Origin of the sequence: Streptomyces sp. RG80 (assembly GCF_040446465.1) — a bacterium.
Taxonomy (GTDB): domain Bacteria; phylum Actinomycetota; class Actinomycetes; order Streptomycetales; family Streptomycetaceae; genus Streptomyces.
This window is the reverse complement of sequence record NZ_JBEAAJ010000001.1, coordinates 563995-678170: the sequence shown is the minus strand read 5'-3', so window position 1 is coordinate 678170 and position 114176 is coordinate 563995. Positions and strand designations below refer to the sequence as shown.

104 protein-coding genes and 2 tRNA genes (2 of these 106 only partly in view) are annotated in these 114176 nt (G+C 71.0%); 45 read left to right on the top strand and 61 right to left on the bottom strand.

Features of this window, described 5'->3' with window-relative positions:
- From sbnA to ABKA17_RS03190, 4 genes are all read right to left on the bottom strand, one after another.
- A protein-coding gene (sbnA, locus tag ABKA17_RS03205; protein WP_353690257.1) for a 2,3-diaminopropionate biosynthesis protein SbnA crosses the window boundary here: on the bottom strand, positions 1-262 show its 5' end (the start). Its footprint begins 791 nt before the window's first position; 262 of the gene's 1053 nt are visible here — the first part of the coding sequence; the start codon lies at positions 260-262; the stop codon falls past the left edge of the window.
- Positions 263-264: 2 nt separating this feature from the next.
- Positions 265-1302 (bottom strand): 2,3-diaminopropionate biosynthesis protein SbnB, encoded by a 1038-nt coding sequence (gene sbnB, locus ABKA17_RS03200; protein ID WP_353690256.1) that lies wholly within the window; start codon positions 1300-1302, stop codon positions 265-267.
- Between the two features lie 15 nt (positions 1303-1317).
- The gene (locus ABKA17_RS03195) at positions 1318-2313 is read right to left on the bottom strand and encodes a TauD/TfdA family dioxygenase (protein ID WP_353690255.1); all 996 of its coding nucleotides are present in this window, start codon (positions 2311-2313) and stop codon (positions 1318-1320) included.
- Positions 2314-2377: 64 nt separating this feature from the next.
- Complete coding sequence (locus tag ABKA17_RS03190; protein WP_353690254.1) at positions 2378-4762, bottom strand: non-ribosomal peptide synthetase; 2385 nt, start codon at positions 4760-4762, stop codon at positions 2378-2380.
- A 198-nt stretch (positions 4763-4960) separates the two neighbouring features.
- Between ABKA17_RS03190 and ABKA17_RS03185 the strand changes: the two genes are divergently transcribed.
- Complete coding sequence (locus ABKA17_RS03185; RefSeq protein WP_353690253.1) at positions 4961-5710, top strand: thioesterase II family protein; 750 nt, start codon at positions 4961-4963, stop codon at positions 5708-5710.
- Here ABKA17_RS03185 and ABKA17_RS03180 read toward each other — a convergent pair.
- Positions 5697-6710 (bottom strand): TauD/TfdA family dioxygenase, encoded by a 1014-nt coding sequence (locus ABKA17_RS03180; protein WP_353690252.1) that lies wholly within the window; start codon positions 6708-6710, stop codon positions 5697-5699. The genes ABKA17_RS03185 and ABKA17_RS03180 overlap by 14 nt on opposite strands.
- A gap of 258 nt (positions 6711-6968) precedes the next feature.
- Here ABKA17_RS03180 and ABKA17_RS03175 point away from each other — a divergent pair, with 258 nt between their 5' ends.
- The 5 genes from ABKA17_RS03175 to ABKA17_RS03155 are packed head-to-tail and all read left to right on the top strand — an operon-like array spanning position 6969 to position 11421.
- Entirely contained in the window at positions 6969-7919 is a 951-nt protein-coding gene (locus tag ABKA17_RS03175; RefSeq protein ID WP_353690251.1) for an ABC transporter ATP-binding protein, read from the top strand.
- On the top strand, positions 7916-8719 hold the full coding sequence (locus ABKA17_RS03170; protein ID WP_353690250.1) for an ABC transporter permease: 804 nt from the start codon (positions 7916-7918) through the stop codon (positions 8717-8719). The genes ABKA17_RS03175 and ABKA17_RS03170 overlap by 4 nt, the downstream gene beginning before the upstream one ends.
- A gap of 45 nt (positions 8720-8764) precedes the next feature.
- Entirely contained in the window at positions 8765-9424 is a 660-nt protein-coding gene (locus ABKA17_RS03165; protein WP_353690249.1) for a sensor domain-containing protein, read from the top strand.
- A 2-nt stretch (positions 9425-9426) separates the two neighbouring features.
- Positions 9427-10740 carry a sensor histidine kinase gene (locus tag ABKA17_RS03160; RefSeq protein ID WP_353690248.1) on the top strand — a complete coding sequence of 438 codons (1314 nt, stop codon included), beginning with the start codon at positions 9427-9429 and terminating at the stop codon, positions 10738-10740.
- Between the two features lie 36 nt (positions 10741-10776).
- The gene (locus ABKA17_RS03155) at positions 10777-11421 is read left to right on the top strand and encodes a response regulator transcription factor (RefSeq protein WP_353690247.1); all 645 of its coding nucleotides are present in this window, start codon (positions 10777-10779) and stop codon (positions 11419-11421) included.
- Positions 11422-11452: 31 nt separating this feature from the next.
- Here the strand turns inward: ABKA17_RS03155 and ABKA17_RS03150 are convergent, their stop codons facing one another.
- Entirely contained in the window at positions 11453-12271 is an 819-nt protein-coding gene (locus ABKA17_RS03150; protein ID WP_353690246.1) for an ABC transporter permease, read from the bottom strand.
- Positions 12268-13326, bottom strand: coding sequence for an ATP-binding cassette domain-containing protein (locus tag ABKA17_RS03145; protein WP_502994144.1), 1059 nt, complete (start codon positions 13324-13326; stop codon positions 12268-12270). The genes ABKA17_RS03150 and ABKA17_RS03145 overlap by 4 nt, the downstream gene beginning before the upstream one ends.
- 730 nt (positions 13327-14056) lie before the next feature.
- Between ABKA17_RS03145 and ABKA17_RS03140 the strand changes: the two genes are divergently transcribed.
- The 6 genes from ABKA17_RS03140 (at position 14057) to ABKA17_RS03115 (ending at position 20515) form a co-directional block, all read left to right on the top strand.
- Entirely contained in the window at positions 14057-15964 is a 1908-nt protein-coding gene (locus tag ABKA17_RS03140; RefSeq protein WP_353690245.1) for an AfsR/SARP family transcriptional regulator, read from the top strand.
- 142 nt (positions 15965-16106) lie between these two features.
- Entirely contained in the window at positions 16107-16790 is a 684-nt protein-coding gene (locus ABKA17_RS03135; RefSeq protein WP_353690244.1) for an aspartate/glutamate racemase family protein, read from the top strand.
- Positions 16791-16929: 139 nt separating this feature from the next.
- Positions 16930-17643: a M50 family metallopeptidase gene (locus tag ABKA17_RS03130; RefSeq protein WP_353690243.1), complete on the top strand. Its 714-nt coding sequence runs from the start codon at positions 16930-16932 to the stop codon at positions 17641-17643.
- 123 nt (positions 17644-17766) lie between these two features.
- Positions 17767-19092 (top strand): 3-phosphoshikimate 1-carboxyvinyltransferase, encoded by a 1326-nt coding sequence (aroA, locus tag ABKA17_RS03125; protein ID WP_353690242.1) that lies wholly within the window; start codon positions 17767-17769, stop codon positions 19090-19092.
- 12 nt (positions 19093-19104) lie between these two features.
- Positions 19105-20115 carry a ribosome small subunit-dependent GTPase A gene (gene rsgA / locus ABKA17_RS03120; RefSeq protein ID WP_353690241.1) on the top strand — a complete coding sequence of 337 codons (1011 nt, stop codon included), beginning with the start codon at positions 19105-19107 and terminating at the stop codon, positions 20113-20115.
- A gap of 76 nt (positions 20116-20191) precedes the next feature.
- A complete protein-coding gene (locus tag ABKA17_RS03115) occupies positions 20192-20515 on the top strand; it encodes a DMT family transporter (protein WP_353690240.1) in 324 nt (107 codons plus the stop codon).
- A gap of 49 nt (positions 20516-20564) precedes the next feature.
- Here ABKA17_RS03115 and ABKA17_RS03110 read toward each other — a convergent pair whose 3' ends face one another.
- Positions 20565-21170 carry a TetR/AcrR family transcriptional regulator gene (locus ABKA17_RS03110; RefSeq protein WP_353690239.1) on the bottom strand — a complete coding sequence of 202 codons (606 nt, stop codon included), beginning with the start codon at positions 21168-21170 and terminating at the stop codon, positions 20565-20567.
- 180 nt (positions 21171-21350) lie between these two features.
- On the opposite strand from ABKA17_RS03110, the gene hisN reads away from it, so the two are divergent.
- The 6 genes from hisN (at position 21351) to ABKA17_RS03080 (ending at position 26261) form a co-directional block, all read left to right on the top strand.
- Positions 21351-22151, top strand: a complete 801-nt coding sequence (gene hisN, locus ABKA17_RS03105; protein ID WP_353690238.1) for a histidinol-phosphatase — start codon at positions 21351-21353, stop codon at positions 22149-22151.
- Between the two features lie 150 nt (positions 22152-22301).
- Positions 22302-22694, top strand: a complete 393-nt coding sequence (locus ABKA17_RS03100; protein ID WP_046260466.1) for a CBS domain-containing protein — start codon at positions 22302-22304, stop codon at positions 22692-22694.
- A gap of 246 nt (positions 22695-22940) precedes the next feature.
- Positions 22941-23357 carry a Fur family transcriptional regulator gene (locus ABKA17_RS03095; protein ID WP_353690237.1) on the top strand — a complete coding sequence of 139 codons (417 nt, stop codon included), beginning with the start codon at positions 22941-22943 and terminating at the stop codon, positions 23355-23357.
- A 146-nt stretch (positions 23358-23503) separates the two neighbouring features.
- Complete coding sequence (locus ABKA17_RS03090; RefSeq protein ID WP_353690236.1) at positions 23504-24271, top strand: ABC transporter ATP-binding protein; 768 nt, start codon at positions 23504-23506, stop codon at positions 24269-24271.
- The gene (locus tag ABKA17_RS03085) at positions 24268-25128 is read left to right on the top strand and encodes an ABC transporter permease (protein WP_353690235.1); all 861 of its coding nucleotides are present in this window, start codon (positions 24268-24270) and stop codon (positions 25126-25128) included. The genes ABKA17_RS03090 and ABKA17_RS03085 overlap by 4 nt, the downstream gene beginning before the upstream one ends.
- On the top strand, positions 25125-26261 hold the full coding sequence (locus tag ABKA17_RS03080) for an ABC transporter substrate-binding protein (RefSeq protein WP_353690234.1): 1137 nt from the start codon (positions 25125-25127) through the stop codon (positions 26259-26261). The genes ABKA17_RS03085 and ABKA17_RS03080 overlap by 4 nt, the downstream gene beginning before the upstream one ends.
- A gap of 50 nt (positions 26262-26311) precedes the next feature.
- Here the strand turns inward: ABKA17_RS03080 and ABKA17_RS03075 are convergent.
- The 4 genes from ABKA17_RS03075 to ABKA17_RS03060 form a co-directional block, all read right to left on the bottom strand.
- Positions 26312-26385: transfer RNA gene (locus ABKA17_RS03075), tRNA-Met, on the bottom strand.
- A 73-nt stretch (positions 26386-26458) separates the two neighbouring features.
- Positions 26459-28273 carry a tetratricopeptide repeat protein gene (locus ABKA17_RS03070; protein WP_353690233.1) on the bottom strand — a complete coding sequence of 605 codons (1815 nt, stop codon included), beginning with the start codon at positions 28271-28273 and terminating at the stop codon, positions 26459-26461.
- Positions 28274-28479: 206 nt separating this feature from the next.
- Positions 28480-28553: transfer RNA gene (locus ABKA17_RS03065), tRNA-Met, on the bottom strand.
- Positions 28554-28623: 70 nt separating this feature from the next.
- Positions 28624-31554, bottom strand: a complete 2931-nt coding sequence (locus tag ABKA17_RS03060) for a UPF0182 family membrane protein (RefSeq protein WP_353690761.1) — start codon at positions 31552-31554, stop codon at positions 28624-28626.
- A gap of 163 nt (positions 31555-31717) precedes the next feature.
- On the opposite strand from ABKA17_RS03060, the gene ABKA17_RS03055 reads away from it, so the two are divergent.
- Complete coding sequence (locus ABKA17_RS03055; protein WP_353690232.1) at positions 31718-32260, top strand: PPA1309 family protein; 543 nt, start codon at positions 31718-31720, stop codon at positions 32258-32260.
- 77 nt (positions 32261-32337) lie between these two features.
- On the opposite strand, the gene ABKA17_RS03050 is transcribed toward ABKA17_RS03055, so the two are convergent.
- The 4 genes from ABKA17_RS03050 to ABKA17_RS03035 form a co-directional block, all read right to left on the bottom strand.
- Positions 32338-33435, bottom strand: coding sequence for a YlbL family protein (locus ABKA17_RS03050; RefSeq protein WP_353690231.1), 1098 nt, complete (start codon positions 33433-33435; stop codon positions 32338-32340).
- Between the two features lie 47 nt (positions 33436-33482).
- The gene (locus ABKA17_RS03045) at positions 33483-33638 is read right to left on the bottom strand and encodes a hypothetical protein (protein ID WP_353690230.1); all 156 of its coding nucleotides are present in this window, start codon (positions 33636-33638) and stop codon (positions 33483-33485) included.
- Between the two features lie 151 nt (positions 33639-33789).
- Positions 33790-34251, bottom strand: a complete 462-nt coding sequence (locus ABKA17_RS03040; protein WP_353690229.1) for a molybdenum cofactor biosynthesis protein MoaE — start codon at positions 34249-34251, stop codon at positions 33790-33792.
- Between the two features lie 156 nt (positions 34252-34407).
- Positions 34408-35520: an SDR family oxidoreductase gene (locus ABKA17_RS03035; protein ID WP_353690228.1), complete on the bottom strand. Its 1113-nt coding sequence runs from the start codon at positions 35518-35520 to the stop codon at positions 34408-34410.
- A 193-nt stretch (positions 35521-35713) separates the two neighbouring features.
- Here ABKA17_RS03035 and ABKA17_RS03030 point away from each other — a divergent pair, with 193 nt between their 5' ends.
- Both ABKA17_RS03030 and ABKA17_RS03025 read left to right on the top strand, forming a co-directional pair.
- On the top strand, positions 35714-37174 hold the full coding sequence (locus ABKA17_RS03030) for a zinc-dependent metalloprotease (RefSeq protein WP_353690227.1): 1461 nt from the start codon (positions 35714-35716) through the stop codon (positions 37172-37174).
- Complete coding sequence (locus tag ABKA17_RS03025; RefSeq protein WP_353690226.1) at positions 37171-37692, top strand: NUDIX hydrolase; 522 nt, start codon at positions 37171-37173, stop codon at positions 37690-37692. The genes ABKA17_RS03030 and ABKA17_RS03025 overlap by 4 nt, the downstream gene beginning before the upstream one ends.
- 183 nt (positions 37693-37875) lie before the next feature.
- Here ABKA17_RS03025 and ABKA17_RS03020 read toward each other — a convergent pair whose 3' ends face one another.
- The 4 genes from ABKA17_RS03020 to ABKA17_RS03005 form a co-directional block, all read right to left on the bottom strand.
- Entirely contained in the window at positions 37876-38631 is a 756-nt protein-coding gene (locus ABKA17_RS03020; RefSeq protein ID WP_353690225.1) for an AIM24 family protein, read from the bottom strand.
- A gap of 17 nt (positions 38632-38648) precedes the next feature.
- On the bottom strand, positions 38649-39329 hold the full coding sequence (locus ABKA17_RS03015) for an AIM24 family protein (RefSeq protein WP_353690224.1): 681 nt from the start codon (positions 39327-39329) through the stop codon (positions 38649-38651).
- Positions 39330-39340: 11 nt separating this feature from the next.
- On the bottom strand, positions 39341-41077 hold the full coding sequence (locus ABKA17_RS03010) for a TerD family protein (RefSeq protein WP_353690223.1): 1737 nt from the start codon (positions 41075-41077) through the stop codon (positions 39341-39343).
- Between the two features lie 129 nt (positions 41078-41206).
- The gene (locus ABKA17_RS03005) at positions 41207-41803 is read right to left on the bottom strand and encodes a M48 metallopeptidase family protein (RefSeq protein ID WP_353690222.1); all 597 of its coding nucleotides are present in this window, start codon (positions 41801-41803) and stop codon (positions 41207-41209) included.
- A 232-nt stretch (positions 41804-42035) separates the two neighbouring features.
- Here ABKA17_RS03005 and ABKA17_RS03000 point away from each other — a divergent pair, with 232 nt between their 5' ends.
- Both ABKA17_RS03000 and ABKA17_RS02995 read left to right on the top strand, forming a co-directional pair.
- Complete coding sequence (locus ABKA17_RS03000) at positions 42036-43280, top strand: TOMM precursor leader peptide-binding protein (RefSeq protein WP_502994109.1); 1245 nt, start codon at positions 42036-42038, stop codon at positions 43278-43280.
- A complete protein-coding gene (locus ABKA17_RS02995) occupies positions 43273-44649 on the top strand; it encodes an ABC1 kinase family protein (RefSeq protein ID WP_353690221.1) in 1377 nt (458 codons plus the stop codon). Before ABKA17_RS03000 ends, ABKA17_RS02995 begins: the two co-directional genes overlap by 8 nt.
- An 18-nt stretch (positions 44650-44667) precedes the next feature.
- Here the strand turns inward: ABKA17_RS02995 and ABKA17_RS02990 are convergent, their stop codons facing one another.
- From ABKA17_RS02990 to ABKA17_RS02970, 5 genes are all read right to left on the bottom strand, one after another.
- Positions 44668-44877, bottom strand: coding sequence for a hypothetical protein (locus ABKA17_RS02990; protein WP_353690220.1), 210 nt, complete (start codon positions 44875-44877; stop codon positions 44668-44670).
- Positions 44878-45024: 147 nt separating this feature from the next.
- Entirely contained in the window at positions 45025-45351 is a 327-nt protein-coding gene (locus ABKA17_RS02985; protein ID WP_353690219.1) for a putative WhiB-interacting protein, read from the bottom strand.
- On the bottom strand, positions 45348-45716 hold the full coding sequence (locus ABKA17_RS02980) for a WhiB family transcriptional regulator (protein ID WP_171145190.1): 369 nt from the start codon (positions 45714-45716) through the stop codon (positions 45348-45350). Before ABKA17_RS02980 ends, ABKA17_RS02985 begins: the two co-directional genes overlap by 4 nt.
- A 174-nt stretch (positions 45717-45890) precedes the next feature.
- On the bottom strand, positions 45891-46175 hold the full coding sequence (locus ABKA17_RS02975) for a hypothetical protein (RefSeq protein WP_353690759.1): 285 nt from the start codon (positions 46173-46175) through the stop codon (positions 45891-45893).
- A gap of 198 nt (positions 46176-46373) precedes the next feature.
- Positions 46374-48701, bottom strand: a complete 2328-nt coding sequence (locus tag ABKA17_RS02970; protein ID WP_353690218.1) for an ATP-dependent DNA helicase UvrD2 — start codon at positions 48699-48701, stop codon at positions 46374-46376.
- Positions 48702-48754: 53 nt separating this feature from the next.
- Here ABKA17_RS02970 and ABKA17_RS02965 point away from each other — a divergent pair, with 53 nt between their 5' ends.
- Entirely contained in the window at positions 48755-48997 is a 243-nt protein-coding gene (locus tag ABKA17_RS02965) for a mycoredoxin (RefSeq protein WP_353690217.1), read from the top strand.
- A gap of 57 nt (positions 48998-49054) precedes the next feature.
- On the opposite strand, the gene nudC is transcribed toward ABKA17_RS02965, so the two are convergent.
- The 5 genes from nudC to ABKA17_RS02940 form a co-directional block, all read right to left on the bottom strand.
- Positions 49055-49996, bottom strand: coding sequence for an NAD(+) diphosphatase (nudC, locus tag ABKA17_RS02960; RefSeq protein WP_353690216.1), 942 nt, complete (start codon positions 49994-49996; stop codon positions 49055-49057).
- A 153-nt stretch (positions 49997-50149) separates the two neighbouring features.
- The gene (locus ABKA17_RS02955) at positions 50150-51562 is read right to left on the bottom strand and encodes a dipeptidase (RefSeq protein ID WP_353690215.1); all 1413 of its coding nucleotides are present in this window, start codon (positions 51560-51562) and stop codon (positions 50150-50152) included.
- Positions 51563-51572: 10 nt separating this feature from the next.
- Complete coding sequence (locus ABKA17_RS02950; RefSeq protein WP_353690214.1) at positions 51573-55172, bottom strand: UvrD-helicase domain-containing protein; 3600 nt, start codon at positions 55170-55172, stop codon at positions 51573-51575.
- 116 nt (positions 55173-55288) lie between these two features.
- Positions 55289-58690: an ATP-dependent helicase gene (locus tag ABKA17_RS02945; protein ID WP_353690213.1), complete on the bottom strand. Its 3402-nt coding sequence runs from the start codon at positions 58688-58690 to the stop codon at positions 55289-55291.
- A 266-nt stretch (positions 58691-58956) separates the two neighbouring features.
- Positions 58957-59322: an MGMT family protein gene (locus tag ABKA17_RS02940; RefSeq protein ID WP_353690212.1), complete on the bottom strand. Its 366-nt coding sequence runs from the start codon at positions 59320-59322 to the stop codon at positions 58957-58959.
- Between the two features lie 186 nt (positions 59323-59508).
- Between ABKA17_RS02940 and ABKA17_RS02935 the strand changes: the two genes are divergently transcribed.
- From ABKA17_RS02935 to ABKA17_RS02925, 3 genes are all read left to right on the top strand, one after another.
- Positions 59509-62256, top strand: a complete 2748-nt coding sequence (locus ABKA17_RS02935) for a lysylphosphatidylglycerol synthase domain-containing protein (protein ID WP_353690211.1) — start codon at positions 59509-59511, stop codon at positions 62254-62256.
- A 96-nt stretch (positions 62257-62352) separates the two neighbouring features.
- Complete coding sequence (locus ABKA17_RS02930) at positions 62353-63897, top strand: alpha/beta hydrolase (RefSeq protein WP_353690210.1); 1545 nt, start codon at positions 62353-62355, stop codon at positions 63895-63897.
- Between the two features lie 149 nt (positions 63898-64046).
- Entirely contained in the window at positions 64047-65606 is a 1560-nt protein-coding gene (locus ABKA17_RS02925; RefSeq protein ID WP_353690209.1) for an alpha/beta hydrolase, read from the top strand.
- A 62-nt stretch (positions 65607-65668) separates the two neighbouring features.
- Here the strand turns inward: ABKA17_RS02925 and moeZ are convergent, their stop codons facing one another.
- The 12 genes from moeZ to ABKA17_RS02865 all read right to left on the bottom strand — a co-directional run bounded on the left by moeZ (position 65669) and on the right by ABKA17_RS02865 (position 80556).
- Positions 65669-66847, bottom strand: a complete 1179-nt coding sequence (gene moeZ / locus ABKA17_RS02920) for an adenylyltransferase/sulfurtransferase MoeZ (protein ID WP_353690208.1) — start codon at positions 66845-66847, stop codon at positions 65669-65671.
- Positions 66848-66910: 63 nt separating this feature from the next.
- On the bottom strand, positions 66911-67660 hold the full coding sequence (locus tag ABKA17_RS02915) for a spherulation-specific family 4 protein (RefSeq protein WP_353690207.1): 750 nt from the start codon (positions 67658-67660) through the stop codon (positions 66911-66913).
- Entirely contained in the window at positions 67648-68607 is a 960-nt protein-coding gene (locus ABKA17_RS02910; protein WP_353690206.1) for an NAD-dependent epimerase/dehydratase family protein, read from the bottom strand. The genes ABKA17_RS02915 and ABKA17_RS02910 overlap by 13 nt, the downstream gene beginning before the upstream one ends.
- A gap of 246 nt (positions 68608-68853) precedes the next feature.
- Entirely contained in the window at positions 68854-70275 is a 1422-nt protein-coding gene (locus ABKA17_RS02905; protein ID WP_353690205.1) for a hypothetical protein, read from the bottom strand.
- Positions 70272-71966, bottom strand: coding sequence for a DUF3492 domain-containing protein (locus tag ABKA17_RS02900; protein ID WP_353690204.1), 1695 nt, complete (start codon positions 71964-71966; stop codon positions 70272-70274). The genes ABKA17_RS02905 and ABKA17_RS02900 overlap by 4 nt, the downstream gene beginning before the upstream one ends.
- Before the next feature lie 190 nt (positions 71967-72156).
- On the bottom strand, positions 72157-73851 hold the full coding sequence (locus ABKA17_RS02895; protein ID WP_353690203.1) for a dipeptide ABC transporter ATP-binding protein: 1695 nt from the start codon (positions 73849-73851) through the stop codon (positions 72157-72159).
- On the bottom strand, positions 73848-74846 hold the full coding sequence (locus ABKA17_RS02890; RefSeq protein ID WP_353690202.1) for an ABC transporter permease: 999 nt from the start codon (positions 74844-74846) through the stop codon (positions 73848-73850). The genes ABKA17_RS02895 and ABKA17_RS02890 overlap by 4 nt, the downstream gene beginning before the upstream one ends.
- Positions 74843-75832 (bottom strand): ABC transporter permease, encoded by a 990-nt coding sequence (locus tag ABKA17_RS02885; RefSeq protein ID WP_353690201.1) that lies wholly within the window; start codon positions 75830-75832, stop codon positions 74843-74845. The genes ABKA17_RS02890 and ABKA17_RS02885 overlap by 4 nt, the downstream gene beginning before the upstream one ends.
- Before the next feature lie 4 nt (positions 75833-75836).
- Complete coding sequence (locus tag ABKA17_RS02880) at positions 75837-77555, bottom strand: ABC transporter substrate-binding protein (protein WP_353690200.1); 1719 nt, start codon at positions 77553-77555, stop codon at positions 75837-75839.
- 151 nt (positions 77556-77706) lie between these two features.
- On the bottom strand, positions 77707-77799 hold the full coding sequence (locus ABKA17_RS02875) for an Ms4533A family Cys-rich leader peptide (protein WP_353690199.1): 93 nt from the start codon (positions 77797-77799) through the stop codon (positions 77707-77709).
- Between the two features lie 56 nt (positions 77800-77855).
- Entirely contained in the window at positions 77856-79511 is a 1656-nt protein-coding gene (locus ABKA17_RS02870; protein ID WP_353690198.1) for a DUF3152 domain-containing protein, read from the bottom strand.
- A gap of 7 nt (positions 79512-79518) precedes the next feature.
- On the bottom strand, positions 79519-80556 hold the full coding sequence (locus tag ABKA17_RS02865; protein WP_353690197.1) for an alpha/beta fold hydrolase: 1038 nt from the start codon (positions 80554-80556) through the stop codon (positions 79519-79521).
- A 164-nt stretch (positions 80557-80720) separates the two neighbouring features.
- On the opposite strand from ABKA17_RS02865, the gene ABKA17_RS02860 reads away from it, so the two are divergent.
- The 4 genes from ABKA17_RS02860 to ABKA17_RS02845 all read left to right on the top strand — a co-directional run bounded on the left by ABKA17_RS02860 (position 80721) and on the right by ABKA17_RS02845 (position 82646).
- Positions 80721-80939, top strand: coding sequence for an Rv3202a family protein (locus tag ABKA17_RS02860; protein ID WP_353690196.1), 219 nt, complete (start codon positions 80721-80723; stop codon positions 80937-80939).
- Positions 80940-81130: 191 nt separating this feature from the next.
- A complete protein-coding gene (locus ABKA17_RS02855; protein ID WP_353690195.1) occupies positions 81131-81772 on the top strand; it encodes a TetR/AcrR family transcriptional regulator in 642 nt (213 codons plus the stop codon).
- Positions 81773-81933: 161 nt separating this feature from the next.
- Positions 81934-82161, top strand: coding sequence for a DUF3107 family protein (locus ABKA17_RS02850; RefSeq protein ID WP_171146544.1), 228 nt, complete (start codon positions 81934-81936; stop codon positions 82159-82161).
- Between the two features lie 215 nt (positions 82162-82376).
- Entirely contained in the window at positions 82377-82646 is a 270-nt protein-coding gene (locus ABKA17_RS02845; RefSeq protein ID WP_353690758.1) for a hypothetical protein, read from the top strand.
- A 68-nt stretch (positions 82647-82714) separates the two neighbouring features.
- Here ABKA17_RS02845 and ABKA17_RS02840 read toward each other — a convergent pair whose 3' ends face one another.
- Positions 82715-83452, bottom strand: coding sequence for a ferritin-like fold-containing protein (locus tag ABKA17_RS02840; RefSeq protein ID WP_353690194.1), 738 nt, complete (start codon positions 83450-83452; stop codon positions 82715-82717).
- Positions 83453-83944: 492 nt separating this feature from the next.
- On the opposite strand from ABKA17_RS02840, the gene ABKA17_RS02835 reads away from it, so the two are divergent.
- Positions 83945-86371: a DEAD/DEAH box helicase gene (locus tag ABKA17_RS02835; protein ID WP_353690193.1), complete on the top strand. Its 2427-nt coding sequence runs from the start codon at positions 83945-83947 to the stop codon at positions 86369-86371.
- Between the two features lie 163 nt (positions 86372-86534).
- On the top strand, positions 86535-87428 hold the full coding sequence (locus ABKA17_RS02830; RefSeq protein WP_353690192.1) for an alpha/beta fold hydrolase: 894 nt from the start codon (positions 86535-86537) through the stop codon (positions 87426-87428).
- A 4-nt stretch (positions 87429-87432) separates the two neighbouring features.
- Here the strand turns inward: ABKA17_RS02830 and ABKA17_RS02825 are convergent, their stop codons facing one another.
- On the bottom strand, positions 87433-88326 hold the full coding sequence (locus ABKA17_RS02825; protein WP_353690191.1) for an NYN domain-containing protein: 894 nt from the start codon (positions 88324-88326) through the stop codon (positions 87433-87435).
- A 195-nt stretch (positions 88327-88521) separates the two neighbouring features.
- Between ABKA17_RS02825 and ABKA17_RS02820 the strand changes: the two genes are divergently transcribed.
- The gene (locus ABKA17_RS02820) at positions 88522-88674 is read left to right on the top strand and encodes a DUF8834 family protein (RefSeq protein ID WP_353690190.1); all 153 of its coding nucleotides are present in this window, start codon (positions 88522-88524) and stop codon (positions 88672-88674) included.
- 73 nt (positions 88675-88747) lie between these two features.
- Here the strand turns inward: ABKA17_RS02820 and ABKA17_RS02815 are convergent, their stop codons facing one another.
- The 3 genes from ABKA17_RS02815 to ABKA17_RS02805 form a co-directional block, all read right to left on the bottom strand.
- Positions 88748-89353 (bottom strand): MarC family protein, encoded by a 606-nt coding sequence (locus ABKA17_RS02815; RefSeq protein ID WP_353690189.1) that lies wholly within the window; start codon positions 89351-89353, stop codon positions 88748-88750.
- Positions 89354-89405: 52 nt separating this feature from the next.
- On the bottom strand, positions 89406-90263 hold the full coding sequence (locus tag ABKA17_RS02810) for a PHP domain-containing protein (protein ID WP_353690188.1): 858 nt from the start codon (positions 90261-90263) through the stop codon (positions 89406-89408).
- 216 nt (positions 90264-90479) lie between these two features.
- Positions 90480-91121, bottom strand: coding sequence for a DUF6758 family protein (locus ABKA17_RS02805; RefSeq protein ID WP_353690187.1), 642 nt, complete (start codon positions 91119-91121; stop codon positions 90480-90482).
- Positions 91122-91281: 160 nt separating this feature from the next.
- Between ABKA17_RS02805 and ABKA17_RS02800 the strand changes: the two genes are divergently transcribed.
- On the top strand, positions 91282-92505 hold the full coding sequence (locus tag ABKA17_RS02800) for an MFS transporter (protein ID WP_353690186.1): 1224 nt from the start codon (positions 91282-91284) through the stop codon (positions 92503-92505).
- A 30-nt stretch (positions 92506-92535) separates the two neighbouring features.
- On the opposite strand, the gene ABKA17_RS02795 is transcribed toward ABKA17_RS02800, so the two are convergent.
- The gene (locus ABKA17_RS02795) at positions 92536-93120 is read right to left on the bottom strand and encodes a suppressor of fused domain protein (RefSeq protein ID WP_353690185.1); all 585 of its coding nucleotides are present in this window, start codon (positions 93118-93120) and stop codon (positions 92536-92538) included.
- 478 nt (positions 93121-93598) lie between these two features.
- On the opposite strand from ABKA17_RS02795, the gene ABKA17_RS02790 reads away from it, so the two are divergent.
- Together ABKA17_RS02790 and ABKA17_RS02785 are read left to right on the top strand one after the other, a co-directional pair.
- The gene (locus ABKA17_RS02790; RefSeq protein ID WP_353690184.1) at positions 93599-94717 is read left to right on the top strand and encodes a magnesium and cobalt transport protein CorA; all 1119 of its coding nucleotides are present in this window, start codon (positions 93599-93601) and stop codon (positions 94715-94717) included.
- A gap of 33 nt (positions 94718-94750) precedes the next feature.
- Complete coding sequence (locus ABKA17_RS02785; protein ID WP_353690183.1) at positions 94751-95263, top strand: hypothetical protein; 513 nt, start codon at positions 94751-94753, stop codon at positions 95261-95263.
- Positions 95264-95296: 33 nt separating this feature from the next.
- Here the strand turns inward: ABKA17_RS02785 and ABKA17_RS02780 are convergent, their stop codons facing one another.
- A complete protein-coding gene (locus tag ABKA17_RS02780; protein ID WP_353690182.1) occupies positions 95297-96058 on the bottom strand; it encodes a hypothetical protein in 762 nt (253 codons plus the stop codon).
- Positions 96059-96232: 174 nt separating this feature from the next.
- On the opposite strand from ABKA17_RS02780, the gene ABKA17_RS02775 reads away from it, so the two are divergent.
- From ABKA17_RS02775 to ABKA17_RS02765, 3 genes are read left to right on the top strand one after another with little or no spacing between them, the layout of a single operon-like run.
- Complete coding sequence (locus tag ABKA17_RS02775) at positions 96233-97528, top strand: magnesium transporter MgtE N-terminal domain-containing protein (protein WP_353690181.1); 1296 nt, start codon at positions 96233-96235, stop codon at positions 97526-97528.
- Positions 97518-98111, top strand: a complete 594-nt coding sequence (locus ABKA17_RS02770) for a DUF1003 domain-containing protein (protein WP_353690180.1) — start codon at positions 97518-97520, stop codon at positions 98109-98111. Before ABKA17_RS02775 ends, ABKA17_RS02770 begins: the two co-directional genes overlap by 11 nt.
- A 43-nt stretch (positions 98112-98154) precedes the next feature.
- A complete protein-coding gene (locus ABKA17_RS02765) occupies positions 98155-99288 on the top strand; it encodes an Mrp/NBP35 family ATP-binding protein (protein ID WP_353690179.1) in 1134 nt (377 codons plus the stop codon).
- Positions 99289-99354: 66 nt separating this feature from the next.
- On the opposite strand, the gene ABKA17_RS02760 is transcribed toward ABKA17_RS02765, so the two are convergent.
- The 5 genes from ABKA17_RS02760 to sigE all read right to left on the bottom strand — a co-directional run bounded on the left by ABKA17_RS02760 (position 99355) and on the right by sigE (position 104555).
- Positions 99355-100011 carry a hypothetical protein gene (locus tag ABKA17_RS02760; RefSeq protein ID WP_353690178.1) on the bottom strand — a complete coding sequence of 219 codons (657 nt, stop codon included), beginning with the start codon at positions 100009-100011 and terminating at the stop codon, positions 99355-99357.
- A 270-nt stretch (positions 100012-100281) separates the two neighbouring features.
- Positions 100282-100725, bottom strand: coding sequence for a sec-independent translocase (locus ABKA17_RS02755; protein ID WP_353690177.1), 444 nt, complete (start codon positions 100723-100725; stop codon positions 100282-100284).
- 169 nt (positions 100726-100894) lie between these two features.
- A complete protein-coding gene (locus ABKA17_RS02750; RefSeq protein WP_353690176.1) occupies positions 100895-102769 on the bottom strand; it encodes a S1C family serine protease in 1875 nt (624 codons plus the stop codon).
- Between the two features lie 155 nt (positions 102770-102924).
- A complete protein-coding gene (locus ABKA17_RS02745) occupies positions 102925-103863 on the bottom strand; it encodes an anti-sigma factor family protein (protein ID WP_353690175.1) in 939 nt (312 codons plus the stop codon).
- Positions 103860-104555, bottom strand: a complete 696-nt coding sequence (gene sigE / locus ABKA17_RS02740; RefSeq protein WP_353690757.1) for an RNA polymerase sigma factor SigE — start codon at positions 104553-104555, stop codon at positions 103860-103862. Before sigE ends, ABKA17_RS02745 begins: the two co-directional genes overlap by 4 nt.
- Before the next feature lie 235 nt (positions 104556-104790).
- On the opposite strand from sigE, the gene ABKA17_RS02735 reads away from it, so the two are divergent.
- Positions 104791-105489 carry an O-methyltransferase gene (locus tag ABKA17_RS02735; RefSeq protein ID WP_353690756.1) on the top strand — a complete coding sequence of 233 codons (699 nt, stop codon included), beginning with the start codon at positions 104791-104793 and terminating at the stop codon, positions 105487-105489.
- 99 nt (positions 105490-105588) lie between these two features.
- On the opposite strand, the gene ABKA17_RS02730 is transcribed toward ABKA17_RS02735, so the two are convergent.
- Positions 105589-105756: a DUF3117 domain-containing protein gene (locus ABKA17_RS02730; protein WP_003966491.1), complete on the bottom strand. Its 168-nt coding sequence runs from the start codon at positions 105754-105756 to the stop codon at positions 105589-105591.
- Positions 105757-106109: 353 nt separating this feature from the next.
- Between ABKA17_RS02730 and chcB the strand changes: the two genes are divergently transcribed.
- Complete coding sequence (gene chcB / locus ABKA17_RS02725; RefSeq protein WP_353690174.1) at positions 106110-106901, top strand: 2-cyclohexenylcarbonyl CoA isomerase; 792 nt, start codon at positions 106110-106112, stop codon at positions 106899-106901.
- Positions 106902-106904: 3 nt separating this feature from the next.
- Here the strand turns inward: chcB and ABKA17_RS02720 are convergent, their stop codons facing one another.
- Complete coding sequence (locus ABKA17_RS02720; RefSeq protein ID WP_353690173.1) at positions 106905-107486, bottom strand: DNA-3-methyladenine glycosylase I; 582 nt, start codon at positions 107484-107486, stop codon at positions 106905-106907.
- A complete protein-coding gene (locus ABKA17_RS02715) occupies positions 107483-107851 on the bottom strand; it encodes a DivIVA domain-containing protein (RefSeq protein ID WP_353690755.1) in 369 nt (122 codons plus the stop codon). Before ABKA17_RS02715 ends, ABKA17_RS02720 begins: the two co-directional genes overlap by 4 nt.
- Before the next feature lie 148 nt (positions 107852-107999).
- Here ABKA17_RS02715 and folP point away from each other — a divergent pair, with 148 nt between their 5' ends.
- The gene (folP, locus tag ABKA17_RS02710) at positions 108000-108860 is read left to right on the top strand and encodes a dihydropteroate synthase (protein ID WP_353690172.1); all 861 of its coding nucleotides are present in this window, start codon (positions 108000-108002) and stop codon (positions 108858-108860) included.
- Positions 108861-108912: 52 nt separating this feature from the next.
- Here folP and ABKA17_RS02705 read toward each other — a convergent pair whose 3' ends face one another.
- Positions 108913-109671, bottom strand: coding sequence for an LOG family protein (locus ABKA17_RS02705; RefSeq protein ID WP_353690171.1), 759 nt, complete (start codon positions 109669-109671; stop codon positions 108913-108915).
- A 110-nt stretch (positions 109672-109781) separates the two neighbouring features.
- Positions 109782-110861 carry a succinyl-diaminopimelate desuccinylase gene (dapE, locus tag ABKA17_RS02700; RefSeq protein WP_353690170.1) on the bottom strand — a complete coding sequence of 360 codons (1080 nt, stop codon included), beginning with the start codon at positions 110859-110861 and terminating at the stop codon, positions 109782-109784.
- A gap of 84 nt (positions 110862-110945) precedes the next feature.
- Here dapE and ABKA17_RS02695 point away from each other — a divergent pair, with 84 nt between their 5' ends.
- The gene (locus tag ABKA17_RS02695) at positions 110946-111908 is read left to right on the top strand and encodes a VldE C-terminal domain-containing protein (RefSeq protein WP_353690169.1); all 963 of its coding nucleotides are present in this window, start codon (positions 110946-110948) and stop codon (positions 111906-111908) included.
- A 310-nt stretch (positions 111909-112218) separates the two neighbouring features.
- Complete coding sequence (locus tag ABKA17_RS02690) at positions 112219-112665, top strand: hypothetical protein (RefSeq protein WP_046260596.1); 447 nt, start codon at positions 112219-112221, stop codon at positions 112663-112665.
- 88 nt (positions 112666-112753) lie between these two features.
- Here the strand turns inward: ABKA17_RS02690 and ABKA17_RS02685 are convergent, their stop codons facing one another.
- Both ABKA17_RS02685 and fdxA read right to left on the bottom strand, forming a co-directional pair.
- Positions 112754-113848 (bottom strand): bifunctional succinyldiaminopimelate transaminase/glutamate-prephenate aminotransferase, encoded by a 1095-nt coding sequence (locus ABKA17_RS02685; RefSeq protein WP_353690168.1) that lies wholly within the window; start codon positions 113846-113848, stop codon positions 112754-112756.
- A gap of 103 nt (positions 113849-113951) precedes the next feature.
- Positions 113952-114176: the 3' portion of a ferredoxin gene (gene fdxA, locus ABKA17_RS02680; protein ID WP_019058397.1), read on the bottom strand. The gene runs 96 nt beyond the window's last position; the window shows 225 of its 321 coding nt (coding positions 97-321); its start codon lies beyond the right edge, outside the window; the stop codon is at positions 113952-113954.

Below are 114176 nucleotides of genomic sequence, written 5' to 3'. Positions count from 1 at the left end.
CGAACGCGTAACCACGGTTGGCGGCCACCATGCTCAGTGCGACACCGAGATTTCCCGAGGAGGATTCCACGATGACGGAACCGGGGAGCAGGTCGCCGTCGCGCTCGGCGGTCACCACCATCTCCATGGCGGCTTTCAATTTGATGGAGCCGGCGAAGTTGAATCCCTCGCACTTCAGATGGAGCCGCCGGCCGACAATCGGCTGGAGGTCCACATAGACGTCCTCCGGGTCGTATTCCTGCGGGTCATGGATCAGCCGCATCGTCAGCCGTGCCGGCTCAGGTCGTGGAAGAAGCCGTCCACGGAGGCCAGCCGGCCTGTCTCCCGAAGCCGCTCGTGGACGAATTCGCCGACGATCAGGTCCAGCACCCCGAGCCCGAACGGCGAGAAGACGACCGGCTTGTCCTCGGGCGGCTCGACCCGGCCCGCCAGAACGTCGGCGAGCGTGCCGTCGACGAAGTGCCGCCCGCCGGTGCGCTGTTCGGCGAGGTGGACCGAGGTGTTCGCCCGCAGGCAGTGGTCCAGGTCATCGACGAAGTTGGCCGCGGCCAGGACGACCTCGGGGGCGAGGTCACGCAGCGATATGTTCAGTACCAGCGGGCGGTGGGCGAACCACTCCGGCTCGTGGATGTGCGGCTCGCCCGCGACGGTGGCGAACACCACCAGGTCCGAGCCGCGGATCAGGTCCTCGGCGCGGTCGTGGACGACGATCCGCCGCCCGTCGACCCCTGCCTGCTCCAGGTAGCCGCAGAAGCCCCGCGCGTGCTCGGCGCTCAGGTCATGGACGCCGGTCTCCTCGAAGTCCCAGCCGGCGCGGACCAGGTAGGTGTGGATGTAACGGGCGATCAGGCCGGTGCCGACGAAACCGATCCGCCGCGGCCGGGCGCCGGGCCGGCTGAGCGTGGCCGCCGCGAGCGCCGCGGAGCCGGCCGTGCGGGCGGCGCTGATGATGGAGGTCTCCAGACAGGCGTACGGGTACCCGGTCACTGGGTCGTTGAGGATCAGCACGCCCGAAGCCCGTGGCAGGCCCGAGGCGATGTTGGCCGGGACACTGGAGATCCACTTGAGCCCGTCCACGGGTGCGTCCCCGCCGAGCGAGGCGGGCAGCGCGATGATGCGCGAGCCGGGCCGGTCGGGGAAGGTCAGGAAGTACGAGGGCGGATTGACGGTCCGGCCCTCCGCGTGCAGCCGGTATCCGGCCTCGACGAGTTCGACCACCTGTTTCTCGGCGCCGGTCAGGACGGTGTGGACCTGCTGCCCGGGAATCACGGAGAACGACGGGACGGCATGGTGCGACGGCATGTAACGGGCTCCTTCTCAGGGGTTGTCAGCGACTTCGGCCAGTGCGGTCGGCGCGCCCATGGCCACCAGCACCCGGCGCGCCCCGCTCAGCGGATCCCTGCTGTGGGCGACCCGGATGTTGTCGACCAGGAGGAGGTCACCGGCCCGCCAGGGCTCACGGACGGTGGCCTTCTCGTAGGCCAGTTGGATGGCCTCGACCACGTCCTCGCCGATCGGCTCGCCGTCTCCCCAGCGGGTGTCGAAGGGCAGGCCGTCGGGGCCGTAGACGGCCAGCAGATAGTCGCGCACGTCCGGGTCGAGCGTGCGGTGGTTGAGGAAGGCGATCTGGTTGAACCAGCACCGTCGCCCGTCGGCCGGATGCCGTACCGTCGCCGGGCGGCGCTGGCGGGTGCGCAACTCGCCGTCGCCCGCCCACGAGAAGGCGATGTCGTGGGCCCGGCAGTACGCCTCCGCCTCCTCCCGTCCTCCACCGCCGAACGCGTCGGCCAGGCTCACGCCCACCTCGTCGCGGTAGGCACGGCGCAGCTCCCAGCCGACCGCGGCGGACCGTTCGACCAGTTCGGGCGGTAGCTCGGCGAGCACGCGCGCGGTGTCGGCGAGCGCGGTCGCGCCGCCCGTCTCGGGAGCGGCCCCGCAGCCGAAGAGCAGGAACCGGGGGAACCGCAGCGCGTAGCTCAGCTCGTTGTGCATGCACATGGGCTGGTCGGCGGGCCACTTGGAGCCGGAGTACACCCCGCCGGGGAAGCGGTCGCGCGGGGCGAAGCCCTCCCGTTCGACCATCGTCTCGCCGAGCAGCACCCGCGCCATCCCGGCGAAGACGCCGGGCTCCAGCGAGCCGCAGCCCCGGAGCAGCAGAGCGCCGTGCTCGGCGACCGCCCGGTGGACGGCCTCCCGGTGCTCGACCAACCACGCCGTCGCGTCGGGGCCGGGCCGTACATGCGCCAGCGCCGGTCTGCCCTCGGTGCGTTCCACGACGAGGGCGTCGCTCCCGTCTTTCGTGGGTGACGACATCTGCGGTCTCTCCTTCTGCCGGGCCCGGGCGTGACGGCGTCGGGCTGTCGGGACTCGGCCGGGCTCAGTCCGCGACCGGCTCGGCCCGCTCGACGCCGGTGCCGCGCGCGTCGATCGCCGCGGCGAGGTCGGCCAGCACCGGCCGCGCGGTCACCTCACGCAGTGTCACGGTCTGGTCCAGTTGCAGCACCAGCCTCAGCGCGGCCAGCGAAGTGCCGCCCCGCTCGAAGAAGTTGTCCCGGCGGCCGACCTGCTCCGCGGTGACCCCCAGCACGCGCGCCCACACCTCGGCCACCCGCCGCTCCGTGACGGTCAGCAGCGGCTCGGCGGTCACGGTGCCCGGTCCCCCGACCGGCTGCGGGGCCGAGAGCGCGCCGAGAGCCTTCTTGTCGGTCTTTCCGTTCTCGGTGAGAGGCAGGGCCTCCAGGGGGTGGAGCGCGTCGGGGATCATGTACTCGGGCAGCGTCGCCGCGAGGGAGTCGTGGACCTCCGCGACCGTCGGGGTGCCCACGTAGAACGCGGCGAGGCCCCGCCCGCCGGGGGCGTCGACCACCACCACCGCGGCCTCGGAGATCCCGGGCACGCGCAGCAGGTGGTTCTCCACCTCACCGGTCTCGACACGGAAACCGCGGATCTTCACCTGGGCGTCCCGGCGGCCCAGGAACTCCAGCCGTCCGTCCGGCAGCCAGCGCCCGAAGTCACCCGAGCGGTAGAGCCGTTCCCCCGGCCGCTCCGGGTCGACGAGGAAGGCCTGGCGGGTGCGGTCGGGGTCGTTGATGTAGCCGCGCCCGACGCACACCCCGGAGAAGACGATCTCGCCGGGCGCGCCGGTCGGCACGGGCCGCAGCCGCTCGTCGACGACGGCCACCGTGACGTTGCGGACGGGGCGGCCCAGGGGTACCCGCCCGGTCCCGGGCGGCCGGCGCATGACCTCGTGATTGGTGTCGTCCGAGGTCTCGGTCAGGCCGTAGGCATTCATCAGGGCGATGCCCGGGTAGACGGCGAACCACCGCACGACCAGGTTCCTGCTCAGCGCCTCGCCGGTGACCGAGACACGGCTGAGCCGGCCGAGGTCACGGGCCTGGTGTTCCAGATGGGTCAGGAGCACTTCCAGATAGGAAGGGACGAGTTGGGCGACCGTCACGTCCAGCTCGATCAGCGTGGTGACGAAGCGGCGCACGTCCAGGACGGCCTCCTGCTCGACGACGACCGTGGTCCCGCCGACGAGCAAGGCGGCGAACAGCTGCCACAGTGAGATGTCGAAGCACTGCGGCGCGGTCTGGGCGACCACGTCGTCCGGCCCGAGGCCGAGGTCCTCGACCTTGGCGAGCATGTGGTTGAGCATCCCGGCGTGTTCGCACATGGCCCCCTTGGGCTCGCCGGTGGAGCCGGAGGTGAAGTAGATGTACGCGAGCTGCCCGGCGGCCACCGGCACACCCAGGTCCGCGTCCTCGTCGGCGGTGACGGCGTCGAGGTGGAGCAGTTCGACGTGGAGGCCGGCGGTGACCGCGTGGCGTACCCCCTCGTCACTGGCGCGCTCGGTCAGCACGGTGGCGCAGCCGCTGCGGCCGAGCATGGCGGCGATGCGGTCGGGCGGGAAGTGCGGCTCGATCGGCAGGTAGGCACAGCCCGCCTTGAAGACCGCGAGGGCCGCGGTGACCCACTCCAGGTTCCGCTCCGTCACCACGGCGACCACGTCCTCGCGATCCCCTCCGCCCAGGCCGCGGGCCCGCAGTGCGTGGCCGATGCGGTTGGCGCGCCGGTTCAGCTCGGCGTAGGTGAGGGACGTCTCGCCCTGGCGGACGGCCACGGCGTCGGGATGGCGGCGCACCCGCTCCTCGAACAGCTCGTGGAGACGCTTGTCCGGCAACTCCCGCAGCGGTCCCGTGCCATGGGCCCGCTGCTCGTCCAGCTCCTCGACCGAGAGCAGACCTTGCTCGTGGTAAGGGGCCCCGACATCGTCGGCGAGCGCCCCGAGGGCGGCCAGGTAGTAGCCGGCCAGTCGGTCGGCGGAGGTGACACGGTGCCCCTCCGCACCCTGGTGACACAGCCTCAGTCGCCGCGTCGGGCCGTCCCATTCCACGCCGGTCCACAGCGTCACTCCGGCGGGCAGGGCGTCGGGCACCCGACCGGTCAGGTCGAGCACGGTGGTCACGGTGGTCCGTGCGTCGGCCACGGGCCGCGCGGCGGCAACCGTGTGCAGCAGCCGCTCCCAGGACCCGCCGGGCAGCGACAGCAGGTACGGCAGCGGACGGGCGACGCCCTCGTCGTCCCGCCCGCCGTCCAGACCGACGCAGCCGGTGAGTACGTCCTCGTCACCGGTGAGCGCGGCGACCACCCTGGCGTGGACACCGAGCAGCACGGCGCCGACGGCCATGTCGAGACGGCGCGCGATGTCCACGACGGCCGCGGCGGCCTTGCCGGGAATGGGAATGAAAGAGTTCTCCATGTCAATCCTTTCCATTCCGGATTCCGCATTTCGGATTGACGACCCGGTTCGTGGACTCTGCGAGAAAAGCTAACACCCTCACCTTTCCTTGGCTTTTCCCTTCGTTATCGGAGCCCTTTCCTCCGCCGTCTCCGTTATCCCACACCGGGATTGGTTCGAGTTCGGCTATCCTGCACCGAGACCTCAACTGGAGGATTCATGAAACCCGCCGATCAACAGTGGACAGTTCAGCGCAGCGGTGACCGACCGGCCGCCGTCCGGCTTTTCTTACTGCCCTATGCGGGCGGCAGCTCCAGCGCGTTCTCGTCCTGGCCCGAGCTGCTCGACCCCGGGATCGAGGCGTGCCCCGTCGTGCTTCCGGGGCGTGAGCGGCGGATCGCCGAGCCGCCCGTTCCCCGGATGTCCCAGCTCGTTCCCCCGCTGATCGAGGGCCTGGTGCCGCATCTGCGGCCGCCTTTCGCCTTCTTCGGCCACAGCATGGGGGCCCTGATCGCGTTCGAGACGACCCGTCGGCTCCTGCTGCACGGCCTGCCCGCCCCGGAGCACCTCTTTCTCTCCGCGGCCTGTCCGACGCGGAGCCGGCACCGGAACGACCGGCACCGGCTCGGCGACGAGGAGTTGGTGACGGAGCTGCGCGAACTCAGCGGCACCCCGCCGGAGTTCTTCGACGCCCCGGAGCTCGTCGCGCTGCTGCTGCCCACGATCCGGGCCGACTTCGAGCTCGCCGAGACGTACGAGGTCCCGGAGGGAACCCGGCTGCCGGTGCCGATCACCGTGTTCGCCGGCGAGCGGGATCCCTCGTTCCCGCCGTCGGAAGCGAAGGCCTGGCAGCGGCACACGACCGGCTCCTTCGCCCATCACGTGCTCCCCGGCGACCACTTCTTCCTCAACGACCAGGTCCGGCCCATGGCGGGGACGATCGGTCAGACCCTGCTCACTCGGCCATGACGTAGCCGTCGCCGGGGCGCAGCTCCCGGGACCGGCGCAGGTCGGTGCAGGCGAAGGTGCGCTGCAGCCACCGGTCGCGGCCGTCGTAGCGAGGACGGAACGACGTGCGCCCGTGCACCGTCACCCGGTTGTCGACGATCGCCAGGTCTCCGGGCCGCAGCCGCACCGTCTGCGCGGTGCGCTCGAACAGCTCCCCCAGCTCGGCCAGGGCCCGTTCGGCCTCGTCGTCGAGCGCCTCGGTCGCCGACAGGTCCACCCGCAGGTCCGGGTCGTCCACAGCTCCGGTCAGCACCGCGTGGGCGCGGGTGAGGCTCCCGCCCACGCCGAAGGAGGGCGGCGGTGCGGTGATGAACCGGGGCTCGAAGAGCACCGCCGCCGTCTTCTCCGCCATCAGCGGCAGCACGGTGCGCACACACGCGGTCTGCAGCCCTGACACACCGAGGTGATCGCGGCGCAGGCACAGCAGCTGGACGAAGTCGGGACGGTGAGCGTGGAAGGCGTTCTCGCTGTGGAACGACAGCCGCGCCGAACCGACGTTGCCCTGGACCTCCTCCTGGCCCGGTACCGGCACCACGTCCTGGACCAGGGCGCCGGACTTCTCCGCACGGAACGCCGCCGGATCGCCCAGGCCGCAGGCCACCGCCACCAGCAGCGCCGCCGCGGGGGTGGCGACCCGCTGGACCGAGGAGGCGACCCTCGGCGTGGGCGGCAACTCGGCCTCGCCGACGGGCAGACCGCGCAGCAGGAGCACGCCCTGCGGGCCCGAGGCACGGCGGAAGTCACGCACGGTCGTCCGCACCCCGGTGGGGAATCGCTCCCAGCCGTGCCGCACCTCCTTCACCCAGGCCGGATCGTCGACGCTTCCCGAGGCGGCGCCGGCCAACTGAAGGGTGAGCTCCGCCAGGCACCGCGCCTGGTCCGGATCAAGAGTCCGGACCACGGCCGGATCGGCCTCGTCCTCGACCTGTCCGCGGGAATCCCTTTCCACACCTGGCGACATGTGTGCTCTCCACTCATTCCTGGTCGTTCCCTTCAGCCCGGCCGTCGACGAGCCTGTCTTCTCCCGGCGAAACGTACGGCGGCCGAATATCGGGGCCGTATCGACCGCGTGGGCCGCGGGGAGCGAGGCGAGGGCGGGAGTCCGGGGGTGTGGAAAACCGAACCCCCCGATCGACGTGCTACCACGATTGGCTCCACGGACGAGCGCTGGAAGCATTTACGACTCGGGAAACCCCCGGGAAGTCAGGAGCCTTCACTCGTGATCGAGGCAGAGAACCTCAGCAAACGCTACGGCGACAAAGTCGCCGTGCAGGACGTGTCGTTCACCGTCGAGCCGGGCAGGGTCACCGGATTCCTCGGCCCCAACGGCGCGGGCAAGTCCACCACCATGCGCATGCTCCTCGGTCTCGACACCCCGGACACGGGTCGCGCGGCCATCGCCGGCAAGCCTTACCACGAGCACGAGCGGCCCATGGCGGTCGTCGGCGCGCTGCTGGGCACCCGGGCCTGGCACCCGGGCCGTAGCGCCTTCAACCATCTGCTGTGGCTGGCGCAGACCCAGGGCGTGGCACGCAGGCGGGTCACCGAAGTGATCGACCTGGTGGGCCTCGGATCCAGTGCGCACCGCCGGGTCGGCGGCTTCTCGCTGGGCATGTGCCAGCGGCTGGCCATCGCCTCCGCCCTGCTCGCCGAGCCGGGCGTACTCGTCCTCGACGAGCCCGTCAACGGCCTGGACCCGGTGGGCGTGCGCTGGATTCGCGACCTGATGAAGAGCCAGGCCGCCGAGGGCCGCACGGTGCTGGTCGCCAGTCACCTGCTCAACGAGATGGCGGTGACGGCCGACCACCTCATCGTCATCGGCAGGGGCCGGATCATCGCCGACTGCTCCACACAGGACTTCCTCGCCCGCAACGCGACCTCGTCGGTACTGGTCCGCTCGGCGCACTCCGCACGGCTGCGGGAGCTGATCACCGAGGCGGGCGGTGCCTGTACGTCCGGGGAGGACGACTCGCTGATCGTCAGCGGGCTCGACCCGTCCCGTATCGCGGAGGTGGCCCTGGCCGGCCGCTTGACGGTGCACGAGCTGACACCGCAGTTCACCACGCTGGAGGAGGCGTTCATGGAGGCGACGAACGACAGCGTGGAGTACCACGGGGAGGTGGCCGCCGCACGGCCGTCGCCCACGACTGTCGAGGGCAGGACCGCATGAGCGCCGCACTGGTGACCGCCGAGTGGACCAAGTTCCGCACGGTCAGGTCGACGACCTGGTCGCTGGTGGCCATGGTGATCGTCTCGATCGGCCTGGCCACGCTCGCGACCTCGGTGTACATCGGGCAGTGGCAGGAGCTGGACGCGGCGGACCGACAGCAGATGACGACCGATCCGATCGGTCTCGTCCTGCAACCGGCGGCCACCTTCAGCCAGACCGCCATCTGTGTCCTGGGGGCCATGGTGATGGCCAGCGAGTACGCCAGCGGCACGATCACCGCCAGCTTCCTGGCCGTGCCCCGTCGCACCCCCGTGCTGGCCGCCAAGGCCCTGGTGCTCGCCGCGGCGGTCTTCGTCGCCGCGGAGGTCGCCGCCGTGGCCTCCTTCTTCATCGGCCGGCAGGTGCTCAGCGAGCGGGTCGACCTCTCCTGGGGTGACGCGGGGGTGGCCCGGGCCGTGCTGGGCTTCGGCATCTACCTCGCGTTGATAGCGCTCTTCTCGCTGGCGATCGGCGCGCTGCTCCGGCACGTGGGCGCCGCCATCGCCGGCACCCTTGTCGTCGTCTTCGTACTGCCGGGGGTGGCCGGGCTGCTGCCGGGCGATGTCGGCGAGTACGTCAGCGGATACCTGCCGGGCGGCGAGGCGGCCCAGGCCATCATGTCCACCGGCGACACCTCGGACGCGTTGCTCTCCCCCTGGCAGGGCATCGGCGTTATGGCAGCATGGACCGTCGCGGCGCTGGCTCTGGCCGCCCTGTGGATGCGGCGCCGGGACGTCCCCGAGGGCCGAGCGGCGCTGTGAGCCGCTGAGGCGACCCCACCCTTCACAGCCGACCTGGAGGCACCCATGCCCGCGACCTCGCCGGGCCGCTCGGGATTCCTTTCCGCGGACACCTGGCGTCGCGTCCTGTACGCCCTGCTGTCCCTCCCCCTCGCCCTCGTCGGGTTCGTCACGACGGTGGTGGGCCTCGCGGTGAGCCTGGTGCTCTCCCTCACCGTCGTCGGCCTGATCGTCGTGGTACCGGTCTTCGCCCTGGTGGCGGGGCTCGCCCGGCTCGAACAGCGCAGGGCCCTGTGGTTGTTGGGCCCTGCGGCCGGAGCCAGGCCGACCCCGCCCGGCGGCCGCCGACCCGGACCGGCCCGGCGGCTCAAGGACGGCCGGAACTGGCGATGCGCGGGCTTCCTGCTGCTCAACCTGCCGCTCAGCGCCCTCACCTTCGGCGTGGTGACCGCGATGGGCCTGCTCCTCGTGCGCGCCGCGACCTACCCGTTCCTGGCCTGGGGCGACGAGTCGTACTACGAGCAGGCGTGGGGCGGCCCGACCTACCTCGGCGCGGTCGCGGTCCACTCGGGCCCCGGCGTACTCGTCCTCCTGCTCGGACCGGCCGTGATCAGGGCGCTGACCGGACTGCACGCCCGGCTCGCCCGGAACCTGGTCAGCGGCGACCGGCCGCCTAGCGGCTCCGTGGACGCGCCGGAGCCCTCGCCCACCCGCGCCGCGCGGTAGAGATGCACCGCATCGGCACCCTTCTACGGCGTTGGGGGCACCGCCGGACCTGGACCTCGACGCTCTACGCGGTACTCGGCATACCGCTCGGCGTGCTGGGCTTCGCCCTCGTCGCGGTGACGCTCGTGGTCGGCACCGCGCTGACCGTCACCCCGCTGGGGCTGTGGCTGGTCGCGGTCGCGGTCTCCTGGGCGCGCGCGTTCGCCGGACTGCAACGCCGCCTCGCCGCCACGCTGCTGGGCGAGGCGGTGCCGGCGCCGCGTTTCTCACCCGAGCAGGGCGTTCTGGGGTGGCGGCGCGCCATGCTGACCGACTCCAACGGATGGCGTGCTGTGGGCTATCTGGTCTTCCGGTTCCCGGTGGCCCTCGTCGTCGGCGCGGTCACCGTCCTGGTCTGGGTGTACGCCCTGCTGTTGCTGACCTATCCCCTCACCAGGACGACCAACTCGCCCACCACTCGGGACGCTGACGGCAGGCTGCGCCACGGCTTCTCCATCGGCAGTCTCTACCTGGACACCTGGCCCACCGTCCTGCTGGTGTCCGTGGTGGGCCTCGCGGTGCTGGCGGCCGCGCCGTGGTGCGTCGACCGCGTGCTGGTGGCGGACCGGTTGCTGCTGCGCGGGCTGCTCGGTCCCAGCCCGCTGTCGGCGCGGATCAAGGACCTGAAGGAGACACGGAGCCAGGCGGTGGACGACGCCACCGCGACGCTGCGTCGTATCGAAAGGGACCTGCACGACGGTGCGCAGGCCCGGTTGGTCGCCCTGGGAATGACGCTGACGATGGTCAGGGAGACCCTGGCCCTGGAGGCACCCCCCGAGGTGCCGCTGACGCATACCCGCCAACTGGTGGACAAGGCTCAGGAGCAGGCCAAGGAGGCCATCACGGAGTTGCGTGACTTCGCCCGCGGTATTCGTCCCCCGGTTCTGGACAAGGGACTTGAGGAGGCGCTGACCACGCTGATCGCCGGCAGTCGCGTGCCGGTCGACCTGACGGCCGACATTGCGGCCCGGCCCTCTGCGGCGATCGAGACCATCGCCTACTTCTGCACCGCCGAACTGCTCACCAACGCCACCCGGCACGGTGGCGCACAGCGGATCGAGGTCGACGTGACGAGTGCGGCCGAGGGGCGGTCGGGGGGCGGCGGACGGCTGGTCCTCCGGGTCAGCGACGACGGTCACGGTGGTGCCCAGGTCGGCGAGGGCAGCGGACTGATCGGACTGATGGCCCGTATCCGCCCCGTGGACGGACTGATGCAGATTGACAGCCCGACCGGAGGCCCTACCGTGGTCACGGTCGAACTCCCCATCAGCCCCTGAGCTCTGACAGACCCTCATGAGAGGTACAGCAGCACCATGCGTGTCGTGATCGCCGAGGACTCCGTCATCCTGCGGGACGGTCTCACCCAACTCCTGGCCATGCGCGGCCATGAGGTGGTGGCCGGCGTCGGCGACGCGGAGGAGCTGATCACGGCCGTCGCCGAGCAGCGACCGGACGTGGCCGTCGTCGACGTGCGGTTGCCGCCGACCTTCACGGACGAGGGCATCGTCGCGGCCATCGCGCTGCGCGAGGACCACCCCGACCTCGGGGTGCTCGTCTTCTCCCAGTACATCGAGGCCGGCTTCGCGGCCAAGTTGCTCACGGCCCGCCCCACGGGTGTCGGGTACCTGCTGAAGGACCGGGTCGTCGATGTGGACGACTTCGTCGAGGCGATGACCAGGGTGGCGGACGGCGGCACCGCGCTCGACCCCGAAGTGGTGGTGCAGTTGCTCAACGTCAGCCGCAAAAGCGGACTGGCGGCCCTCACCCCGCGCGAGCGGGAGGTACTGGCGCTGATGGCGGAGGGCAGGACCAACTTCGCGATCTCCTCCGTCCTGACCGTCTCGGAGCGAGCCGTCGAGAAGACCATCGCCAACATCTTCGGCAAGCTCGACCTGCCGCCTTCGGAGACGGAGAACCGCCGCGTGCTCGCGGTGCTGCGCTACCTCAGAAGCTCCTGAGGCGGCGCGGCGGCGCCGCTCGGGTTGCACGTCAGTTGCGGCGCCGGGAGTAGGCGCGGACCGAGAGCGGTACGAAGACCGCGAGCAGGACGGCGATCCACGCCATCGCCTTGACGGTCGGCTCGGCCACCTCGCCGCCGAGGAGCATGCCGCGGCAGGCGTCCACGACCAGCGTCGTCGGGTTCCACTCGACGACCACCTGGAGCCAGCCCGGCATCGTGCCGGGCATCACGAAGACGGACGTACCGAACTGCAGTGGGGTCATCACCAGTGTCGTGACCGTCTCCACACTCTGGACGCTGCGCATCGTGAGGCCGATGAACGCGGAGATCCACGAGAGCGCCACACCGAACGCGGTCAGCAGTGCCACCGCGCCGAGGACGGACACCATGTTCGTGTGCACCCGGAAGCCGATGATCAGGGCGAACGCGAGGATCACCAGCTGGCCGAGGATCATCCGCATGACATCGGCGATGACCTGTCCGGAGAGGACGGCGGAGCGGGCGATGGGCAGCGTCCTGAACCGGTCGACGACACCCTTGCTGAAGTCCACGGCGAGCGCGATACCGGTGGTCCGGGCGACGATGGTGATCGTGATCGCCATGATGCCGGGCATCACGAACTGCCGGTAGTCGGCCTGGGTCCCGGCTATCGCGCCGCCGAAGACGTAGATGAACATCAGCGCGAAGATCATCGGCATGACGGTCGCGTCGAGCAGCAGACTGGGATCGCCGGGAATCTTCTTGAGGTTGCGCCGCGCCACCACGAAGGCGTGGCGGACCACGTTCAGTCCGCCCTCGGACGGCAGGGCCTGCCCGGGCGCCATCACCCCGTTCGCCTTGACGCTCATTCGCCGCCCCCACCACGTGTGTTGACCAATCGTGTGTCCTCGGCGGCCCGGTCGTCCCCGGCGCCGCCGGCCTCCTCGTCACCGGCCCCGGCTCCCGGGCGGGTCCCGGTGAGGGTCAGGAAGACCTCGTCGAGGCTGGGCACCCGCGTTTCGATGGCGGCGACAGGCACCTGCGTGGTGCCGAGCGCCCGTATCGCCAGGTTAAGTTCGAGCTCCCCCGAGAGCGGCAGACGCACCATTCCCGCCTCCACCTTCGGCACCGCCGTGGTGACACCCACCCCGGCGAGCACCCGGACCACCTCGGGGGTGTCGGCCTCGTGCAACGGACGGACGTACAGCACCTGCCCGCCGACACGGGAACGCAGTTCGGCCGGAGAGCCTCTCTCTATGATCTCTCCGTGATCGAGGACCGCCACTGTGTCGGCCAGCGCCTCCGCCTCGTCCATGTACTGGGTGGTGAGCAGCACCGTCACACCCTGGTCCGCCATGCTCCGGACGATCTCCCACAGGGCGTTGCGGCTGCGTGGATCGAGTCCGGTGGTGGGCTCGTCCAGGAAGAGCACACGTGGCTCGCCCACCAGGCTGGCCGCCAGGTCCAGGCGCCGGCGCATGCCGCCGGAGTAGCCTTTGGTGGTCCGGGTGGCGGCATCCGCCAGGCCGAACTGCTCCAGCAGCTCATCAGCCCGCGCCCGCGCCCGCTTCGGCCGCAGGTTGAGCAGCCGCCCGACGAGGTAGAGGTTCTCCTGCCCGCTGATCTCCTCGTCGACGGCGACGTACTGCCCGGTCAGGCCGATCGTGCGGCGGACCTGACGTGCCTGCCGCACCACGTCGTGGCCGTCGACCAGGGCGCGTCCCGCATCCGGCTGTTCCAGCGTGGTGAGAATCCTGACCAGAGTGGTCTTACCAGCACCATTCGGGCCGAGCAGACCGAACACCGTTCCAGCGGAGACTTCCAAATTCACTTGGCGCAGGGCGGGCGTCTCACGAAAACTCTTGGCCACTCCGTCGACCAAAATGGTTTCATCCATTGGGCCCTCTCTAGGTTCCACACGCATCCGCACCCGACAGCCCATCACCTGCGCCCGTCCGGCTGAGGTCGGTCAAAACTTTCCAGGAGCCTCTATTCGCTCAATATTCGCCCCCTATCCCGCGCTCGGCGCCTGACTGTGAACGGCGGACCGATACGCAGAGCAACCCCACCACAAGATCACTGTGACGACAGTTAACCCCTGAGGCTCTTGACTCTGCTCCGGACGGACACCAGACTGGATCATCAACTCGGAACCCCGCTTGGCCAGTTGGACACACGAGCAGGGGTTTCACTCCTGTCCGACAAGGGGGAGAAAGCGGCGGGGCGTCCTTCTCTTGAACAGCACTCCATTCGAGGCTCGTTGACACTCATTCCTCATTCAGGGCGAGGAAGCGATGCACAGCGGGGTTCATCCACAATGATTCGGCCGGCTTCCTCTTCAGGGAACCGTTACACGAGCAAGCTTTCGGTCGGAAATCCGACGGATACATTCTCGTCGGGCCGCATGGTAAAGAAATCTGCAATAAGCCGCCGTCCATTGTCCGGCGGCGCACTCGCGTGCTGTGCGGCCTTCGCGTCGCCGTGGGGGCCCTTTCTCGGGATCAGGCCCGGTCGGGGATGCCGATGTCCGCTTCGAGTGGGGACCCTGCCGTCTTCATCAGTTTTCTTGAGCTTTTATCAACTGGGGGAAAGAAATGTCTGTCGCGTGCGTGGAGGGCGTGGAGAAAGAGACAGAACGAGCACATGAGGCCAGAGTGGAGTTCCGGCTCCTCGGCCCACTCGAGGTCAGAGCCAACAACCTTCCGCTGCCCGTGGGAGGCCCCCGGCAGCGGGCCGTTCTCTCCGCGCTGCTTCTCCACGTCGATCAGGTCGTCTCCGTCGAGTACCTGATCGACCAGGTCTGGAACGGCAAGCCGCCCGCGACGGCGCGCACACAGATCGCCATATGCATCGCGACTTTCCGAAAGATGCTGCGCAACGCCGGCAGCGGCGTCGACACCGTCGTCACCACCGGCCCGGGATACATGTTCAGGGGCGGCAGACATCTGATCGACACGATCGAGTTCGCCCGTCGGCTGCGGGAGGCCGAGGACCTGGAACGCGGGGAGGCCATGGCCCAAGCGGCGGGCGTCTACAGCGACGCGCTGGCGTTGTGGCGTGGCCCGGCCCTCGACGACATCCCCACCCACTTCGCCGAGATCGAGGCGATGCGTCTGGAGGAACAACGCTTACTCGCCGCCGAGCGCCATGCGGAGCTCCGCCTCCTCCTCGGCCAGCACCGGGAGGTCCTCGGCGACCTGCTCGCGATGCTCAACGCCAATCCGTTGCGTGATCAGCTCCGCCGCAACCTCATGCTGGCCCAGTACCTCCTGGGCCGCCGTGCCGAGGCGCTCAAGACGTTCCGAGAAGGCAACGAACTGTCCATCAAAGAGCTCGGGCTCGAACTGGGCGAAGACCTGCAACAGCTCCACAAGGCCATTCTCAGCGACGACGTGACCTTCACGACGGACCGCCGGTCGGCGGCCGGCCCGACGACCCCACAGCCACCCCGGCAGCCGTCCCAGCCGCCCGTCCCGACAGCGGACCTCCCCCTGGCGCCGGCGCAGTTGCCCTCCACGATCCCCGGCTTCACCGGACGCTCCGACGCGCTGCGAGCCATGGACCGGGCCCTGCTCAGCGGATCGAAGAACGACGCGGCTCACGTCGGCTTCGTCGTGGGAAGCCCCGGTATCGGCAAGACCGCGCTCGCCATCGACTGGTCCCACCGCGTGGCGGCCCACTTCCCCGACGGCCAGCTCTTCGTCAACCTGAACGAGGACGGGGACCAGCTGCGCCCCGCCGACGTACTCCCCCGCTTCCTGAGCGCCCTCCACGTGCCGCCCGAGCAGATGCCCCACAGCGTCAGAGAACTCGCGGCGCTGTACCGGAGCATCCTCAACGACCGGCGTGTCCTGGTCGTCCTGGACGACGCCACGAACATCTCACAGGTGGAGCCGATGGTTCCAGGGAACGGCCTCAGCTGCGTCCTGGTCACCGTGCACGCCGGTTGCAGCGATCTCAGCGGCAGCCACAGCGCGCTTCGTCTGCGGCTCGGCCCGCTGGAGAGCACCGAGTCGGTGGCACTGCTGCGCAGCGTCGTCGGGGCCGATCGGGTGGACGCCCATCCCGACGCCGCGCGGCGCGTCGCCGAACTCTGCTGCCACATGCCGCTGGCCCTGCACGCCGTGGGGGCGAGGCTCGTCAACAACCCCCATCTCCCGCTCCACGAGCTCGCCAGGCGGCTGGACAGCGCCCTCCATCGGCTGAGTGAGCTGGACTACGGCATGTACTCGGTGCGGGCCAGTCTCGACCTCGCGGTGAAAGAGCTGGACTCCGTCGTCGTCCTCGCCTACCACCGCCTCGCCGCCCTGGGACGGGGCGTCTTCGGGACCGCGGCCGCCGCCCGGCATCTCGGGGTCGACATGCTGACGGCCGAGTCCTTCCTGGAGCGGCTGACCGACGCCCACATGCTGGAGGTGGTGGGGTGGGACGAGAACGGAATGCGGTGCCGCTGGAACGAACTGTGCCGCCTCCACGCCGAGGAGGGCGCGTCCACGAACCTCGACGCCCTGCCCCAGGTCCGAGCGGCGTGGGGGTTCTCCTCGCTGCCGACCGCACTGTGACATCTGCGGGACCGACCCTCTGTTTCGCCACTGCGACCAATAGCTGACCGATATCGGACGCAATCAGCTGGGCATTAATCTCCGCGCAATACCGGTGTGAGGCGGAAAAGAGGGTGTCGCGGTGGCGGAAAAGGATCGAGGTGTGCTGGGCATTCTCGGCGGCATGGGGCCCCTGGCCTCGGCCGAGTTCGTAAGGAATCTCTACGAGCTGAATGTCACCGCCAAAGAGCAGCTGATGCCCCGGATCATCCTGGACTCCGACCCCTCGTTCCCCGACCGGACGGAGGCCATCGTCGCCGGCCGCCACCGCGAGATGGCCGACTTCCTTCAGAACCGCCTCGACGGCCTCGCCGTCGGGGGTGCGCACCGCATCGTGATCGCCTGCGTCACCGCACACCACTTCCTCGACCTCATCGACCCACCGATACGGTCCCGGGTGGTCTCCCTGGTCACCACGACCGTGCGCGAACTCTCGGCCCGGCCGGGACGATTCCTCCTCCTGGCGACCGAAGGCACCCGCCGGTCCCGTGTCTTCGAACACGCCTCCGCCTGGCCATCGGTGGCGTCCCGCGTGGCATGGCCGACCCCGGACGACCAGGACACGGTCCACAAGCTGATCTACGGCATCAAGAGCCGCACCGGCGACAGCGACATCGTCACGGTCGTGGACGAGCTGCGCACCCGTTACGGCTGTACCGGCCTCGTTCTCGGCTGCACCGAGTTCCACCTCTACGCCCGCCCGCTGATGGCGCGCTACGGTGCGGACAACGTCGTCGACCCGCTCTGGGCCATCGCCGATTCCCTCACCCCGGCGCAGGTGCCCTGAGGCCCCGCCGCACTCCGAAGCCATGACCTGACCGTCTCCCGTCAGGAACGGCCCTCGTCCCCCCGGCGTCCCAGATACCGTCCGCACATACGTGCCAGACTGCCAGACTCCGTACGCCGAGAGGGAGCCACCGGGAAACATGGACACCAGCACAGCGACCTCTCTCTGGGACGAGCTGATCGGCACCCAGCCCGACCCCGACCTGTGGGTGGTCCTGGCCACCCTGGTCGCGGCGCTCGCCATAGTCGTCCCGCCCGCCCTGTGGCGCGTCTCGCGCAACGCCATCACCATCGCCCACGAGGGCGGCCACGGACTGATCGCCCTCCTCACCGGCCGCACCCTCACCGGCATCCGCCTGCACTCCGACACCAGCGGCCTCACGGTCAGCCGGGGCAAGCCGCACGGCATCGGCATGATCCTCACCGCGGCGGCCGGCTACACGGCTCCCCCGCTGCTGGGCCTGGGCGGCGCGGCCCTGCTGGCGGCGGGCCGCATCACCTTGCTGCTGTGGCTGGCGACGGGCCTGCTCATCGCGATGCTGGTGATGATCCGCAACGCGTACGGCGCCCTGACGGTCGTCCTCACCGGCGGCACGTTCGTGGTGGTGTCCTGGCTGGCGGGTCCGCAGGTACAGGCGGCCTTCGCGTACGCGGTGGTGTGGTTCCTGCTGGCGGGAGGCGTACGTCCCGCTTTCGAGTTGCAGGCGAAGAGGGTCCGGGGAGGCGCGGGCGACTCGGACGCGGACCAGCTGTCACGACTGACGCATGTACCGGCGGGGCTGTGGTTGTTCCTGTTCCACGCGGTGAGCCTGTGCTCGTTGATAGGCGGCGGCAGGTGGTTGCTGGAGGTGTGATGCAGGCCCGAAGGGCCGCATCACAGGGGCGCGGGGCTGCATCTATCAGCGGCTCCGCCGCGGGGCGCGACCAGCCACGATGGCGCCGCACCCGAAAGACCGCCCACCACTAAAGTGGACCCCATGGCTTTGAACCCCGCAGACACCGCCCTCTGGCCCGCCCCCTATGCGAGCGGAGCCGTCGACGCAACGGTCCACGTCCCGGGGTCGAAGTCCGTAACCAACCGAGCCCTGGTCCTCGCAGCCCTGGCATCAGAACCCGGCTGGCTCCGCCGCCCCCTCCGCTCCCGCGACACCCTCCTGATGGCCGCAGCCCTCCGCGAGATGGGCGTAGGCATCGAGGAGGGCGTGGGCCCCGACGGCACAGGCGAGACCTGGCGCGTCCTCCCGGCAGGTCTCCGCGGCCCCGCCACGGTCAACGTCGGCAACGCCGGCACCGTCATGCGCTTCCTGCCCCCCGTGGCCGCCCTCGCCGACGGCGAGATCCGCTTCGACGGCGACCCGAGGTCGTACGAGCGCCCCCTGAACGGTGTGATCGACGCCCTGCGCGTCCTCGGCGCCCGGATCGACGACGACGCCCGGGGCGCGCTGCCGCTGACGGTCCACGGCGGGGGTGCGCTGGACGGCGGCCCGGTGGAGATCGACGCTTCGAGCTCGTCGCAGTTCGTGAGCGCCCTCCTGCTGAGCGGCCCCCGCTTCAACCAGGGCGTGGAGGTCCGCCACATCGGCGCCACCCTCCCCTCCCTCCCGCACATCCGCATGACCGTCGACATGCTGCGCGCGGTCGGCGCCCAGGTGGACACCCCGGAGTCGGGCGGCGAGCCGAACGTGTGGCGGGTCACGCCGGGCGCGCTGCTGGGCCGGGACCTGACGATCGAGCCGGACCTGTCCAACGCCCAACCGTTCCTCGCGGCGGCCCTGGTGACCGGCGGCAAGGTCGTGATCCCCGACTGGCCGAGCCGCACCACCCAGCCCGGCGACCGACTGCGGGAGATCTTCACCGAGATGGGCGGCACCTGTGAACTCACCGAGTACGGACTGGTGTTCACCGGATCGGGCGCGATCCACGGCATCGACGTCGACCTGAGCGAGGTCGGCGAGCTGACCCCGGGCATCGCGGCGGTCGCGGCCCTCGCGGACTCCCCCTCGACCCTGCGCGGCGTGGCCCACCTCCGCCTCCACGAGACGGACCGGCTGGCCGCGCTCACCAAGGAGATCAACGAGCTCGGCGGCGACGTCACCGAGACCGCCGACGGCCTCCACATCCGCCCGCGCACCCTGCACGGCGGCACGTTCCACACGTACGAGGACCACCGCATGGCGACGGCCGGAGCGATCATCGGCCTGGCGGTGGAGGGCGTGCTCATCGAGAACGTGGCGACGACGGCGAAGACCCTGCCGGACTTCCCCGACCTGTGGACCGGGATGCTCGGGAGCGACAGGGCGTAGGGGCCTACGACCATGCGCCGCTACGGCAAGCACACCGACGAGGACGACATCCGCTCCCGCCCCAACCGCAAGGGCAACCGGCCGCGTACGAACATCCGCCCCAAGCACGAGGAAGCGGTCGAGGGCATGGTCCTCACCGTCGACCGGGGCCGGCTGACCTGCCTGGTGGAGGACCGGGTCGTCATGGCGATGAAGGCCCGCGAGCTGGGCCGCAAGGCGGCGATCGTCGGTGACCGGGTGGCCATCGTCGGCGACCTCTCCGGCCAGAAGGACACCCTGGCCCGTATCGTCCGCATCGAACCGCGCACCTCGGTCCTGCGTCGTACGGCGGACGACGACGACCCGTTCGAGCGGGTGGTCGTCGCCAACGCCGACCAGCTCGCCATCGTCACCGCCCTCGCCGACCCCGAGCCCCGCCCCCGGCTGATCGACCGCTGCCTGGTCGCGGCGTTCGACGGCGGCCTCACGCCCCTGCTGGTGCTGACCAAGTCGGACCTGGCCCCGCCGGACAAGCTCCTGGAGCTGTACGGCGACCTCGACATCCCCTATGTCGTCACCAGCCGTGAGGAGTTGGAGAACGGGGACGCGGCGGGCCGGGTGCGCGAGCAGCTCGACGGCAAGATCACGGCGTTCGTCGGCCACTCCGGGGTCGGCAAGACGACGCTGGTCAACGCGCTGGTCCCCCAGGACCGTCGGCGGGTGACGGGGCATGTGAACGCGGTGACCGGCCGTGGCCGCCACACCACGACCTCGGCGCTGGCGCTGCCGCTGGAGGGCGACGACGGCTGGGTGATCGACACTCCGGGCGTCCGCTCGTTCGGCCTGCACCACGTCGATCCGTCCCGGGTGATCCACGCCTTCCCGGACCTGGAACCGGGAACCGAAGGCTGTCCCCGCGCGTGCAGTCATGATGAGCCGGACTGCGCGCTGGACGAGTGGGTGGCCGAGGGGCACGCGGACCCGGCCCGCCTCTACTCGCTGCGCCGACTGCTGGCGACGAGGGAGCGCAAGGAAGGCGACTGACCTCCGCGTTGTTTGCCTCCGTGCGAGTGAGGTAAAGGCATAATCGCACCGAGCCGGACATACGGGAGGACCGCACATGGCGTGGCTGCTGGTGGTGGTGGCCGGGTTGCTCGAGACCGGATTCGCCGTGTGCCTCAAGCTCTCTCACGGGTTCACCCGGCTCTGGCCCACGGTCGCGTTCTGCATCTTCGCCCTGGGCAGCTTCGGCCTGCTGACCCTGTCGCTGAAGAAACTCGACGTGGGCCCCGCCTACGCCGTGTGGACCGGCATCGGCGCGGCGGGGACCGCGATCTACGGCATGATCTTCCTCGGCGACCTGGTGTCGACCCTGAAGCTCATCTCGATCAGCCTGGTCATCGTGGGCGTGATCGGCCTCCAGCTGTCGGGCTCGGCGCACTAGGGCTCGGCGCACCAGGTCCGCGGCGCCCGGATCGGACCGGCTGTCGGTGTCAGACCGGCTGTCGGTGCAACGCGCTGCGGACGAGGTCCGTGACGCCGCCCTCGCCCGGCGGGGCCGAGACGCAGGACAGCGCGATCCGGACGGTCAGCTCGCAGGAGCGGGCGAGGTCGGCGAGGTCCGCCTTGTGCGCGCCGGGTCCGGACAGCGCGGCCACGGCGCGGTCCCGCACCAGGGCCACGAAGTCGCCGGGTGAGGGCAGCGGGCCGTCCGCGCGGCGCTGGGCGGGCACGGCGGAGGAGGACGGGACCGCGGACAGCGTCAGGGAGGGCAGCCGTTCGCCCCAGCAGCCGGTGAGCATGGCCCGTACCAGCGCGTTGTCCCGGGCGGTGGCGGCGGTCCACTCGGCGGTCGCGGTCAGCCGCTCGCGCGGGTCGCTGTGCGTGGCGAGCGCGCGCTCGACGCCGGCGAGATATCCGTCGGCCTCCCTTCTGACGAGCGCCCGGGCCAGCCCCTCCTTGCTCCCGAACTCGTTGTAAAGGGTCTGCCGTGACACCCCGGCCGCCGCGGCGACGTCCACCATCCGTACCGCGGACCACGGCCGACGCGCCAGCGCCGTGTACGCGGCGTCCAGCAGGGATTCCCTCGCTGCGGGCATCGTCGCCTCCTAGGAGCGAGCGGCTCTGCGCCCCAGATTTGACGCGCGCGAAGGCACTGTCAAGGGTTCGCGAAGGCATGGAGGGGCGCCCTTGATCCACCGCACGCCGTCCGCCCCGGGGCCGTCCGCACCGTGGTCCCGTATGGCCCCGCGGCGACCACGGCAGATACCGTTCGCCACATGGCCGACTACCTCGACGACCTCCGCTTCGCCCACGTCCTCGCGGACGCGGCCGACGCGACCACCATGGACCGCTTCAAGGCACTGGACCTCAAGGTCGAGACGAAGCCGGACATGACCCCGGTGAGCGAAGCGGACAAGGCCGCGGAGGAACTGATCCGCACCCAGCTCCAGCGCGCCCGCCCCCGCGACGCGATCCTCGGCGAGGAGTACGGCCTCCAGGGCACCGGCCCCCGCCGCTGGATCGTCGACCCGATCGACGGCACCAAGAACTACGTCCGCGGCGTCCCGGTCTGGGCCACCCTGATCTCCCTGACGGAGGCGTCGGAGGGCGGCTACCAGCCCGTGGTCGGCCTGGTCTCGGCCCCCGCCCTGGGCCGCCGCTGGTGGGCCGCGAAGGGCCACGGCGCCTTCACCGGCCGCAGCCTGTCCTCGGCCTCCCGGCTGCACGTCTCCCGGGTCTCGAAGCTGTCGGACGCCTCCTTCGCGTACTCCTCCCTGAGCGGCTGGGAGGACCAGGGCCGGCTGAACGGCTTCCTGGACCTGACCCGCGAGGTGTGGCGCACGCGCGCGTACGGCGACTTCTGGCCCTACATGATGGTCGCCGAGGGTTCCGTGGACATCTGCGCCGAGCCCGAGCTCTCGCTCTGGGACATGGCCGCCAACGCGATCATCGTCACGGAGGCCGGCGGCACCTTCACCGGCCTCGACGGCCGCCCCGGCCCGCACAGCGGCAACGCGGCCGCGTCCAACGGCCTGCTCCACGACGAACTGCTGGGCTATCTCAACGAGCGCTACTGATCCGCGCAGATGAGCGCGTGCGCCCTCAATCGGCCGCACGCGCCCTCTTGTTGACCCGCGCTTTACCTGCGACTCTGAGAGCACCCTCATTTGTGAACTTGTGAACCGCTGAACTAACGCGGCGGTTCCTTTGGAGGTGACTCCGCACCCATGCTCGTCCGTGACGCCATGAGCACAGTGGTCCTCACCATCGGCCCCGCCCACACCCTCCGCCAGGCAGCGGCCCTGATGTCAGCCCGCCGCGTCGGCGCCGCCGTGATCCTCGACCCCGATGCCGGCGGTATCGGCATCCTGACCGAACGGGACGTCCTCAACGCCGTCGGCCTCGGCCAGAGTCCGGACACGGAACGCGTCCACGACCACACCACCACCGACGTCGTCTTCGCGGCGCCGTCCTGGACCCTGGAGGAGGCGGCCCGGGCCATGGCCCACGGCGGCTTCCGGCACCTCATCGTCCTGGATCACGGCGAGCCGGTCGGCATCGTCTCGGTCCGCGACATCATCCGCTGCTGGGCACCGGCCCGGCAGCACGTACCCGCCTGACACACGGATGGCCGGACCCCTGTCGCAGGGGTCCGGCCATCCGTTCACGGCAAGCGGTCCAGTGCTGGTGGACGGCCGCGCAGGGCCTGGACGCGCGGCCTCCCAGCCACTTGCCGCAGCTTTCACCACTCCGGCCTCTTGGCCAGGAGCATGCCTGATCCTACAATGGACAATGTCTAAGTCAAGCCGAGCTCTAAAACCACACCTCTTCGGGACCTTGGTCCCCTTGCTGTTAAGGTGACCCCTATGAGTGACCTTCTGGAACGACTGCGCGGCCGCGGATGGCGGATGACCGCGCAGCGGCGCGTCGTGGCCGAGGTCCTCGACGGCGATCACGTCCACCTGACGGCCGACGAGGTCCACGCGCGGGCCGTCGCCAAGCTGCCCGAGATCTCCCGGGCGACCGTCTACAACACGCTGGGCGAGCTGGTCTCCCTCGGCGAGGTGCTCGAGGTCGCCACCGACAAGCGCGCCAAGCGCTACGACCCCAACGCGCACCGGCCGCACCACCACCTGGTCTGCGCCCAGTGCGGCGCGATCCGCGACGTCCACCCGAGCGGTGACCCGCTGACCGATCTGCCCGATTCGGAGCGCTTCGGCTTCGCGGTCTCGGGCGTCGAGGTGACGTACCGCGGCATCTGCCCGAACTGCGCGGCGGCGTAAACCCGCTTCCGAAGCCCCGGCCCTTCTGGGTGCCGGGGCTTTGTGCTGTCCGGGCTTTGTGCTGTCTACAGGCTTCCCGGATCTGACGGACCGTCATATGGTCAACGGCGCCCACCAGTCCGTTCCGCACTCCGCGAGGAGACCCCGTGGGAGAGCCGTATCCGAAACTCAGCGCACGTGATCTGACCCGAACCTTCGGCCGGGGCGCCGGCGCGGTGGCCGCCCTCGGCCCGCTGGACCTGTCCGTGGCCCCCGGTGAGTTCGTCTGTGTCGTCGGCCCGTCGGGCTGCGGCAAGTCCACCCTGCTGCGCGTCGCGGCGGGCCTGCTGCGCCCCAGCACGGGCCGCCTGGAGATCCGCACGTCCAGTCCCCGCCCGGCCGCCATGATCTTCCAGGACTACGGCATCTACGACTGGAAGACCGTCCGCGCCAACGTCCGCTTCGGCCTCGACATCCAACGCGTCCCCCGCCGCGAGGCCGACGCCCGCGCCGACTCCTGGCTGGCCCGCATGGGCCTGTCGGACTTCGCCGACGCCTACCCGGCGACCCTGTCGGGCGGCATGCGCCAGCGTGTGGCGATCGCGCGCGCCCTGGCGGTGGAGCCCGAACTCCTGCTGATGGACGAGCCGTTCGCGGCGCTGGACGCCCAGCTCCGCATGATCCTCCAGGACGAGCTGCTGGAACTCACCCAGGCGACCCGCACCACCACCCTCTTCATCACCCACAGCCTGGAGGAGGCGATCGTCCTCGGCGACCGTGTCCTGGTGATGTCCGCCCGCCCCGGCCGGATCATCGCCGAACACCGTCCCCCGTTCGCCCGCCCCCGCACCGGCGACATCCGCGACACCCCCGATTTCACCGCGCTGAAGCGCGCGTTGTGGGACCTGCTGCGCAAGGAGGCGATACCGGCATGACGACGACCGCGCCCGCCCCCGAGTCCGTCCTGGTCCGCGCCCCGGGACCGCACGAGCTCCATCCCGTACGCACCCACAGACGCCGGCGCGCGCTGGAGCTGTCCCTCGCGGTGGCGGTCCCGCTGTTCCTGGTCCTGCTGTGGCAACTGGCCGCCGCCCGGGCCTGGATCGACCCCCGCGTCTACCCGGCACCGTCCACGATCCTCGCGGACGGCTGGGACCGGGCCGCGGCGGGCGACCTGTGGCCGGACGTGTGGGCGACCCTGAAACGCGTCCTGGCGGGCTACGCGGTGGGCACGGCCGCGGGCTACGCGCTCGGCCTGCTGATGGGCTCGCTCTCCCTGGTCCGCGCGGCCCTGGAACCGCTCCTCGACGCCCTCTACGTGGTCCCCAAACTGGCCCTCCTGCCGATCTTCCTGAACATGTTCGGCCTGGGCGAGGGCCCGCAGGTGGCCCTGGTCGCGGCGACCGTCTTCTTCTTCGTCTGGATCTCCACGATGGCCGCGGTGATGTCGATCCCCTCCGGCCACCGGGACGCGGGCCAGGTCTTCGGCGCCTCCCCCTGGCAGATGTTCCGCCACGTCCTCCTCCCCGCCTCCCTCCCGTCGGTCCTGGTGGGCGCGCGGATCGCGGCGGGCGTGGCGGTCCTGGTGATCGTCGCCTCGGAGCAGATCGCGGCGACGAACGGCCTCGGCCATCTGATCTTCGACTCGCGCGCGTTGTTCCAGAACGACGTGATGTTCGTGGGCATCGTCTGCGTGGCGGTCCTCGGAGTCGTCTTCTCCGAACTGGTGCGGGTGGCGGGCCGGTTGCTCACCCCCTGGGCGCCCAGGGACCGCGGACGGGGGCAGTCATGAGAAGCCGCACCTACGCGGCGGCGGCCGTGACCGCCGTACTGCTGGCCTCGGCGGCCTGCTCGTCGCCGTACGAGGACAACGCGCCGCGCGCGGACGCCGGGAGCCGCACGATCGTGCCCGTGGACGGCTGCGGCGACTCGTCGTGGACGGACCCCGCCGACCTCTCCCCCGGCCGTCCGCCGGCCCGCTGCCAGTCCGGCGCACCGGCCCCGCGGCCGCTCACGAAGACGCGGAAGCTGACGATCGCGACGGGAACGCTGAGCGCCGAGTACGTGGCACCGCTGCAAGTGGCCCTGGACAAGGGCGAGTTCGAGCGGGAGGGCCTGGACGTCACCCTCAAGGTCCTGCCGACGCCGGACGCGCTGCCCCTGCTCGCCAAGGGCGACCTCGACGCGATCTGGGCGGCTCCGGAGGCGGCCGTGATGAACGGCGTCCGGGGCGGCTTCGACATCAGGTGGGTCGCGGGGAACTTCTCCCCGGGACCCGGCTCCAGGAGCGGCCTGTGGGTGCGGCTGAAGGACGGCGAGAGCGCGTCCCGGGTGGCCATGTCCGGCCGCAGGCTCGGCACGATGATCGGCAAGGGCTCGGTCATCGCGTACCCCATGGAGAAGGCGCTGGAGAAGCACGGCGGCGGCCTGGACGAGATCCAGTACCAGCAGCTGGGCGCGGCGGACGTCCTCACCGCCCTGGAGAACGGCGGCGTCGACTCCGCCTGGCTCCTGGACCCGGTGTGGCGCAAGGTCGACGGACGCTCGGGCTACGCCTTCCTCGGCGGCCAGCCCCGGGGCGAGCCACTGGGCGGTCTGCTGTACGGCCGTGCACTGCTCCAGGACGACGTGGACGCGGGGGTGGCGCTGCTGCGGGCGTACATCCGCACGGTGAACTCGTACTTCGCGGCGGACTACAAGAAGGACGAGGCCTTCGTCACCTACCTGGCCGAGCTGCTCAAGGCGGACCGGTCCGTCCTCCGGTCGACGCCGTCCCTGCGGATGGACTGGGAGATCCGCGCGGGCACGACGGACCGTCTCCAGTCGGCGTACGCCGCGCAAGGGGTGGCCGAGGGAGATCCGCTGCCGGAGTCGAGGACGGTGAACCGCGCCCTGTACGAGGAGGCGGTGGGCCACACGCCCTAGAAACGCACCGAGGGCCGGAACCCTTTCGGATTCCGGCCCTCGGCCTTCAGTAGCGGGGACAGGATTTGAACCTGCGACCTCTGGGTTATGAGCCCAGCGAGCTACCGAGCTGCTCCACCCCGCGTCGGTGAAATGAACACTACGTCAACGACGCGAGCGGAGGCAAATCGCTTTGTTCGCCCTGGCCAGGGCGGCCGTCACGCCGACAGTTCCTGCCGCAGCGCGTCCCGCAGCCTAGCCGCCCTCTCGGACACCTCGCCGGGCCCCAGCGTCACCGCGCGGTCGGCCCAGCGCTGGCCCTCCACCAGCTCCCCACGACGCGCGTAGACCAGGGCGAGCCGGAGCGCCGCCCGGCCGTGCCCCGCGTCGGCGGCGCGGGTCCACCACACGGCCGCCTCGGGCTCGCTGCCCTCCCGGGCGAGCAGCAGTCCGAGGTTGAAGGCGCCGTTGCGCGACCCGGCCTCCGCGGCCTCCCGGTACCAGCGCGCCGCCTCCACGACATCGCCGCGGGCCGCGGCGAGCATGCCCACCCGCACCTGCGCCCGACGGTGCCCCTGGGAGGCCGCCCGCTCGTACCACTCCTCGCACTCCGTCTTGGACGAGTGCACCGGCTCACCCAACTCGTGCGCGGGCGTCAGCGGGCGTCGCGCGTCCAGCACGGTCGCCAGCCGGTACGCCGCCTCGGGGCTGCCGCCGCCCGCCGCGCACCGCAGATGCCGTTCCGCCGTCGCCTCGTCGCCGTCCCGCAGCAGCGCGATGCCGACCTGGAGGGCGGCCTCGGTGTGCCCGGCGGCCGCGGCACGCTCGTACCAGCGCAGCGCCACGACGTCCTCGCCGCGCCCGGCGAAGAGGATCCCGAGGTTGAACGCGGCGTCCACGCTCCCGGCCTCGGCGGCCTTGGAGAACCACGGCTCGGCGCCGGTCGTGTCCCCGACCTGGAGCAGCAGGATCGCCAGCGCGTTCGCCGCCTCCCGGTGCCCGGCGTACGCGGCCCGCCGGTACCACTGCTCGGCCTGGGCGGTGCGGCCCTGCTCGGCGCAGAGCAGCCCGAGGTTGTACGCGCCGTTCTCGTCACCGGCGTCCATGGCGGCCCGGTACCAGCGCTCGGCGGTCTGCGTCTCGCCGCGCTCGGCGTGCAGTGCCCCCAGCGCGTTCGCCGCGTTGCCGTCGCCGTCCTGCGCGGCCCGTAGCCACCAGACGGCGGCGCTCTCGACGTCCCCCGCGTCCCGCAGCAGGAAGCCGAGCGCGCAGGCGGCCCGCGCCTCGCCGTCCTTGGCGGAGGTCAGGTACCAGCGGCCGGCCTCCTTCAGCTCGCCCCGCTTCTCCAGGATCGCCCCGAGATGCAGCGCGGCCCGGCGGTGTCCGCGCGCGGCGGCCTGGCGGTACCACTGCTCGGCCTCCGGCGAGACACCGTTGTCGGATCCGGTGTCCTCCTCGGCCGGCGCCTCGCGATCAAGAGCGCGCGCGAGACGGTACGCCGCCTCACGGTGCCCCCGCTCGGCCGCGGCCCGCATCCACTGCGCGGCTCCGGCGTCCCCGCGGTGCTCCAGGAGATCGGCGAGCGCGTACGCGCCGAGGGCGTGCCCCTGCTCGGCGGACTGGCGCAGCCAGTACTCGGCGGCGGGCTCGTCGCCCTTCTCGCGGTGGTGGCGGCCCAGCGCGTGCGCGGCCGCGGTGGACCCGGCGACGGCGGCGATCCGCCACCATCCGGCGGCCTCGTCCGCGTATCCGCGCTGGTGCAGCAGGACACCGAGGTTGTTGGCGGCGGCCCGGTCCCCCGCGGCGGTGGCGGCACGCAACTGGGGTTCGGCTCCGTCGAGATCACCGCGGCGCAGCAGCATGGCCCCGAGGACACTCATGGCCTCGACGTCGCCGGCCTCCGCGGCGAGCCGATGGCGCAGTTCCTCGGCAGCCTCGTCGGCGGCCTCCGTGGCCACGGTCTCTCCCGGCCCGGAGGGCTGCACAAATCGCCCTGTCTCGAACAGAGTTGCCTTGTCCCCCATAACGTCCATCGTCGCACCACCTGCAACCTGGGTACACCTGGTATACCGCAGCCAGTGAGGTCACTTCAGCGTTTTGTCGACATGCCCACAGAGAGACAAGTCAAACACAGTTCCCCCAACTCCCCACCGCGGCACGTCCATCCCTCTCTGCGGCACATGCGTTCGCACATCACGAAGGCCCGGATCCTTGAAAGGATCCGGGCCTTCGTTTTCAGTAGCGGGGACAGGATTTGAACCTGCGACCTCTGGGTTATGAGCCCAGCGAGCTACCGAGCTGCTCCACCCCGCGCCGTTGTGAAACAACCGTATCACGGCGCGAGGGGAGCGTTTGACCAGCTCAGGAACTGATCAGGAACCGATCAGCCACTGGGGCTGCTGCTCGGCTTCGGACTGCCGCTGGGACTCGGACTGCTGCCGCCGGTCTTGTCCTCCTTGGCCTGTGCGTCCTCGGCCCGTTGCAGCGCGTCCTCCAGATCCTTCTGCGCGGTGCCGTACGCCTCCCAGTCACCCTTCTTCAGGGCTTCCTGGCCGGCCTCGAAGGCCTTCTGGGCGTCGTTCAGCGCTTCTTGGACCGTCGGGTTGTCGGACGGCGGTGGTGGCGTGGTCGTCCCTCCGCCGTCGTCCTCCGGCGGCGTGGTGGTCTCGCCCTCCGCCCCGAACACCTTGTTGAGGGCCTCGTCGAGCATGTCCTCGAAGGCGGTGTTGCCTCCGTAGGTCACCAACACCTTGCGCAGCAGCGGGTACTTCAGTCCACCACCGCGTACGTAGACCGGCTCCACGTAGAGCAGTCCTCCGTCGAGCGGCACCGTCAGCAGGTTGCCGTACTCGACCTTGGAATCACCTCTGTTGAGGAGGCTGATGGTCTCGGCGATCTCCTGTTCGGAGTTGAACTGGCTCTGCACCTGTTTAGGACCTTGGACGGTGGTGTTCGTCGGCAGTTTCAGGATTCTGATCTTGCCGTAGTCACCGGTGCCCGCCTCGGCGTCGACCGACATGAACGCACTGAGGTTGTCCCGGCCGTTGGGCGTGAACGTCGTCGTGAGCGAGAACGCCTGTGCCTTCTGGTCGGGCATCTTCATGCTCAGGTAGTACGGCGGCACCGCGTCGCCCGAGGTGTTCGTCGGGTCGTCCGGCACCTGCCACACCTCGGAGCCGCTGAGGAACGTCGTCGCGTCCTTCACGTGGTAGCGGCTGAGCAGCTCACGCTGGACCTTGAACAGGTCCTGCGGGTACCGCAGATGGGCCATGAGCGAGTCCGAGATCTCGGTCTTCGACTTCACCGTGCCCGGGAACGCCTTCATCCAGGTCTTCAGGACCGGGTCCTTGGTGTCCCACTGGTAGAGCTTGACCTGACCGGTGTACGCGTCGACGGTCGCCTTCACCGAGTTGCGGATGTAGTTGACCTGGTTCTGCTGGGCCACCACCGCGCGCGAGTTGTTCGTCGCGGTCAGCGAGTCGGCCGTGGTGTCACCGAGGGTCGTACGGGACGAGTACGGATAGCCGTTCGTCGTCGTGTACGCGTCGACGATCCACTGGATCTTGCCGTCCACGACCGCCGGGTAGGCGTCACCGTCGATGGTCAGCCACGGGGCGACCGCCTCGACCCGCTCCTTGGGTGTGCGGTTGTAGAGGATCCGCGAACCCTCGCCGATCGCGCCGGAGTAGAGGATCTGCGGCTCGCTGAACGCCACCGCGTACGCGGCCCGGTTGATCGGGTTGGAGAGGTTGACCCCGCTCTTGCCGGTGTAGCTGAAGGTCTTCTCGCCGTTGTCGTCGGAGTAGTCGATCTCCTTCTGGGGACCGCCGACGATCGAGTACTCGGTGGTCTTCTCGCCGTAGTACACGCGCTGCTGGTACGTGCCGAGGTCACCCTGCGAGGGCAGGTCGGACTCGGTGAAGACCGGGCGGCCCTCGGAGTCGGCGGTGGTGCCCTTGGCGGCGACCACGCCGTAGCCGTGGGTGTAGCGGAAGTGGTCGTTGATCCAGTTGTTCTTCGGAATGCCGGCGAGGTTCAGCTCGCGCAGACCGATGACCGTGTCCTGGTCCTTGCCGTCCTTGCTGTACCGGTCGACGTCCAGGTTGGTCGGGAACGCGTAGTAGTTACGCATCTGCTGGAGCTGCTGGAACGTCGGCGAGGCGATGTTCGGGTCCATCACACGGATGCTGGCCGTCGAGTCGACGTCGTCGCGCAGCTTGGTCTTGTCCGTGGTGGTGGACGCACCGCCGTACTCGTCGACCTGGGCGTCGTCGATGCCGTAGGCCTCGCGCGTCGCCTTGAGGTTCTTGGAGACGTAGGGCGCCTCCTTGGCCTGCTCGTTCGGCTGGACCTGGAATTTCTGGACGATCGCCGGGTAGAGGCCGCCGATGAGGATCGCCGACAGGACCATCAGGCCGAAGCCGATGACGGGCAGCTGCCAGGTGCGCCGCCACAGGGTGGCGAAGAACAGCAGGGCGCAGATGACGGCGATGCAGAACAGGATCGTCTTGGCGGGCAGGTAGGCGTTCGCGTCGACGTACCTGAGGCCGGTCCAGTTGTCGGTGGCCTTGAAGTCGCTGGACTTGACCGCGAGGCCGTACCGGTCGAGCCAGTAGGCCACCGCCTTCAGGGCGACGAAGATGCCCATCAGCACCGACAGATGGCCGGTGGCGGCGGCCGTGGCGCGCGCTCCCGGGCTGGTGATCCTCAGGCCGCCGTACAGGTAGTGGGTCAGCGCGGCGGCGATCACGGACAGGATCGCGGCGGCGAAGCCGAAGCCGAGCAGGAACCGGTACCAGGGCAGGTCGAAGGTGAAGAAGGAGATGTCGAGCTTGAACTGCGGGTCCTTCTCGCCGAAGGACACGCCGTTGACCCACATCAGCCAGGTCCGCCACTGGCTCGACGCCGAGGCACCCGCGATCAGGCCGACCAGGGAGGTGATCCCCAGCAGCAGCCACCTCTTGTAGGGCGCGATGCCCATGCGGTAGCGGTCGAGGTTCTGCTGCTCCATCGACATGGCGCTCAGCGGCGGCCGCAGCCGGTGCGCCAGCCAGATGTTGAAGCCGACCGCCAGGGCCATCAGCAGACCGAAGACGAAGAACAGTCCGATCTTCGTCCACAGGGTGGTCGTGAACACGGACGAGTAGTTCACCGACCGGTACCAGAGCCAGTCCGTCCAGAACCCGGCGAACATGGTGAACGCCATGCCGAGCACGGCAAGGACGCCCAGTGTCATGAGCAGGGTCCGGACACGCCGGGACGGGCGGCCCACTCTGATCCGCGGCCCTGTCGGGCCTCCGCCGCGGTCCGGCATCTGGAAAGCCAAGGTGCGCACCTCGAAAGTCGCTGTTGGTCCGTCAGACCCGCGTCCCCGCGGGCCGTCCGTGGGCCACGTGATCGTAGGCCCTCACCTATGCAACTTACTCACGCTTTACTCGGTTCCCGATTCCGGCCATGAACGAGGCAGGATTGTGACCATGTCCAACACTCCCATGGCAGCGAGCCCCCTGACCCGGGCCGTACTCGAGATCGACGAGTACGTCTCCGGCCTCGGCTGGGACCAGCCCGCTCGCCTCTTCGCCCTCGTAGACACCGCCCGGCTGCGCGCTCAGGAACCCGGGCTCGCGGCCCAGCTCGGCCTGGAGGACGAGCAGGAGACCACCGGTCTCACCCCGATCGAGCAGGAGGAGATCCCGGCGGGCAAGCCGCTGGACGAGTTCCTCGGCACGATCGCCTGGCCCGACGCCGTGGTCGGCTGCGCGCTGACGGTGGAGCGCCTGATGCTCCCGCCGTCCGCCGAGGCCTCGGTCCCCGAGGGCCTGGGCGACAAGAAGCTCGCCCAGTGGGTCGCCAAGCACCCCGACCGCCAGGAGGTCCGCATGACCGTCGCGGTCCTGCGCGACGGCACCCGCGACTCGGCCCTGCGGCTGCGCGAGAAGGACTCCCCGACGGAGGTCCTCACCGGCGGCGACCTGGTACCGGGGCTGGCGGAGGCGCTGTCGGCGACGTTCGAGGACTGAGCCCTTCTGGTACGACGACGGGGGCGCCCTCGGTTTCGGGGGCGCCCCCGTTCACGTACGCGCGCGTGCCTGCCCGGTCAGCCCTTGGTCGTGCACTTGGGCAGGTCGGCGGTGTCGCCGGAGCGGATGTCCTTGAGCGCGCCGAGGGCGTCGTCGATGGTGTCCACCTTGACCAGGGTGAGCCCGTCGGGCGTGTCCGCGGCGGCCGCCGCGCAGTTGTCGGCCGGCGTCAGGAAGTATTTGGCACCCTTGTCGCGGGCGCCGACGGTCTTCATCTCGATGCCGCCGATCGGGCCGACCTTGCCCTCGTCGTCGATGGTGCCGGTGCCGGCCACGAACGTGCCGCCGGTGAGGCTGCCCGGGGTGAGCTTGTCGTAGATGCCGAGCGCGAACATCAGACCGGCGCTGGGGCCGCCGACATCGGCGAGCTTGATGTCGATGGTGAACGGGAAGGTGTGGTCGACCCCGGCGGAGATCCCGACGACGGCCCGCTTCTCGAGCTCGTCCTTGGACTCCTCGGTCGTGATGGTCACGTCCTGGGTCTTGGTCGCCGTCCGCTTCGCCTTCTCGGCGGCGGCCTGCTCCTTGGCGGGCACGATGGTGAAGACGACCTTCTCGCCGATCTTGTGCTTGGTGACCAGGTCGGCGACGTCGGTCGTCTCCTTCACCGGCGTACCGTCGACGGCCTTGATGACGTCACCGGCGTGCAGCACGCCCTCGGACGGGGAGTCCTTGACGACCGCGGAGACGATCACGAAGGACTTCACCGGGATGTCCAGCGCCTTCAGGGCGGCGACCTTGGCGCTCTCCTGGGACTGGCTGAACTCCTCGGCGTTCTCCTGGGTGGACTGTTCCTCGGTCTTGCCGTCGGGGTAGAGCGTGTCGTGCGGCACGACCTTGTTGTCGTGCGCGAGCCAGCCGTAGACGGCCTCGACCAGGTTCATCTTGTAGTCGGCGCTGGTGACCCGGACGGTGGTCATGTTGAGGTGACCGCTCGTCGCGTAGGTCTTGCGCCCGGAGATCTGGAGGACCGGCTCGCCGTCGTGATCGCCCAGGGTGTTCACCGTCGGCCCCGGGGACATCTCCGAGTACGGCACGGGGATGAAGACACCCGCGCACAGGAGCGCGATCAGCATCAGGGTGGAGGCGAGCATCGTCGCGGTGCGGCGTGGCATGGAACGACAGTACGGGACGCCCCTGTCAGCGACCCGTCAGGGCGACCTTAAGGCTGCTTCTCCATCGCCTCGCGGAACCGGGCGTACCCGTCGAGCTCGGGACCGTCGCTGCGCACCCTGCGGGTCCGGTTGGCCCAACTCCCCCACAGACCGGCACCGATCGCTGCCAACAGCGGAATCAGCAACCAGGCGAGCGCCGCCATGCCGACCTCCCAACCCCGATGAGCGACCGCAACTGACTGATCAGCAGATTAACCATCCGCACTGACAACGCTCGTGCCAGGGGTGCGGTTACGCAACCGGAGAAGGAGGAGAAAGGGTTCAGCAGTGGCCTGGAGCCGGGGGCATCGGGGTTCAGCAGGCGCCGACCCACTCCTCGGTCCCGTCGGAGAACTTCTGGTGCTTCCAGATCGGCACTTCGTGCTTGAGGTCGTCGATCAGCTTCCGGCAGGCCTCGAAGGCCTCGCCGCGATGCGGGCAGGACACCGCGACGACGACGGCGAGGTCCCCGATGCCGAGATCCCCGACCCGGTGCACTGCGGCCAGCGCCCGCACCGGATACGCGGCGACGACGCGCTCCGCGATCCGCCGCATCTCCGCCTCGGCACTCGGATGGCACGAGTACCCGAGCTCGTCGACGTCGGCTCCCCCGTCGTGATTGCGCACGGTCCCCACGAACAGCGCCGTCCCCCCGGCCGCGTCGTCCCCGACGGCCTTGAAGACCTCGTCCAGGGAGAGCGGGGTCTCACGAATGGCGAGGAGCCTGATCGGCTCGTCGGCGGCCTGCTCACCGGGGTGGTCGTGCGTGGTTGCCATGGCCCCATCGTGCCCCATGCCGCCGACCACGCGGAATACCGTTATCGCCCGGCACGCGCGCGTGCGTGTTGGAGCCTCCTACAGACCTGGAGATGTGCAGGCCTGCAGACCTGATGCAGACCTGCGGACCTCCGGAGCCTGCGGCGGCCGTCGCCGTCAGATCCGCCGCCGCGCCTTCCGGGCCCGCCGCACCACGGCCGCCGCGCCCAGCAGCGCCACCGTCGCACCCGCCGCGCCCGCGGCCGTCGCGTCCTTGCGGCCCAGTCGCCGCCCGGCCACGGTGTGCCGCCCGGCGACCTCCTCGAGGAGCTCCGCGAGCACCTCCTCGTTGGTCCACTGCGGCCGCCACCCGGCGTCGTGCAGCCGGCTCCCGCTCACCACCCAGGGGTACATCGTGTACGCGAGGTCCCCGGCCGGAGACGGTGTGAGCCCGATCCGGTGCAGCCGGGCGGCCGCACCGAGCGCGACGGCCGACGGCAGCTCCATCCGCCGGATCCCGCTGAGCTCCTCGACCTCCTCCTGCTCCAGCCACCCGTCGCACCCGACGGCGAGCTCCCCCTCGACCTTCTCCAGAACGGCGTACTCCAGGGCACTGCACAGATCCTCGACATGGCAGAACTGCCAGGCAGGCCGCGAACCGGCGACGACGAGCAGCCGCGGCGACTCGAAGTACCTGGTCAGCGCGGTGTCCATGCCTCCGACCAGGACAGCGGGGCGCACCACGGTGACATTGAGTCCGGGATGCGCGCGCGGCGCGCGGCGCGCGAGGCGCTCGATCTCCAGCAGGTCCCCGACGCCGGTCGCCTCCGCCGTCGCCCGCAGTTCCGCGTCCTCGGACAGCGGCAGTTCGTTGTCGTCCAGCGCCCCGTAGACCATGGCGGACGTGCACAGCACGACCCGGTGCACCCCGGCGGCGGCCGCGGCGGTCAGGACCGTCTGGGTCCCGCGCACGTTGTAGGCCGTACGGGCGGCTCCGTCCGTCTCCAGATCCAGGTCCAGCGCCAGGTGCACCACCACGTCGGCGCCGCGCAGCTTCTCCGCGATGGCCGGATCCCGCACGTCGAGGATGTGCCACTGGGCGGCCGCGCACTCGCCGCGCCGCTCGTCGATGGCGATGACCTGCTTGATCTCCTCCGACGCGGCGAGCCGCTCGGTGAGCAGCGCGCCGATACCGGCCGCGGCGCCGGTCACGGCGACGACGGGCCCGCGCACACCGGGATTGGTTGACTGGTTTCGCGCTGCGCGAACCTGTGGATCAGGGGAACTCACCGGGCGTCTCCAGCGGTTGTCTTCAGTACGGGCGCGAGTGACGCGTACGTACCAGGTGGCATCCATCCTGCCGCAGGCCGCGAGTCGGCGAAGCACCGAGGCCCGATCCGCCCACGGTGTCTACGCTGGGTGGTGTTATCGGGCAGTCGCGCCGTCGGAGCGAAACCGGCGGCCCTATCAGCCGAGGAATCCCGTGAGTGACACCCCATTCGGATTCGGCCTTCCGCCGGAGGAGCCGGACGACGGCGACGAGGGCAAGAAGAAGGACCAGCAGAGCGGTGGTGGTCAGGGCCCGGCCAACCCGTTCGGTTTCGGCGGGCTGCCCGGAGCCGGTGGCTTCGGCGGCGCCGGCGGTCCTGGTGCCGACAACCCGTTCGCTGCCATGTTCGGTTCCCTGAACCCCAACGACCTGGGCGCCGCGTTCCAGCAGCTGGGCCAGATGCTCTCGTACGAGGGCGGCCCGGTGAACTGGGACATGGCCAAGCAGATCGCCCGCCAGACCGTCTCCCAGGGCACGGCCGACGGCACCAAGGACGCGAGCGTCGGCCCCGCCGAGCGCACCGCCGTCGAGGAGGCCGTCCGGCTGGCCGACCTGTGGCTCGACGACGCGACGTCCCTGCCGTCCGGCGCGGGCTCCGCGGTGGCGTGGTCCCGCGCGGAGTGGGTCGAGGCGACCCTGCCCGCGTGGAAGGAGCTCGTCGACCCGGTCGCCGAGCGCGTCGGTACCGCGATGGGCGACGTGCTGCCGGAGGAGATGCAGGCCATGGCCGGCCCGCTGATCGGCATGATGCGCTCGATGGGCGGCGCCATGTTCGGCACCCAGATCGGGCAGGCCGTCGGTGTGCTCGCGGGCGAGGTCGTCGGTTCCAGCGACATCGGGCTGCCGCTCGGCCCGGCCGGCAAGGCCGCGCTGCTGCCGGTGAACATCGAGGCGTTCGGCAAGGACCTGGGCGTGCCGAAGGAGGAGGTGCGGCTGTATCTCGCCCTGCGCGAGGCCGCTCACCAGCGTCTCTTCGCGCATGTACCGTGGCTGCGCTCGCACCTGTTCGGTGCCGTCGACGGCTACGCGCGCGGGATCAAGGTCGACACCGCCAAGCTGGAGGACGTGGTCGGCCAGTTCGACCCGCAGAACCCCGAGCAGCTGCAGGACGCGCTCCAGCAGGGCATGTTCCAGCCCGAGGACACGCCCGAGCAGAAGGCGGCCCTGGCCCGGCTGGAGACGGCTCTGGCGCTCGTCGAGGGCTGGGTGGACGCGGTGGTGCACGCGGCCGCGAAGCCGCGCCTGACGTCCGCGGACGCGCTGCGCGAGACCCTGCGGCGCCGTCGCGCCTCGGGCGGCCCGGCCGAGCAGACCTTCGCCACGCTGATCGGCCTGGAGCTGCGTCCGCGCCGGCTGCGGGACGCCTCGCGGCTGTGGGCCTCGCTCACGGACGCGCGCGGTGTCGACGGCCGGGACGGTCTGTGGGCCCACCCGGACATGCTCCCGACCGCGTCCGACCTGGACGACCCGGACGGCTTCGTGCACCGCGAGCAGCTGGACTTCTCCGAGCTCGACAAGATGCTCGGCGAGGCGGCGGGCGGCGGTTCCACCGAGAAGCCGAACCTGAAGAAGGACGACTCCCAGGACAGCGAAAAGGGCGACGACACCGAGTGAGCCTGCACGACGACGCGGTCCTCGTCCTGAAGGGGTACGAGGACCAGGAAGAGCTGCGCCAGACCTATCTGGACCATCTGTCCGCACACCCGGACGGGATGTGGAAGGCCTGCCACGCGGGCCACGTCACGGCGAGCGCGCTGGTCGTCGACCCGTCCCGCGGTCAGGTGCTGCTGACGCTCCACAGGAAGCTGCGGATGTGGCTCCAGATGGGCGGGCACTGCGAGCCGGGCGATGTCTCCCTGGAGGCGGCGGCCCTGCGGGAGGCCACGGAGGAGTCGGGCATCGCCGGACTGACCATGCTCCCGGGCGGTCCGGTACGGCTGGACCGCCACCCGATCCCCGCCCCCTGCCACTGGCACTTCGACGTCCAGTACGCGGCGCTGGCCCCGGCCGGAACCGTGGCGGCGATCAGCGACGAGTCCCTGGACCTGCGCTGGTTCCCCTACGACGAGGTGGCGGACGTGGCGGACGACTCGGTCGTACGCCTGCTGGAAGCGACTCGCGCGAGGCTGTGAACGTTGTAAGGGGCGACCTCTATGGACGGTCGCCCCTTACGTAGGCCGGTCAGTAGCGCCCCGTAAGGGGCGCGGGGCTCTATCGATGTGCGGCTCCGCCGCGTGGGCGCGCCCGGCCACATCCGGCCCGCGGCCAAGGACGGCCCGGGTCTCCCCGGACCCGTCGCTCGACCCGCGGAGCGATCAGCTCCAGGCGTTGCCCTGGTTCTGGCCGCGGGCCCCCTGCTGGCCCATGCCGTACTGCGCGGCGATGCCGGAGCCGATCTGGGCGTTCTGCGGCGGCAGCAGCTCGCTGGGCTGGACGATGGCGTAACCACTGCCCATGAAGCTGAGCTCCCAGCCCTCACCGGTGTTGCCGCGGCGCCGGAAGACCCCGGAGGAGTGCGTCTGGGCCTGCATCTGGACACGCAGCGAGGTCGACCAGGCGACGATCGCGTCGGCGTCGCAGTTGACGTACTTGTCGGGCGTCACCTGCATCATCAGCGGAGCGCCGGAGGTCATGAGGGCGACCTTGCCGCGGCCGGTGATGTTGAGTTGGTACTTCCCCGAGCCGGAGATGCCGTAGAGGCTGTCGACGGCGATGACCTCGTGGTGCAGCGAGGAGTCCATGGCGAGGACGTAGGAGCTGTCGACGGTGAGGCCGTCCTGCTCCACATCCACCAGGTGCACGTGCTGCTTGAGGTTGGCGAGGTAGACCGTGCCCTGCCCGTGGCAGCGCATCAGGTCAAGGCCCTCGCCGGTGCTCGCCCGCGCACGTCCCTGCTGGTTGGACTGGTACTCGGCGTCGAACTCCATCAGGCCCTGGTAGGCGACCATCGTGCCCTTGCGGGCGAGGATGTCGTCGTGGCCCTCCAGGGTGACGCGGAGCATCTGCTTGTTCTGCAGGCTCCAGCGCTCCTGGGTCTGCTGGTCGTTGTAGGCGAAAAGCGGACTCTGCATGACGTTCTGGCTCCCCCTCAGCCCCGGAACCGGAGACGGTCGGTGCTGTCCTCGCTGGGCTGGACGACGACGATGCCCTGGCCGGAGAAGGCCATCTGGTAGGCCTCACCGCTGCCCCGGCCGATGAGCGACTGCGCCTTGAAGCTGCGCTTGCCCTTCACCTTGAGGTTCGGGGACCAGGCGACGAGCGCGTCGGGGTCGACGTACGTCTCGTCCTCGCCGCCACCGCAGTCGACGACGATCGGCTTGCCCCGGGAGGTCAGCGCGACCCAGCCCTGCCCGGAGATCTTGGTGTTCCACAGGCCCTGTCCGGCGAACTTCGCCAGGCCCTTGACCCTCTCGACGCCCCAGGTGAGGTGCGCGTCGAAGGCGAGCAGGTTGGTGGCGTTGACGGAGATGCCGTCGCCGTTGAGGTTGATCACGACCACGTTGGCGCCGTAGTCGGCGAGATAGAGCAGTCCGTCGCCGGAGCACTTCATCAGGGGCGCGCCCTCGCCGGTCATCCAGTCCTTGGCGATCTGGCGCACGGCCGGCGGGTTGGGCTCGTACTGGACGAAGCCCTCGTAGGCGACCATCGAGCCCACGCGCGCGAAGAGGTCGTTCCCGGTCTGCATGGCGATCTTCGCCATGTGGTTGCCGTGGTTCTCCATGCGGGCGGTGACGGGTGCGGGAGCGAAGCCCGCGAGTGGCTGGTTCATGACGGACTCCCTCAGATCTCGTACGGCTGGACGACGATGAAGTTGCCGGGCGCCGCGCGGAACTGGAGGTTCACGCTCTCGCCGGTGTCGCCGGGGTAGGCGTTGCGGCGCATCCGGACCTGGCTGGAGACGACCACCTGCGCGGCGGACGACCAGGCGACCACGGCGTTGGCGTCGGCGAACGTCGTGGGCGTGACCGGCAGCACCACGGGCGTGCCGTGCGTCTTGAGGACGATCGTGCCGGTGCCCTGGAACAGCATCGTGAACAGCGCGCCGCCGGGGATGCCGTGGCCCTCGATGCGGCGGACCTCGTACTGGAGGCTCTCGTCGAAGGCGAGGACGTTCTCGGCGGAGACGCAGATGCCGTCGCCCTGGAGTTCGATCGGGTGCAGCATCGTGGAGTTGTCGGCGAGGAAGACCTGGCCCTGGCCGGTGCAGCGCATCAGCTGCATCTCCTGGCCGGTCGCGTTGCCGACGACCCGGCCGGCGAATCCGGCGCCCTTGTAGCTGAAGTCGACCTTGCCCTGGTAGAGCACCATGCTGCCCTGGCGGGCCAGCACGGGCTGGCCGCCGATGCCGAGGTCCACGCGGACGAGCTTCTTGTTCTGCTGCGTCCAGCGCTGGCCGGTGGGCGTCTCCTTGAACTGCTGGAGAGCGCCGGCGACTCCGGCGGCTTGGGGCGCGCCCTGCGGCATGCCCTGGGGCGCGCCGTAAGGCGCCTGCTGGCCCGGGACCTGGCCGTACGGGGGCTGCTGGCCGTAGCCCGGAGGCGGGGTCGGCTGGCCGTAGCCGGGCGGCGGGCCCGGCGCCTGGGGTGCCTGCGGGGCCTGGGGCTGGGCGCCGTAGCCGGGGGGCAGCGGGGCGGTCTGGCCGGGGGCCTGGCCGTACGGGGGCTGCTGGCCGTAGCCCGGAGGCGGGGTCGGCTGGCCGTAGGGCGCGGGCGCCGGGGCCGGGGGCGGCACCGGGGCGCCGCCGGGCGGGGTCAGGGGCGCGACGATGGTGGGCTGGGCGTGCACGTTCGGAGCGGGGGCCGGGGGCGGCGTCGCTCCGGGCGGGGGCGCGAAGCCCTGCGGGGCGGGCGCGGGGGCCGGCGCGGGCGCGGGGGGCGGAGCCTGGGCCGCCGGGGCGCCGAACGCGGGCGCGGCCGCTGCCTGGGCGGGCGGGGCGAAGCCGGGCGTGGCGCCGGCCTGCGGCTGCTGGGGGGCCGCGGGGGCCTCCTCTTCCGCGACCTCGCCGCCGAAGTTCCTCAGCAGCGCGTCGAGGCCGCCGTCGAAGCCCTGGCCGACCGCGGCGAACCGCCACACGTCCTTCAGATAGAAGTCGCCCAGCATCACGGCTCGTTCGGTGGAGAACTCCGAGCCGTTGAAGGAGTAGCGGGCGACCTCCTCGCCACCGGCCACGATCCGGATGTATCCGGGCGCGATCTGCGACATCTGCCCGGCACCGTCGATCGTCGCCGTGAAGGACAGCTTCTGGATCTGCGCCGGGATCCGGTCGAGAGTGACGCGGAAGGACTCCGTGTCGCCCGCCTGGGTGCCCAGGAGCTGAATGGACTCCTCGGGGGACTTCGGCTGGTTGAAGAAGACGAAGTACCGGTCGTCCGAGAGCCGTTCGTCGGCGTCGAGACCGAAGCAGCTGATGTCGAAGCTCAGTCCGGGACCGGTGATCTGCACACCTACGTACAGATCGGTGCCCGCGGTGAGGTCACTGACCTTGGCCTTGTGGCCGCGTTGGAATTCCCTGGCCATGCGTTACGACCGTCCCCCATCCAAATGCGAGTGCGTCGCGCCAGGCTAACGGCAAACTCGGACAACGGACGAAGTCGGTACAGACCCGGTACACAACTCCCCGCGCGGGGGTGTCGGTCACCGCCGAGGTCACTCTTCGCGCGCGTCCGGCAGATGGGGCAGCCGGTCGGCCGCGACGACGCCCTCGAGATAACCGCGGGCCCGCTCGGTGCGCGGATACGCCTCCAGGAGCCGCCAGAAACGTGGCCCGTGTCCGGGTACGAGCAGATGGGCGAGCTCGTGCACGAGGACGTAGTCGACGACGTACTCGGGCATCCCCTGGAGCCGGTGCGAGAGGCGGATGCTGCCCTCGGAGGGGGTGCACGAGCCCCAGCGGGTGTTCTGGTTGGTGACCCAGCGGACCGAGGTGGGCCGGGCGCGTCCGCCGAAGTACTGGGCGGACAGCCGCTCGGCCCGTTCGGACAGTTCGGCATCGCCGAGGACCCGCTTGCTCTCCTGGGCGGCCAGCTTGTCGAGCATGACGCTCACCCAGCGTTGCTCCTCCGCCTCGGACATCCGGGCAGGGATCAGTACGACGGTGCGGTCGCCCTCGCGGTACGCGGAGACCGTCCTGCGTCGACGGGCGCTCCTGCGCACCTCGATCGCGCTCGCCCCCGAGCCGCTCGGCGGCTGGCTCGACGTGCGTCGCTGCGGTGTTCCGGCGCGGTTCAGTGGGTCGGCGGACACGCCCCGACGTTACCCGCTGTGCACGCTGGAAGTCCCGACTCCGGGACGGTTCGGTCCGGATACCCCACCATGCGTTTGATTTGTACGACGAATACCCACCGCCTGTGGACAACTTTCCGCACCGGACGGCACATCCGGGCATGCTGGCATTCGCCGCCGGAGCCAGGGCCGGGCACCGGTCGTTCTCCGGGCGGCGGACGGGGATGTTCCACGAGGGCTACGGGGGCCTGTCATGCAGTCTTCACAAGATCCGCCGGTTACGACGATCCCGCTGGTTCCGCTGGTCAAGCCCGCTCTGCGGCGTGGCTGGCGCGATCTCAACACCGTGCAGTTCGGGATGACCCCGGCGCACGCGATGACGCTGGGTCCGATGGACACGGCGACGGGCAGCTTCCTGGACCTGCTCAACGGCACCCGCGGTCCGGGGCTGCTGCGTGAGGAGGGGCAGCGCATGGATCTGCCCGACGGTCAGGTCGACCGGCTGCTGGAGCGGCTGTCGCGGGCCGGGCTGCTCGACGACGCGCGCGGCGGGGGTCCGGCCGGTGACGCACTGCGCAGAAAGCGGAGGGTTCTCGACCGGCTCCGCCCCGATCTGGCCTCGCTGTCCCTGACGACGTCCGAACCGGGCGAGGCGATGGGGCTGCTGACCACCCGGCGTGCGCTGCGGGTGCAGGTCAGGGGCGCGGGCCGGGTGGGCGCGGTGCTGGCCTCGCTGCTGTCCGGTGCCGGGATCGGCGAGGTCGACGTGCGCGACGTCGGCGAGGTCGAGCCGTGGGACGTCGCGCCGGGCGGGCTGCCCGCCGAGTCGATCGGCGAGCGCAGGGACGAGGCGGCCCGACGGGCGGTGCGTCGGTCCGCGCCGGAGCGCGCGCCGCGCCGGTCGTCCGCCGGGGACGGCGAGCCGGGTTTCTCCCTGGTGATCCTCGCTCCGAGGGACGACGTCGCCGTGCACGCCCCACCACCGGCCGACCCCCTCGTCGACTCCGGTACGCCCCATCTGTACGCCGGTGTCGTGGAGGGAACCGGTGTCGTCGGGCCGCTCGTCCTGCCCGGGGTGACGAGCTGCGCGGGCTGTCTGCACGAGGGGCGCACCGACCGGGACCCGGTCTGGCCACGGCTGGTCGCGCAGTGGCGGTCGGGTGGGAGGCGGTCGCGGCAGGTGCGTCCCTGCGATCTGACGCTGGCCACTACGGTGGCGGGACTGGCGGCCGCGCACGCCCTCTCCTTCCTCGACGGCCGGACACCGTCGAGCGCGGGCGCCCGCTGGGAGGTCTCCCTCCCCGCGCTGAACTGGCATGCGCGGCCGGTCTGGGCACATCCCGCGTGTCCGTGCGGGGCCGCGGAGAAAGGTAAGGAGGAACACACGGCCATTGATGGGGAGTCACACGAGACAATGACGGCGCAAGAGCCGACGAAGGAGTTGCGCCGCACGGCGGACGCGGCACGGCCGGCTGGGACCTGGAGGGCGAATGTCTGATCTTCCCCGGAAGGCGGTCACCCGGACCGCCAAGCTCGCCGCGCTCCCGCTCGGCTTCGCCGGCCGGGCCACCTGGGGGCTCGGCAAGAGAATCGTCGGGGAGTCCGCCGACATCGTCGGGCGTGAGCTGCAACAGCGCACGGCGGAGCAGCTGTTCAAGGTGCTGGGCGAGCTCAAGGGCGGTGCGATGAAGTTCGGGCAGGCCCTGTCCGTCTTCGAGTCGGCGCTGCCCGAGGAGGTCGCCGGTCCCTACCGCGCGGCACTGACGAAGCTCCAGGAAGCGGCGCCGCCCATGCCGACCCGCACCGTGCACAAGGTGCTGACCGAGCGGCTCGGGGAGGACTGGCAGGAGCTGTTCCTGGAGTTCGAGGACAAGCCCTCCGCCGCGGCGTCGATCGGCCAGGTGCATCACGCCGTGTGGCACGACGGCCGCGAGGTGGCGGTCAAGGTGCAGTACCCGGGAGCCGGCGACGCCCTTCTGTCCGACCTGAACCAATTGAGCCGTTTCGCCCGACTGTTGGGTCCGCTGATTCCCGGCATGGACATCAAGCCGCTGATCACGGAACTGAAGGACCGGGTCTCCGAGGAACTGGACTACGGCCTGGAGGCACAGGCCCAGCAGGTCCACGCCGAGGAGTTCGAGGGCGACCCGGACGTCGTGGTGCCGGCCGTGGTCCACCAGTGCGACCAGGTGCTGATCACCGAGTGGATGGACGGCGTCCCCCTCTCGGAGATCATCTCCGAGGGCACCCAGGAGCAGCGCGACCGCGCCGGCCAGCTGCTGGCGCGCTTCCTCTTCTCCGGTCCGGCCCGCACCGGCCTGCTCCACGCCGACCCGCACCCCGGCAACTTCCGGCTGCTGCCCGGCGGCCCGGACGGCGAGGACGACTGGCGCCTCGGCGTCCTGGACTTCGGCACGGTCGACCGCCTCCCGGGCGGCCTGCCGACCCCCATCGGCGAGTCCCTGCGGATGACGCTGGACGGCGAGGCGGAGGCAGTCTACGAACTGCTGCGCCTGGAGGGCTTCGTCAAGGAGTCCATAGAACTGGACCCCGACGCCGTCCTCGACTACCTCCGGCCGATCATCGAACCGGCCCTGCTCGACGAGTTCACCTTCACCCGCGGCTGGATGCGCAGCCAGGCGGCCCGCATCGCCGACATCCGCTCCCCCGCCTACCAACTGGGCAAGCAGCTCAATCTGCCCCCGGCGTACCTGCTCATCCACCGGGTGACCCTCAGCACGATCGGCGTTTTGTGCCAACTGGGCGCGACGGTCCGGTTGCGCGAGGAGCTGGAGGGGTGGCTGCCGGGGTTCGTGCCCGAGGAGCCGGAAGAGGAGTCGGCGGCGGAGGCGGTGGCGGAGGCGTGAGGCCCCGGCGGACCGGCGTCACCACCAGGCCGAGTCCAGGCGTCCCTCGATCGCCCTGAGGTTGTCCCTCGAGCAGGTGTCGCAGAAGTACTGACGGACGCCGTTCTCCACGGAACAGATCCAGGTGGGCCGTGGGCCGTCGGCGGTGGTGCCGCAGCGGGCGCACACGAGGGTCTGGGGCTCGGGGGCGGAGCCGCCGTCGTCACTGCCTCCGGAAAGACTCGTCACGCGGCGACGATATCGCCGCGGCCGGTGGATCGCGGGATACAACGCACCGCGGGGGCCGGTCCGTTCGGACGGACCGGCCCCCGCGGGGAGAGCTTGCGCCTCCCGATCCGGCTCGGATCGGGAGGCCACCGCTTCAGGTGCTGTCGGTCACTGCATGACCGCGATGGCCAGCGCACGGCGGGCGCGCATCGAGGCGCGCTCGGCCCGGCGCTGCATCCGGCGCGCGGCCGCCAGGCTCACGGCCCGACGTTCCCGCTCGGCCTGGTGCAGTCGCTCGTGCATATGCGCACGAGCCAGGGCTTCTGGTTGGAGTTGCATCTCTCGGGTCCTGTTCTGGCACGACTCGGTCGCGCCGGTGATGGTGAAGTCTGGAATCGCGGAGCCGGCGGGCTCGGTGGTGGACGGCTTCATCGGGGCCTGCTTCTTGGGGTCGTGCGTGAGGGGGCGGTCGATCGTTCCTGCGATGGTGTTCATGCCGTGACCGGGTTCTTGCGCGGGCGACCACGCGGCCGCTTCCGGGCGACGACGACACCCTGCACGAACAGCTCGCCACCCCAGACACCCCAGGGCTCACGCCGCTCCTTGGCGCCGGCGAGGCAGGCCTCCATCAGCGGGCAGGTGCGGCAGAGGGACTTGGCGTACTCGACGTCGGCCGGCGACTCGGCGAAGAAGACCTCCGGGTCGTACGAACGGCAGGGGACGGGTACGCCGAGGCTCTCGATGGCGTCGTCGAGCGCGGTGAGCGCGGTGAGCGGGATCAAGGTGGAGTCCTCCGTGAGGCCGGGCGGGGGGATCGTTTCGGAAGGCGGTACGGACGGGGCGTGCGCTTCGAGTTGCACGGTTCGTCTTCCTCGTCTGGTCGGTCCGGCCCTGTTGGACCGGTAGTCGGCGTGGTACCGGGTTCTTTTCTTGTCCCGAGGCCCCTTCGCTCCGTCATCCCCGTTCGAGGACAAACAGAAGGGCCGCGGATCCCGGATGGGGTTCCGCGGCCCTGAAGGCGCCGGCCTGATCAATCAGGCTGGATCACTCCAGGGTTCTGGCCCACGGAAGGCCCACATCAGGTGGTGCTGCGTCGTCTGCTTCCGGCTGCCGGCACCGGCTGCCGTAAAGGCATAGGCATGCGCCTGTCCCTCTACTGCTTCCAGTGCCTTGGTCGGTCGCTCATTGCGCTCACGGACGGGAAGACCCGCGAGAGACACGGAGGACGCCGGCTTGGCGGCAGGAATGCCGGACACACCGGTGCCCTGGTTCGAGACGGCGAGCATGCACAGGGAGGCGACGACCGAGCGATCGGTCATTTTCGCGGTGAAGCTGGCGTTGATGCTGGTCACTGGACTCGCCTCCTCTCGGCGTCTCGGGGGACCGGGATGAACCAGTCCTACGGGTATGTAAGTAGAGCACGGAATCAGGGCCTCCGAGAAGGCCTCTGTTCCCGTGGCTAAGAACCTATGGGGATTGCTGGGGCATGCGCAAACTATTTTTCCGACGAGTTCCGATCAATCCTCGTCTTCTTCCGCCCCGGGCTCCTGGCCTGCGCAGATCGCGAGGACATCGGCTCCGTAACGGTTGAACTTCCGTACCCCGACCCCGGAGATCCGCGCCAGCTCACCCTCGTCGTCCGGGACCGCCTCCGCGATCGCCATGAGGGTCTTGTCGGTGAAGACGCAGAACGCGGGCTGTCCGCTGCGCCGCGCCTGCTCCGCCCGCCACTCGCGCAACCGCTCGTAAAGACCCTCGTCCATGTCCGAGGGACAGTCCTCGCACCGCATCAGTTTCATCTCGCCGGCCTCGGTGAGAGTGCGGCCGCAGACCCGGCAGCGGGCCGGGGTGCGCCGGGTCCGGCGCGGCACCGCGCCCGTCGTACCGCTGGTGAAGCCGCGCTCCACGCCTCCGGGGCCGCCGCCGACGCTGCGCCCCGCGGTGGCTGTCGAGCCGGGCCGCAGTCCGTCCAGGAAGCGGCTGGGGCGACGGCTGGGACGTCCGCCGGGCGAGCGGGAGAGCGCCCAGGAGACATGGAGGTGCTCCCGGGCGCGGGTCACGCCGACATAGAGGAGGCGGCGCTCCTCCTCGACCTGCTCGTCGGTCTTTGCGTAGGTGATCGGCATCATGCCCTCGGCGACCCCGACCAGGAACACCACGTCCCACTCCAGGCCCTTGGCCGAGTGCAGGGAGGCGAGGGTGACGCCCTGGACGGTCGGGGCGTGCTGGGCGCCCGCTCGCTCGTCCAGTTCCGCGACGAGGTCGGCGAGGGTGACGCCGGACCGTGCGGCGGCGAAGTCCTGTGCCAGGTTCACCAGGGCGGCCAGCGACTCCCAGCGCTCCCGGACCGCGCCGGAGCCCGCCGGGGGCTCCGAGGTCCAGCCCTCGCCGGAGAGCACGGCGCGCACCTGGGAGGGCAGGTCGGGGGCGTCGTCCAGCTGTGAGTCGTTGCCGCCGAAGCGGGCGGCGCCGCGCAGGTTGACGATGGCCCTGCGCACTTCAGGACGGTCGAAGAACCTCTCGGCACCACGCAGCTGGTAGGGAACGCCCGCGTCGGCGAGAGCCTGCTCGTACGTCTCGGACTGGGCGTTCGTGCGGAACAGGACGGCGATCTCCGCGGCCGGGACACCGGCGGCCATCAGTTCGCGGATGCGGCGGGCGGCGCCCTCGGCCTCGGCGGGCTCGTCGGTGTACTCGGTGTAGACGGGCTCGGGGCCGGCGGCGCGCTGGGAGACCAGTTCCAGCCGGTGGTCGGCGGCGCGGCCGCTGGCCTGGGCGAGCAGACCGTTGGCCAGCCGGACGACCTGCGGGGTGGAGCGGTAGTCGCGGACCAGCTTGACGACGGTGGCGCCGGGGTGGCGGGTGCGGAAGTCGAGAAGGTGGTCGGGAGTTGCTCCCGTGAACGAGTAGATCGTCTGGCTGGCGTCGCCGACCACGCACAGGCTGTCCCGGTCACCGAGCCACAGCTCCAGCAGACGCTGCTGAAGGGGGCTGACGTCCTGGTACTCGTCGACCACGAAGTGCTGGTACTGGGCGCGGACCTGGTCGGCGATGTCGTGCCGGTCCTGGAGGACGGCCACCGTCAGCAGCAGGACGTCCTCGAAGTCGATGACGCCGCGCTCGCGCTTGAGGTCCTCGTAGGCGGCGTAGAGCTGGGCGACCTCGCCGGGGTTGCGCGGGGTCTCGCGGCCGGCCTTGGCGGTGGCGGGGGCGTAGTCGGCGGGGACGGTCTGGGTGACCTTGGACCACTCGATCTCGGCGGTGACGTCCCGCAGCTCGCCCCGGTCGAGGCGGATGCGGCAGGCGGCGGCCGCGTCGGCGACGAGCTGGATCTTGCGGTCGACGAGCCGGGGCATGGAGCCGCCGACCGCCTTCGGCCAGAAGTACTGCAGCTGGCGCAGGGCGGCCGAGTGGAAGGTGCGCGCCTGCACCCCGGCAGCGCCGAGCTGGCGGAGCCGACCGCGCATCTCTCCGGCGGCACGGTTGGTGAAGGTGACGGCCAGCACACTGGAGGGCTGCAGGATGCCGGCGCGCACCCCGTAGGCGATGCGGTGGGTGATCGCCCGGGTCTTGCCCGTACCGGCGCCGGCCAGCACGCACACCGGGCCGTGCAGGGCGGTGGCCACCTCGCGCTGCTCGGGGTCGAGCCCTTCGAGCACCGCGTCGGCCGAATCCGGGACCTGCGGGAAGAGCGTGGAGTGCGTTGCTGCTGTCACACCGCCATGCTGCCAGGTCGGCGGAGACGGCTGTGCCGGTTGTCCACAGGCAGGGGCTCGCAGTCGTACTAATGCGGCAGGCGTCACCTGGCCGGGGCCTGCGGGTCGGGAATGGCGTCCGAGCCGCATACGTTCTCTCATCGGACGACTCTTCCCCCGAGCATCAGAGGAGCGCGCGAGACATGCAGGGCACTGTGACGATGTACAGCACCACGTGGTGCGGTTACTGCCAGCGGCTGAAGAAGCAGCTGGAGCGCGAGGGCATCGCGTACACCGAGATCAACATCGAGCAGGACCCGGCGTCCGCGGCGTTCGTCGAGAAGGCGAACGGCGGAAACCAGACGGTCCCGACCGTGCTGTTCTCCGACGGTTCGACCCTGACGAACCCGTCGCTGGCTCAGGTGAAGCAGAAGATCGCCGCGTAGGCGCGGACGACGTGAGAGGGGCCGCTCCCGGTCGGGAGCGGCCCCTCTCACGTGTCGTCACACGCTGCGCGTCGGCAGCGGCTTGCCGTACCAGAGCTCGATCAGACGGGCCGCGATCGAGATGCCGTACGGCGGCAGGACCTCGCCGGAGTCGAAGGCGGCGCCCAGCTCGTCGCGGGAGAACCAGCGGGCCTCGCTGATCTCGTCGCCGTCGACGTTGATCTCGGTGGAGGTGGCGCGGGCGAGGAAGCCGAGCATGAGGCTGGACGGGAACGGCCAGGGCTGGCTCGCGATGTACTCGACCTGGCCGACGGTGACGCCGGCCTCCTCGAACACCTCGCGGCGCACCGCCTGCTCGATGGACTCGCCGGGCTCGACGAAGCCGGCGAGCGTCGAGAACCGCCCCTCGGGCCAGTGGACCTGGCGGCCGAGCAGGATCCGGTCGTCCTCGTCGGTGACGGCCATGATCACGGCGGGGTCGGTGCGCGGGTAGTGCTCGGCACCACAGGCCTGGCAGCGGCGGATGTGACCCGCGGCGGCGATGACGGTGCGCTCGCCGCAGCGGGAGCAGAAGCGGTGGGTGCGCTGCCAGTTCTCCAGGCCGACCGCGTGCACCATCAGGCCCGCCTCGCGCGGTGACAGCAGCAGGCCGGCCTCGCGCAGGCCCGCCGGGCGGGCGGACTGGTCGATGCGGCCGGGCAGGGCGTCCTTCTGGAGGGCGAAGTAGCTGACGCCGTCGTCGTCGATGCCGAGGAAGTAGCGGTGCGCCTCGGTGAGCGGGGCCTCGAAGGCGGGCGTCATGAGCAGTTCGGTACGGCCGTCGGCCGTCTCGTCGATGAGGACCTGACCGCCGGAGACCACGAAGCAGCGGGTCGTGGGGTGGCTCCACGCCGCCGCGAGCCAGGCCTCGTCGAGCCGGTGGTGGGCGGCCCGGTCGATGCCGCTGGGGGCGGTGAGCGAGATGGGTCGATCGGCGGTGTGGTCGGTCCAGGTGGTCACGGGTGCTTCCAACTCCCCCGGTGGAACGGATTGTTGCGACGGGCGGTTCGGCGGGACGTACGACGGGAGGCGACCGTGTCCGGTGTTCGGCGGTACGGGGCAGCTCTTCCGGTCTGCCCCGCGCTCCGCTCCGCTCCGGACGCCTCGGGGTGATCAGGGCGCATGCCGCCAGTGCTCCGCGAGGTCCGCCCACAGGTACGCGGTGGTCTCGACGCCCTTGAGGAGCAGGTCGAGTTCGACCTTCTCGTTCGGCGCGTGCCAGCCGTCGGAGGGCACGGAGATGCCGAGGAACAGCACGGGGGCGCCGAGCACTTCCTGGAGGTCGGCGGCCGGCCCCGAGCCGCCCTCGCGGGTGAAGCGGACGGGCTTTTCGAAGGCGCGGCCCATGGCGCGGACCACGGACTGGAGCGCCGGGTGGTCCAGCGGGGTCAGACACGGGCGCGTGGCCGAGCCGAACGTGATCTCGCAGCGGATCCCGGCGGGCACCTGGTCGGCGACCCAGGCGCGGACGGCCTTCTCGACGTGGTCGGGGTCCTGTCCGGCGACGAGGCGGAACGACAGCTTCACCATGGCCGAGGACGGGATGATCGTCTTGCTGCCGGGGCCCTGGTAGCCGCCGCCGATGCCGTTGACCTCGGCCGTGGGGCGGGCCCAGACGCGCTCCAGGGTGGTGTGCCCGGCCTCGCCCCGGACGGCGTACGACTTGGCGGTGCGCAGCCACTGTTGCTCGTCGAAGGGCAGTTCGGCGAAGAGCTCGCGCTCGCGGTCGGTCAGCTCGACGACGCCGTCGTAGAAGCCGGGGACGGCCACGCGTGCGTGCTCGTCGTGCAGGGCGGCGACCAGGTGGGCCACGGCGGTAGCCGGGTTGGGGACGGCGCCGCCGAAGGAACCGGAGTGGATGTCCTGGTCGGGTCCGTACAGCCGGATCTCGCACTCGGCGAGGCCGCGCATCCCGGTGCAGACGGTGGGGGTGTCCTCGGCCCACATGCCGGTGTCGGAGACGATCACGGCGTCGGCGGCGAGCCGCTGCGCGCGCTCCTCGACGAGGGCGCGGAAGTGCGGGGAGCCGGACTCCTCCTCGCCCTCGATCAGCAGCTTGAGGTTCACGGCCGGGGTGGTGCGGCCGGTGGCGGCGAGGTGGGCGCGGACGCCGAGTGTGTGGAAGAACACCTGGCCCTTGTCGTCGGCCGCCCCGCGCGCGTAGAGCCGGTTCTCGCGGACGACCGGCTCGAAGGGCTCGCTGTCCCAGCCGTCCTCCAGGGCGGCGGGCTGCACGTCGTGATGGCCGTAGACCAGGACCGTGGGCGCCCCGGGGACGTCGGAGGGCCATTCGGCGAAGACGGCGGGGGCGCCGGGCGTCTCCCAGACCTCGGTGGTCGGGAAGCCGGTCTCCCGGAGTCTGGCGGCGAGCCAGTCGGCGCTGCGGCGTACGTCGGGCGCGTGGTCGGGCTGGGCCGACACGGAGGGGATGCGCAGCCACTCGGTGAGGTCGCCGAGGAAGGCGCTGCGGTGCTGCTCGATGTACGTACGGACGGCGCTGACTGCACTGTCAACGGGCTGGCTCATGGTCACGAGCCTATCGGCCCGCACCGACATCCTCGGTGGGCGGTTCCTCACAGTTTGCTGGCGCGGAGGGCTCCTCCAGCAGCAGCCGCTCCAGCGCACGCCGGTCCGCGAGGTCGCCGGGCCGCACCACCTCGCCGTTGCGGACGTACAGGAACGCGGCCGTCACCGACTCCAGGGGCACCCCCTGCTGCTCGGCCCAGGCGACCCGGTACAGGGCGAGCTGGAGCGGGTCGGCGGTGCGGTCCCGGCTGGTCTTCCAGTCCACGATCTCGTACGTCGCTGTCTCGCCGTCGCCCTGCTTGTAGACGGCGTCGATACGGCCCCGCACCACCCGGCCGGCGATGGAGAGCTGGAAGGGCGCCTCGACGCGGTGGGGCGTGCGGTGGGCGTACTCGGTGCGTTCGAAGGCGTCCTTGAGGGCCTCCAGATCGCGCTCGTCCTCGATCTCGGCTTCGCTGCCGGGCAGTTCCTCGGGCTCCAGCATGGGCAGCGTCAGCGCTTCGAAGCGGGCTTCCACCCATGCGTGGAACCGGGTGCCTCGGCGCGCGGCGGGTTGTGGGGGGCGCGGCATGGGGCGCGCGAGTTCCTGCGCGAACCCGTCCGGGTCGGCGGCCAGCCGCAGCAGCTGGGAGGCGGTGAGCGAGGCGGGCAGGGGTACGTCGGTGACGGCCGCCCGCGCGCGCAGGAGCTCGCCGGTGAGGGCGTCGAGGTCGCGGTCCCAGGAGGCGAGGGTGCGAGCCTCCTCGGGGGTGAGGCGGGTGCGGACGGGCTCGGCTTCCGGGTCGGGTTCCGGCGCGTGGGCACGCGCGTGCTGCGTGCCGCCGGTGTCCGGTGCCGCCGCCTGGTGCGGGACCGTCGGGCGGTCCGCCGTCCACGCGTCCCAGTCGCTGGAGTCGTGAGCGTCGGGACCGTAGGGGCCATCGGGATCGTCCAGGCCCTCGGATCCCTCGGATCCCTCGGATCCCCCGAGTCCGTCGGGTTCGTCGGGGAAGGCCTCGTCGTCGTAGGGAGGTTCGTCGTCCTCGGGTGGCGGTGGCCAGTCGGGGTCGTCGTAGGTGTCCGGGTCGTGCTCGGCTGCGGGGTGGCCGTCCGGGTGGGAGGCGAGGTGCTCCAGGTGGGCGAGGACCGTCTCGGCGGCGGCGCGGCGGCGGGCCAGGGACATGTCGTCGAGGGGCAGGGGCCAGACCTGGTCGGCGGTGGCCCGGTGCAGGGCCGGGTTCTCCTCGTCCTCGGCGGGTTCGTCCGCCCATGCCTCGATCTCGCCGTGGCCGGCCTCGCAGTGGTCGTAGAGGGCCTGGAGGAAGTCGGACGGGCCGCGGGGCCTCTTCTGGGCGGGGCCCCACCAGTGGCCGGAGCCGAGGAGGAGGGAGCGGGGGCGGGTGAAGGTGACGTAGCCGAGGCGGAGCTCCTCGGTGTGCTGGTGGTCCTTCATGGCCTCCTGGAAGGCCTTCAGGCCGCGCGCGTCCCAGCCCTCGACGTCCGGCAGGGTGGCCGCGTCGCCGCGCAGCTCGTGCGGCAGCACCTTGCCCTGCGCGGTCCACTTCTCGCGGCCCTGGGTGCTGGGGAAGGTGCCGGTGACGAGGCCGGGTACGGCGACGACGTCCCACTCCAGGCCCTTGGACTTGTGCGCGGTGAGCACCTTGACGGTGTTCTCGCCGCCGGGCAGGGCGTTGTCGAGACCCTTCTCGTACTGGGCGGCGGTCCGCAGGAAGCCCAGGAAGGCCAGCAGGGTCGCCTCGCCGTCGCCCGCGGCGAAGGAGGCGGCGATGTCCAGGAAGTTGGACAGGGTCTCGCGGCGGCGCGCGGCCAGGGCATGCGGGGACGCCGACAGCTCCACCTCCAGGCCGGTGACGGCGAGGACGCGGTGCAGGACGTCCATCAGCGGATCGGAGAGCGACCTGCGCAGGTCGCGCAGTTCGGTCGCCAGCCGCGCGAACCGCACGCGCGCGTCCGGCGAGAACGGCAGTCCGTCGTCGTCCCCGTCGCCGGCCGCTTCGTACAGGGGTGTCTCCAGGAACGTGTCCAGGGCGTCCGCCAGCGATATCACCTCGGACGGATCGACCCCCTCGACGGCTTCCGCGAGCCGCCGGTCCCGGTCGTCGCCCGCGTCCACGCGCGCGTGGGCCACCAGCAGCCGGGCGCGGCGCCCCAGGAGGGCGAGGTCGCGCGGGCCGATGCGCCAGCGGGGGCCGGTCAGCAGCCGGACCAGGGAGGCGTTGGCGCCGGGGTCCTGGAGGACCTCGCAGACGGCGACCAGGTCGGCGACCTCGGGCAGGTGCAGCAGACCGGAGAGGCCGACCACCTCGACGGGGATGTCCCGGGCGACCAACGCGCCCTGGATCTCGGCGAAGTCGGTCGCCGTACGGCACAGCACGGCGATCTCGGCAGGCGCCTTGCCGGTCCGTACGAGGTGGGCGACCGAGTCGGCGATCCAGTCGATCTCCTCCGCGTGGGTGGCCAGCAGCGCGCACCGCACCAAGCCGTCGCGCTCGGCGCCGGGGGCCGGGCGGAGGGCCTCCACGCCCGCGTGCATGGCGCGCAGGGGCTCGGCGAGGCCGTTGGCGAGGTCGAGGAGGCGGCCCCCGCTGCGGCGGTTCTCGCTGAGCGACTGACGGGTGGCCAGGTGGCCGTCGGGGTGGGCGAAGTGCTCCGGGAAGTCGTCGAGGTTGGCGACGGAGGCTCCGCGCCAGCCGTAGATCGCCTGACAGGGGTCGCCGACCGCGGTCACCGGGTGGCCGGTGCCCTCGCCGAACAGGCCCGCCAAAAGGATGCGCTGGGCGACCGACGTGTCCTGGTACTCGTCGAGCAGCACCACGCGGAACTCGTCGCGCAGGATGCGGCCCACTTCGGGGATCTGGGCGAGCTCGGCGGACAGGGCGATCTGGTCGCCGAAGTCGAGCAGGTCGCGCTCGCGCTTGGCGGCCCGGTAGCGGACCACCAGCTCGGCGAGCTCGCGGCGCGCGGCGGCCGCCTCGGGGACCTTGCGCAGGTCGGCGTTGGTGAGTTTCGCGCCCTGGAGGCCGAGCAGCAGCTCGGCGTCGTACGCCCGCAGTGCCTCCGGCCGTACGAGGTGTTCGGCGAGCTCGGCGTCGAGGGTGAGGAGGTCGCCGACGAGGTCCGGGAAGGAGCGGGTCAGCGCCGGGTAGGGGCCGGGGGCTTCGCGCAGCACGCGCGCGGCGAGCTGGTAGCGGGTGGCGTCGGCGAGCAGCCGGGAGGTCGGCTCGAGGCCGATGCGCAGGCCGTGGTCGGTCAGCAGGCGGCCCGCGAAGGCGTGGTACGTGGAGATGACCGGCTCGCCCGGCGGGTTGTCCGGGTCGATGACGTCGGGGTCGGTGACGCCGGCCTTGACGAGTGCCTTGCGGACGCGCTCGGCGAGTTCGCCGGCGGCCTTGTTGGTGAAGGTGAGGCCGAGGACCTGTTCGGGGGCGACCTGGCCGGTTCCGACCAGCCACACCACGCGGGCCGCCATCACCGTCGTCTTGCCCGAGCCGGCACCGGCCACGATCACCTGCGGGGCGGGCGGCGCGACGATGCAGGCCGTCTGCTCGGGGGTGAACGGGATACCGAGGAGCTCCTTGAGCTGATCGGGATCGGTGATACGGGCGGGCATGTCGGAGAGGCTAGCGGCGCCCACTGACAGTCGAGGACGAATCGCTCTGCGGTGCGCCTCCGGGCCGCGAGAAGCGCAGGTCAGCACGGGTGGTGCAACCGATCACACCCGTACGCTCACTCGACGACGTGCCGCCCCTCGGGCCGGGCGCTGCAGGAGGCCCGGAACGCGCAGTGCGTGCAGTGCTGCCCGGCGCTCGGTGTGAACCGCTCGTCGAGCACCTTGCCCGCCGCCGTGGCGAGCAGGTCGCCGACCCACTCCCCCTCCAGCGGCTCCTGAGCCTGCACCTTGGGAAGGGTCTCGCCGCCGTCCCGTTTGGCGGCGCCCTGGCGCAGCTGGACGAGTTCGGCGCCGCCCGGCTCCGGGCGTACGCCGTCGAAGGCCTCGTCGACCGCGCCCTCGCGGACGGCCAGCTGGTAGACCGCGAGCTGCGGATGGTGTTCGACCTCGCGCGCGGTGGGCGCCTGCTTGCCGGTCTTGAAGTCGACGACGTAGGCGCGGCCTTCGGTATCGGTCTCGACCCGGTCCATCTGGCCGCGGATGCGGACCTCGTAGTCGCCCGCTTCGAGGGTCACGTCGAAGTCGTGCTCGCTGGCGACCGGGGTGCGTCCGGTGCGGTCCATCACGTGCCACTTCAGGAAGCGTTCGAGCGCCACGCGCGCGTTCTCCTTCTCCTGCGCCGACTTCCAGGGCGCGTCGAAGGCGAGCGCGTTCCACACGGAGTCGAGGCGCTCCATGAGGACGGCGAGGTCGGCCGGGGTGTGGCCGGAGGCGACCTCGTCCGCCAGGACGTGGACGACGTTGCCGAAGCCCTGGGCGACGGTGGCGGGCGCGTCGGCCTTCACCTCGCGGCCCAGGAACCACTGGAGGGCGCAGGTGTTGGCGAGCTGGTCGAGGGCGCTGCCGGACAGCACGACCGGCTGGTCGCGGTCGCGCAGCGGCACCTTGCTCTCGGTCGGCTCGTACATGCCCCACCAGCGGTAGGGGTGGGCGGACGGGACGAGCGGGCGGCCGTCCTCGTCGGCGAGCGCGGCGAGCCGGGCCAGCCGGCGGGCGGCGGCCTCCCTCAGGGTGCCGGAGACGCGCGGGTCGACGGTCGTGGCCCGGAGTTCGGCGACGAGCGCGGCGACGGACAGGGGGCGGCGGGGGCGGCCGGTGACGTCCTTGGGCTCGACGCCGAGTTCGGTGAGGAAGCGGGAGGGCTGGTCGCCGTCGTCGGCGGGGGCCTTGACCGCCGTCACGACGAGTCGCTCACGCGCGCGTGTGGCGGCCACGTAGAACAGGCGGCGCTCTTCGGCGAGCAGCGCTCCCGGGGTGAGCGGTTCGGCCAGTCCGTCGCGGCCGATGCGGTCGGCCTCCAGGAGGGAGCCACGGCGGCGCAGGTCCGGCCACAGGCCCTCCTGGACGCCCGCCACGACGACCAGGCGCCATTCCAGCCCCTTGGAGCGGTGGGCCGTCATCAGCCGGACCGCGTCGGGGCGTACGGCACGCCGGGTGAGCGTGTCGGCGGCGATGTCCTCGGCGTCGATCTCCTCCAGGAAGTTCAGGGCGCCCCGGCCGCCGGTGCGTTCCTCCGCGCGGGCCGCGGTCGCGAACAGCGCGCACACGGCGTCCAGATCGCGGTCCGCGTTTCGGCCCGCAGCACCGCCGCGCCGGGCGGCCCGCTCCAGGCGGTTGGGCCACGGCGTGCCCTCCCACAGGTCCCAGAGCGCCTCCTCGGCGCTGCCGCCGCCCGCGAGGCGCTCCCGGGCTTTGCGCAGCAGTGCGCCCAGCCGCTGGGCGCCACGCGCGTACACGGGGTCGTGCACGGCCAGCCGCTCCGGCTCGGCCAGCGCCCGCGCGAGCAGTTCGTCCGAGGGCGGCGGCAGCGGGTTCCCGCCGGCCCGCTCCTCGTCGCGCAGGGCGCGACCCAGACGGCGCAGATCGGCGGCGTCCATACCGGCGAGGGGGGAGGCGAGGAGAGCGAGGGCGGTCTCGGCGTCGAGCCAGCTGGTGTCGGGCTGCGGGGCACCAGAGGAGGCCTCCTCGGCGGGGGCACCGGACGGGGCCGTCTCCTCGGCCTCCTCTACGGCGGGCTCCTGGGCGTCAGCCCTGGCCTCCTCGGAGCCTGGCTCCCGTACCGAAGCCTCCGCGGCCGCCACCGCACGCAGTGCCGTCAGCAAGGGAGCCACCGCCGGTTCGTGGCGCAGTGGGAGGTCGTCGCCGTCGATGTCGAGGGGCACCCCGGCCGAGGTGAGAGCTCTGCGGACCGTCGGGATCGTGCGTGAGCCCGCACGCACGAGTACGGCCATCTCACCCCACGGAACGCCGTCCTCCAGATGCGCCCGGCGCAGGATGTCGGCGACGTTGTCCATTTCCGTACCGGGCGTCGGGTACGTGAAGACCTCGACGCCGCCGCCCTCCCGGACCGGGGCGAGCTCGCGGTGGGCGCGGACCTTCTCGGCCGGGAGCCTGGTCAGCGGCATGCGCTGGGTCAGCAGGCGGGTCGCGGTGAGCAGGGCGGCGCCGGAGCGGCGGGAGGTGCGCAGGACCTCGACGGGCGCGGGGCGGCCGTCCACGCGTGGGAAGGCCTGCGGGAAGTCCAGGATGCCGTTCACGTCGGCGCCCCGGAAGGCGTAGATGGACTGGTCGGGGTCGCCGAAGGCGACGAGGGTGCGGCCGCCGCCGGCGAGGGCGTGCAGGAGCCGCACCTGGGCCGGGTCCGTGTCCTGGTACTCGTCCACGAACACCGCGTCGTACTGCGCGGCGAGCCGCTCGGCGACCTCGGTCCGGTGGGCGAGCAGCACCGCGCGGTGGACCAGTTCGGCGTAGTCGAGCACGCCCTGCAGGTCGAGGACGTCGAGGTACTCGGCCAGGAAGGCGGCCGCGGCCCGCCAGTCGGGGCGGCCGATGCGGCGCGCGAAGGCCTCCAGGGCGCCGGGGCCGAGGCCCAGTTCACGGCTGCGGGCGAGGACCGCGCGGACCTCGTCGGCGAAGCCGCGCGTGGTCAGACAGGCGCGCAGTTCGTCCGGCCAGCGAACGTGCGCGAGGCCGAGCCGCTCCAGGTCGGGCTGACCGGCGAGCAGTTCGCGCACGGCGACGTCCTGCTCGGGGCCGGACAGCAGCCGGAGCGGCTCCACAAAGAGGTCGCTGTCCTGGTGGGCGCGGACCAGGGCGTAGCAGAACGAGTGGAACGTGGTCGCCTGGGGCGCGCGGGCGGCTCCTATGCGCAGGGCCATGCGGTCACGCAGCTCGACGGCCGCCTTGCGGCTGAACGTCAGCACCAGCACGCGCGCGGGGTCACCGCCCCGGGCGATCCTCGCCGCGACGGACTCCACGAGCGTGGTGGTCTTTCCGGTGCCCGGACCTGCGAGGACGAGCAGCGGACCGGCCTTGTGCTCAACCACGGAGCGCTGTGCGGCGTCCAGACGAGGGGGAACCACGCGGGTCGGCGGGGTACGCACCAGTCGGTAAGCGCCACGGCTCCCCTGCCGCACCTGGGGGTGCGGCAGGCGCCTGGTGGAGGAAGAGGAGCTCACGTGGTTCGCCGGTCCTGGTGGGTGTGCTGGTTGGCCGACCACTGCGCGTGGAGGGCGGTGGTCGCGGGGTGAGGGGGACGTGTGCAGCCGACGCTACGCCGACGAGCAGAGCGGAAGCAGGGCTTCCTGTTCTTCCCGTCCGTCACTCGCGACCCGTACGTCCCTCGCCCCACGAACGTACGGCATGCCACCGACGTGCCCGCTTTGGCCCGTTTCCCCCGGACGGATCACCGGCCGCCCCCGGACCCGTCCGATGGCGGAAGCTGTCAGGTGTGACCCTCCGCGCGTTCGCCGCCGTCCCATCGCGCCCGTCTCATGTCGAGCCGTGGCAGATGGCCCTCGGCGGCCCTGCTCGCCGTCTTCAGAGGCGTGCCCTCGGTCCGGTAGTGGTCGAGCGCCCGCAGCTCGTGTCCGGGGAGCAGCACGCCGTCCGAGCGCACGACCCGCCACCACGGCACCGCTCCCCCGTACAGGGCCATCACCCGGCCCACCTGGCGCGGGCCACCCTCCTCCAGCCACTCGGCCACATCGCCGTACGTCATGACGCGCCCGGGCGGGATGAGTTCGGCCACTTCCAGAACCCGCTCGGCGTACTCCGGCAAGGCGTCGCGCGGGAGGCTCTCGTCGCTCATCCGTCCCATCCTGCCCCACCCCACCGACAATGTGACGCGCTGGCCACCGTGCGTATCCCTCGCCCCGGAGCGGCCCTTCCGGCAGACTGTGCGCCCCCGCGTTTGCACCCTGATGCCCCCGTGTGTCGGTGGAGCATGCCACCATCGTGCGGGCGGTGACCGGTGATACGAGATCAAGAAGAGACGATGAAGCAACAGGGCGTGCACCCGGAGGGCGCGGAGAGCACCTCTGACGCTTCGTCGCGCCCGGGCACCGACGACGAGGACGACAAGCCGGTGTCGGACACCGGCGACAGGGACGAGACGGCGACCCCGCCGACGGACTTCGACGACGAGACGCACACCGACGAGGTCGAGGGCGACGAACCCCTCCTCCCCGCGCGCGTGCACCGCCCCTCGGACCTCATGCGGCTGCTGGTCGGGGTGCTGGCGGTGGTGATCCTGCTGGCTATCGCCGCGTTCGCGCACGGCACCACCTCGGGCCTGGAACAGGACATCAACAAGGGCACCGGACAGGCGCCCGACCTGCTCATCAAGATCGCCGGCCTGGCCTCCAGCATCGCGATCCTGCTGGTACCGGTCGCCTTCGCGATCGAGCGGCTGATCAAGCGTGACGGGCTGCGCATCGCCGACGGCGTGCTCGCGGCCGTCCTCGCGCACGGAGTGACCCTCGCCACCGACCTGTGGGTCGCCAAGGCCGCACCCGACTCGATCCAGGAAGCCCTCACCCAGCCCTCCCCGGGTGACATCCACGCCCTCACCGACCCGGTGCACGGCTATCTCGCGCCGGTCATCGCGTACATGACGGCGGTCGGCATGTCGCGTCGGCCGCGCTGGCGCGCGGTGCTGTGGATCGTGCTGATGCTCGACGCCTTCTCGATGCTCGTCACCGGCTACACGACGCCGTTCTCGATCATCCTGACGGTGCTGATCGGCTGGACCGTCGCCTACGGCACGCTCTACGCGGTCGGCTCACCCAACGTCCAGCCCACCGGACGGACGCTGATGGCGGGCCTCAGGCACGTCGGCTTCCACCCGGTGAGCGCGGCCCGTGAGGAGGTCGCGGAGACGCCGGAGACCGGCGACCGCGGCCGGCGCTACTTCGTCACCCTGGAGGACGGCCCACCGCTGGACGTGACGGTCGTCGACCGGGAACAGCAGGCGCAGGGTTTCTTCTACCGCGCGTGGCGCAATCTGACCCTGCGCGGCTTCGCCACCCGCAGCAGCCTGCCCTCCCTGCGCCAGGCCCTGGAACAGGAGGCCCTGCTCGCCTACGCGGCCATCGCGGCCGGCGCCAACGCCCCCAAGCTCATCGCGACCTCCGAGCTCGGCCCCGACGCCGTGATGCTCGTCTACGAGCACACCGGCGGCCGCACCCTCGACTCGCTGCCGGACGAGGACATCACCGACGAGCTGCTGCGCGACACCTGGCACCAGGTGCGGGCCCTGCAGTCCCGGCGCATCGCGCACCGGCGCCTGGTGGGCGACGCGATTCTGGTGGATCGTTCCGGCACCGTGATCCTCACCGATCTGCGGGTCGGCGAGATCGCGGCCGGCGACCTGCTGCTGCGCATGGACATCTCCCAACTCCTGGTGACACTCGGCCTGCGCGTGGGCGCCGAGCGCGCGGTGGCAGCGGCGGTGAACGTGCTCGGCCCCGACGCCGTGGCCGACTGTCTGCCGATGCTCCAGCCCATCGCGCTCAGCCGCTCCACGCGCGCGACGTTGCGCGCACTGGCCCGGGAACGCGCCCAGCGCGAACGCGACGCGATCCTGGAGGCCTCCCGGCAGGCCAAGCAGGCCAAGCTCGAGGAAACCCACGAAGACGCCAGGCCCACGCTCGAGAAGCCCGACAAGAAGGCCGTACGCGCGGAGGCGCGGGCCGAGAAACGGGCCATCGACGAGGCGCTCGAGGAGGCCCGCGAGGAGGACCTCCTCACCCAGATCCGCCACGAGGTGCTGCTGATCAGGCCGCAGGCGCCCGTCGAACCGGCTCGTCTGGAACGGGTGCGGCCGCGGACGCTGATCAGCTTCATCGCCGGTGCCATCGGCGCGTACTTCCTGCTGACGCAGCTCACCCACATCGAGTTCGGCCCGCTCATCCAGAACGCCGAGTGGGGCTGGGTCGCCGCGGCCGTGCTGTTCTCGGCGGCGAGCTACTTCGCGGCGGCGATGGCGCTGCTGGGGTTCGTGCCCGAGCGGGTGCCGTTCGTGCGGACCGTGGGGGCGCAGGTCGCGGGGTCGTTCGTGAAGATCGTCGCGCCGGCCGCGGTGGGCGGCGTCGCCCTCAACACGCGCTTCCTCCAGCGCCAGGGGGTGCGGCCCGGGCTCGCGGTGGCCAGTGTCGGCGCCTCGCAGCTGTTCGGGCTCGGCTGTCACATCCTGATGCTGCTGTCCTTCGGCTATCTGACCGGCACCGAGAAGACGCCGTCGCTGTCGCCGTCCAGGACGGTCATCGCCGGTCTGCTGACCGTGGCGGTGCTCGTGCTGGTCGTCACCTCGGTGCCGTTCCTGCGGAAGTTCGTCGTCACGCGCGTGCGGTCCCTCTTCGCGGGCGTCATCCCCCGCATGCTCGACGTGCTCCAGCGGCCGCAGAAGCTCCTCACCGGCATCGGCGGCATGCTCCTGCTGACCGCCTGCTTCGTGATGTGCCTGGACGCCTCGATCCGCGCCTTCGGCACCGAGGGCTCCTCGATCAGCATCGCCAGCGTCGCCGTCGTCTTCCTCGCCGGCAACGCGCTCGGCTCGGCGGCCCCGACGCCGGGCGGTGTGGGCGCGGTGGAGGCCACCCTGACGGTCGGTCTGATCGCCGTGGGACTGCCGAGCGAGGTCGCCGCACCGGCCGTGCTGCTGTTCCGGCTGCTGACACTGTGGATCCCGGTGCTGCCGGGCTGGCTGGCCTTCAACCACCTGACCCGCAAGGGCGCGCTGTAGGACACCGCGCGCGTGCGGTCGCGTCACCGCACGCGCGCGTACCTCGTACGGCCCGTGCCCCGAGCGGCCCGGGATGCCCCACCGCAGGATGGGACCATGCCGAACCCTCTCCGCCTGCGCGTCCCTGCCCTGGCCGTCTCCGCCGTCCTGCTGTCCACCCTCCTGGCGGGCTGTGGCGACGACTCCGAGAACCAGGACGTGACGGCCCAGAAGCTGAGCTGGGAGGACTGTCCGGCACCGTCCGCGGCGGAGGGCGGCGGTGACGCCCCGTCACCTCTGCCGAACGGCGACACGTGGCAGTGCGCCACGCTGAAGGCCCCCCTCGACTGGAACAAGCCCAAGGGCGACAAGATCGGGCTCGCGCTGATCCGGGCGAAGGCCAGCGGCGACGAGAGCAAGCGCATCGGCTCGCTCGTCTTCAACTTCGGCGGCCCCGGCGGCTCGGGCGTCACCACGCTGCCCGCCTTCGGCGAGGACTACGCGAAACTGCGCACCCGCTACGACCTGGTGAGCTTCGACCCGCGCGGGGTGGGCCGCAGCGCGCCCGTCGAGTGCCTGAACGAACTCCAGCTCGACGCGTACTTCCAGCAGGACGCGACCCCCGACGACGCGGCCGAGCGCGCCAAGCTCCTGGCCGACACCAAGGAGTTCAACGCCGCCTGCGAGGACAACTCCGAGAAGGTGCTCCCCCACGTGCGCACCACCGACGCGGCCCGCGACATGGACCTGATGCGCCAGGTCCTCGGCGACGAGCAGCTGCACTACTTCGGCATCTCCTACGGCACCGAACTCGGCGGCGTCTACGCCCACCTGTTCCCCAAGAAGGTGGGCCGCGCCGTCTTCGACGCGGTCGTCGACCCGACCGAGGACTCGGAGCAGGGCTCGCTCGCGCAGGCGAAGGGCTTCCAGCTCGCGCTCGACAACTTCGCCGAGCACTGTGTGTCGCAGACCGAGGACTGTCCGATCGGCGACAGCGCACAGGACGTCCAGGACCGCATCGCCAAGCTGCTCAAGGACCTCGACCGCACCCCGCTCCCCGGTCTCGGCCTGCGCGAGCTGACCCAGACCGCCGCGACCAGCGGCATCGCCCAGTCCCTTTACTCACAGGACTTCTGGGAGTACCTCACCGAGGGCCTGGAGCAGGCGTACGACGGGGACGGCCGGGTGCTGATGCTGCTCGCCGACTCCATGAACGGCCGCAACGAGGACGGTCAGTACAGCAACCTCACCGCGGCCAACATCGCCATCAACTGCGCCGACGACAAGCCTCGTCACACCGAGGAGTACGTGGCACGGAAGCTGCCCGAGTTCCGGTCCGCCTCGCCGATCTTCGGCGACTATCTGGCGTGGGGGATGGTCGGCTGCACCGACTGGGCGGTGCCGGGCGCCGCCGAACATCCCGACGTGAGTGCGACCGGCTCGGCACCGATCCTCGTCGTGGGCAACACCGGCGACCCGGCCACCCCGTACGAGGGGGCGCGGAAGATGGTGGACGCGCTCGGCGAGGGCGTCGGCGTCGAGCTGACGTACAAGGGGCAGGGGCACGGCGCGTACGACAGCAAGAACAAGTGCGTGCAGAGCGCGGTGAACGGTTATCTGCTGGACGGGAAGGTGCCGCCGGCGGGAACGGTCTGCTCCTGACCCACCTGCCGCTAACTCATCCACTCCTCGCCGAGAACCGGCAGGTCAGAGCGTTATCCACAGGCATGCGCAGCCGTGATGTGCTCCGCCTACCATGGCATGAACGCCATCCGCTGCACGGTGCGGACGGCCCGCGAGGGGGGAATGCGATGACGCGCTTCGTACGGTGGACGACTCTGGTCGCCGCCGCGGCACTGCTGGTGGGGGGCTGTAGCGGCGGCTCGTCCGATGACGGCAAGGGCGACGAGGAGACGAACTCGGCCAGTCCGTCGTCGACGTCCTCCGGCACCGAGGCGGCGGCCGCGCTGCCGTCGTCGCTGACCTCGCAGAAGCTCGACTGGGACGACTGCAAGAGCACGGCCGACTCCCCCGCGCCGAGCAGCGAATGGCAGTGCGCGACGCTGAAGGTGCCGCTGGACTGGGCGGAGCCGGAGGGCAAGACCATCGGCCTGGCGATGATCCGCGCCAAGGCCCGCGGCGACAAGAGCGAGCGCATCGGCTCGCTGCTGTTCAACTTCGGCGGTCCGGGCGGCTCGGGCGTGTCCATGATGCCGCTGTACGGCACGACGGTCTCCTCGCTCCGCGAGCGGTACGACCTGGTGAGCTGGGACCCGCGCGGTGTCTCCGCCAGCGAGGGCGTGCGCTGCCGCAGCGACCGGCAGATCGAGTCCGCCGAGAGCGTGGACGCGACGCCGGACACCGCGGCCGAGGAGACGGCCTACTTCAAGGACGCCGCCGACTTCGGCAAGGGCTGCGAGAAGGCCGCCGGGGAACTGCTGGGCCACGTCTCCACGACCGACACCGCGCGCGACATGGACCTGATGCGCCAGGTGCTGGGCGACCCGAAGATGCACTACTTCGGCATCTCCTACGGCACCGAACTCGGTGGCGTCTATGCCCACCTGTTCCCGAAGAAGGTGGGGCGGCTGATCCTCGACGCGGTCGTCGACCCGAGCGCCGACACCGTGGGGCACGCCGAGAACCAGACCCGGGGCTTCCAGCGGGCGCTCGACGACTACCTGAAGTCGACCGGCCAGGACCCGAAGGAGGGCACGCGGAAGATCGCCGCCCTGCTGAAGCAGATCGACGCGAACCCGCTGGAGACCGGGTCGGACCGGCAGCTGACCCAGACCCTCGCGGTCACCGGCATCGTGCTGCCGCTGTACAGCAAGGCCAGCTGGCCGACCCTGACCAGCGCCCTGGAGGCCGCTGAGCAGGGCGACGGTTCGGAGCTGCTGACGCTCGCCGACGGATACAACGAGCGGGACACCTCGGGGCACTACGGCACGACGACCCACTCGCAGCGGGTCATATCGTGCCTGGACGACAAGCAGCGGCCGACCGCTGCGCAGACGAAGAAGCTGCTGCCGACGTTCGAGAAGCTCTCGCCGGTCTTCGGGGCCTTCCTGGGCTGGGACACGGCAGGCTGGTGCCACGACTGGCCGGTGGCCGGGCAGTGGGACACCCCGGAGGTGAGCGCGCCCGGCGCGGCGCCGGTCCTCGTGGTCGGCAACACCGGCGACCCGGCGACTCCCTACGAGGGCGCCCGGAAGATGGCGGACGAGCTGGGCAAGGACGTCGGTGTGGTGCTCACCTGGAAGGGCGAGGGTCACGGCGCCTATGGCAGCGGGAGCGACTGTGTCGACTCCACGGTGAACGCGTATCTCCTCAAGGGCACGGTGCCGAAGGACGGCAAGGTCTGCTCATGACGACGGCGGGGGCTTCGCGCACCCGTGGTGCGCGAAGCCCCCGCCGATCGGAGCAGGTCGGGTCAGTACACCGGCTTGTCCGGCTCGATCTGGTGGACCCAGCCGATCACGCCGCCGCCGACGTGCACGGCGTCGGCGAAGCCCGCGGACTTCAGCACGGCGAGGACTTCCGCACTGCGGACACCCGTCTTGCAGTGCAAGACGATCTTCTTGTCCTGCGGGAGGCTCTCCAGGGCGGTGCCCATGAGGAACTCGTTCTTCGGGATCAGCTTGGCGCCCGGGATCGAGACGATCTCGTACTCGTTGATCTCGCGGACGTCGATGATCTCGATGTTCTCGCCGTCGTCGATCCACTCCTTGAGCTGCTTGGGAGTGATCGTCGAGCCGGCGGCCGCCTCCTGGGCCTCCTCGGACACGACGCCGCAGAAGGCCTCGTAGTCGATGAGCTCGGTGACGGTCGGGTTCTCGCCGCAGACCGCGCAGTTGGGGTCCTTGCGGACCTTGACCTGGCGGTACTGCATCTCCAGGGCGTCGTAGATCATCAGGCGGCCGACCAGGGGCTCGCCGATGCCCGCGAGGAGCTTGATGGCCTCGTTGACCTGGATGGAGCCGATGGACGCGCACAGCACGCCCAGCACGCCGCCCTCGGCGCAGGAGGGGACCATGCCCGGCGGCGGGGGCTCCGGGTAGAGGCAGCGGTAGCAGGGACCGTGCTCGGACCAGAAGACCGAGGCCTGGCCGTCGAAGCGGTAGATCGAGCCCCACACGTACGGCTTGTTCAGCAGCACGGCCGCGTCGTTGACGAGGTAGCGGGTCGCGAAGTTGTCGGTGCCGTCGACGATCAGGTCGTACTGGCTGAAGATGTCCATCACGTTGTCGGCCTCGAGCCGCTCTTCGTGAAGGACCACGTTCACGTACGGGTTGATGCCGAGGACGGAGTCGCGCGCGGACTCGGCCTTGGAGCGACCGATGTCGGCCTGGCTGTGGATGATCTGGCGCTGGAGGTTCGACTCGTCGACCTCGTCGAACTCCACGATGCCGAGCGTGCCCACGCCCGCCGCGGCCAGGTACATCAGCGCCGGCGAGCCCAGGCCGCCGGCGCCCACACACAGCACCTTGGCGTTCTTCAGCCGCTTCTGCCCGTCCATCCCGACGTCGGGGATGATCAGGTGGCGGGAGTACCTGCGGACCTCGTCTACGGTGAGCTCGGAAGCGGGCTCGACCAGGGGTGGCAGCGACACGGGGACTCCGTTGGTCGGTCAATCACTACAGTTGTTCTCCCCGTAACACTGCCACGGCCTTCTTCATTCCGAGACACCCGTTCCGATCCGCGAGACGATTTCGTCCCAGTAGCCGGGCATGGTCTCCCAGGGGTCGGCGCGGCCGCCGCCGTCCGTGCGGTCCGTGAACCAGATGGTCGAGGCGCCCTGCCAGCGGGCGATGCGCAGGGCCTCGTCGAGATGGCCGCGGGGCACGCCGTGGACGAAGTGGCAGAAGCGGTCGGGCGGATAGTCCGCGGTCCACTCGGCCACCTGCGACCAGCGGTAGTCGCTCCACGGTCCGGAGAAGGTGACCAGTTGGTCGGCGCTCTCGGCGTACCCGGGATACGGATGGGTGCCGTGGCCGAGGACGACATGCGCGTGGTCGTGGATCGCGCGGAGCGCGGCGACCGTGCGGCGGATCTCGGGGAGCGCGGTGCGTTCGGTCGGGCAGCGGTCGAGGAGGAAGCCGTCGGCCTTGTACCAGTCGATGTAGCGCTGGGCGTCGGAGACCATCTCGCCGTGGCCGCGGGCTCCGTATGTCGCGTCGATGTGGCCGAGGACCCGGACGCCCGCGTTGCGCAGCCGACCGGCCGCCTCCAGGCAGTGCGGGTCGGGACGGCTGCCGGGGCCGTCGGCGACGTTGAGCACGACCCAGTGCACGGGGGTGCCGGGGCGGGTGAGTTCGGCCCATTCGGCGGGGGCGACGAGGGGGTGCGCGAAGCCGGGGATGCCGAAGCCGGGGTGCAGCTCGATGCCGGGTGCGGATGTTTTGGTGCTGGTCAGATGCGGCATGCCGCCTCCATCCAGATGTCTGCCAGGGATTCTTCGAGGTTGATCCGGGGGCGCCAGCCGAGCCGGTCGCGTGCGGTGCGCACGTCGGCCTGCTGCCAGCTGCCGCAGCCGTCGGGGTACGGGTACGCGAGCGGGGCCCCGTGGTCCGGTTCGGAGCGGGGGTGCCCGATGGATGGGCGCAGCGGGCCGGGAGGGCCGTCGAGTTCGTGGAGGGCGCCGCCGTATCCGGCCACGCGGGCGAGGACGGCGGCGGCGTCCCGGAGGCGGACGGCACGGCCGGAGCCGATGTTGATGACGCCCTGCGCGGCGGACAGGCTCGCGGCGTGGACCGCGCGGGCGACGTCACGGACGTCGACGAAGTCGCGCTGGACGCCGAGACCGCCGAGCTTGAGCTCGCCGTCGCCGGACTGCATGGCCCGGCGCATGGCCTCGGCGAGCCGACCGAGAGGGGAGCCGGCGGGCGTGCCGGGCCCCGCGGGAGAGAAGACGCGCAGGACGACGGCGTCCAGGCCGGAGCCGAGAACAAGCTCGGTGGCGGCCAGTTTGCTGACGCCGTACGGGCCGCCGGGGCGCGGGACGGCGTCCTCCGCCGTCGACGAGCCGGGCTGGCTCGGGCCGTACTCGGCGCCGCAGCCGATCTGGACGAGTCGCGCACCGCAGCCGCTGCGCCGGAGCGCCTCGCAGACGGTGGCGACCGCGACGGTGTTGTGGCGGGTGAGTTCGCGGGCCCCGCCTCTGGTGGCGCCCGCGCAGTTGACGACCACGCCGGGGTGGACCGCGTCGAGGAAACGGGTGAGCGCGCCGGGGCTGCCGGACGCGAGGTCGAAACGGACGTCGGCGTCGTCGCCGCGGCCGAGGGCGGTGAGCTGGACGGCTGGGTCGGCGAGCAGGCGGTCGGCCACGAAGCGGCCCAGGTAGCCGTTGGCTCCGATCAGCAGGACCCTCATCGTGCGGCTCCCGTCGCCGGGTCTTCGGGTCGGGAGGTGATCATGTGGTGCTCTCCTTCAGAGGGGGTTGCCTCCGGCCGCCGGCGGTGGGGTGGGGTGTCTGTGGCGGCCTGCTGGTGTGGGTGGGGGTGCGCGTAGCGCCTACTGGTGCGTCGTGGGTCGGGTCCGCGCCGGGGCACGGCCGGGCGGGGCCGGCCCTTCGGGTGGGACCGGTTCTTCGCGTGGGGCCGCGGGCCCCCGGTCGGGTCAGCACGGCTGGTCCGTGGGGGCGTGGGCCGAGGCCCTCGTCAGCCTGCGGGTGGCGTGGAACAGCAGGGCCGCGGCTCCTGCCGCGCAGGCGAGTGCCGGGACGCTGCCCGGGCCCCTGGTCTCCACGAGGGTCTCGACCGGGGTGCCCAGGAAGCCGCAGCCCGGGAGGCGGGCCGCGAAGACCGCGGCGACGACCGTCAGCTCTGCCGCGGTCGTGGCGGTGAGGACGAGTGCCGGGGCGTGGGTGAAGCCGTGGGTGGTGAGGAGTCGGGACAGGAACAGAAGGCCGCCGAGGGCGAGGGTCTGCGCGTAGGGGGTGGGTTCGGACAGGATCGTGCCGCTCAGGGCCAGCAGGGCGGTCAGGGCGCACAGGAACAGTGCGAACATCCCGAACAGCAGCGGTAGTACGGAGGCGGTGAAGTCCTCCAGGCCCCGGCTGAGCGTGAGTTTGCGGCGGGCTCGGGTGGTGAAGAGGTGGGCGGTCCAGGCCGCGGGGGCGCAGGACAGGGCGAGGGCCAGGACGGGGGCGGTCGCCAACGGCCAGGGTCCGTCGGAGGCACCGGTGGGCAGGGCGTCGGGGCCGCCGGTCACGGCTGCTCGCAGAAGGCCGTCGCCCAGGAGGGCGTAGGCGACCAGCCAGCCGGTCAGCGTGCGGGTGCGCGGCGCGGTGAGGTGCGTGGTGCGCAGTGGGCCGCGTGTCAGTGCCGCGCGCAGGGAGAGGGCTACGGCGAGTGCGCCCACGGCCGCCGCGATCAGGCGCGGTCGGCCTTCGGTGAGGTGGAGGGCGGTCACGGTCGCCGCGCACAGAGCACCGGGAAGGAGGGTGAGGAGCAGCCAGTCGACGCCGGTTCGGGGGGTCTCGGCGGGTGGGGCGGGCGCGGAGGGTTCGGCGTCTCTCGGCACGCGCGCGTACATCTCCTCAGCGAGGGAGAAGACGTCCCGGTGCCGGAAGCGGCTCGCCGTGCGGTCGGTGACGCCGTGCGCCTCCAGACCGGCGGCGATCTCCAACGGATCGACCGCCCGCTCGCACAGCTCACGGTGGCGGTGCATCAGCGCCTTCACCGGGTCGACGGCGGAGGCGCGGCGGGGGGCGGCCTGCTGTTTCCGGGCCGTCGGCACTTCGGGGGCGGCAGGGATACGGGCGCCCGATTCACCGTCGTCTCCGGCGGCAGACCGGACGGGCGCACCCTTGTCGCCGTCGTCTCCGAGGGCTACGACGGTGTCGGCACCGCTGGTCGCGGCCCCCACGACACTGGAGGCCCCGCTGGTCGCCGCCCCCTCGACACTCGCGCCACCATGCGCCTCGCCACGCGAACCGGCCTCGCCCCCCTCCCCCGCCAGCCACTCCCCCGAGCTCGCGTCCCAGGGCCCGGGGCTCCCCGGCGTTCCGGGGCGGTCCAGTTCGCCGAGGTCGCTCATCGCGCTCCCTCCGTGGCGGGCACCGGAGTGTTGGCGCGTACCGGAGGACCTGCCGCCCAGCCGGGGCCGCCGCGGGCCACGACCCGCGCGCCGGAGTCCGTCCAGCGGCCGGGCACATGGGCCTCGGCGGGGACGGCGAACGGGAGGGGCTCCCCGGTGGTGTCGTCGAGGACGACCCGGTGGACCGGATGACGGGAGACGATCTCCAGGTAAATGCCGTGAAATGCCGTGATGTTCTGTTCGACGGTGAACAGCTCGAGCGCACGCGCGCGTGCCGCGGCGCCCAGACGGTCACGGCGCGCGGAGTCGCGCAACAGCGCCACGCACGCCTCGGCGAGCGCCCGCGGATTGCGCGGGGGTACGACGAGTCCGGTGCCGCCGATGACCTCCACCACGGCGCCGACATCCGTGGACACGGTCGCTCGGCCGCAGAACATGGCCTCGACCAGGCTGATCGGGAAACCCTCGACCACGCTGGACAGCACGGTCACCGCGCCCGACGCGTACGCCTCGGCGAGGGTCGGGACCTCCGGGCCGCCGATCTCCTCGAAGGAGACCGGGTTGTCGCCGACGGCGTGCAGACCGTCCGCCTCGTCGGGGAAGAGCTGCGCGGCCAGCGCCTTGCAGTGGCCGAGATAGGCCGCGCCCTCGGAGCCCACGGGCACGCCGATGATCCGCAGCCGCGTCTTCGGCTCCTCCTTGCGGATCTCCGCGAAGGCGTGCAGCAGGGAGATGAGGTCCTTGGTCGGTTCGACACGGCCGACCCAGAGCAGCGTGTCGGGGTCCGCGCGCTCCGGGGACTCGCCGACCTCCGCGAAATGGGTGGCGTCCATGCCCGGATAGACCGTGCGGATCTTGTCGCGGTCGGCGCCGCAGCGCTCCTGCCAACGGCGCGCGTGGGTGTTACCGGGCGTGACGAGCGCGGCCCGGCCGTAGATCTCGGCGGCGAGCCGGCCGTGGAAGGCGGCGAGCAGCGACCGCACCGACGGCGAGGCCTCCGTGGCGGAGAGGTAGTGCGTCCGCAGCTGCACGCCGTACTCGGTCACCAGCAGGGGCACGTCGAAGAAGTGGCGGGCGAGGAGTCCGGGGAGGGCCGCCGGGCCGCCGGAGGCCGCGTGGCACAGGTCGACCGAGCCGAGCCCGTCGTCCTCGTACCAGTCGAGGGACAGGGGGCGCAGCGCGCGTTCCAGGTGTGCGGCGACGGCGAGCAGATCCGGGACGCGCGCCTCGCGAGCCGTGCGTGCGGCGCCCGGCGCACGACAGGCGCGTTCGAGGGCGCGTACGGCGGTCTCGGAGCGGAGCGCCCCGACCAGCCCGCCCTCGTCGCGGGCGAGTTCGGCGAGTCCGTACAGCGCGCTGCCGAAACGGTCCGCCTCAGTGGCCGACGGCTCCTCGGAGCGACCCGCGCACAGTACGGCCGCCAACTCGCCGTAGCACTCGGCGAACCGCCGGCGCGCGCGGCGCCCGTGGACGACGCCGTCGTCCTCGGCCGTCCACAGCGGCGCCGTACGCACCCGGTTGACCTGCGACGGAAGCGGGACCCAGCCCTCGTCCTCCTGGCGTTCGCTGCGGCTGAGCGCGTAGATGTCGAACTCGTGCTGCCCGAGCCCGCGCACGAGCCGGTCGCACCAGAGCCTGGCGTCACCGCTCACATACGGATAGCCACCCTCCGTAAGCAGTCCGATGCGCACGAGCGCACCCCCGATCTCCCGTATGGGGAGCCGCCGTTGGCCCGGCGGCTCGCAGCGGGACGAACGTATGCGGACATGACGGTGGCGCGATGGACGGTTGTCCGTCGCGCCACCAAAAGGGGTGAACGGTCGTAACTTTCCCGTGCGGGTCGCGTTCGATCGCGCTAAGAGATCAAGCAGTTACGTTACGTCAGGCCGCGGCCAGCTCTCTTCGGGCCGCTCGGCGCCTCGCGGCCACTTCGGGATCGAGTGCCGGTACGGCGGCCAGGAGCTGCCTGGTGTACGGGTCCCGGGGGGTGTCGTACACCTCGTCGGCGGATCCCGACTCGACGATCCGGCCGCGGCGCATCACCGCGACCCGGTCGCTGACCTGCCGTACCACGGCGAGGTCGTGGGCGACGAAGACCAGCGCGAGTCCGAGTTCGCGCTGCAACTCGCCGAGCAGGGCGACCACCTGGGCCTGGGTCGTCACGTCCAGCGCGGAGACCGGCTCGTCGCAGACGATGACGCGCGGGTCGGCCGCGAGCGCCCGCGCGATGCCCACGCGCTGGCGCTGTCCGCCGCTGAACTCGTGCGGATAGCGGTCGTAGTGCGCCCCTTCGAGCCCCACGCGCTCCAGTAGCTCCGTCACGCGCCCCCGGATCCGCCCCTCGTCCTTCTCGCCACGCGCGCGGAGCGGATCGGCGATCGACTCGCCCACGCTGCGGCGGGGGTTGAGGGAGGAGACGGGGTCCTGGAAGACCATCTGGACGGCGGGGTTCACGCCCACGCGCGCGTGCCCCTCGTGTCGGACCTCTCCAGCCGTCGACTCCAGCAGCCCGACGAGCATGCGCCCGAGCGTCGTCTTGCCGCTCCCGCTCTCGCCGACGATGCCCAGGGTCTCCCCGCGGCGGATGGTCAGCGAGACGTCGTCCACCGCCGCGAACGCCCGCTTGCCACGGCCGAACTCACGGCGCAGGCCACGCGCTTCGAGGACTACCTCGGCCGGTTCCCCCTCGGAGGGCCCCACCGAGGACCCGCCCGCACCCGACACCGCGCGGCGCGCGTCCACACCCGACACCGGGCGCCGCGCGTCCACACCCGGCGCCGAGACGCCCGGCGTCGAACGGCGCGCGTCCACCCGCGGCACCGCCCCCAGCAACTCCCGCGTATACGCCTCCGAGGGCGCCCCCAGCACGTCCCCGACCGGCCCGTGCTCGACCACGCGCCCGTGCCGCATGACCAGCACCTCGTCGACGCTCTCGGCGGCCACGCCCACGTCGTGGGTGACGAGCAGCAGGCCCATGCCGGTCTCCTCCCGCAGCGTGTGCAGCAGGTCGAGGATCTGGGCCTGGACGGTGACGTCGAGGGCGGTGGTCGGCTCGTCGGCGATCAGCAGATCCGGCTCGCAGGCCAGCGCCATCGCGATGAGCGCGCGCTGGCGCATGCCACCGCTGAACTCGTGCGGACGGGACCGGGAGCGGCGCGGTGCGTCCGGAATTCCAACCCTGTCCAGCACGTCCACGGCACGCGCGCGTGCCGTTCGTCGCGACACGCGTGCGTGCACGCGGTACACCTCGGCGATCTGGTCGCCGATCGCGTAGTACGGGTCGAGGGAGGACAACGGGTCCTGGAAGACCATCGCCGCCTTGCCGCCCCGCAGCCGCCGCAGCTCCTCGTCCGACGCCGACGACACGTCGACGCCGGCGACCTCGATCGAGCCGCCGACCTTCGCTCCGGTGCCCCGGTGCAGCCCCAGCAGCGCGGAGGCGACCGTGGACTTGCCGGAGCCGGACTCGCCGACCAGGGCGAGGGCGGCGCCCTGCTCCAGCCGGAAGGAGAGCTCGTCCACGGCGCGCAACTCGCCGAACTCGACCGTCAGGCCGCTGACTTCCACCAGACTCATGCGAGCACCACCCGTCGGTCGGCCACCGCGTACAGCACGTCCGCGACGGCGTTGGCGACGACCACGAAGAAACCGATGACCAGGACCATGCCGACCACGACCGGCAGGTCGACCACGTTGACGGCATGGACGAGTTCCTGGCCGATGCCGGGCAGCCCGAAGAGCGTCTCGGTGAGCACCGCGCCGCCGACCGCGCTGCCGAAGTTGTTGGCGTTGAGCGCGATGACCGGCGCGAGCGCCCCGCGCAACGCGTGCCGTCCGATGATCGACCGCTCCCCCACGCCGTAGGCCCGGAAGGTCCTGATGTGGTCCTCGGCGAGCGTCTCGAGCATCGCCGCGCGCGTGAGGCGGGCGAACGCGGCCGCCTCGATGAGGGCCAGCGACAGCCAGGGCAGCAGCAGGTTCCACGCCCACTGCTCGGGGTCGTCGGTGAGTTTCACGTACTGCGGGAACGGCAGCAGTTGCAGCTGTCCGCAGACGACGATCATCAGGACCAGTCCGATGACGAAGACCGGTGTGGCCACGCCCGCGAGCGTGATGCCGGTCAGCACGCGCTCGGTGAGCCTGCCGCGCCGCCAGGCGGACAGGACGCCGGTGCCGACGCCGAGGACCAGCCACAGCACCATCGCGCCGAACACCAGCGACAGACTGACCGGCAGCTTGGCCAGGATCAGCTGGGTGACCTGCTGGTCGCTCTGGTACGACAGCCCGAGGCAGGGCGCCGAGCAGTGCTCCACGGACGTGCCGGTCGAGTAGTCCTGGCCGGCGACGAGGCCCTGCAAAAAGTGCCAGTACTGCGTGTACAGCGGGTCGTTCAGGTGCAGTTGGTCGGCGACCTGCTGCACCTGGGCGGGCGAGCAGCGCGGCCCGCAGGTGATCTGGGCGACGTTGCCCGGAGTGACGTAGAAGACGACGTAGACGATCACCGAAATGGCGAACAGGGTGACGACCGCGCCGAGGACACGACGCAGCACGAAGCCGGTGAAGCCGCTCATGCCTTGGCCTCCCTCTTGCGGCCCGTGCCGACGCGCAGTCGGGACGCCGCGCGCGGGTCGAGTGCGACGCGGATGCCGTCGCCGAGCAGGGTGAGGGCCAGCACGGTCACGAAGAGGGCGCCCGCGGGCAGCAGCAGGTACTGCGGGGCCGCCTGGTACCAGACGTCGGCGGCGGTGAGCATCTGACCCCACGAGGGCGTCGGGGGCTTCACGCCGACGCCCAGGAAGGACAGGGCCGCCTCGACGGTGATGTTGATCGGGACGAGCAGCGCGGCGTACGTGATGACCGGCGCGGCGAGGCCGGGCAGCAGTTCCCGGCGGGCGATCCGCCAGGTGCTCCAACCGCTGAGCCGGGCCGCGGAGACGTAGTCGAGCCCCTTGAGGGTGAGCGTCTGCGCGCGCGTGATCTTCGCGATGGTGCCCCAGCCGATGAGGCCGATGACAAGGGCGACCAGGACGGGCCGCGGGAAGTCCGACGGCACGATCGAGAGCAGCGCCAACGCCATGATCATGAGGGGCAGGGCGACGATGATGTCGGTGAGCCGGCTCAACAGTTGATCAACCCATTGACTGCCGAGTGCGGCCGTCACGCCCACCACGACACCGATCAACACCTGTACGACGGTGGCGGCCAGCGCGACGCCGAGCGACACGCGGGCCCCGTAGACCAGTCGCGCGAACAGGTCGCGTCCGGTCTGCGGTTCGACCCCGAGCCAGTGGTCGCCGCTGATGCCCCCGAGGGAGCCGACGGGCACGCCGCCGCGCGCGGAGTCCACGAGAGCGGGGTGGTAGGTGGTCGGGTCCTGGCCCTCCAGGGCAGTCAGCAGCGGCGCCGCGAGCGCGACCAGGACGAGCAGTGCGACGACGGCCGCCGCAACGAGGGCGGCGCGCTGCGTCCGCAGCCGCCGCCAGAACTGACGGGCCCCCGAGGCCCCCGGGGCGACGGACGCCCCGGGGGCCTGGGTGGCGACAAGTGCCTCGCTCACGGCGCTACTTCACCGCGACCTGCGAGATGTCCAGCACACCGGTCCAGTCGCTGATCACGACGTTCTTGATGTCCTTGCCCACCAGGCGCTTGTAGACGGGGTGGAACAGCGGGACGGTCAGCGCCTGCTCGGCGATCTTCTTGTCCAGCGCGCCCCACCTCTTGGCGGCGGCGTCAAGGTCGGTCAACTTGTTGATCGCGTCAATCTCGGCATTGACCGACTTGTCGTCCAACAGGCCCGTGTTGAAGTTCGCGCCGTCCTTCACGATCTGTCGACCATCGAAGATCGGAGCGAGGAAGGGGCCGCCGGACGGCCAGTCCGCACCCCAGTGGGCGAGGAAGAAGCCGGGCTCCGTCTTCACGTTGTGGATCTTGTCGGAGTAGTCGTTCTCCTCCAGCCCCTGGAGCTTGACCGTGATGCCGGCCTTCTTGAGCGCGTCCTGGATCGCGGTCGCGATCTCCGGGCTGGTCTCGAAGTCCTTGGCGTTGGAGTGGGTCAGCGTGACGGTCAGCCCGTTCGCGTGACCGGCCTCCTTCAGCAGCTCCTTGGCCTTCGCCGGGTCGCCGGCGTCACCCGCCGGGAACAGGTCGTAGGGCTCGTAGCCGAAGGACTTCTGGTTCGGCAGGAAGGTGGTGGCGGCCTCGGCGAGGGAGGACCCACCCGCCGCGTTCACCACGGAGGACCGGTCGATGGCGTACGAGATCGCCTGCCGCACCTTGGCGTTGTCGAACGGCTTGACCGTCGGGTTGAACGCTATGTAGTTCGTGTAGCCGAAGTGCCCGGTGCCGACGCGAGCCGCCAGCTCCTTGTCGCCGGTCACCTTGGCGAGCTCGGCCGGCCCGAGGTTGGTGTCCGTGGTGACCGCGGTGGCGTCCGCCCCCTGGGACGCGGACAGCCGCTGGTTGATCACCGAGGAGTCGAGCCCGGACCGTACGTCGATCTTGTCCGGATAGGCCTTGCGCTCGGCGTCCGTCGCGGCGGACCAGTGGGTGTTGCGCTCCAGGACGAGGTGCTCACCGTCGTTCTCGTTGGTGACGACCTTGTAGGGCCCGGACGAGACCGGGTGCTCCTCGTACTTCGTCCCGGTGTCCTTGGCCTTCGGCACCGGCGTGAACTGCGTCTGCGTGGCCAGGTACGGGAACTCGCCCTCGGGCTTGTTCAGATGGAAGACGACGGTCCGCTCGTCCGGCGTCTCGATCGCGTCGAGCCCGCCCTTGTCCTTGTACGGCCCCTGGTAGTCGGCGGCCCCGACCAGCCAGTCCCGCAGGTAGGGGGCGCCACCGGACAGCTCGGGGGCGAAGGAACGCTCGATGCCGTACTTGATGTCGGCGGACGTGATCGCGGTGCCGTCCTCGTACTTCAGCCCCTTCTTCAGGGTGTACGTCCACTCGGTCGCGTCCTTGTTGGGGCGCCCGGTGTCGGTCGCGAGGTCCGGGACGACCTCGGCGCCGGCCTCGCCGCTCTCCCGGTTGCGGGTGGTCAGCGTACGGAAGACCAGGGACGGGACGTTGCCGCCGCCGGAGGTGTAGAGACGGGCCGGGTCGAAGTCCTGCTGCGGGTTGGAGTTCAGGACTGTCAGGGTGCCGCCCTTGTGGGGCGTGGAGTCACCACCGGAGCCCTTGGCATCGTTGTCCTCAGGCCCGCAGGCGGCGGCGCCCGCGGCCAGAACCAGGCTTACGGATACCGCGGCCACGCGGCGCGCTATGACGGACGGTTGACGCATCGGAGACGACCTCTCGAATGGTGAGACAGATAGACAAGGGGTGAGACGAAAGTGAACAGACGTCTGCCCGGGCGTCAGGTCGTCGAAAAACCGCGACCGAGGGTCACGGGGAAAAGAAGAAGATCGCGACGCGAACGCCAGAGGGCGAACGTCAGCGACAGTGAATGTCGGCCACGCACAGAGCGGTCACACCGATCAGCGTCAGCTCGATGGCTGCGCGTGCGGAGGCGTGACGGGTCGACATGCGCAGAAATATGTACGACTTTTCTGCGCATGTCAACGTGACCTGTGAGGCTCCCGTCAACTCCCGGGGTATGCCCAGGGGTTGGGTTTGCAGGTGACTCCGCGATAGGTCAGGAACTTGGTCTGCTGCTGCATGACCGGGGCGAGTTCGCCGTCCTTGTCGCAGGTCACGTGCTGGTAGCCGAGCCGGTGGCCGACCTCGTGATTGATCAGCATCTGCCGGTAGGCGTGAATTTGATCACCGTAGGTCTTGGATCCCTGGGCCCACCGATACGCGTTGATCATCACGCGGTCGGTGGCGGTCGAATTGCAGGACACGTTGTCCACGGTGGTGTCCAGACCGGACTTCGCACACCACTCCGCGGTCGTCCCCGGACTGGCGAGCGTGATCACGAAGTCGGGCTTGCCGGAGTAGATGCGCTCGAACGTACGGGCGCCGTTGTGGGCCCAGCTCCGGTCGTCGTTGAGCGTCTTGTGCACGGCCTGGGCGAACAGCTCGCCGTCGAGCCCGAGCCCCTGCTCGACGTCCACCCGATAGGTGAACTTCTGCCCGGTGCCGGGCGCCTTGTCGACGCCCTTGATCGCATCGAACTTCCCCGACCCCTCGAGCTTGGCGTCGAGGGCGTACCGCTTGCCCATCTTCTGGTCGTACGTCAGCGCGACATTCGGCGCCGTGGACGGCGTCGGCCGCCCCTCCGACCGCGAGGCCGAGTCCCGCGCGTCCCGCGCCTGGTCGGTGGCCGACTGCGACCGTACGCCGCTGTCGTCCCGCCCGTCGGTGACCTGCCCGGCGACGACCACGGCCAGCACGGTGGTGACGGCGGCGGCCGCGATGCCGGTGAAGGCCCGGCCCTTGCCGCCCTTCTGCTGCGCGGGCTCGCCGGTGGGCGGTGCGTCCTCATCGACATCGTCACGCCGGGGAGGAACCGCCGACCACTCGGTGACGGAGGCGTACGGATCGGCCGGCCCCTGGGGACCATGAGGGCCATGCGGTCCGCGGGGTGCGAAGAGGTCTACGTCCTCGTTCCCGAAGGCGTCCAGGTAGTCCTGCCGAGGACCGCCCTGCCGGGGCCCGCCCTGTCGAGGCCCGCCATCGGGAGGCGCCTGCCGCTGCCGCGGCAGGGAGACACCGGGCGCGGCAGCCATGCCGCGCGCCCCCGACTCCCCCCATCCGCCGCCGGGTTCCCGCTGCTCGGGGTGCCCACCGCGGACCCTGGGCGTGCCATGCGCGGGGGTGCCGTCGGCGAAGCGGGGCATGCCATGGGCGGGGGTGCCGTCAGGGAACCGGGGCATGCCGTGCGCCGGAGTCCCGTCGGGGAGCCGCGGCACCCCACGAGCGGGCGTACCGTCCCCGAACCTCGGCACACCGCGCGCGGGAGTGCCGTCGGCGAATCCGGGCACTCCTTGTGCAGGAGTCCCGTCGGCGAAGCGCGGCGCTCCCCGCGCAGGCGCTCCCTCCGGGAACCGTCGGCCTCCCTGCGGGACCCGGTAGACCGGATCCCCGTAGACCGAGGGCCCGGCCGCGGGCATCCCCTGCTGCGGCGGTGCCCCCTGCGGTCGCGGTGCCCCCTGTTGCCGTCCGGGGCCCTGCCGGGGCGGGCCGCCCTGCGGCGCCGGCGGCTGGGCACCCTCGGCCTCCCGGCCACCTCGTCTTGCGGCTATGTCCGCGGGGTCGCTCTTTGGAGCGCGTCCGCGGCGACTGTGCCGTCCCACCCGCCCCTCAGCTCCCCGCGCTCGAAGACTCGACCGCGCCGGAGGACCCGGTCGGGGTCTTTGCGCCCCCGGAACCGGCCTCGCCGTCCGAGCCCTTCTTGTCCGCCAGGAACTCCCTGAACGCCCGGGACACCGTCTCCGGGTACTCCATCATCGCCACATGCCCCGCCTCCGGCAGGCTCAGCAGCCGGGAGTCACGGAAGGACCGGGCGGCCTTCTGGGCCATGCGGTAGCCGACGAGCTGGTCCCGGCCACCGTAGACGAGGAGCGTCGGTGCGAGGACCCGCTCGGCCTGGCGCCAGAGCGCCTGCTGCCCGCCGAGGGTGTACGCGTTGACCAGCCCGCGCGCGGAGCGTGTCATCGCGTCCCAGAAGTACGGGAGTTGCTGCCGGCGCTCCATCTCCTCGACGGCGTGCCGGAACCCCTCCGGTGAGACCCGCGCGGGATCGCCGTAGCAGAGCGCCATGACGCCGCGGACCCGCTGCTCGGCCGTCCAGTCGCGGCTGAGCCGGGTGAAGAGCGCGGCCACGCCGGGCACGGCGAGGAGCGCGGTGGGCACGGCGGAGCGCTGCACGCGGATCTCGGGGAGCGCCGGCGACACGAGCGTCAGCGTCCGGACGAGGTCGGGGCGGACCGCGGCCACGCGCGTGGAGACCGCGCCGCCGAGGGAGTTGCCGAAGAGGTGCACGGGCCCGCGGCCGGAGGCGTCCAGAAAACGAATCACCGCACGCGCGTGTGCGGTGATGGAGTAGTCGCCGTCGTCCGGTGGCGGCGAGTCCCCGAAGCCCGGCAGGTCGACGGCCTCGCCGTCGAGCACCTCGTCGAGCTCCTGCATCAGCGCCGACCAGTTCTGCGAGGAACCGCCCAGGCCGTGGACGTAGAGCGCGGGCGGCAGGCCCTCGCGCGCGGGCGGTCTCGACCGCACCGACAACGTGATCCCCGGCAGTCCCACCGACCTGAGCCGCTCGCCCTCCGCCACCCTGACGGGCGTCACCTTCGGGAGCACATTGGCGGCCGGTACGGACGGCAACTCGGTCGAAGACATGCGGCAATGTTACGAGACGATCACGCAGTGGTTCATGTGTTCGCCGTCACAGAGACCCCGTACATCGCATGGCGTCCGGATCGCGTGTCTCCTAGGCTCGTACGCAGGGCACCCGTACGTGGCCCCCTGTGTGAGTCAGGGACGTTCTAGGAAGGGAGCCCGTGATGGCCTACGACCCCAGCGACCCCGACACCTTCGAGGACAGCGGCGGTGACGTCGAGCTCGACGTCGAGGCCCCCGAGGGCGACGCCGCCGAGCAGCAGACGGACGTCACCCCGGACCGCGACGACCCGCTGACCGGCGTCGATCCCGACCGGGCTAACGAGGCCGACCTCATCGAACAGGCCCGTGTCGTCCAGATCGACGAGGACGACTATCGGTGACGCCCCGAGGCCCGTCCCCCAGCCGGAGCGCGAGAGTCGCTGCCCGCTAAGTACCTCTTTGAAACCTTCGCGCTGCTTTCGTCACCGTCCGGTACGTGAAATTCTGCGCTCGCACCGCGCACACCACGGTTACCGAAAAGTACGATGGCGGCGCGGCGCACACCGCAAGTGGACGACTTATGGGAGGCGGCGTGACAGCCATCGAGCAGACAGAGGCGGCACGCCCGCGAGGTACGCGCCTGCCGCGCCGTGCCCGACGGAACCAGCTGCTGGGTGCCGCACAGGAAGTCTTCGTGGCGCAGGGCTACCACTCGGCCGCGATGGACGACATCGCCGAGCGCGCCGGCGTCAGCAAGCCCGTGCTCTACCAGCACTTCCCGGGCAAGCTCGACCTCTATCTCGCACTGCTGGACCAGCACTGCGAGTCCCTGATCCAGTCCGTGCGGCACGCGCTCGCGTCCACGACCGACAACAAGCAGCGCGTCCGCGCGACCATGGACGCCTACTTCGCGTACGTCGAGGACGACGGCGGCGCCTTCCGGCTGGTCTTCGAGTCGGACCTGACGAACGAGCCCGCGGTGCGCGAGCGCGTCGACAAGGTCACCAACGAGTGCGCCGAGGCCATCTCCGAGGTCATCGCCGAGGACACCGGCCTCTCCCCCGCGGAGTCGATGCTGCTGGCCTCGGGTCTGGGCGGCCTCGCACAGGTCGTGGCCCGGTCCTGGCTGCACAGCGACCGCAGCGTCCCGCGCGAGCAGGCGGTCCAGCTGCTGACGTCCCTGGCGTGGCGGGGCATCGCCGGTTTCCCGCTGCACGGCATCGACTCGCACTGATCCCGACCCGGACGCACGCGCGCGTGACGGGACTTTGTTCCCGTCCGCTGTTCGCTCATGGCTTTCTTGCGCGGAGCGTGCACGTCCCCTCACCGGGCTAATGTGTGCTGGGTACAGCGCGGAAGGTCGCGCACTTCACTGACCGTCGGAGGGACATAGCCGTGGAGGTCAAGATCGGCGTGCAGCACGCGCCCCGCGAGATCGTTCTGGAGAGCGGTCAGAGTGCCGAGGAGGTAGAGCGCGTGGTGGCCGAGGCACTGGCCGGAAAGTCGCAGCTGCTGAGCCTCACGGACGAGCACGGCCGCAAGGTCCTGGTCCCGGCGGAGCGCCTGGCCTACGTGGAGCTCGGCGAGCCGGCCCCGCGCAAGGTGGGCTTCGGCGCACTGTAGGCACACGCACATGAGAGGGGCCCGGCGACCTGGAGTCGCCGGGCCCCTCTCATCGTGCAGGAGCAAAGCTCGGGTGCGAGAGCAAAGTTCCGGAAGATTTTTTCTCCACATATGGAGCACAAGTCGAGCACAGGGGAGGATTGCATTCCGCAGGTCACGGGTATGACGGGCTACGACCGTGATACGCAGCGTGGCCGTGGGAGGGACCTCAAATGATGTTGCTGGAAGCGCTCGGCTCCGCACTGCTCGGTCTCGTCCTGGCCGCGGTGGCCGCCCACCGGCTGGCCCACCGCCTGCCCGCCCGCTCCCTGGTGCTGGTGACGGGCATCGCCGGAGCCCTGTTCGGCGCCTTCGTGACCCACAGCGCCCTGGGATCCGGCAGCATCCTGCTCAACCTGATCGGCGCGACGGTCGTCTCCGCGGCGTCCCTGTCGCTCCTGCTCCGCCCGGCGGGAAGACTCCGCCGTAGGTCGGCGCCGGCGTAGGCCCTGACGGGCCCGGCCTTTCACCTCTGTCGGGGGCGCCCCTCAACCGGAGCGCCCCCCTCTCGATGTCAGGCCGCAAGCCCCAGCGCGGCCATCCGCTTGGTGTGCGCCTCGGTGATCCGCGAGAACATCCGACCGACCTCCGCGAGGTCGAACCCGTCCGCGACGCCCCCGACGAGCATCGTCGACAACGCGTCCCGGTCGGCGACGACCCGCTGCGACTGCGACAGGGCCTCGCCCATCAACCGCCGCGCCCACAGCGCGAGCCGCCCGCCCACGCGCGGATCCACGTCGATCGCGGCCCGCACCTTCTCGACGGCGAACCCGGCGTGCCCGGTGTCGTCCAGGACCGCCAGGACCAGCTCACGCGAGTCCGAGTCCAGCCGCGCCGCGACCTCCCGGTAGAAGTCACTGGCGATCGAGTCACCGACGTACGCCTTGACGAGCCCCTCCAGCCAGTCCGAGGGCGCCGTCTGCCGGTGGAAGCCGTCCAGCGCGGCGACGAACGGCTCCATGGCCGCCGTCGGCTCCGCGCCGATCTCGGTCAGCCGGTCGCGCAGCTTCTCGTAGTGGTGGAACTCCGCCGACGCCATCTTGGCCAGCTCCGCCTTGTCCGCCAGCGTCGGCGCCAGCTTGGCGTCCTCCGCGAGCCGCTCGAACGCCGCCAGCTCCCCGTACGCCAGCGCGCCGAGCAGGTCGACGACCGCGGCCCGGTACTGCGGTTCGGCGGATGCCGTCGCCCAGTCCTGGGCTGCGACTCCGGTGGGTTCGGGAGAAGCGTCGGAGGTGTTGTCAGACGTCGTCATGAAGCGCACAATAGCCCGCTCCCAGCGCCGGGGAAGTCCCTGGTGAAACAGTGTGACGACGACTACGTGACCAAATCGGCCATCGCATGTGCGCGTTTCCGGGGTATGGTGGTAATGCGCCTGCTGAGTACGCGTGTCTATGACGACCGCGTATCTCCACAGGCCGCACGTATGAGGATGCCCGGTCGGTGGCCCGATCGGCTCCGACCTGACAGCTCTCCTTGGCCGTACGGCACTGTGCGTACGGCATCCGGAGGGACCCTCAGCGGTTCGAGCGCTAGAGCGTCGGCAGAGGTCCCGTGCCATTACGGCCCCGCCGTAAGGCAGTCGACGTCCCCAGCACGGTCTCCAGAGACCCCCGAGCTCGCCTCGCACCGCGCACACAGAAGAGGCAGCACCCTGACTACGACGTTCAGAGATCTCGGAATCCTTCCCGAGACCGCCGAGGCCCTCGAGGCCGTCGGCATCATCAACCCCTTCCCCATCCAGGAGATGACGCTCCCCGTCGCCCTTTCCGGCACGGACGTCATCGGCCAGGCCAAGACCGGCACCGGCAAGACGCTGGGCTTCGGCCTCCCGCTCCTCGAGCGCGTCACCGTCCCCGCCGACGTCGAGGCCGGCCGCGCCAAGCCCGAGGACCTCACCGACGCCCCGCAGGCCCTCGTCGTCGTCCCCACGCGCGAGCTGTGCCAGCAGGTCACCAACGACCTGCTGACCGCGGGCAAGGTCCGCAACGTACGCGTTCTCGCCATCTACGGCGGCCGGGCCTACGAGCCGCAGGTCGAGGCCCTCAAGAAGGGCGTCGACGTGATCGTCGGCACCCCGGGCCGCCTCCTCGACCTCGCGGGCCAGAAGAAGCTCAGCCTCAAGCACATCAGGGCACTTGTCCTCGACGAGGCCGACGAGATGCTCGACCTGGGCTTCCTGCCCGACGTCGAGAAGATCATCAACATGCTGCCGCCCCGGCGCCAGACCATGCTGTTCTCGGCGACCATGCCGGGCGCCGTCATCGGCCTCGCGCGCCGCTACATGTCGCAGCCCACGCACATCCGCGCCACCGCGCCGGACGACGAGGGCGTGACGGTCGCGAACATCTCGCAGCACGTGTACCGGGCGCACAACATGGACAAGCCCGAGATGGTCGCGCGCATACTGCAGTCCGACGGCCGGGGACTGGCCATGGTCTTCTGCCGCACCAAGCGCACCGCCGCCGATCTCGCCGACCAGCTCAAGCAGCGCGGCTTCGCCTCCGGCGCGGTCCACGGCGACCTCGGCCAGGGCGCCCGCGAGCAGGCGCTGCGCGCGTTCCGCAACGGCAAGGTGGACGTCCTCGTCTGCACCGACGTCGCCGCGCGCGGTATCGACGTCGAGGGCGTGACGCACGTCATCAACTACCAGTCCCCCGAGGACGAGAAGACGTACCTGCACCGGGTCGGCCGCACCGGCCGCGCGGGTGCCAAGGGCATCGCGATCACCCTCGTCGACTGGGACGACATCCCGCGCTGGCAGCTCATCAACAAGGCGCTGGAACTCAACTTCAACGACCCGCCGGAGACGTACTCCACCTCCCCGCACTTCTACGAGGAGATGAACATCCCCGCGGGCACCAAGGGTGTCCTGCCGCGTGCCGAGCGCACCCGCGCGGGCCTCGACGCGGAGGAGCTCGAGGACCTCGGCGAGACCGGTGGCCGGGGTGGCCGCGGTCGCGGCGACCGCAACGACCGGGGTGGCCGTGGCGGCCGGGACGACTCCCGTTCCGCCGACCGTGAGCGCCCGGCCCGTACGCCGCGCAGCCGCCGTCGCACCCGTGGCGGTGCCGCGACGGACGGGACCACCGCTCCCGCGGGCACGGTGGCACCGGAGGAGACCTCGGTGACCGAGGGCGCCCCGGCGGCGACCCGTACGCCGCGTCGCCGTCGTCGTACCCGTAACGGAGCCGCCTCGGTGGAGTCGGTGCCGGCCACGGCCACGACGTCCGAGGCAGCGCAGAGCGCGGTCGACACGGCCGAGGCCGTGGAGACCAAGCCGCGCCGCCGTCGCACCCGCCGGTCCGCGGAGACGGTCGCCGTCGAGACGCCGGTCGCCGTCGAGGCCGCGGAGGCCCCCGCCGCCTCGCCGCGCCGCCGTACGCGCAAGACGGCTGCCGCCGCGGAGGCCGCGGTGGACACGGCCGAGGGTACGGAGGCCAAGCCGCGCCGCACCCGCAAGACCGCCGCCGCTGTCGCCCCCGAGGCCACCGCCGACACGGCGGAGGTCGCGGAGACCAAGCCGCGTCGCACCCGCAAGACGGCCGCCACCGCCGAAACCGCCGTCGACACGGCCGAGGCCACCGAGGCCAAGCCCCGGACCCGCCGCACCCGCAAGGTCGCCGAGGCCCCGGAGGCCGCGGTCGCCGTTGCCGTCGCCGACATCCCGGCGCAGGCCGCGGAGGAGCCGGTGGCGGCGAAGCCGCGCCGTACCCGCAAGACGGCCGCCGCCGCGGAGACCGCGGTGGACACGGCCGAGGGCACGGAGGCCAAGCCGCGCCGCACCCGCAAGGCCGCCGCCAGCACGGCGACGGCCGAGACGGCCGAGGTCACGGAAGCCAAGCCGCGCCGCACCCGCAAGACGGCCGCCACCGCCGAAACCGCGGTCGACACCGCGGAGGGCACCGAGGCCAAGCCCCGAACCCGCCGCACCCGCAAGGTCGCCGAGGCTGCCGAGACCCCCGAGGCCGTGCCGGCACCGGAGGTCGCCGAGGACAAGCCGCGTCGTACGCGCAAGACGGCCGCCGCCAAGACCGCCGAGGCCAAGCCGACGCGGGCGCGGAAGACGGCCGCCGCCGCCGACATCCCGGCCCAGGCCGCCGAGGAGCCGGAGGCCAAGCCGCGCCGCCGTACCCGCAAGGCGACGGCCGCCGCGGAGACCGCGGAGAGCTGACCGCACGTGCCGAACGGCCCGGCCCACCTCGTGTGGGCCGGGCCGTCGGCGTTCCCGGCCCTTCCGAACGGCGACCCGCGCCCAGGACGCTCCGGCTCCCGCCATGGCCGACCTCACACAGCCACCGCCGCCCATCACCCGCCCCGCCGGATAGCCTCACCCCATGAGCAGGCCCCCCACCTTCGCCCCACCCCCCGGCGCCCGCGCCTACTCCCTGCGCACCGCTCGCGGTGAGTTCGCCGTCGTCGACGCGCCCGTGGCGGAGGGGATCGCGGGCAAGGGGACCGCTCTGCTGCTGCCCGGGTTCACCGGCAGCAAGGAGGACTTCAACCCGCTGCATGTGCCGCTCGCTGCGCGCGGGTACCGGACGGTCGCCGTGGACGGGCGGGGCCAGTTCGAGTCCGACGGTCCGGCGAACGACGAATCGGCGTACGCGCAGGACGAGTTGGCGAAGGACGTGCTCGCACAGGCCGCCGCCCTTGATGTCCCCGTGCATCTCCTCGGGCACTCCCTAGGCGGACAGATCGCGCGGGCCGCCGTCCTGCTGGATCCCGGCCCCTTCCGTTCGCTCACCCTCATGTCCTCCGGCCCGGCCCAGATCTCCGGCTCCCAGCAGCAGCGCGTGAAGCTGCTCAGGGACGCGCTCGCCGTGATGAGCATGGCGGACGTGTGGGACGCGATCCAGGCCATGGAACCGCCCGAGGAGACCGATACCGGGGGCGAGTTGGACTCCGGGCTCGACGACCGGGAGGATCTGCGCCGCCGCTGGCTGGGCACCCGGCCCGCTCAACTCATCGCCACCGGACGCCAGTTGTGCGCCGAGCCGGACCGGGTGGCCGAACTGGCCGCCGTACCACTGCCGTTCCACGTGCTCTCGGGCTCGCACGACGACACCTGGCCGGTACCGCTGCTCGACCGGATGTCCGTCCGCCTCCACGCCCGCCGGACCGTCGTCCCCGGCGCCGAGCACTCCCCCAACACGGACCGCCCGCTGGAGACGGCCCGCGCCCTCGCGGACTTCTGGGACCACGCCGAGCAGCTGGGCCCCCGGCCCTAGGGCCCTAGAACTGCCCCTGCAAGTGCTCCCAGAACCCGTCCCGCAACGCCCGCCGCAGATCCGCCTGCCCCCGCAGGGAGTACTGGAGCAGCCCCTCCGCCTCGATCAGCAGCTCCTGGTCCACCGCCCCGGGCAGATAGGGATGCCCAGGCAGCAGTTCCCCCACGGTCTCCCGGCCCCGCGCACCCAGCCACTTCGCCGCGACCTGGGCACCGACGAAACGGACGTCCTCGCGGGTGGGCCGGTTCACCGAGGCCTCGTAGGCGGCGGCCGTACGCCGTGACACGTACGGCTTGAAGAAGTCGAGGTCGAGGACGCGCTGGCTGTCGACCTCCCAGAGCAGCGGCTCGGCCTGGTTGCGGCCCTCGGGTGCCTCGATGCCCCACAGGTGGACGCGGGCGCCGTAGCCCTGGGCCGCCTCGACCGCCGAGACCAGGTCCTCGTCGCCGCCGAGCAGGGCCGCGTCGCTGATCGCGCGGTGCCGGGCGAGGGACTCCAGGTCGGTTCTGATCAGCGAGTCGACGCCCTTCTGCTGGTTGTTGGCGTTGAGGTTGCCGAGGCGCACCTTGACGTCCGGGAGTTCCGCGATCGTCTGCTGTTCGGCGGTGTGGATGCGGCGCCGGGCGCCGTCGTACCAGTAGACCCGCAGCAGCCTGCTGTCCGCGAATATCGTGCGGGCCCGGTCGATGAGCGCCTCGATGAGCCCCTCGGCGTCCAGGTCGAAGGCCCGGCGGTCCTCGGTGCCGGCGACCAGACGGCCCGCGGCCGCGTACAGATATCCCGCGTCGACGAAGATCGCATGGGTCGAGGGCGTCTTCGCCACCTCGGCGAGCATGCGCTGCAACAGCTCGTTGGTGTGGTCGATGCGGGCGGCGAGGGCCGCGAGGTCGTCGTTCATCGCCTCCATTCTCCCGGCGGTCACGCTGCGAACACAACCGGTCCCGAACAGTCTCCGAAGAGTGGCTTACCCGTCAGTAGTTAGTCGTTCGAAAAATTTCTTTAGCGTAGGGAATGTTTGTAACACGCACCCCGTTGACTACCTGTGTACGCAGTAATTCTCCGCAGGAGGATGACCAGACGAAGGGAGAAGCCCATGCGCTTCGAAATCATGCGACTCGACGACGTCGACGGCACGCCCGTGGACAGCACCGTTGTGGACGCCGCCTCCGTCAATCGGATCGTTCAGCAGGCCGCCTCGATCGGCCAGCGACTCTGGATCCGCCCGGCCGAGCCCTCGGCCTTGTAACACTCAGAGCTTCGGAGCCCCGCACGACAGGGATGTCGTACGGGGCTCCGTGCGTTTCCGGGGCGGCAGCCGTTCAGCTGCTCTGGATCACCTGAGTGATGCCGTTGATGATCTGCTGCACGGCGATCGCGGAGAGCATCATGCCCGCGAGCCGGGTCACCAGGACCACGCCGCCGTCCTTGATGACCCGGATGATCAGCAGCGAGTACCGCATGACGACCCACAGCACGACATGGATGGCGAGGATCGCCACCCACACCGACACCTGCGTGGCGACACTGTCCGCCTTCTGCACGGCGAGGATGACCGACACGATCGCGCCCGGCCCGGCCAGCAGCGGCATGCCCAGCGGCACCAACGCCACGTTGACGTCCTTGGTCTGTTTGGGCTCGTCGGTCTTGCCGGTGAGCAGGTCCAGGGCGATCAGCAGGAGCAGCAGCCCGCCCGCGATCATCAGCGCGGGGACGGAGACATGCAGGTAGTTCAGGATCTGGTGCCCGAGCAGCCCGAAGACGGCGATGACACCGCCGGCGACACAGACGGCCTGGAAGGCCATCCGCTTCTGCACCTTGGCGGGCCGGCCGGAGGTGAGCGCCAGGAAGATCGGGGTGATCCCGGGCGGATCCATGATGACGAACAGGGTCAGGAAGAGGGAACCGAAAACGGCAGCGTCGAACACAGGAGAGCCTTGCGAGGAGAAGAGGTGAGGTCGGGTGGCGTGAGAGCGAGTCTCAGGCTCCGCCGGTCCCCGGCACCGGGAACGCGCCGGTGGCACGCCGGGTGATCTCGCCGTACACCTCGGGATCGGTGCGGTACTCGCCGAGCGTCACGGTCTTGCGGCTGCCGTGGTAGTCCGAGGAGCCCGTGACCAGGAGCCCCAGATCAGCGGCGAGACCGCGCAGCCCGACCCGGGTCTCGTCGTCGTGGTCCATGTGATCGACCTCGATACCGTCGAGCCCGGCCGCGGCCAGTTCGGCGATCGCGGACTCCGGCACCGTGAGCCCGCGCTTGCTGGCCCCCGGGTGCGCGAAGACGGTGACCCCGCCCGCGGCCTTGACCAGCCTGATCGCCTCGAAGGGGTCGGTCTCGTGCTTCTCCACATGGGCCCGGCCGCCGTCGGCGAGCCAGTCCTCGGTGAAGGCGTCGCTCACGGTCGGTACGACCCCGAGTTCGACGAGCGCGGTGGCCACGTGCGGCCGCCCGACGGATCCGTCCCCGGCGATCCGCATGACCTGCTCCCAGGTGACGGGCACGCCGAGATCCTGGAGCCGGGCGACCATGGCCCGCGCCCGCGGCACCCGGTCGTCCCGCACGAGCTCCCGCTCGGCGAGCAGCTCAGGCTCCTCGGGGTCGAAGAGGTAGGCCAGCATGTGCATGGACACCCCGTCGATACGACAGGACAGCTCGGCCCCGGTCACGAGCGTGAGTCCCGTCGGCAGCGCGGCGATCGCCTCGGCGTACCCACGGGTGGTGTCGTGATCGGTCAGGGCGACGACGTCCAGCCCGGCAGCGGCGGCGTTGCGCACCAGCTCGGCGGGGGTGTCGGTGCCGTCGGAGGCCGTGGAGTGGGTGTGCAGATCGATACGCACGGCACGAACTCCAGACGCTGACGGGGCACAAGGGAACGCTCAAGGATAACCGGATTTTCCAGCACCCCCGTCACACCCGAAACCCATGAGAGACCTTTACATGGGTCAGCCCAAGGGGCGCGAGGCTGCATCGATATGCGGCTCCGCCGCGTGGGCGCGACCAGCCAAAGACGACCCGCAGTCGCCCACCCGGCGATCCAGGCACTCTCGTAGGCGCTACGGCTCGAGCAAGCGCGGCGACAACGCCCCGCAGGGAACGAGCTCCACTTCCGCCCCCGCGTCCCGCAGATCCGTCAGCACCAGCTCGTCGTACATCAGCAGCCCCGACTGCTCCGGCCACACGACCGCCCACAGCCACAGCCCACGAGCCTCGCCGGCGAAGACCGCGCGGTCGTCCGGCGCTCCGGAGACATGCCACAGCGGTGTCGGGCGGCCGGCGGCCAGCACCTTGACCTGCGGGGGCTTCTCCACGTTCATGTACGGCCCCGGGTCCGGCCCGTCGATGCCCGCGTACCGCGCGCCGAGCCCGACGCCGAGTTCCTCGGCGACGAGGATCAGCTCCCCGATACCGCCGAGCGGCCCGGGTCCCGTGCACGCCACCGCCGTCGCACGGCCCCCGCTGCGGTCGTCGCCCGCGCAGCCCACGCCCGTGAACAGCCAGCCGACCGGCAGGGGCCACGGCATCCACACCGGAACCTGCGTGCGGTGCACCACGACGCCGAGAGCCTCGACGCTGGGCGGGATCACCGGCTGGAGCGGATGCACGGTGCCGTGCACATCGCACTGCCAGGTGTCGGCGAAGAGTCCGGGAGCCCTGACCCGGCCACCACACTTCGGGCAACTGGGTTCGCCCCTCATAGGGCCCCACGGTCCTACCCCGACCCCTTCACGTCAAGGACGATCACCCGTCCGGGCGGAACTCCTCACCGGAGACAAGTAGATGTAGCTTGCATTAATTAGCCGACCTAACTTACTATGTGCATATACCAACCATCTCCTCGCCGGAATTGGAGAAACCATGGACGCCTTCGACGCGGGAGCGAGCAGCCTCCTGCGACAGCCCAAGGCGGTCTGGGCCACGGCCGGCGCCTCCGTCGTCGCCTTCATGGGCATCGGACTGGTGGACCCGATCCTCCCGTCCATCGCCCAGGGCCTCGACGCCACGGCCAGCCAGGTCTCCCTGCTCTTCACCTCGTACTTCCTGATCACCGCCATCGCGATGCTGGTCACCGGCTTCGTCTCCAGCCGCATCGGCGGCCGCAAGACCCTGCTGCTCGGCCTCGCGCTGGTCGTCGTCTTCGCGGGCCTCGCCGGCACCTCCGGCTCGGTCGCCGAACTCGTCGGCTTCCGCGCGGGCTGGGGCCTCGGCAACGCCCTCTTCGTCTCCACCGCCCTCGCCGTCATCGTGGGCGCGGCGGCGGGCGGCAGCGCCGCGGCGATCCTGCTCTACGAGTCCGCGCTCGGACTCGGCATGGCGTGCGGGCCTCTGCTGGGCGCCCTGCTCGGGGACGCCAGCTGGCGCTACCCGTTCTTCGGCACGGCCTTCCTGATGGCGGTCGGCTTCCTCTGCATCACCGTGTTCCTGAAGGAACAGCCGAGGCCCGCCACGAAGACCTCACTGCTGGACCCGCTCAAGGCGCTCGGCCACAAGGGCCTGGCCTCTGCCGCGGCCTCGGCGTTCTTCTACAACTACACGTTCTTCACGGTGCTGGCCTTCACCCCGTTCGTGCTGAACATGACCCCCTACAAGTCGGGGGCCGTGTTCTTCGCCTGGGGTGTGCTGCTCGCCGTGTTCTCGGTCCTCGTGGCGCCCCGCCTCCAGGAGCGGTTCGGCTCGCTGAAGGTGCTCGGCGGCTCGCTCGTCCTGCTCGCCGTCGACGTACTCGTCCTCGGCTACGGCGACCACACCACGGCGATCGTCTGCACCATCCTGTCCGGCGCCTTCATCGGCGTGAACAACACCGTCTACACGGAACTGGCGCTCGGCGTCTCGGACGCGCCGCGCCCGGTGGCGAGCGCCGGCTACAACTTCGTGCGCTGGTTCGCGGCCGCCGCCGCGCCCTACTTCGCGCCGAAGATCGAGGAGTGGACCGACATCCACATCCCGTTCGTGGTGGCGGCGGTGACCGCGCTCCTCGGTGCGCTCGTGGTCGTCGTACGACGGAACGCGCTCACTCACGAGGCGGCGGAGCTGGAGTCGAAGCACGCTACGGAGGACAGCGTCGCCGTCTTCGCCAACTGACGCTTTTCAGCCACCGGTTGGTGACATCAGTCACTCGAGCGGGACGGACCTCCGGGACGGATCCCGCAGGTCCGTCCCGCTCGTCAGCCAGCGCTCCTGGAGGGCCTGGGCGCCGTGGACGCGCTTCCAGGCGGCCTCGTTCGGGGTCATGGGGAGCAGGGGCAGGAAGTGGACGGGGTCCATGGGCTCGTCGAGCTCCAGGTCCTCGACCAGGCCGCCGGGTTCGGCCACCAGGACCGAGGTGAACGGGGCGCCGGGCCACAGGGGTTCACCCACGTCGAGGGAGGCACCGGGGGCCACGACGACGCCCTCGACCTGCGGGGACGCGGCGAGCACGGCGAGCGGGCGGAGCACCTTGTCGGTGTCGGCGAGGCCGCTTCGCACCGAGAGGACCAGTTCGGCGCGGGGTCCCTTGACCGGGTCGGCGAGCACCGCGGTGGGGTCGCCCATCGGCTGTGCGGACATGCCGAGCGTGGCGTAGCGGACGATGTCGTCCTGCTGGAAACGCAGCACCTCGACGCGGTCCGTGCCGAGGAAGGTGACGGCGGCGCGCGCGTCCGGTTCGCCCAGCGCGTTGCGCAACCGGGCCTCGACCAGAGGAAGAACATCAGCCATGTCGCGAGCATAGAACTCGTCAGTACCGGGCAAAGCAGCGCCTTGACTATTCAGTCGGCTGATACTCTTTGCCGGTGGTTCGGGGCAGCACGCAGAAGCGTCGCTATCGAGTCCCGACGCCGTGAGACTCCCCCTACGGGGAATGGATCGTCCCTTACGAGGGACCGGCCGGAGGAGGTGGGGCTGTCATGGATCGAAGTCGACCTGGTAGTACCACTCGCTCTTCCGGCACCTGATGTAGCTGATCCGCCTTCGGCCGATCGCCGCCTCTCACGCTCGCGTCTTCATCAACGGAAGAGCACTTCGTTTCGTTTTGCCTGATCTGTTTGATCTGTAACAGCAGCGAAACCCGCCACCGCGATGGTGCGGTGCTCCCCGCTTTGTGGACGTGCCAAACATCCTCCGTCAGGACGTCCCCATTCCGGGCAGTTCCACCCGTTGAAGCGGCCTTTCGTTGCCTGTCGCGAAGGAGCTTGCCATGTCGATGATCCGCGACCTGCGTGCCGTGGTCCGTCCCTCCCGCGTCTCGCTGCGCAAGACCAGCAGCACCGATTACGACACCACCCGCGACCCCGGGACGCCCTCGGCCGTCGTCGACTGCGCCGTCTACCGCGACGGGGCTCGCGTCCAGACGCCGAAGCCGCTGACGCCGCACGAGGCGATGCGCCAGGTCCGCCGGGACGGGGGCTTCGTGTGGATCGGACTGCACGAGCCGACCGAGGCCGAATTCTCCGGTATCGCAAGCGAGTTCGGGCTGCACCCGCTCGCCGTGGAGGACGCGGTGCAGGCGCACCAGCGGCCCAAGCTGGAGCGGTACGACGACTCCCTCTTCACCGTCTTCAAGACCATCCACTACGTCGAGCACGACGAACTCACCGCCAACAGCGAGATCGTCGAGACCGGCGAGGTCATGTGCTTCACCGGACGGGACTTCTTCATCACCGTCCGGCACGGCGGTCAGGGTTCGCTGCGGACGCTGCGGCACCGGTTGCAGGACGACCCCGAACTGCTTGCCAAGGGCCCCTCGGCGGTGCTGCACGCGATCGCCGACCATGTCGTCGACGGGTACATCGCGGTCGCCGACGCCGTGCAGGACGACATCGACGAGGTGGAGACCGAGGTCTTCTCGCCGGGGCGCAAAGGGTCGCCGCGCGGCACCGACGCCGGCCGGATCTACCAACTCAAGCGTGAGGTCCTGGAGTTCAAGCGGGCCGTCTCGCCCCTGCTGCGTCCCATGCAGCTGCTGAGCGAGCGGCCGATGCGGCTGATCGACCCGGACATCCAGAAGTACTTCCGGGACGTCGCCGACCACCTCGCCCGGGTGCAGGAGCAGGTCATCGGCTTCGACGAGCTGCTCAACTCGATCCTCCAGGCCAACCTCGCGCAGGCGTCCGTCGCGCAGAACGAGGACATGCGGAAGATCACCTCGTGGGCGGCCATCATCGCCGTACCGACGATGGTGTGCGGTGTGTACGGCATGAACTTCGAGCACATGCCCGAGCTGCACTGGCGCTACGGCTACCCGGTGATCATGAGCATCACCGTCTGCATCTGTCTCGGCATCCACCGCACGCTGAAGCGCAACGGCTGGCTGTGACGGCGCCCCTGGCGGCGTCGCTAGGCTGGGCTCATGACAAGTGAGCTGCTCGACCAGGCCCTCGTCGAGGAGGCCACGAAGAAGTCCGGCCTCATCTGGGTCAGGGGCCTCGAGGGTCCGGCCCGGGCGCTCTGGCACGTGTGGCACGAGGGTGCGGCGTGTCTGATCGGCGACGGGCCGGGCGAGCAGCCGCTGCCGGGGCTCACCGACGGGGCCGCGGCCGAGGTGACGGTCCGCAGCAAGGACAAGGGCGGGCGGCTGGTGTCCTGGACGGCGAAGGTCGTGGAGCTGACGCCGGGCTCGGAGAGCTGGGACGCGACGGTCGCCGAGCTCAAGGGCAAGCGGCTCAACGCGCCCGACGGCGAGGCGATGACGGAGCGTTGGGCGCGGGAGTGCCGGGTGCTGCGGCTGGAGCCGACGGGGTCGACGTCGCCGTTGCCCGACGGCTCGCTGGCGGAGGCGCCCGTTCCCACGGCGGCCACCACCCGTCAGCCGATCCCCGCCGGGCTTCCGAGGCTGCTGCTGAAGAAGCGCCGGCGGAAGTAGCGGGCCGCGGCTGCCGTCGGCCGGCGGAAGCCGTCAGGACGTCGGCAGCTGCTTGCCGTAGTCCACCGTCTCGTCCTTGCCCGGCTCCTTCAGGGCGAAGGACTTGCCCCAGGCCGAGAAGGTCAGCGTGCCCGCGCCGCCCGCTCGTTCCAGGCGGAGCGGATACGGCTTGCCCTCCAGGGAGACGTCCAGCTTGCCGCCGGAGCCCTCGTCGCCGGTGATGCGGATGGTGCGGATGCCGGACTGCTCGTGGTGGCCGTCGGCGGACAGTTCGCCGTGGAGGGTGAGGAGGCCCGCCAGGAGGACGTTCTTGTCGGTGAAGCCGATGAACTTCTTGTACGAGGGGTCGCCCTGCGGCACCTTCACGAACTTGTCGTCGAGCTTGTCGGCGGCGGCGGTGTCCCCACCGGAGTCGCCGGAGTCGCCCTTGCCGTCCTGCTGCCCCCAGAACTCCGCGTCGGCCTTCAGATAGAGCTGGTCGCCGATCCGCAGCAGACGGAAGGTGGCCCCTTCGGAGGTGACCGAGCCGGAGCCGCCGTCGGCCTTGAGACGCATGTCGAGTTTGTAAGTGCGCCCGCTGGTGACCACGTTCCCTGAGAGACGCACCGTGTCGGCGGACTCGGCGGCCGCCTTGGTCTTCGTCTGGATCTGGTCGGCCGACAGCTTGCCGACGCCGTTGGTGCCCGCGTCGGGGTCTTCACTGCACCCCGTCAGGCCCGTTCCCGTCACGACCAGAGCGCACATCGCGCCCAGCAGTCCGGTCCGGCGGGTGCGGCCCTGGGGAATCGCAGTCACAGGAGGGCTGCCTTTCTGACGAGGGTCCATCGGAGGCGTACCGCAGAGTACCGGGGTCCGGGAGGTCGGGCGGAGCCGGTCCGTCCGGACCCCTCACCAGGGCGTACCGCATCGGGACGGGCTAGCCTGAAGCCCATCCGAGCGGGCAATTCACGTGAAAGGGAGGCGTCAGGGATGGCAGGGGGTGTCCCCAGGATCTTCGTCTCGCACCTCGCCGGCGTGGCCGTCTTCGACCCGAACGGCGACCAGGTGGGCCGGGTGCGCGACCTGGTCGTGATGCTCCGCGTCGGGCGCCGGCCGCCCAGAGTGCTCGGCCTGGTCGTCGAACTGTCCACCAGGCGCCGCATCTTCCTGCCCATGACCCGCGTGACCAGCATCGAGTCCGGCCAGGTCATCACCACCGGCGTGCTCAACGTCCGCCGCTTCGAGCAGCGGCCCACCGAGCGCCTGGTCTTCGGCGAGCTGCTGGACCGGCGCGTCACGCTCGTGGAGGCCCGCGAGGAGGTCACCGTCCTGGACGTCTCCGTGCAGCAGCTGCCGGCCCGCCGGGACTGGGAGATCGACCGGGTGTTCGTACGCAAGGGGAAGAGCGGCACCTTCCGGCGGGCCAGGGGCGAGACGCTGACCGTCGAGTGGTCCGCGGTCACCGGGTTCTCCCTGGAGGAGCACGGACAGGGCGCCGAGAGCCTCCTCGCCACCTTCGAGCAACTGCGCCCCGCCGACCTGGCGAACGTTCTGCACCACCTCTCCCCCAAGCGCCGCGCGGAGGTCGCCGCCGCCCTCGACGACGACCGGCTCGCCGACGTGCTCGAAGAGCTCCCGGAGGACGACCAGATCGAGATCCTCGGCAAGCTCAAGGAGGAGCGGGCCGCGGACGTCCTGGAGGCCATGGACCCGGACGACGCGGCCGACCTGCTCTCCGAGCTCCCGGAGCAGGACCAGGAGCGGCTGCTGAGCCTGATGGAGCCCGCCGACGCGGCCGACATGCGGCGCCTGATGTCGTACGAGGAGCACACGGCCGGCGGTCTGATGACGACCGAGCCGATCGTGCTCCGCCCCGACGCGACCGTCGCGGACGCCCTCGCCCGGGTCCGCAACGCCGACCTCTCCCCCGCCCTCGCCGCCCAGGTCTACGTCTGCCGCCCGCCCGACGAGACACCGACCGGCAAGTACCTCGGCACGGTCCACTTCCAGCGGCTGCTGCGGGACCCGCCGTACACCCTGGTCAGCGCGATCATCGACGACGACCTCCAGCCGCTGGACCCGGACGCCGCGCTGCCGGTCGTCGCCGGGTTCTTCGCGACGTACGACATGGTCGCGGCGCCGGTCGTGGACGACTCCGGGTCGCTGCTGGGCGCGGTGACCGTGGACGACGTCCTGGACCACATGCTGCCGGAGGACTGGCGGGAGACGGAGTTCCACCTCGACGAAGGGCTCGACGACGGCGAGGTGGCGCAGCATGGCTCCTGAGCGCGAGAGGACCCCGGCCGGCGCGACGGCCAGCACGCGCGCGCGTGCCCGCCTCGACCAGCCACGGCCGCCCCGGCGACGCCTGCTGCCCGAGTGGGACCCGGAGGCCTTCGGGCGGCTGTCGGAGCGGATCGCGCGGTTCCTCGGCACCGGGCGGTTCATCGTCTGGATGACGGTCGTCATCATCGTGTGGGTGCTGTGGAACGTCTTCGCGCCCGGCGACCTGAAGTTCGACCACTACCCCTTCATCTTCCTGACCCTGATGCTGTCCCTCCAGGCGTCCTACGCGGCCCCGCTGATCCTGCTCGCGCAGAACCGGCAGGACGACCGGGACCGGGTCAACCTGGAGCAGGACCGCAAGCAGAACGAGCGGTCGATCGCGGACACCGAGTATCTGACCCGTGAGATCGCCGCCCTGCGGATCGGCCTCGGCGAGGTCGCGACCCGGGACTGGATCCGCTCCGAGCTCCAGGACCTGATGAAGGAACTGGAGGAACGGCAGGACGGGCACGGACACGGGCACGGCGTATTCCCGGCAGAACGGCCGGAACGGTCGCCTCGACGTGACGTAGAAGACCACTGAAGGGCATCCCGGGGGGCACTCGGAGCGCCGTACCATCGTCCTTATGGCTACGGAAGACGCGGTGCGCGAGGCACTGGCGACGGTGAACGACCCCGAGATCAACCGACCCATCACCGAGCTGGGGATGGTCAAGTCGGTGGACATCGGCGCGGACGGAGCGGTCGCGGTCACCGTCTATCTGACGGTCTCCGGCTGTCCGATGCGCGAGACGATCACCCAGCGGGTGACGGACGCGGTCTCGGCCGTCGAGGGCGTCACCCGCGTCGACGTCACGCTCGACGTCATGAGCGACGAGCAGCGCAAGGAGCTGGCGACGGCCCTGCGCGGCGGCCAGACCGAGCGCGAGGTCCCCTTCGCCAAGCCGGGCTCGCTGACCCGCGTCTACGCGGTCGCCTCCGGCAAGGGCGGCGTCGGCAAGTCCTCGGTGACGGTGAACCTGGCGGCCGCGCTCGCCGCCGACGGTCTGAAGGTGGGCGTGGTCGACGCCGACATCTACGGCCACTCGGTGCCGCGCATGCTGGGCGCCGACGGCAGTCCCACCCAGGTCGAGAACATGATCATGCCGCCGTCGGCGCACGGCGTGAAGGTCATCTCCATCGGCATGTTCACCCCGGGCAACGCGCCCGTGGTGTGGCGCGGCCCGATGCTGCACCGGGCGCTCCAGCAGTTCCTCGCGGACGTGTACTGGGGCGACCTCGACGTCCTCCTCCTCGACCTTCCGCCGGGCACGGGCGACATCGCGATCTCCGTGGCCCAGCTGGTCCCGAACGCCGAGATCCTGGTCGTCACGACCCCGCAGCAGGCTGCTGCCGAGGTGGCCGAGCGGGCGGGCGCCATCGCCGTCCAGACCCACCAGAAGATCGTCGGCGTGGTCGAGAACATGTCCGGCCTGCCCTGCCCGCACTGCGACGAGATGGTCGACATCTTCGGCACGGGCGGCGGCCAGATGGTCGCCGACGGCCTCACGAAGACGACCGGCGCCACCGTCCCGGTCCTCGGCTCCATCCCGATCGACGTCCGCCTCCGCGAGGGCGGCGACGACGGCAAGCCGGTCGTCCTGTCCGACCCCGACTCCCCGGCCGGCTCGGCCCTGCGCGCCATCGCGGGCAAGCTGGGCGGCCGCCAGCGCGGCCTCGCGGGACTGTCCCTGGGGATCACCCCGAGGAACAAGTTCTAGGTCTTCGGTTACGACGATGGGGGCGCCGTCCGGCTCGGACGGCGCCCCCATCGTCGTACGCACGCCCTACGCGTAGGCGCTGATGTCCTTGATCATGGCGAAGCCGAGCCCGTACGCGCTCATGCCTCTTCCGTACGCCCCGACATGCACGCCCTCCTTCGTCGACCCGGCGAGCACCCAGCCGAACTCGGACTCGCGGTAGTGAAAGGACGTCGGCACCCCGTCCACGGGGAGCGACAGGGTCGACCAGTCCGAACCGTCGAGGTCGTCGGCCAGGGCCCACGCGGTCTCGGTCTGCTGGTCCAGCCAGTCGTCGCGCAGGGAGTGGTCCATCTGGCCGGGCCAGGTGAAGGAGAGCAGGCCCACGCCCGCGAGCCACGCCGCCGAGGAGACCGACGTGGCCTCGAGGAGCCCCGTGCCGTCGGCGCTCCGCCGGGACGGATTCGCCGCGACGGTCACCACCACCGCGAACTTCTCCTTGTCCTCCGACGCCTCGTTCCGTACGGAGGGCTCGTCTCCGTGCCCGATCGAACCGTGCTCGACGGCACCGTCGGCCGCCGTCCCGACCTGCATCAGCCAGCGCGGTCCCGTGAAGGCCTCGTCGAGGCCGTACCACGGGAAGGGCGCCAGCAGGTAGCCGTCGACCGTGCGCCGGGCGGAGGGGACCTGCTGTCCGCCCTCCGATGCCGGTGCCTGCGCGACCGCCTGACTCGTCGTCTCCATGTGCCCGGACGCCTCCTCGTTCCTCGTCGGTCCGGAACGGCCCGCCCCCCTTCGGGCGACTCGTCCGGTCCGCACAACAACTCGGCAGCATAGCCACCCCACTGGGACCAGCAGGGAAAGCGCCCGGCGCGCGGGGCGTCCGGGCGCCCGGTTCAGGTCGCGCGAGGCCTGTCCGGCGTATGAAACGCGTCACGTGCGACGTCGTGCACGACAGAGCCGCACGTCACTGACGTGCGGCTCGGCTACGTGCGTACGAGGCTCAGGGAGCGGTCAGGTGGCGTCCGCGTCGAAGGCCGGGCGGTCGTCCTTGCCGTCGTCCTCGGGCTTCTTGGTCATGTCGATCCGGCCACCCGACGAGGCGGCGGACGACGAACCCGAGGAGGACTCCGACTCGCGACCGTGCACCGCGTCGGTGACCTCGGCCATCTCCTTCTTCAGGTCGAAGCCGTTGCGGATCTCCTTGAGCCCCAGCTCGTCGTTGTCCAACTGCTTGCGGATGAACGTCTTGGGGTTCAGATCCTCGAACTCGAAGTCCTTGAACTCAGGACCGAGCTCGGTGCGGATGTCCTCTTTGGCGCTCTCCGAGAACTCCCGGATCTTGCGGATGGTCCGCGTGACGTCCTGGATGAGCTTCGGGAGCTTGTCCGGCCCGAAGACGAGCACGGCGAGGACTACGAGCGTCACCAGCTCGAGCGGTCCTATGTCATTGAACACCTGAAGCTCCTTGGGATGTCCGGGCCGAGTCCACGGTACCCGGCGATCCGGTACGACCGGTACTGTCCCGGGCCCTCCGAGTGCGCGCGCATGCGCGGTTTTGAGGGTTGTTTGCCATGTGGGGCGGGGTTTGCGGGCGCTCCTGTGAGGTTTGTGTCAATCGGCCTGCTCAGTCGCCGTCCGAGGATCCGAGCACCAGGGAGATGGTCAGCTCCTTGCCGCCGCGCTCCACGGTGAGCTCCAGTTCGTCGCCGGGACGGTGGGCCCGGGTCTTGACGATCAGCTCCTCGCCGGAGTGGACGCGCTGGCCGTCGACCTCGGTGATGACGTCGCCCGACTTGATGCCGGCCTTGTCGCCGGAGCCGCCGGCGATGACCGCGGGTCCGCCGTCGTTGCCCTTGGTGCCGACGCGGGCGCCGTCGCCGGAGTAGTCCATGTCGAGGGTGATGCCGATGACCGGGTGGGTCGCCCTGCCGGTGTTGATCAGCTCCTCGGCGACGCGCTTGGCCTGGTTGACCGGGATGGCGAAACCGAGGCCGATGGAGCCGGACTGCGCGCTCTCGTCGGAGCCGCTGTCGGCGGAGCGGATGGCGGAGTTGATGCCGATGACGCGGGCCTTGGAGTCGAGCAGCGGCCCGCCGGAGTTGCCGGGGTTGATGGGCGCGTCGGTCTGGAGGGCGTCCACGTACGACACGTCGCTGCCGTCGCCGCTCTCGCCGCCGGCCGTGATGGGCCGCTCCTTGGCGCTGATGATCCCGGAGGTGACGGTGCCCTCCAGGTCGTAGGGGGCGCCGATGGCGACGACCGGGTCGCCGACCTGGACGTTGTCGGAGTTGCCGAGGGTCATGGGCCTGAGCCCGCTGACGTCGGTGACCTTCACGACGGCGAGGTCGTAGCCGCTGTCCCGTCCGACGACGGTGGCCTTGGCGGTGTCCCCGCTGTGGAAGGTGACGGATATGTCGCCGTCGGCTCCGGCGGGTTCGACGACGTGGTTGTTGGTGAGGATGTGGCCCCGGTCGTCGAGCACGAACCCGGTGCCGGTGCCCTGCTCGTCCGCGCCGCTCACATGCAGGGTGACGACACTGGGCAGGGCCCGCGCGGCGATCCCCGCCACACTGTCCGGCGCCCGCCCCGCGGGCTCGGCACCGGCCTGCGGCAGCTCCACGTCTGCCATCCCGCCATTGCGCTCCAGATAGGCCCCCACGGCCCCGCCGACGCCCCCCGACACGAGCGCGAGCACCACGGCCCCGACGACGAGCAGCTTCCGGCCCCGCTTACGTCGCCCGTCCTGGCCCGGCAGACCGGCGCCGGTCTGCTGGAGGGGGATGGGGACAGGAGCCCAGGGGTCGTAGTTCTGCCAGGGATTGGTGGGGGGCGGGGCGTCCTCGTAGGAGCCGGCGGAGGGCGCTACGGGGGACGGGGGACCGCCGTGCGGGGCGGAGAAGGGGGTGGCGGCGAGGGTGTCGCGCGCGGGGGTCGAGACGGGGGTCGGCGCCGGGGTGCCGTGGGCGGACATGGGCACGGCGGTGCCGTGGGAAGGCGTCGGCGACGGGTGCTGGACCGGCGGGGCCGGGGCCCAGGGGCCGGGTTCGCCGTACGGCGGGGTGCTGTACGGGTCGGGGTCGTGCAGCGGCTTGGGGCGCTCGGCGACGACATCGGTCGCGGGAGCTTCGTCCGCTGCCGGAGAGGGCGCTGTCTCGGCGGGTGCCGCCTCGGCGGACGCCGGCTCGGGCAGGTCGAGCTCGAAGTCGCCCGACTCCGTCCTGGCAGCGCCTCGGGCCTGCGGCGCCCGCAGCTCGAAGTCACCCCCGGTGCGCGTCCCGTCGGAGTCCTCGACCGCTGCTGAGGCTTCGGCTTCGGCTTCGGCTTCGGCTTCGGCTTCGGCTTCGGCTTCGGACGACACCGCCGTACCGGCCCGCTCGTCATCAACCACGTCCTGAGGCCGCCTCAGTTCGTAGTCCCCTTCGGCGGTGGCCCCCTCGACCGGCCCCTCCGGGCGCGGTCGGCTCCACCACTTCGTCTTGGTGGGCTTCCCCTCGTTCATGCTCTCCCCACAGCCAGGGCCTGGCCGGCACGTCGGCCCCGTTCACCTGTGCCTGTCAGGCACGTTGCCGCGATCACGGCCTGGTCTGCCGGACAGGCACGGGCACGGCTTCCCTGGATTCAACCAGGTTCGGGGGCCGGCGCGCAGAGTACGGGTCAGCGGGTGGTGCCGGAGGGGGAGGAGGTCGCGTCGGGGACGAGTGCGGCGAGCAGGCCCGGCAGGGTGAGGTCCGGGGTCGTGGAACGGGAGGTCAGGGCGAGCGGCGGGGTGGTGTCGAGCGGGCGTATCAAGGGCGACATGGCGGCCGCGCCGGCCACCACGGGTGCGGTCAGCGTCGCCTCGCGGACCTGGGTGCCGGGGACCAGCGGCGCGGACACCTCGGTCGGGGCGACCGGGGCGTCGAACCGGGACTGGTCCTGGGCGAACAGCGGGCCCACCGGACGGCGCCGCTGGGTGTCCGGCGTCACCACGCCCGCGCCGCCCTGGGTACGGGCCGGGGTCACATTGCTGCCGCCCGAGCCACCGCGGGCGTCGGTGTCGACCGGCGCTCCGGTGGTGACGCCGCCCAGTGCGATCGCGGCCAGGGACACCGCCCCGCCGACGACGAACGCGAACCGCATGCCGCGTGACGCCGAGCGCTCGGTCTCGGGCCGGCCGACGTCATGGATGCGGAAACCGCCGCGGTTCGAGGGGGTGAGCGCGGAGGTGTGCGGGGCCGCGGGGACGTAGTCGAACTCGAAGCGCTCGGGGCGCTTCACGCCGAAGACTCCGGCGGTGCCGGGTCGTCCGGAGAAGCCGTCGGGGAATCCTCCCCCGAACGGCGAGCCGCCGTCCGTGTCACCTCCGCCGGGCAGCCCCTGGAGGCGGGCCAGGAAGCTCTCGGAGGGAGGCGGCGGTGCGGCCTCCGCGAAGACGTTCTTCAGTCGGCGCTGGGCGTCGGCCTCGGCCTTGCACCTGGCGCAGGTGGCCAGGTGGGCGAGGACCCGCTCGCGCGTCTCATGACCGAGCTCGCCGTCGACCAGCGCGGCGAGTCGGTCTCCCAGGTGCTGTTCCGCGAATTTCCCCTCGGCGGGCTGGGGCCGTGATCCACTCACGCGGTCGCGCCCCCTCCCCCCAGAGCGGGAACGCGAGGCACGAAGGAGCGGCGCTCCTTGCGGGCCTCCGGCGAACGGTGCGCGAGGGCCTTGCGCAGCTGGGAACGGCCCCGGTGGATCCGGGACCGGACCGTGCCGAGCTTGACGCCCAGGGTCGCGGCGATCTCCTCGTACGACAGTCCCTCGATGTCGCACAGGACGACCGCGGCCCGGAACTCGGGCGCGAGGGTGTCGAGGGCCTGCTGGACGTCCGCGTCGAAGTGCGCGTCGTTGAAGGCCTGCTGGGGGTTCGGCTCGCGGCTGGGCAGGCGCTCGGCCGCGTCCTCGCCGAGGGCGTCGAAGCGGATGCGCTGCTTGCGCCGGACCATGTCCAGGAACAGGTTGGTGGTAATGCGGTGGAGCCAGCCCTCGAAGGTGCCGGGCGTGTAGGTCGACAGCGAGCGGAAGACGCGGACGAAGACCTCCTGAGTGAGGTCCTCGGCGTCGTGCTGGTTGCCCGTCAGGCGGTAGGCGAGCCGGTAGACCCGGCCGCTGTGCGTGCTGACGATCTCCTCCCACGTCGGAGGAGTCCAGGCCTGCCCGTCCGCGTCGGTGGAGAAGGTCGCGGTGGCGTAGTCGCCGTGGCTGTGGTCAGCAGCGGTGTCGTTCACGGATTTCGGCCTACCCGCCGATCCGAGGAAGCGCCGTAGCACTCCTCCCCGATCCACAGGCGCGGCCGCACCTCCCCTGTCGGCTCTGGTGGTGTCCAGTGGAGCCCCTACCATAGCCACCTCGCCCGTTAGCTCCGGATAAGCGGTTTTACGAGAAATTGATCTGGGCTGATACGGCTCATGCGGCTGCGTCACCGCCCGCTCGAGCTCCTGCCCGTCATCGTGATCCAACTGTGTCCCCCCGGGTGCGTCTCCACCCCTCTAAACGCCCGGTCCCATCTGCGGGTTCCCGGCCCCAACGGATACAGTCACGCCCAGGCAACCACGGGGACAGGAGAGGGTCATTACCGCCAACCGGCAGACGAGCTGGGCGTTCGCCGACGCCTATGTCGCCGAGGACGAAGCGCTGCGCTGGGCCCGTGACCGGGCCCGCGAGGCAGGGCTGCGCTCGGTGTCGCCCGGCGCGGGTGCGGCACTGCGGTTGCTGGCGGCCTCCGTCGACGCGAAGGCGGTCGCCGAGATCGGCACCGGCACCGGCGTCTCCGGCATCCATCTGCTGCACGGCATGCGGTCGGACGGCGTGCTGACCACGGTCGACCCCGAGCCGGAGCACCAGCAGTTCGCCCGGCAGGCCTTCCGCGCCTCGGGCTTCGCCAGCAACCGGGCCCGTTTCATCCCGGGCCGCGCCCTCGACGTGCTGCCCCGGCTCGCCGACTCCGGCTATGACCTCGTCTTCTGCGACGGTGACCGGCAGGAGGTCATGGACTACCTCGCTGAATCGTTGCGCCTGCTGCGGCCCGGCGGCCTGGTGGTCTTCGAGGGCGTCTTCGCGCACGGCCGGACGGTGGACTCCGGTCCACAGCCGACCGAGGTGCTGCGGCTGCGCGAGCTGCTGCGCGCGGTGCGGGAGAGCCAGGAGCTGGTGGTGTCGCTGCTGCCGGTGGGCGACGGGCTGCTGTGCGCGGTCAAGCGCTGACCTGAAAAACCCGAAGAACCCCGCTCGGACCTGGGCAAACAGCCGCCCCGGCACCCATGAGGGTGCCGGGGCGGCTGAAAGGGTATGGTCGCTTCCGCGTCAGCCGACGACCTTCTTGAGGGCGTCACCGAGCGCGTCGGCCTCGTCAGGGGTCAGCTCGACGACGAGCCGACCGCCGCCTTCGAGCGGAACGCGCATGACAATGCCCCGCCCCTCCTTGGTCACCTCGAGCGGGCCATCGCCCGTCCGCGGCTTCATGGCCGCCATGCTCGTTCCCCTTCCTGAAACCAGCTCATCGTCAAAGCCGACGGCCCTGGGAGGGCACGCGTGTCGTGCGTGGGCACGCGACACCGGCATCGAACACATTGCTTCCAGGCCATTATCCCGCATCTCAGGACCCGATGACCAACATCAGTCGGCATCGCTTGGGCAACGCGCGCGAGCAAAACCACCCAATTCGGCGATGTGACTGCGATACTGCGCGGCCGCACACGTATCCGGCGACCGATTTCGGCCGCACATTCTTTGACGCAGGTCACACGTCCGTTCCGGTCCATGGACGGTGATCTCCGCCATGCTGTCCTTGCCGGACCGGCAGCGGACGCATGAGGGGATGGACCATGGCAGACACCGTGCTCTACGAGGTGAGCGACGGGCTCGCGACGATCACGCTCAACCGCCCCGAGGCGATGAACGCGCTGAACATCGCGACGAAGGTCGCTCTGCGGGAGGCGGTGGAATCCGCGGCGGCCGACGGGGCCGTACGGGCGGTGCTGCTGACGTCCGCCGGGGACCGGGCGTTCTGTGTGGGGCAGGACCTCAAGGAGCACATCGGGCTGCTGGCCGAGGGTTCGACGAAGGTCATGAGCACGGTCGCGGAGCACTACAACCCGATCCTGCGGGCCCTGACGGAGATGCCGAAGCCGGTGGTGGCCGGGGTGAACGGGGTCGCGGCCGGCGCCGGATTCGGCCTGGCGCTGGCGGCGGACTACCGGGTGGTCGCGGACACCGCGGGGTTCAACACGTCGTTCGCGGGGGTCGCGCTGACGGCCGACTCCGGGGTCTCCTGGACCCTGCCCCGGGTGGTGGGCCCCGGGCGCGCCGCCGACCTGCTGCTCTTCCCGCGCACGATCAAGGCGCAGGAGGCGTACGAGCTGGGGATCGTGAACCGGCTGGTGCCGTCCGCCGAGCTGGCGGGCGAGGCCGAGAAGGTCGCGCGGGCGCTGGCCGAGGGGCCGACGGTGGCGTACGCGGCGATCAAGGAGTCCGTGGCGTACGGGTCCTCCCACTCGCTGGCGGAGACGCTGGAGAAGGAGGACGAGCTCCAGACGCGGGCGGGGTCCTCGGAGGACCACGCGATCGCGGTGCGGGCGTTTGTGAACAAGGAAGCGCCTGAGTATTTGGGGCGCTGAGGGTCAGCCCCGCCTGGCCACACACGTGGCCAGGTGATCGTTGACCAAGCCGCACGCCTGCATCAGCGCGTACGCCGTGGTGGGTCCGACGAACCGCAAGCCCTTCTTCTTCAGGGCCTTCGACAGCGCCGTCGATTCCGGGGTGATCGCCGGGACGTCCCCCAGGGTCTTCGGCGCCGGGCCCGGGGTCTTCGGGGCGTGGGACCAGATGAACTCGTCGAGCTCACCCGGCGCCCAGTCGGCCAGCACGCGCGCGTTGGCCATGGTCGCGTCGATCTTGGCGCGGTTGCGGATGATGCCCTCGTCCAGCAGAAGGCGGTCCCGGTCGGCGTCCGTGAAGGTGGCGACCTTGGCGATCTCGAAGCCGGCGAAGGCGGCACGGAAGCCCTCGCGGCGGCGCAGGATCGTGATCCAGGAGAGGCCGGACTGGAAGGCCTCCAGGCTCAGGCGTTCGTACAGGGCGTCGTCGCCGTGGACCGGGCGGCCCCACTCCTCGTCGTGGTACGCGACGTAGTCCTCGGTGGACAGGGCCCAGGGGCAGCGCAGGGCGCCGTCCGGACCGGCGAGGGCGGCGCCGTCGGTCACTGCTGCTCCCCCGGGCCCTGCGCGGGCTTGTCCATGGAGACGTGCGCGACGGACGCGCCGTGCGCGGCGGCCTGGGCGCCGGCCAGCGCGGACTCCAGGTCGGTGATCCGGGCGTCGCGCTCGGCGAGTTCGGCGCCGAGCCGGCTGAGGGCGTCGTCCACGTCGGACATCCGGTAGCCGCGGGCGGCGAGCGGGAAGCGGAGGGCCTCGACGTCGGCGCGGTTGACCGGACGCTCCAGCGGCAGGGGGTCCTGGAGCCGCTCCGGGGCGACCTCCGGCAGCGGGCCCGTCTCGCCGCCGCCCACCACGGCGAGCGTCACCGCGGCGACCACGACGGCGAGCGCGACGACCAGGAACAAGAACATAACCATCGCTGAGAGTCCCCACGCTCGGTGAATGTGTTCGGAGTCGAATGTGTCAGAGTCCGATCGTGCCATGCGAGTCTGACAGTTAGGGTCGCAGGCGGCCGCGGAACCGGCCGTACCCAGGTCGCACTAGGAGAGGTCACAGCACATGCTCAGGCTGGGCAGCCGGGAATTCGAGCCGCACGAGCCGGTGATCATGGCGATCGTGAACCGGACCCCGGACTCCTTCTACGACCAGGGCGCGACCTTCCGCGACGAGCCGGCCCTCGCGCGCGTGGAGCAGGCGGTGGCCGAGGGCGCCGCGATCATCGACATCGGCGGGGTCAAGGCCGGTCCGGGCGAGGACGTGTCCCCCGAGGAGGAGGCGCGGCGCACGGTCGGGTTCGTGGCGGAGGTGCGGCGGCGGTTCCCGGACGTGATCATCAGCGTGGACACCTGGCGGGCGTCGGTCGGCGAGGCCGTGTGCGAGGCGGGGGCGGATCTGCTGAACGACGCGTGGGGCGGGGTCGATCCCGGGCTCGCGGAGGTCGCCGCGCGGTACGGGGTGGGGCTGGTGTGCACGCACGCGGGGGAGACCGAGCCTCGTACCCGGCCGCATCGGATCGCCTACGACGACGTCATGGCCGACATTCTGCGGGTGACCGTGGGGCTGGCCGAGCGGGCGGTCGCGCTGGGGGTGCCTCGGGAGTCGGTGCTGATCGATCCGGGGCACGACTTCGGGAAGAACACGCGGCACAGTCTTGAGGCGACGCGGCGGCTCGGGGAGATGGTCGAGACCGGGTGGCCGGTGCTGGTGTCGCTGTCCAACAAGGACTTCGTCGGGGAGACGTTGGACAAGCCGGTGAAGGAGCGGGTGGTGGGGACGCTGGCCACCACCGCGGTGTCGGCTTGGCTGGGGGCGCAGGTGTACCGGGTGCACGAGGTGGCGGAGACGCGGCAGGTGCTGGACATGGTGGCGTCCATCGCGGGCCACCGGCCTCCGGCGGTCGCGCGGCGGGGGCTGGCGTAAAAGCCTTTCCTCGCCCCCGCCGCCGGACGGGCTGAGAGCCAGCCCCCTCGCTCTATCGGCCGGCTTCCTTCGACACCAGCGCCACCGCCTCGTCCACGTCGTCCGTGACGTGGAACAGGAGCAGGTCCTTCTCCGAGGCCTTGCCCTGGGCGACCAGGGTGTTGGTGATCCAGTCGACGAGGCCGCCCCAGTACTCGCTGCCGAAGAGGACGATCGGGAAGCGGGTGACCTTCTGGGTCTGGACCAGGGTCAGCGCCTCGAAGAGCTCGTCCAGGGTGCCGAGGCCGCCGGGCAGGACCACGAACCCTTGCGCGTACTTCACGAACATCATCTTGCGGACGAAGAAGTAGCGGAAGTTGAGGCCGATGTCGACGTACGGGTTGAGGCCCTGCTCGAAGGGGAGCTCGATGCCGAGGCCGACGGACGTGCCGTTCGCCTCGCACGCGCCCTTGTTCGCCGCCTCCATGGCGCCCGGGCCGCCGCCCGTGATCACCGCGAAGCCGGCCTCCACCAGGCCGCGTCCCAGCCGGACCCCCGCCTCGTACTCGGGAGAGTCCGCCGGGGTCCGGGCCGAGCCGAACACGCTGATCGCGGGCGGGAGTTCGGCGAGCGTGCCGAAGCCCTCGATGAACTCCGACTGGATGCGCAGGACCCGCCAGGGGTCGGTGTGGACCCAGTCGGACGGGCCGCCCGCGTCCAGCAGGCGCTGGTCGGTCGTGCTCGCCGTCACCTGGCCCCGCCTTCGGAGGACCGGTCCCAGGCGCTGTTCCGAAGGTGGCTGCTTCTTACCCTCGGGGTTGCCGGTAGCCATGTGCGCTCCCTCCACTTGCGGGTGTTTCCACCTCAGCGTAGATCTACGCGGGTTACGGAGGGGGGACATGCGTATGTCCGCCTCGAGGCGCCCCCGAGCGGCCCTCTGGATCAGGCCGTCAGCCAGGACCGCAGGCGCTCCTCCGCCTCGGGGATCAGCGACACCTTCACGCGCTCGTCCACCTTGTGGGCCAGCAGCGGGTTTCCCGGGCTGTAGTTGACCGCGGGGACGCCGAGGGCGCTGAAGCGGGCCACGTCGGTCCAGCCGAACTTGGGGAACACCTCGCCGCCGACGGCCTCCACGAAGGCCGCCGCGGAGGGGTGGTTCAGGCCCGGGCGCGCACCGCCGGTGTGGTCGTCCACCACGAACTCGTCCACCCCGCAGTCCGCGAAGTACTCGCGGACGAAGGCCTCCGCCTCCTCCTCGCTCCGGTCGGGCGCGTAGCGGAAGTTGACCACCACCGTGCAGGCGTCGGGGATGACGTTGGTGGCGACCCCGCCCTCGATGCGGACCGCGTTCAGGCCCTCGTGGTACTCCAGGCCGTCCACCACCGGCTTGCGCGGCTCGTAGGCGGCCAGCTTCGCCAGCACCGGGGCGGCGGCGTGGATCGCGTTCGAGCCCATCCACGCGCGCGCGGAGTGCGCCCGCTCCCCCGTGAACTTCAGCAGCATCCGCAGCGTGCCCTGGCAGCCGCCCTCCACCTGGCCGTTCGTCGGCTCCAGGAGGACCGCGAAGTCGCCGGCCAGCCAGTCCGGGTGGGCCTCGGCGACATGGCCGAGACCGTTGAACTCGGCGGCGATCTCCTCGTTGTCGTAGAAGACGAACGTGAGGTCGTGCTTGGGGGTCGGGACGGTCGCCGCGATGCGCAGCTGGACCGCCACTCCGGACTTCATGTCACAGGTGCCGCAGCCCCACAGATAGCCGTCCTCGTCCAGGCGCGAGGGCACGTTGTCGGCGATCGGGACCGTGTCGATGTGGCCGGCGAGGATCACCCGCTCCGCGCGGCCCAGGTTCGTACGGGCCACGACGTTGTTGCCGTACCGGTCGACCGTCAGGTGCGGCAGGGCGCGCAGCGCGGTCTCGATCGCGTCCGCGAGCGGCTTCTCGGTGCCGCTGACGGAGGGGAAGTCGACGAGCTGCGCGGTGAGCTGCGCGGCGTCCAGCGTGAGGTCAAGCGGGGTATCGGCCATGCCGTCGACCCTAACGCGCCGGGCCGTACCCCCTCTGTCCACACCCGGCTCGGACACCACAGGGGCCTCCGCTACCTTGTACGGATGCCAGAGCCGTCCCGCCCTCAACAGCGTCGTCGAGGCCGCTTCTTCCGTGGTTTCGCGGCCTTCGTGGTCCTGTGTGCCGTCGCCGGATATCTGGTGGTGCAGTACATCACCGCGGGCACCGGAGCGCCGGGCTGCGAGGTCGCCTCGGGCAAGGGCGACGGGGTCGCCTACGAGTTCACGCCCGAGCAGGCGGTCAACGCGGCGACGATCACGGCCGTGGGCACCGGACGCGGGCTGCCCGAGCGGGCGGTGACCATCGCGCTGGCGACCGCGCTCCAGGAGTCGGGCCTGCGCAACATCACCCATGGCGACCGGGACTCGCTCGGCCTCTTCCAGCAGCGGCCCTCGCAGGGCTGGGGCACGGAGAAGCAGATCATGGACCCGACGTACGCGGCGGGCGAGTTCTACGAGCACCTGGTCAAGGTCTCCGACTATGCCGAGCTGCCGCTCACCGTGGCCGCGCAGCGGGTGCAGCGCAGCGGCTATCCGGAGGCGTACGCCAAGCACGAGCCGGACGCCACGGTGCTGGCCGCCGCCCTCACCGGCTCCTCCGCGGCCACGCTGACCTGCGAGGGCCGCCCGGAAGCAACCCTCGCGGCGGGTCCGCAGGGGGTGCGCGAGGCGCTCGTACGGGACTTCGGCGGGGACGCGCTCGACACCACCGCCGACGAGGTCGGGGCCGCCGAGGCGAGCCCGGCTCCGAAGCCCACGGTGTCCGGGCGGACCGTGACCGTGCCGGTGAAGGGCGAGGTCAAGGGCCGCAGTGTCCGCGAGCGCGGCTGGCAGCTCGCGCACTGGGCGGTGGCCAACGCCTCCGCGCTGCACATCCAGCGCGTGACCTACGCGGGGCGGGAGTGGACCGCCGGGAACACCCAGAGCGAGTGGCGGCCGACGTCGTCCGAGGGGACCGGCGGGGCGGAGCGGGGCACGGGATCGGTGCGGATCCTGACTGCTCAGTAGTACGGACGATCACCCGCAAGGGTTACGCGCGGCCGCCGCGACCGGTGGTGTGCGCAGGTTTTCGCGCGGTCACCCGCGTCTTCGTGAAATCCCTTGCGATCAAAGGGCTGCGGGGATTCGGCACACTTTCCGACCGGGCCCCCTTTGCCCGTTTTTATCCGCAGCCGATAATGCGACGCATTGCCAACTCTTTACGTTGGCCCGCCGCAACCTTCGCGGGCTTCGAGCGGTAGTCACTGCGTCCGAGCCCGGTGATCAACTGCCGGGAACGGACGGAAACTTCCATGTTCTCTCCCGTCAAAGGAGCATCATGTCCCTCCCCCTGACCCGCAGGATCGCCCGTGCCGCGCTGCTCGTCGCTGCGGGAGCGGCAGCCGGGGTCGGTGCGGCCGGCTCCGCCAGTGCGGCCCCGGCCGAGCTGCCCACCTCGAACCTCGGCGGGCTGACCGCCCTGGACGGGGCGAGCGTCGGCAACACCGTCGACGGTGCGGCTCAGAACGCCACCGGGCTCGCGGGCAACACCGGTGGCAACGCGGTCAAGAAGGCCGTGCCGACCGCCGGCAAGACCAGCGGCAAGGTCGCGAAGAAGGCGGCCCCGGCCGCGCAGCAGACCGCGGGCGACGCGGCGGGCTCCGCCGGGGACATCCTGGGCGACACCACGTCCACCGCGACCAAGGGCGGTCTGCCGACGGACTCCCTGACCAAGGGCGGCCTGCCCACGGAGTCCCTTCCGGTGAAGAGCCTCCCGCTCGGCTGACGTCCGGCTGACACGCTGACACGGCGATGGGGCCCGGGGTTCTCACCCCGGGCCCCATCGCCGTACGCGGACCGGTTACGCGGACCGGTTACGCGAGCCGCTCCACGGCCGCCCGTACCCGCTCGTCGGTCGCCGTGAAGGCCACGCGTACGTGGTTCGCGCCCGCCTCGCCGTAGAAGTCGCCCGGCGCCACCAGGATGCCCAGGTCGGCCAGGTGGGCGACCGTCGTCCAGCAGGACTCGCCCTTGGTGGCCCAGAGGTAGAGGCTGGCCTCGCTGTGCTCGATGCGGAAGCCGTGGGCCTCCAGCGCCTCGCGCAGGGCCGTACGACGGGCTGCGTAGCGCTCACGCTGGACGCGGACGTGCTCGTCGTCGCCGAGGGCCGCGACCACCGCCGCCTGTGTCGGAGCCGCCGTCATCATGCCGCCGTGCTTGCGGATCTCCAGGAGCGGACCCAGCACCGCGGGGTCGCCGGCCAGGAACGCGGCCCGGTAGCCCGCCAGGTTCGAGCGCTTCGACAGGGAGTGCACCGCGACGATGCCGTCGTAGGAGCCGCCGTTGACGTCCGGGTGCAGCACCGAGACCGGGTCGGCCTCCCAGCCGAGCTCCAGATAGCACTCGTCGGAGAAGATCAGCACGCCGTGCTCGCGGGCCCAGGCCACGATCCGGGTGAGTTCCTCCTTGCCCAGCACCTTGCCCGTGGGGTTCGACGGGGAATTGAGCCACAGGAGCTTCAGGCCCTCGGGGTCCAGCTCCGTCGGATCGTCGTAGACCTCGTGCTCGGCGCGGGCCAGGCGGGCGCCGACCTCGTACGTCGGGTAGGCCAGGCGCGGGTAGGCGACCCGGTCGCCGGGGCCGAGGCCCAGCTGGGTGGGGAGCCAGGCGACCAGTTCCTTGGAGCCGACGATCGGCAGCACATGCCGGTGGGTGACCTCGCGGGCGCCCAGGCGGCGCTCCACCCAGCCCGTGATCGCGTCGCGCAACGCCGGGGTGCCCCACACCGTCGGATAGCCCGGGGAGTCCGCCGCGTCGACGAGCGCCTTCTGGATCAGGTCGGGAACCGGGTCGACGGGGGTGCCGACCGACAGGTCGACGATGCCGCCGGGGTGCGCGGCGGCCGTCTTCTTGTACGGCTCCAGCTTGTCCCAGGGAAAGGTGGGGAGACGGTCGGAGACTGCGGACACGGTGTCTGGCTCACTTTCTCGTACGGCAAACGCCTCGGCCCCGTACGGCGATCAGGGGTGATCGAGCCGTACGGGACCGAGGCGGCGCAGGTGCGGGCCGCTCTTACTGGTTCTGCGGCGGCAGCGCGGCGACGAACGGGTGGTCGCGCTCGATCAGGCCCAGCTTGCTGGCACCGCCGGGAGAGCCGAGCTCGTCGAAGAACTCGACGTTCGCCTTGTAGTAGTCCTTCCACTCCTCCGGAGTGTCGTCCTCGTAGAAGATCGCCTCGACCGGGCAGACCGGCTCACAGGCACCACAGTCGACGCATTCGTCCGGGTGGATGTACAA

Bases quoted from the DNA above. Each gene is read 5' to 3' on its own strand.
- sbnB (WP_353690256.1), bottom strand. From the start codon at position 1,302: ATGCCGTCGCACCATGCCGTCCCGTCGTTCTCCGTGATTCCCGGGCAG.
- ABKA17_RS03195 (WP_353690255.1), bottom strand. From the start codon at position 2,313: ATGTCGTCACCCACGAAAGACGGGAGCGACGCCCTCGTCGTGGAACGC.
- ABKA17_RS03190 (WP_353690254.1), bottom strand. From the start codon at position 4,762: ATGGAGAACTCTTTCATTCCCATTCCCGGCAAGGCCGCCGCGGCCGTC.
- ABKA17_RS03185 (WP_353690253.1), top strand. From the start codon at position 4,961: ATGAAACCCGCCGATCAACAGTGGACAGTTCAGCGCAGCGGTGACCGA.
- ABKA17_RS03180 (WP_353690252.1), bottom strand. From the start codon at position 6,710: ATGTCGCCAGGTGTGGAAAGGGATTCCCGCGGACAGGTCGAGGACGAG.
- ABKA17_RS03170 (WP_353690250.1), top strand. From the start codon at position 7,916: ATGAGCGCCGCACTGGTGACCGCCGAGTGGACCAAGTTCCGCACGGTC.
- ABKA17_RS03165 (WP_353690249.1), top strand. From the start codon at position 8,765: ATGCCCGCGACCTCGCCGGGCCGCTCGGGATTCCTTTCCGCGGACACC.
- ABKA17_RS03160 (WP_353690248.1), top strand. From the start codon at position 9,427: ATGCACCGCATCGGCACCCTTCTACGGCGTTGGGGGCACCGCCGGACC.
- ABKA17_RS03155 (WP_353690247.1), top strand. From the start codon at position 10,777: ATGCGTGTCGTGATCGCCGAGGACTCCGTCATCCTGCGGGACGGTCTC.
- ABKA17_RS03150 (WP_353690246.1), bottom strand. From the start codon at position 12,271: ATGAGCGTCAAGGCGAACGGGGTGATGGCGCCCGGGCAGGCCCTGCCG.
- ABKA17_RS03145 (WP_502994144.1), bottom strand. From the start codon at position 13,326: ATGCGTGTGGAACCTAGAGAGGGCCCAATGGATGAAACCATTTTGGTC.
- ABKA17_RS03130 (WP_353690243.1), top strand. From the start codon at position 16,930: ATGGACACCAGCACAGCGACCTCTCTCTGGGACGAGCTGATCGGCACC.
- aroA (WP_353690242.1), top strand. From the start codon at position 17,767: ATGGCTTTGAACCCCGCAGACACCGCCCTCTGGCCCGCCCCCTATGCG.
- rsgA (WP_353690241.1), top strand. From the start codon at position 19,105: ATGCGCCGCTACGGCAAGCACACCGACGAGGACGACATCCGCTCCCGC.
- ABKA17_RS03115 (WP_353690240.1), top strand. From the start codon at position 20,192: ATGGCGTGGCTGCTGGTGGTGGTGGCCGGGTTGCTCGAGACCGGATTC.
- ABKA17_RS03110 (WP_353690239.1), bottom strand. From the start codon at position 21,170: ATGCCCGCAGCGAGGGAATCCCTGCTGGACGCCGCGTACACGGCGCTG.
- hisN (WP_353690238.1), top strand. From the start codon at position 21,351: ATGGCCGACTACCTCGACGACCTCCGCTTCGCCCACGTCCTCGCGGAC.
- ABKA17_RS03100 (WP_046260466.1), top strand. From the start codon at position 22,302: ATGCTCGTCCGTGACGCCATGAGCACAGTGGTCCTCACCATCGGCCCC.
- ABKA17_RS03095 (WP_353690237.1), top strand. From the start codon at position 22,941: ATGAGTGACCTTCTGGAACGACTGCGCGGCCGCGGATGGCGGATGACC.
- ABKA17_RS03085 (WP_353690235.1), top strand. From the start codon at position 24,268: ATGACGACGACCGCGCCCGCCCCCGAGTCCGTCCTGGTCCGCGCCCCG.
- ABKA17_RS03080 (WP_353690234.1), top strand. From the start codon at position 25,125: ATGAGAAGCCGCACCTACGCGGCGGCGGCCGTGACCGCCGTACTGCTG.
- ABKA17_RS03070 (WP_353690233.1), bottom strand. From the start codon at position 28,273: ATGGACGTTATGGGGGACAAGGCAACTCTGTTCGAGACAGGGCGATTT.
- ABKA17_RS03060 (WP_353690761.1), bottom strand. From the start codon at position 31,554: ATGCCGGACCGCGGCGGAGGCCCGACAGGGCCGCGGATCAGAGTGGGC.
- ABKA17_RS03055 (WP_353690232.1), top strand. From the start codon at position 31,718: ATGTCCAACACTCCCATGGCAGCGAGCCCCCTGACCCGGGCCGTACTC.
- ABKA17_RS03050 (WP_353690231.1), bottom strand. From the start codon at position 33,435: ATGCCACGCCGCACCGCGACGATGCTCGCCTCCACCCTGATGCTGATC.
- ABKA17_RS03045 (WP_353690230.1), bottom strand. From the start codon at position 33,638: ATGGCGGCGCTCGCCTGGTTGCTGATTCCGCTGTTGGCAGCGATCGGT.
- ABKA17_RS03040 (WP_353690229.1), bottom strand. From the start codon at position 34,251: ATGGCAACCACGCACGACCACCCCGGTGAGCAGGCCGCCGACGAGCCG.
- ABKA17_RS03020 (WP_353690225.1), bottom strand. From the start codon at position 38,631: ATGCAGAGTCCGCTTTTCGCCTACAACGACCAGCAGACCCAGGAGCGC.
- ABKA17_RS03015 (WP_353690224.1), bottom strand. From the start codon at position 39,329: ATGAACCAGCCACTCGCGGGCTTCGCTCCCGCACCCGTCACCGCCCGC.
- ABKA17_RS03010 (WP_353690223.1), bottom strand. From the start codon at position 41,077: ATGGCCAGGGAATTCCAACGCGGCCACAAGGCCAAGGTCAGTGACCTC.
- ABKA17_RS03000 (WP_502994109.1), top strand. From the start codon at position 42,036: ATGCAGTCTTCACAAGATCCGCCGGTTACGACGATCCCGCTGGTTCCG.
- ABKA17_RS02995 (WP_353690221.1), top strand. From the start codon at position 43,273: ATGTCTGATCTTCCCCGGAAGGCGGTCACCCGGACCGCCAAGCTCGCC.
- ABKA17_RS02985 (WP_353690219.1), bottom strand. From the start codon at position 45,351: ATGAACACCATCGCAGGAACGATCGACCGCCCCCTCACGCACGACCCC.
- ABKA17_RS02975 (WP_353690759.1), bottom strand. From the start codon at position 46,175: ATGACCGATCGCTCGGTCGTCGCCTCCCTGTGCATGCTCGCCGTCTCG.
- ABKA17_RS02970 (WP_353690218.1), bottom strand. From the start codon at position 48,701: ATGCGGCTCGGACGCCATTCCCGACCCGCAGGCCCCGGCCAGGTGACG.
- ABKA17_RS02965 (WP_353690217.1), top strand. From the start codon at position 48,755: ATGCAGGGCACTGTGACGATGTACAGCACCACGTGGTGCGGTTACTGC.
- ABKA17_RS02955 (WP_353690215.1), bottom strand. From the start codon at position 51,562: ATGAGCCAGCCCGTTGACAGTGCAGTCAGCGCCGTCCGTACGTACATC.
- ABKA17_RS02950 (WP_353690214.1), bottom strand. From the start codon at position 55,172: ATGCCCGCCCGTATCACCGATCCCGATCAGCTCAAGGAGCTCCTCGGT.
- ABKA17_RS02940 (WP_353690212.1), bottom strand. From the start codon at position 59,322: ATGAGCGACGAGAGCCTCCCGCGCGACGCCTTGCCGGAGTACGCCGAG.
- ABKA17_RS02935 (WP_353690211.1), top strand. From the start codon at position 59,509: ATGAAGCAACAGGGCGTGCACCCGGAGGGCGCGGAGAGCACCTCTGAC.
- ABKA17_RS02930 (WP_353690210.1), top strand. From the start codon at position 62,353: ATGCCGAACCCTCTCCGCCTGCGCGTCCCTGCCCTGGCCGTCTCCGCC.
- ABKA17_RS02925 (WP_353690209.1), top strand. From the start codon at position 64,047: ATGACGCGCTTCGTACGGTGGACGACTCTGGTCGCCGCCGCGGCACTG.
- ABKA17_RS02915 (WP_353690207.1), bottom strand. From the start codon at position 67,660: ATGCCGCATCTGACCAGCACCAAAACATCCGCACCCGGCATCGAGCTG.
- ABKA17_RS02910 (WP_353690206.1), bottom strand. From the start codon at position 68,607: ATGAGGGTCCTGCTGATCGGAGCCAACGGCTACCTGGGCCGCTTCGTG.
- ABKA17_RS02905 (WP_353690205.1), bottom strand. From the start codon at position 70,275: ATGAGCGACCTCGGCGAACTGGACCGCCCCGGAACGCCGGGGAGCCCC.
- ABKA17_RS02895 (WP_353690203.1), bottom strand. From the start codon at position 73,851: ATGAGTCTGGTGGAAGTCAGCGGCCTGACGGTCGAGTTCGGCGAGTTG.
- ABKA17_RS02890 (WP_353690202.1), bottom strand. From the start codon at position 74,846: ATGAGCGGCTTCACCGGCTTCGTGCTGCGTCGTGTCCTCGGCGCGGTC.
- ABKA17_RS02880 (WP_353690200.1), bottom strand. From the start codon at position 77,555: ATGCGTCAACCGTCCGTCATAGCGCGCCGCGTGGCCGCGGTATCCGTA.
- ABKA17_RS02875 (WP_353690199.1), bottom strand. From the start codon at position 77,799: ATGTCGACCCGTCACGCCTCCGCACGCGCAGCCATCGAGCTGACGCTG.
- ABKA17_RS02865 (WP_353690197.1), bottom strand. From the start codon at position 80,556: ATGTCTTCGACCGAGTTGCCGTCCGTACCGGCCGCCAATGTGCTCCCG.
- ABKA17_RS02860 (WP_353690196.1), top strand. From the start codon at position 80,721: ATGGCCTACGACCCCAGCGACCCCGACACCTTCGAGGACAGCGGCGGT.
- ABKA17_RS02845 (WP_353690758.1), top strand. From the start codon at position 82,377: ATGTTGCTGGAAGCGCTCGGCTCCGCACTGCTCGGTCTCGTCCTGGCC.
- ABKA17_RS02840 (WP_353690194.1), bottom strand. From the start codon at position 83,452: ATGACGACGTCTGACAACACCTCCGACGCTTCTCCCGAACCCACCGGA.
- ABKA17_RS02835 (WP_353690193.1), top strand. From the start codon at position 83,945: ATGACGCTCCCCGTCGCCCTTTCCGGCACGGACGTCATCGGCCAGGCC.
- ABKA17_RS02830 (WP_353690192.1), top strand. From the start codon at position 86,535: ATGAGCAGGCCCCCCACCTTCGCCCCACCCCCCGGCGCCCGCGCCTAC.
- ABKA17_RS02825 (WP_353690191.1), bottom strand. From the start codon at position 88,326: ATGAACGACGACCTCGCGGCCCTCGCCGCCCGCATCGACCACACCAAC.
- ABKA17_RS02820 (WP_353690190.1), top strand. From the start codon at position 88,522: ATGCGCTTCGAAATCATGCGACTCGACGACGTCGACGGCACGCCCGTG.
- ABKA17_RS02805 (WP_353690187.1), bottom strand. From the start codon at position 91,121: ATGAGGGGCGAACCCAGTTGCCCGAAGTGTGGTGGCCGGGTCAGGGCT.
- ABKA17_RS02800 (WP_353690186.1), top strand. From the start codon at position 91,282: ATGGACGCCTTCGACGCGGGAGCGAGCAGCCTCCTGCGACAGCCCAAG.
- ABKA17_RS02795 (WP_353690185.1), bottom strand. From the start codon at position 93,120: ATGGCTGATGTTCTTCCTCTGGTCGAGGCCCGGTTGCGCAACGCGCTG.
- ABKA17_RS02790 (WP_353690184.1), top strand. From the start codon at position 93,599: ATGTCGATGATCCGCGACCTGCGTGCCGTGGTCCGTCCCTCCCGCGTC.
- ABKA17_RS02785 (WP_353690183.1), top strand. From the start codon at position 94,751: ATGACAAGTGAGCTGCTCGACCAGGCCCTCGTCGAGGAGGCCACGAAG.
- ABKA17_RS02775 (WP_353690181.1), top strand. From the start codon at position 96,233: ATGGCAGGGGGTGTCCCCAGGATCTTCGTCTCGCACCTCGCCGGCGTG.
- ABKA17_RS02770 (WP_353690180.1), top strand. From the start codon at position 97,518: ATGGCTCCTGAGCGCGAGAGGACCCCGGCCGGCGCGACGGCCAGCACG.
- ABKA17_RS02765 (WP_353690179.1), top strand. From the start codon at position 98,155: ATGGCTACGGAAGACGCGGTGCGCGAGGCACTGGCGACGGTGAACGAC.
- ABKA17_RS02760 (WP_353690178.1), bottom strand. From the start codon at position 100,011: ATGGAGACGACGAGTCAGGCGGTCGCGCAGGCACCGGCATCGGAGGGC.
- ABKA17_RS02750 (WP_353690176.1), bottom strand. From the start codon at position 102,769: ATGAACGAGGGGAAGCCCACCAAGACGAAGTGGTGGAGCCGACCGCGC.
- ABKA17_RS02730 (WP_003966491.1), bottom strand. From the start codon at position 105,756: ATGGCGGCCATGAAGCCGCGGACGGGCGATGGCCCGCTCGAGGTGACC.
- chcB (WP_353690174.1), top strand. From the start codon at position 106,110: ATGGCAGACACCGTGCTCTACGAGGTGAGCGACGGGCTCGCGACGATC.
- ABKA17_RS02715 (WP_353690755.1), bottom strand. From the start codon at position 107,851: ATGTTCTTGTTCCTGGTCGTCGCGCTCGCCGTCGTGGTCGCCGCGGTG.
- folP (WP_353690172.1), top strand. From the start codon at position 108,000: ATGCTCAGGCTGGGCAGCCGGGAATTCGAGCCGCACGAGCCGGTGATC.
- ABKA17_RS02705 (WP_353690171.1), bottom strand. From the start codon at position 109,671: ATGGCTACCGGCAACCCCGAGGGTAAGAAGCAGCCACCTTCGGAACAG.
- dapE (WP_353690170.1), bottom strand. From the start codon at position 110,861: ATGGCCGATACCCCGCTTGACCTCACGCTGGACGCCGCGCAGCTCACC.
- ABKA17_RS02695 (WP_353690169.1), top strand. From the start codon at position 110,946: ATGCCAGAGCCGTCCCGCCCTCAACAGCGTCGTCGAGGCCGCTTCTTC.
- ABKA17_RS02690 (WP_046260596.1), top strand. From the start codon at position 112,219: ATGTCCCTCCCCCTGACCCGCAGGATCGCCCGTGCCGCGCTGCTCGTC.